The following is a 112578-nucleotide window of genomic DNA, read 5'->3' on the forward strand; positions in this document are numbered from 1 at the left end:
GCTCCTGGCCCTGGCCGCGATCCCGCTGGCGGTGGCGGGCACCGCGGTCCTGGCGATCAGGTCCGCCCAGTCCTCGCTGGCCAACCTGATGTACGCCACCAACCGCCTGTACGAAGAGGGCCTGTACTTCACCGACTTCCTGGAGTTCTGCGAGGACGCCGAGCGCCGCGTCCCCGCCGCGCGCGAGGCGTCGGTGCCCGAGAACTTCGAACGCATCACGGCCACGGACATCACCTTCACCTACCCCGGCGCCGAGGCGCCCGCCCTGCGCGAGGTCTCGATCGAGATCAAACGCGGCGAGGTCATCGCCTTCGTCGGCGAGAACGGCTCCGGCAAGACCACCCTCGCCAAAATCCTGTCCGGCCTCTACGAACCCGACACCGGCACCGTCCGCTGGGACGACACCGACCTGCGCCAGGTCGACCCCGAACACCTGCGCCTGCGCACCGCCGTCATCGCCCAGGACCACACCCGCTGGCCCCTCACCGCCCGCTACAACATCACCATGGGCACCGGCAAAGGCGAGCAGGCCCTGCACGCCGCCGCCGCGGTCGCCGGCGCCGACCAGGTCATCGCCGACCTCCCCCACGGATACCGCACCCTGCTCGACCGCCGCTTCAAAGACGGCCACGAACTGTCCGGCGGCCAATGGCAGCGCATCGCCGTCGCCCGCGGCTTCCACCGCGACGCCGACCTGCTCATCTGCGACGAACCCACCGCCGCCCTCGACGCCCGCGCCGAACACGCCCTCTTCGAACGCATCCGCCACCACTCCGACGGCCGCACCGTCCTGCTCATCACCCACCGCCTGGCCAGCGTCCGCTACGCCGACCGCATCTACGTCCTCGACCACGGCAAGATCACCGAACAGGGCGACCACCACACCCTGATGTCCCTCAACGGCCTCTACGCCGACCTCTACACCCTCCAGGCCACCGCCTACCGCTGACCCTCACTGCAGGGCGGCCGCGATGACCGTGCGGGCGATCGAGGTCACCGCGTCGGCCCGCGCCCCGGGGCGCTCCAGCACGACCCCCACCGCCACCTCGGGCGCGTCCGCGGGCGCGAAGGCGGTGACGAGCGCGTGGTCGTCCGTCCCCGGGATGATCTCCGACAGGACGGCCTCGGCGCCCTTCCTGGGGCCGGCCACCGCCGACTTCCCGGTGCGCGGCGCCATCGTCATCATCGTCGCCAGGCTCTTGGCCAGCGCCGGCGACAACGCCTTGCGGTAGACCGAGGGGTCGGCGCGGTCGATGACCGAGCCGTCCGCCAGCCGTGTCTCCTCCACCAGGTACGGCCGCATCAAGGTCCCGTTGTTGGCCACGGCGGCCGACAGCATGGCGACCATCAGCGGCGTCACCCGGCTGTCGTGGTGCCCGATGGCCGACAGGGCGGTCTGCGCCCGGTCCATGGACAGCGGATAGCGGCTGGCCGTGGCGACGAGCGGGATCGTCAGGTTCGGCGCGTTGAAGCCGAACGCCTCCGCCTGGTCCCTGAGCAGGTCCTGCCCGAGCTGCAGCCCGATGCCGGCGAAAGCGGTGTTGCAGGACACGTGGAACGCGTCCGTGAGCGTCGGCCGCTGCTTCCCGCACCCGCCGCCGCCCGCGTTCTGCAGGATCGTCGGCGTTCCAGGCAGCCGCAGCCGTGCGGGCGCGTTCACCAGCGAGGTCGGGGTGTACTCCCCGGACGCCAGCGCCGCGGCCGCCGTCACCAGCTTGAAGGTGGATCCGGGCGGATAGAGCCGGTTCAGCGCCCGGTTCAGCAGGGGCCGCGACGGATCCTGCCGGAGCAGGCGCGCGGTCTCCAGGAGCCGGCCGGCGTCGAAGGTGGTGAGGGTGTTCGGGTCGTAGGTCGGATAGGTGGCCAGCGCCAGGATCGCCCCCGTCGCCGGGTTGACGGCCACCACCGCTCCCGGGAGTCCCATCCCCTTGAGCTCCTGGTACGCGGCCCGCTGCACCCGTTCACTGATCGTCAGCCGGACGTCGGCCCCCTGCACGACGCCCTCCCTGACCAGCGAGCGCACCTTGACCTTCGGGTCCTCCCCGGACAGCACCTCGTCCCGCGCCTGCTCGATCCCGGTGGAGCGGTAGAGCGACATGTGACCGGTGACGGCCGCGTACAGCTCCCCGTCCTGGTAGACCCGCCGGTAGAGGTACGGGCCGCCGCCGGTCGGGCGGCTCACGGCGATCGGGGTGCCCTCGTAGGTGAGGATGTCGCCGCGCGGATGGTCGAACCTGGCGATCAGCGGCCGTACGTTCCTGTGGTCGGCGTTGAGCTCCCGCGAACCGAACGCCTGGACGACCGTCACATGCGCCAGCACCACGAACAGCATCGCCGCGCACAACCTGGCGACACGGCGCAGCGGCTCGTCGATCCGCTCCGCCCTCGATCCGGCCATGGATCTTGGTTTAACAGCCGGACCGCAAAGACAGGGCTAGAGCTGGCTTCGGTAGTAGCCAATCTTGTTGTGGATGTACCTCTGCCGCTCGGCCAGCTTGTCGATCTGCTCCCTGACCTGCCGGTCGTGCTCTTCCAGCAGCCTGATCCGGTCGGGGATCGTGTGGTCTCCGGCGCGTACGAGCTCGGCGAAGCGGAGCATCTTGGCGATGGGCATGCCCGTGTCACGCAGGCAGCGAAGCGTGCCGAGCCAGCCGACGTCCTCCTGGCTGAACCTGCGCTGCCCGGCCGCGTTGCGCCCGACGCGCTCCAGCAGGCCGATCTTCTCGTAGTAGCGCAGGGTGTCGATGCTGAAGCCGGTCTCCTCGACAACTTCCGCCGGCGTGTAGACGCTCATGCGCCCTCCTTCGTCGGTCGCATGAGCGTGCCGCTGCTGTGTTCGATGGTTCGCTCGCTCTGCTCGCTCACGTTAACCAGGATCCCACCTGGAGCGCGCTCCAGGTCAATCGGCTTGACATGGAGTGCGCTCCAGCTCCCAAAGTCGGGCCCATGAACATCGCACTCGGCACGATTTCGTTCGGCACGACCGTCGACCTGGAGGACACGTTCGCCATCCTGGACCGGTTCCACGAGGCCGGCGGCACGATGCTCGACACGGCCAACAACTACCCGTTCTGGGTGGAGGGCCGGTCGGGCGATGAGAGCGAGCTGGCCATCGGCGCGTGGCTGGCCGCCCGCGGCAACCGCGACGAGATCTTCATCAGCACGAAGGGCGGCGCCCGCCCCACGGTCCCCGGCGACACCACCCTGGCCTCCGCCGAGGGCCTGTCCGCCCCCACCGTCGCCAGGGCCGCCGAGGGCAGCCTGCGGCGCCTCGGCGTGGACCACATCGACCTGTACTGGTCGCACATCGAAGACCGGTCCGTCCCGCTGGAGGAGACTCTGGGGGCGATGGACGAGCTCGCCCAGGCAGGCAAGATCCGCAGTGCGGGCGCGAGCAACATCGCGACCTGGCGCCTCGAACGGGCCAGGAACATCTCGGCCGCCCACGGCTGGATCCCCTACACCTACCTCCAGCTCCGCCACACCTACCTGCGACCGCGCCCGCTCGCCAAGCTGGCGGAGTCCGGGCACCGGCTCGCCACGGACGAAACCCTCGACTACCTGGCCGCCGAGCCTGAGGTGACGTTGTGGGCGTACAACACGCTGATGTTCGGCAGCTACACCCGCGCCGACCGGCCCATTCCCGAGATCTACGACCACTCGGGGACCACGCGGCGGCTCGCGGTGCTGCGGGAGGTCGCGGACGAGCTGGGTGCCACGGTCAACCAGGTGGTGCTGGCGTGGCTGCTGGCCGACGGCGTGGTCCCGATCGTGGGCGTCTCGACGCGGGCCCAGCTGGAGGAGGCCATCGCCGCCGCCGACCTCAAGCTCGACACGGACCTCCGCACCCGCCTCGACACCACCGTCTGACCCCCGGCGCCGGAAGGGCGAGCCTCGCGGCGTGCGGCCGGACGGCGGATCAGGCGAGGTGGTCGGACAGGTAGCGGCGGACGAGGTGTTTGCATTCGGCGACCAGCACCGCATCCCCGCACGGATCCACGCGGAACGCCAGCTTGAGCACCGCGTCCGTCGCCTCCACCGCCACCAGCAGCGCGCGATCCAGCCCCGGCCCCACGGGTGCGTCCAGGAGTTCGAGGGTGAGGGTGCGCAGCCGGTCGGCCACCACCACGTTGTTCTCCTGCGTCCCGTCCAGCGCCGTCTTGCTCCCGCCGACCGCCGGGCCGCCGGGGCCGAGGAGGACCTCGCCGAAGTCCAGCACCGCGAACCCCGGCGTGGTGCGCTTCATGGCGACGAACTCGTCGATGGCCAGGTCCACCAGGTCCGTCCAGTGCCCGAGGTCGGCCTTGGGGATGCGGTCGGTGACACGGGCGAGGAACGCCTCGAGGTTGCGCCGCGCCAGCGCCCGCACCAACCCCTGCTTGTCGTGGAAGAACTGGTAGAAGGTGCCGATCGGAACTTCGGCGCGGCGGGCGACCTCTTTGGTGGTCATCGCGTCGTAGCCGACCTCATCGAGCAGGAGCGCGCACTCGTCGAGCATCCGCTCCACCCGCTCCACGCTCCGGCGCTGGGCGGGACGACGGCGCAAGGTACTCGTCATGACCCCATCCTGACCTATTACTGACATTAAAGTTCCCATAGACGAAAGGAGCCCGGGATGTTCCTGTGGGGGACGGCCACTGCGGCGTACCAGATCGAGGGCGCGGTCAAGGAGGACGGCAGGGGCGTCTCCGTCTGGGACACCTTCGCCCACGAGCCGGGCCGCACCAGGGACGGGCATACCGGGGAGGTCGCGTGCGACCACTATCACCGGTGGCGCGAGGACGTCGAGCTCATGTCCGGGCTCGGGGTGAACGCCTACCGCTTCTCCATAGCCTGGCCGCGCGTCCAGCCGCAGGGGGACGGCGAGGTCAACGTGGCAGGGCTCGACTTCTACGAGCGGCTGGTGGACGCGCTGCTGGAGAAGGGCATCCAGCCGGTGCCGACGCTGTTCCACTGGGATCTGCCGCAGGCGCTGCAAGATCGCGGCGGGTGGATTAACCGCGATATTTCGGAAATTTTCGCCGAGTACGCCGCCACCGTCGCAGCCCGCCTGGCCGACCGCGTCCCCCTCTGGATCACCCTGAACGAGCCGTTCGTCCACATGGCCTTCGGGTACGCCATGGGCATCCACGCCCCGGGCCAGGCCCTCCTCACGGACGCGCTCCCCGCCGCCCACCACCAGCTCCTGGCCCACGGCCTGGCCGTGCAGGCCCTGCGGGCGGCCGGTGCCCGCCAGGTGGCCATCACCAACAACTGCACCCCGGTCTGGCCCGCGTCCCAGGAAGAAGCCGACCTGAAGGCGGCGGAGGCCTACGACATCCTCCACAACCGCCTCTTCAACGACCCCATACTTCTCGGCAAATATCCGGACCTGTCGGCGTACACCCCGACCGTCGACTTCATCCGGGACGGCGACCTCGACATCATCGCCGCCCCGCTGGACGGCCTGGGCATCAACTACTACAACCCCACCCGCATCGCCGCCCCCACCGACGACGGCCTCCCGTTCGCGGACGCGGGCATCACCGGCTACCCCACCACCGCGTTCGGCTGGCCGGTCGTCCCCGACGGCCTGCGCGAGCTCCTGACCGGCCTCAAGTCCAGGTACGCCAGCGCGCTCCCGCCCATCCACATCACGGAGAACGGCTGCTCGACCGACGACACGCTCGAGGACCACTCCCGCATCGAGTTCCTGGAGGGCCACATCGCGGCGATGCGCCGGGCCATGGCCGAGGGCGTGGACGTACGGGGCTACTTCATCTGGTCCCTGCTGGACAACTTCGAGTGGGCCGAGGGCTACCACCAGCGCTTCGGCCTCGTACACGTGGACTTCGAGACCCAGCGCCGCACCCCGAAGGCCTCCTACCGCTGGCTGCGGGAGCAGCTCCGGGCTCAGAACACCGACACGTGAACGTGGTCGTAGTGGTTGGCCGTGACCCCGCCGCGGTCCGACATCGGGTCCCAGCCGCCGCCTGACCGGATGTCGTAGTAGCGCTGCTTCCAGATGATGTACATGACGCCGATCCGGGCGCCGTTCTTGATCAGGTAGTCGGCCAGGGCGTCGCCGCGGGCCTCGTCGGACCCGCCGGCCATGGTGCCGCCACGCGACATCATGAAGTCGCAGGCCCGGCCCTTGCCGTGCTCGCCGGGGTCGCCGGGGCGCAGGCAGCCCACGCCGTACTTCATGGGGAAGTTCCGCATGATGTCGGCCCGCACGTCGATCATGCGCTGGGTCAGGCCCTCGGCGCCGCCGGGCTGCTGGAAGCCGTACTTGGCGAGCAGCTTGTCGATGTCTCGCTGCTTGCTCTGGAGGTTCTTGATCTCCTTGCGCAGCTTCTCGATCCTGTCGTTGGCGGCGATCTTCGCCTCTTTGGACTTGTCGATCAGCTTCTGGACGCCCTGGACGCGCCTGGTGCGCTCGTCGGCCATGTAGTTCATGTTGGCCGCCTGCCCCAGGATCACGGTCGGGTCGGCGTTGGGGGTGAGGAGCCGGAAGGTGTCGAGGGGCCCCACCATGTACGCGGTCTGCGCGATGTCGGCCACGGCCGCCTGCGCGTCCTTCAGCTGGGCCTGAAGGGTGCCGGAAGTGGTGGTCGCCCGTTTCACCTGGAGCTTGATCTCCTCCAGGCTCTGGATCTGGCCTCGGTAGCGCTTTTCGAGCAGCTCGGCCTGTTTGGTGAGTTTGCGCAGGTCACCAGGGCTGGGCTCGGCCGCGGCTGGGGATGGCGCGGGAAGGCTGAGCAGCCCGGCGAGGACGGCGACAAGAACGGCGATCCGCCCGATTCTCACACCCGCCCCCTCCCCTCATAGACGGTCCGAAACTATAGAAGATGATCTTGATTCCTGTCACCCGAACGGCCGAACTGCCGCACCATTGGTGACATTTATGGTGATTTGTCCGACTTAAGGCGAACCTAAAGATTGGGTCTTGTATAGATCGCTCCAACGGTCTGAGATGGCGATCGAACTCGTCTCTGCGAAGGGGCAGATCGTGTCTCGAACATTGACCCTCGCCACCGCCGTCATCCTCGGCTTAGGCACGTCCATCGTGGCCACGACCGCGCAGGCATCCGTGGACCCGCTACCGCCCCGCGACCGCATCGAGCTCTACCAGCTCGACAGCGCCCCGGGCACCGCGCAGGCACTCAGGGAAAAGGGCTTCGACGTCGTCCAGCAGCAGAACAAGGGCGACCAGGAACACATCGAACTCACCGCCGCACAGACCGACCTGGACGCGCTGCGCAAGCTCGGCCACAAACCCGAGCCCGTACGCAATCCGCAGGGCCAGACCCAGCTCGAGGCCGCCAAGGCGCAGGCGGCCTCCGGCTACACCGTGTGGAAGTCCTATTCCGAGGCGGGCGGCATCGCCGACCAGCTCAAGGCCATCGCGAACGCCAACAAGGACATCGTCAAGCTCCAGTCCATCGGCAAGTCGCTGAAGGGCCAGGACATCCTGGCCGTCAAGGTCACCACGGGCGCCCGGCTGCTGCCCGACGGCATCAAGCCCTCGACCCTCTACTCCGCCACCCAGCACGCCCGCGAGTGGATCGCCACTGAGGTGGACATGCGGCTGCTGAAGTACCTGGTCGCGAACAAGGCCGCGCTGAAGGACCTGCTCAACAAGAGCGAGCTGTGGTTCGTGCCGGTGGCCAACCCCGACGCGTACGACTTCACGTTCACCGAGGGCAACCGCCTGTGGCGCAAGAATCTGCGCGACGTCAACGGCGACGGCAAGATCACGGTCGGCGACGGCGTCGACCCGAACCGGAACTTCCCGACGAACTTCCACTACGACGAGGAAGGCTCGTCGAGCATCCCGAGCAGCGACACCTACCGCGGCACCGGCCCGGCCAGCGAGCCGGAGACCAGGGCCATGGACGGCCTGCTCAGGCGCATCGGGTTCGAGATGCAGCTCAACTACCACTCCTACGGCCCGCTGCTGCTCTACCCGAGCGGCTTCCAGATCGCCACGGAGACGCCCGACAACCCGATCTACGAGGCCATCACCGGCAACGACGCCAAACCGGCCGTCCCCGGCTTCGACCCTGACCTCGGGGCCGAGCTCTACACCACGAACGGCGACACCAACGACCATGCCCACCGCCAGTACGGCACGCTGTCGTGGACGCCGGAGCTGGACGAGGGCTGCGACGGCTGCGGGTTCGTCTTCCCCGACGACGAGGCGCTGGTGCAGGGCGAGTTCGAGAAGGGCCTGCCGTTCGCGCTCGACGTGGCCAGGTCCGCGGTCAACCCCGTCGAGCCGGTGAACCACCTGGGCAACACGACCCCGGACTTCGAGATCGACCCGTTCGAGGTCAGCTACGGCAAGGACCAGGTCGTCCAGGTCAACGCCAAGCGCAAGCTCGGCCCGGTCTTCCTGAACTACCAGGTCAACGGCGGCCGTACCAAGACCGTCCTGACGGGTGAGTGGAAGGGCGGCGAGCGGTACGGCAGCGGCTACGACCGCTACTACCACCGGCTGCGCGGCAAGATCACCGGCACCAGGCCGGGCGACAAGGTGAAGGTCTGGTTCGCCTCGATCGGCAGGAAGAGCGCCGACTTCACCTACACCGTGGCGACCGACATCGGCGGAAAGGTGCTGATCCTGGCCACGGAGGACGTCACGGGCCTCAGCCCGGCGCAGGGCGTGACCGAGGCCAAGTACGCCGACGAGTACGCCGCGGCGCTCACGGCGGCCGGCTACACCTCGGACGTGTACGACATGGACAAGATGGGCCGCAAGGCCCCGCACCCGCTGGGCGTGCTCAGCCACTACAAGGCCGTGGTGTGGGAGACCGGCGACGACATCATCCCGAGGTCGCCCGGCCAGGTGGGCGGCACGACCTCCAAGGGCGGCGTGGACACCGAACTGGCGGTCCGCGACTACCTGAACGAGGGTGGCAAGCTGCTGCACGCCGGCAAGTACCCGTCGTTCGCGGCCAACAACAACGGCGCCTACTACTACCAGCCCGACCAGCCGGCGCAGCCGGAGTGCACGGTCCCGGACGACCCGCCGTGCATCGCGGTGTTCAACGACTTCCAGCAGTACTGGCTGGGCGCGTACGTCTTCTTCGACGACGCCGGCACCGACCACAACACGGGCCAGCCGTTCGGGCTGGCGGGCAACGGCGGCACGTTCGACGGCTTCGGCGCGACGATCGAGCCGAGCCACACCAACTCGTTCGTGGCCACCTCGGCCATCCTGCCCGCGCAGCAGTTCCCGCTGTTCGCGAGCTCGGCGCAGGTCAAGTGGGCACGCCCGGGCGGCCCGTTCGACCCGCACTCCGGGGCATGGGACGTCTACAGCGGCATCGCCGACGTCTCGTGGAAGCGGCTGACCAAGACGATCGACCTGACCGGCAAGAGCAGCGGCGAGCTGACGTTCTGGACGTCGTACGACACCGAGAGCACCTGGGACTACCTCGCGGTAGAGGCGCACACGGCGGGCGGCGACGACTGGACCATGCTCCCGGACGCCAACGGGCACACCACCCAGGAGACCGGCAGCAGCTGCGACCCGCCCAGCGGCGGTGAAGGCTGGCGGGCGATCCACCCGTTCACCCAGCGCTACCAGGGCCCCAACTGCGAGCCCACCGGCACCTCCGGCGCCTGGCACGCCGCCACCGGCAACTCGGCCGGCTGGCAGCAGTGGAAGATCGACCTGACCCCGTACGCGGGCAAGAAGGTCGAGCTGTCGGTCTCCTACATCAGCGACTGGAGCACCCAGGGTGCGGGCGTCTTCCTGGACGACTTCGCGGTCACCCTGGACGGCGTGACGACCGAGCAGACCTCGTTCGAGTCGGACCTGGGCGGCTGGGCCGTCGGGGCGCCTCCCGAGGGCACCTCGCCGTCGATCAACAACTGGTTCAGGACGGACCAGGTCTTCGAGGAGGGTGCCGGAATCGTCACCAAGGACACCGTCTACCTGGGCTTCGGCGCTGAGAGCGTGACCGACCCGGCCAAGCGCGCCGACCTCGTCAAGAGATCCATGAAGCACCTGCTCGGTTAGAGCCGGAGAGGGGTGCGGCAGAGCGTGCCGCACCCCTCTTGCGTGTCCGGACAGAACATGGTTCGGTCACCTTGAGGAAGTCCGGAAACAAGCAAGCATTCGGTCAAGCAGGAGGGTCACGACATGCGCCGGCACGACACGCTGTTCATCGGGGGCGAATGGGTGGCCCCCGCGGGCACCGCGACGATAGACATCGTCTCCCCGCACACCGAGGAGGTGGTCGGCCAGGTGCCCGACGGCACGGCCGCGGACATGGACCGCGCGGTCGCGGCCGCCAGGGAGGCGTTCGACCACGGGCCGTGGCCGCGGATGACGTTCGCCGAGCGGGCCGAGGTCATCGGCAGGCTGGCCGCGATCTACAACGAGCGGCAGGGTGAGATGGCCCAGCTCATCACGGAGGAGATGGGTTCGCCGATCACGTTCTCGAACCTCGCGCAGGCGCCCCAGCCGCTGGGCATGCTCCAGTACTACGCCGAGCTGGGCAAGACGTTCGAGCAGGAGGAGCAGCGGCCGGGGCTGTTCGGCCCGATCACCGTGCGCAGGGAGCCGGTGGGCGTGGTGGCGGCCGTGGTGCCGTGGAACGTCCCCCAGTTCGTCACGATGACCAAGGTCGCGCCCGCGCTGCTGGCCGGCTGCACCATCGTGCTCAAGCCGGCGCCCGAGACGCCGCTGGACGCGTACCTGCTGGCCGAGTGGGCGATCGAGGCGGGCATCCCGGCCGGCGTGCTCAACATCGTCGCCGCGGGCCGCGAGGTCGGCGAGCACCTGATCTCCCACCCCGGCGTGGACAAGGTGGCCTTCACCGGCTCGACGGCGGCCGGCCGGCGCATCGCCGCCATCTGCGGCGAGCAGCTCAAGCGGGTCAGCCTGGAGCTGGGCGGCAAGTCCGCCGCGATCGTCCTGGACGACGCCGACCTGGCCGCCAGCATGGGCTTCCTGTCCATCGCCTCGCTCATGAACAACGGCCAGGCCTGCGTGGCGCAGACCCGCATCCTGGCCTCGCGCAACCGCTACGACGAGGTCGTCGACGCCGTCGCGAACATGGTCAACTCCCAGCCCGTCGGCGACCCCGCCGACCCGGCGACCGGCATCGGCCCGCTGGTGGCCAAGCGGCAGCAGGACCGGGTGGAGGGCTACATCAGGATCGGCATGGACGAGGGCGCCAAGGTCGTCGTCGGCGGTCTCGACCGGCCCTACGACCGCGGCTGGTACGTCTCCCCCACCGTCTTCTCCGGCGTCACCAACGAGATGCGCATCGCCCGCGAGGAGATCTTCGGCCCGGTCCTGACCGTGATCCCGTACGAGGACGAGGCGGACGCCGTACGCATCGCCAACGACAGCGACTACGGCCTGGCCGGCTCGGTGTGGACGGCCGACGCCGAGCACGGCATGGACGTGGCCCGCCAGGTCCGCACCGGCACGTACGGCGTCAACTGCTTCATGCTGGAGACCAACGCGCCCTTCGGCGGCTACAAGGCCAGCGGCATCGGCCGCGAGCTGGGCCCCGAGGGCCTGAGCGGCTACCTGGAGTACAAGACGATCGCGCGGCTCGGCTAGCCCTCCGCGAGAAGGGCCTCGCGGCATGCCGCGAGGCCCTTCGTCGTACCACGGGACCGTGCACCCAGCGCGCCCCCGCAACGCTAGGTACAGATCCCGCTACCGGAAGTATGTCCCACGGTCACCGTGGCGACGGTTTCCTTCCCCAGAGACTTTCTCCCGGCGGTTTCTTTCTTTCCGTCCTAGATAGACGCGTTTAACTCACAAAAGGTTCGAGGAGATCCACTTGCCGATTCTGCGGATGAGTTCGGGGGGCGCGGCGGTCTCCGCGTGGCCGTACCCGGGCTCGATCCAGAGCTCCTTGGGCTCGCGTGCGCCGGCGTAGAGCTGGTGCGCGTGATCGAGCGGGAAGAACGCGTCCTGGTCGCCGTGCACGATCAGCAGCGGGGTCGGCGAGATGAGCGCGGCGGCCTCGTGCGGCGGCATCGGGATCGGGTTCCAGTCGCCGCGGGCGATCCTCGTCCGCTTGACCACCCTCGCCGCCAGGCGCCCGAACGGCCGCTCGATGGCCCAGTGGACCTGCCGCATCGGCTTGGTGCCGCGGTAGTACCAGCGGGCCGGGGCGCTCACCGCCACCACGGCGTCCACGCCGCCGCGCAGGCCCGCGTGCCGTACGGCCACCGCCGCCCCCATGGAGAAGCCGACGACCGCGATCTTGGAGTAGCCGGCCACGCGGGCGTGCCGGACGGCGGCGTCCAGGTCGAGGATCTCCAGGTCGCCCACCGTGGTCTCACCGCCGGAGCGCCCGTGGCCGCGGAAGTCGAAGGCGACCACACCGCCGTACCCGCTCAGCACGTGCACGATGCGCCGCGCGGTGCGATCCCGCCACGACCCGGTGAACCCGTGCGCCATCACAATGCCTGTGTTCATGGCCTCCACTCCGTGGAGGCGGGCTCGGTCGCTGGGGAGCCGCCGCCTTCCCTCGTCGCTCTGGTCGCTACGCTCCCGACGCTCCTCAGTCCAGGCGACGGCGCTCCCTCGCCGTGCGAAGGGGGTGTGGGCGGCGTTGAGGCGTACCCCGTCGTCGGTCCTGAGCATGACGGGGAAATGAGGCGCGTAGGGCATGGAGACGAGCTTATGTTCGCTCCGCGTCCACCCCGTGTTCGGCCGCCCAGACCGCGATCCGCGCCCGCGAGTCGAAGCCCAGTTTCTCCATGATGATGGCGACGTGCCTGGCCACGGTGGCCGGACTGACCACCAGCGCCTCGGCGACGCCACGGTTGCTCAGGCCGCGGGCCAGCATGGCGGCGATCTCCCGCTCCCGCTCGCTCAGCCCGTCTCGGTCGAGCACGCGCGGCGGCGGCACGGCCGACCCGGGATCGCCGTCGAGCACCAGCCCGGCCACCACCTCCGGCGGCATCCCCGTCCCCCTGGCCCACAGCAGCTCCACCGGGTCCGCCCCGAGCCGCGCGCGGGCCAGCGCCAGCAGATCCTCGATCCGGCCGGACGCGCCGACCTGCCCGATGGACTCGCGCAGCGCGGTGGCGGCCGCGGCCGCGAGCACCGCCCCCTCCAGGTCTTCCCGCGCCTGCGCCAGGGCGGAGACGGCCATGAGCGCGCGGACGATCCCCCTGCGCTGGCCCGTCTGCCTGCTCAGCGCCAGGCTGTCGGCTATGTGCCCCCTGGCCGCGGCGTGGTCGTGCAGCCCGGCCGCCACCCGGCCGATCTGGGCCTGGCAGCGGGCCAGCTCGATCCGGTTGTCCAGGTCCTCCAGCAGCGGCAGCGCGGCGGCGTGGTGTGACCTGGCGGTCTCCAGGTCGCCCGCGGCCTCGGCCACCGCGCCCAGGTGGGTCAGCGCCCTGGCCAGCGACCAGTGGTGCCCGGCCTCCGCGGCCAGCGCGAGCGCCTCCTCGCCGTAGCTCCGGGCCTCGTCCGGCCGGCCGTGGAAGAGCGCCAGGTTGAGCTGGGCGATCCTGGCCGTGACCAGGTTGAACAGGTCGTCGTGGGCGCCGGCCGCCGCCTCCAGCTCCGCGGCGTAACGCCGCGCCCGCTCGCTCTGCCCGGTGCGGAAGAGCACGGTCAGCGCCACACCGTACGTGATGCCCAGCCAGTGGGTGTACGGGTGCCGCTTCTGCTCCTCGAGCCCCCGCACGACCAGCTCTTCCGCCCGGCCCAGCTCGTCGGCGAGCTCCAGCCCGTACGCCAGCCCGCACCTGGCCACCGCGACCAGGTCGGCAGGGGCCCCGGACAGGTCGAGCGCGAGCAGCCGCTCGTGCCAGCCGACGCTCTCGCCCAGGTCGCCCCGGACGGCCATGACGGCCATCGCGGCGCGGGCCAGGCGCAGCCCGAGCACGGGGTCCCGCGACTCCACCGCCCAGTCGACCGCGTTCCTGGAGTCGTCGAGGAGGGCTCGGCCCCTGGTGAAGTGGGCGAACCGATCCTGCCACGGCATCCTGCGGTCGAGCGAGCCGGCCTCGTGGCAGTGCTCCATCTCCTCGCAGACCGCCTTCAGGTGCCTGTCACGCAGGTGCGCGGCCTCGCCGGCCTCGGCCAGGCGCTCGGCGGCGTACTGCTTGATGGTCTCCAGCAGGCGGTAGCGGCCGGGGGCGTGGTGGCGCACCAGCGACTTCCCGGCCAAGGCGGTGAGCAGGCCGGGCAGCTCGGCCCTGCGCAGGATGCCGCCGTCGGCGCAGACCCGCTCGGCCAGGCCGAGGTCGAACGGCCCGGCGAACACCGAGAGCCGGCGCAGCAGCACCCGCTCCTTGGGCGGGAGCAGCTCGTGGCTCCACTCGACGATGGCCAGGAGCGTGCGCTGCCTGGCCGGAGCCGTGCGATCGCCGGCCGCGAGCAGGCCGAGTCGCTCGCCGCCGCGACCGGCCAGGCGGTCGGCGATGTGCCCGGGGCTCAACCGGCTCGTACGGGCCGCCGCCAGCTCCAGCGCGAGCGGCAGGCCGTCGAGCGCGTGGCACAGGCGTACGACGTCGTCCATGACGCCCGCCACCCCGCTCGCGCCCGCCGCGAGCGCCCGCTCGACGAACAGCAGCACGGACTCGGCCTCGGGATGCCGCTCGTCGGGCAGCTCCAGCGGCGGCACCCGCCAGACCAGCTCGCCCGGGATGCGCAGCGGCTCCCGGCTGGTGAGCAGGAACCGCAGCTCGGGGCACTCGGCGGTCAGACCGGCCACCAGCTCGGCGCAGCGCTCGACCAGGTGCTCGCAGTTGTCCAGCACGATCAGCGCCCTGGCCGTGCGCAGGCGCGTGCGCAGGCCGTCCAGCAGCCGCCCGGGCACCTCGTCGCGTACGCCGAGCACCTCGGCCATCTCGTTGACGATCAGCTCGGGGTTGCCGATGCGGGCCAGCTCGACCAGCCACACGCCGTCGGGGAAGCGTCTCAGCTCCTGCGCCGCCACGCGCAGGCCGAGCCGGGTCTTGCCGATGCCGCCCACGCCGCTGAGCGTGACCACGCGTTCTTCGTGGACGAGCACCGCCAGCTCGGCCACGTCGCGGACGCGACCGACGAAGCGGTTGGGCTCGGCGGGGAGATTGTGCGGAACTTGCGCGATCATGTGGGGCCCAGGTGGTCGCGGGGGGATCACATCCGATGCCAAGTCTCCCCTGGTTCAGGGGCTGATGGGGTCACTTTCCGTGCAGAGTTCGCGACTGGTTGGATATGAATGCAGGACCCCGAGGTCGGCGACGCTCATCACGATCCGTACGCGTGATTCGTCCGCGGCCGCGAGCGCCCTCGGCATCTCGGAGATCATCACGCGGGCGCCGCTCGCGTGGATCCGGTCCCTGAAGGCGCCCGCGTCGAGGTCGCACGGCAACGGCCAGGCGACGCCGCCCGCGGCGATCACCGCGTCGGCCGCCACCAGCAGGTCGGCTCCCACGGGCAGGCAGATGAGCACGGCGTCACCCGCGCGCACACCTCGGCGCCGCAGCTGGACGGCCGCGACTGCAGACCTCTCGTCCAGCTGCTCCTCGGTGAGCCTCAGGCCGGTGCCCGAGTCCACCATGACGATGTGCTCATCCATGTGGCCCACGGTAGGGAGGGCCCCTCATGCATACATGGGGCGGAATATGCAGATCCCTATGCAGAACCGCGCGCCACGTTCACTGCGCGACGGTCGGGTGCTCGGCGGCCCAGACCGCGATCTGGGCCCGCGACGTGTAGCCCAGCTTCTCCATGATGTTGGCGATGTGCCGGGCGACCGTGGCGGGGCTGATCACCAGCTCCGTCGCGATGGCGCGGTTGGACAGCCCTCGCGTGAGCAGGCCCGCGACCTCCTGCTCGCGGGCCGTCAGCAGCGAGTGTCTGACCGGCTTGGTCGCCACCGGCGCCTTCTGCGCGATGCGCTCGCCCTCCAGCACGTGGCGGGCGGCGTCGTCGGGGCTCATGGCCCGGCCCCGCGACCAGATCGAGGTGGTGCGGCCGTCGCCCAGCTTGGTGCGGGCCCGGCCGAGCAGCTCCTCGATCCTGAGCGTGGGCGACTTCTGCCCGATCGACTCGCGCAGCCTGACCGCCGCGCCCGCGGCCAGCACGGCGCCCTCCAGGTCGCCCTCGCACTCCGCCAGCATCGACAGCCCGACCAGGCACAGGGCCACCCCGTGGCGTTGCCCGGTCTCCCGGCCCAGGGCGAGGCTGGCGGCCAGCCACTCCCGCGCGGCGGCGAACTCGTGCAGCATCGCCGTCACCCTGCCGACCCTGGCCAGGGCGCGCGACAGGTCGAGGTCGCTGCCCAGCTCGCGCAGCCACGGGACGACCATCTCGTAATGGGCCTTGGCGGTCACCAGGTCGCCGCGGAACTCTGCCACCGAGCCGAGCTGGGTGGCGGTCCTGGCCATGATCCACCGGTGGCCGTGCTCGCGGGCCCGCGCGAGCGCCTCCTCGCCGTGCCGCTGCGCCTCGCGCAGCCGCCCGCGGGTCAGCGCCACGGCCGACAGCCCGGCCAGCCCCGCCGCCTGGTTCCACGCGTCTCCCGACCGCAGGGCCAGCGCCAGGCCCTCATCCGCGTGGTGCACCGCGTCCTCGGGCCTGCCCATGCGCAGCAGCACCACGACGATGAGGCTGTGGATGACGCAGCGCGCGAACGTGTTGTCGGTGGTGATCTCGGCCAGGCTCTCCTCGGCCAGCGCCAGGGAGCGGCTCAGCTCGTCCCTGGCCTCCAGGCCGTAGGCGAGGTATCCCCTGGCCTGCGCGATCTGCTCGACGGGCACCTCGGTCAGGTCGAGCGACAGCAGCCGCTCGATCCAGGTGACGATCTCCGTCAGGTTTCCGCAGAGCGGCAGCAGCCCGCTGCTGGCTGCGCAGAGGCGCAGGCCCAGCGGCACGTTGCCGGACTCCACAGACCAGTCGAGCGCCATCCGCTGGTCGTCGACGAGGCGCTTGCTCATGGTCAGCGCCTCGAGGCGGCGCGCCCACGGCACGCCCGGCTCGACCATCTCGGTGGCGAAGTGGCGCTCCTGCAGCTCGCAGACCACGTGCAGGTGGCGCTCGCGCAGGACCTCGCGCTCGCCGGCCTTCTGGAGGCACCCCACCGCGTAGCGCTTGATGGTCTCCAGCAGCCAGTAGCGCCTGCGGCTCTCGTCGCACAGCACGAGGGACTTGTCGACCAGCCCTCCGAGCAGATCGACGATCTCCGACTCCGAGATGGGCCGCTCGGCGCAGACCTGCTCGGCCAGGTCGAGGTCGAAGTCCCCGGCGAACACCGACAGCCTGCGCAGCAGCACCTGCTCCTTCGCCGACAGCAGGTCGTAGCTCCACTCAACGGCCGCGACCAGCGTGCGCTGCCTGGCGGGGGCGGTGCGGCCGCCGGTGGTGAGCAGCGAGAACCGGTCGTCGATGCGGTCGGCGATCTGGCCGGGGCTGAGCAGGCTCGTGCGGGCCGCGGCCAGCTCCAGCGCCAGCGGCAGCCCGTCGAGCGCCCGGCACAGCCGCACCACGTCGGGCAGGCTGCCCGGACCCAGCCTGGTGCCGGCGGCCGTCGCCCGGTCCAGGAAGAGCTGCACGGACTCCGCCTCGGGACCGCCCTGCACGGGCTCATGCTCATGCTCGTGCTCGGGGCCGCCCTCCCTGGAAGTGCTCTCGTCGGGGAGGTCGAGCGGTGGGACCCGCCAGATCAGCTCGCCTGCGATGCGCAGCGGCTCCCTGCTCGTGGCCAGGACGCTCAGGCGCGGGCAGGCCGCGATCAGCTCCGCGGCGACCTCGGCGCACCTGTCGATGAGATGCTCGCAGTTGTCGAGCAGCAGCAGGCAGTGCAGGCCGCGCAGCCGGTCGAGGACGGTGCCGAACACCCGGCGGCCCGCCTCCTCCCGCACGCCGAGCACCCGGCCGATCTCCTGGTCGACCAGCTCGGGGTGGCGCAGCCTGGCCAGCTCGACCAGCCAGACGCCGTCGGGGTACGCCGACACCAGCCCGGCCGCGACCCGCAGGGCCAGGCGGGTCTTGCCGATGCCGCCCACCCCGCACAACGTGACCACGCGCGTCTCGCGGAACAGCCCGCGCAATTCGTCGAGATCGCGCTCGCGACCAACGAACCGGTTGGGCTCCGCCGGAAGATTGTGCCTGGGGGGCTCTGGCATGTGGTCACCCTGCGTCGCTGAAGGATCACACTCTCCCACAGTGTGGCACTTTTCACAGCCCAAGCGAGCTCACGATCGCCCTTTCGTCGACGACACGCAGGACGGGGTCGCCGAGCAGCCGTCTGGCCAGGTCGTACGGCGCGACGACCATGGTGGCCCGGCGCTCCTGGGCCAGCACGCGGCAGCCCACCAGGCTCGGCTCGTGGGCGATGACGACGTGCGCCCCCACCGTCATCGCCAGATCGATCACCCGCAGGCCCCGGAACGGCTCGCTCACCGCGCTGATCACCACGTCCTCCTTGCCGATCACCAGCCGGCCGGCCAGCCTGCGCAGGTCGCTCGCCAGCGTGTGGTGATCGAACACCCGCCCGCCGTCGACGGTGAGCGCCGGCCCCGCCAGCGGGCCGTACTCGAGGGCGCGGTCGCCGATGAGCGCGGTGAACGGCTTCGCGCCCGGCACGGTCTGGAAGGAGAAGACCCGGTCGACCTTCACCGCGGCGGGGTCGTAGCGGCGATGGGTGATCATGAAGCGCGCCGTCCCTGAAGCCGCGAGCACCGCCACCCCGCCCGCCCAGGCCACGGAGTGGACCGCCAGGGGCAACGACGTGCCGAGCGGGACGTCGACGATCACCTCGTCGCCGAAACGCAGGCCCTGGCGCTGCAGACCCGCCGCGGCGCGGGTGACGCGCCTGGTGAAAGCGGAGTACGACAGCACCTCGCCGGTCCTGACTTCGCTGACCGCCGGTTGGTCCCCCTGGGTCGGCGCGGCGGCCATAACCAGCTCTGTCCAGGTCATGCCGATAATCTAAGGACGGCGGCCCGGCTTGCCATGCGCACAATTGTGCAACCGGCTATGTACGTAGGGCTTAACGTCAGCTTGACATCGAGGATCGCGCTTGACATCGGGGATCCCTCACGTCACGCCTGCCACCTGGGGGACTCCCGTATCCGCACCCGTCCCCCTCGCGTCGCGCCTGCTCTCAGGGGACCCCCTATCCGCAGCCGCCCCTCTCCTCAGTCGCGCCTGTCATCAGAGGGGATCAACTAGACTTATAAGGCCGCGACTTCGCGCGGCCGCCCCCACGACACAGAGCGAGACGTCATCATGCCTTTGAACAGCCGCGACGACCTGCGGAACATCGCGATCATCGCGCACGTCGACCATGGCAAGACCACGCTTGTGGATGCCATGCTCTGGCAGTCCGGGGCCTTCCGCGCCAACCAGGACGTCGACGACCGCGTCATGGACTCCAACGACCTCGAGCGCGAGAAGGGCATCACCATTCTCGCGAAGAACACCGCGGTCAAGCACGGCGGCATGACCATCAACATCATCGACACTCCCGGCCACGCCGACTTCGGCGGCGAGGTCGAGCGCGGCCTGTCGATGGTCGACGGCGTGGTGCTGCTGGTCGACGCCTCCGAGGGGCCGCTGCCGCAGACCCGCTTCGTGCTGCGCAAGGCGCTGGCCGCGAAGATGCCCGTCATCCTGTGCATCAACAAGGTCGACCGCCCCGACGCCCGCATCAAGGACGTCGTGGACGAGGTCTACGAGCTGTTCATGGACCTCGACGCCACGGAGGAGCAGATCGACTTCCCGATCGTCTACGCCTCCGCCAAGGCCGGCCGGGCCTCCATGGAGCGCCCCGAAGACGGCGGCATGCCCGACTCGACGGACCTCGAGCCGCTGTTCGACATCATCAAGTCGACCATCCCCGCGCCGACGTACGACCCGAGCGCGCCGCTCCAGGCCCACGTCACCAACCTCGACGCCTCCTCCTACCTCGGCCGCATCGCGCTGTGCCGCATCCACCAGGGCGTCATGCGCAAGGGCCAGCAGGTGGCCTGGTGCCGCACCGACGGCACGATCCAGCGCGTCAAGATCACCGAGCTGCTCATGACCGAGGCCCTGGAGCGCAAGCCGGCCGAGGAGGCGGGCCCCGGCGACATCATCGCCATCGCCGGCATCCCCGACATCATGATCGGCGAGACGCTGGCCGACCCCGAGGACCCGCGCCCGCTGCCGCTGATCACGGTGGACGAGCCGGCCATCTCGATGACCATCGGCACCAACACCTCGCCCCTGGTCGGCAAGGTCAAGGGGTCCAAGGTCACCGCCCGCATGGTGAAGGACCGCCTCGAGAAGGAGCTGGTCGGCAACGTGTCGCTGCGCGTGCTGCCCACCGACCGGCCCGACGCCTGGGAGGTGCAGGGCCGCGGAGAGCTGGCGCTGGCCATCCTGGTCGAGCAGATGCGCCGCGAGGGCTACGAGCTGACCGTCGGCAAGCCGCAGGTCGTCACCAAGACCATCGACGGCAAGGTGCACGAGCCGGTCGAGCGCCTGACGGTCGACTGCCCCGAGGAATACCTCGGCGCGGTCACCCAGCTCCTGGCCGTGCGCAAGGGCCGCATGGAGCACATGACCAACCACGGCACCGGCTGGATCCGGATGGAGTTCGTGGTCCCGGCGCGCGGCCTGATCGGCTTCCGCACCGAGTTCCTCACCGAGACGCGCGGCACCGGCCTCGTGCACCACGTGTTCGACTCGTACGAGCCCTGGTTCGGCGAGCTGCGCACCCGCAACAACGGCTCCCTGGTGGCCGACAGGTCCGGCCCGGTGACCGCGTTCGCGATGCTCAACCTGCAGGAGCGCGGCACGCTGTTCGTCTCGCCGACGACCGAGGTCTACGAAGGCATGATCATCGGCGAGAACTCCCGGTCCGACGACATGGACGTGAACATCACCAAGGAGAAGAAGCTCACCAACATGCGCTCCTCCACCAGCGAGGAGACGGAGAAGGTGATCCCGCCGCGCGTCCTCTCGCTGGAGCAGGCGCTGGAGTTCATCCGCGAGGACGAGTGCGTGGAGATCACTCCGGAGCACGTGCGCATTCGCAAGGTCGTGCTCGACGCCGCCATCCGCGGTCGCGCCGCGGCCCGCGCCAAGCGCGCCTGAGCTTTTTCTTCGCCTTTTTCGGTGTAAGTCTGGCCGGTAAGGCTTCCGGCTTCGCCACGGGCGATGAATGAGCCCGCCGGTCAAGAAAAGGGGTCATGGTGAAAAGCTGTAATCACACCGTGACCCCGTGACATAGAACATTCCGCCATTCCGGAGAATCATCCAATTTGTGGGAACGCTCCGGATGGCAACTGCGTTCGGGCTGGCTCTGGTGTCGTTGGGGGCGATCGTTTGGTGCACCGTCGTAGCCAGACCGGTGGCGGGTCCCGTGCTGCCCAAGAGCACGGCGGTGCCCAACCCGTGGGTGGCGGCCGCCGCCCGCGCCGACCCTCTCGTGGGCTGGGCCCGCAAGGCCACCACCGAGGTGACGCTCACCAGGGCGACTGAGCGCGACCTGGACCCGGTGCCCAAGGGGCGGATCGATCCCCGCCAGCGACAGGTCAAGGTGACCGTCGTACACCGGCTCCAGATGGCCCCCAAGGACCCGCTCACCGAGGCGCTGCGCCAGGGCAGCGGGTTCCCGGGCACGCTGCAGCAGGTCACCGACGCAGCGTTCGGCGCGATCAAGGTGGGCGGGCCCGGGCTGGCGCCAACGACGCGCCTGGCGCCGATCCTGACCTCCGATTCCACCGGGACCACGGCCAGGTTCGCCGTGACGCTGCTGCGGCAGGTCAAGGCGGACGAACTGCTGAAGCTCGACTTCACCGCGCCCGGCGCGGTCCCGCTGATCGTCACCTCGCGCTCGATCGCCGTGCTGCCCGGTGAGTGGACGGTGCTGCGACTGGCGGGGATCACGCCGGAGCGGGAGCAGGAGGAGCGGCTGGAGTTCACCATCGGGGCGTACCCGGTGAGCATGACGCTGGCGCCGGACTCGTTCGGGTTCGCCGACACGGTCGTGGAGGACGACTTCTCGTGGGCCACCGCGCTCGGCGTGCTCACCGCGATCGCTCTCGTCGCCTTCCTGCTGCGCTCGCTCGGGCGCGGGTGGTGGGCGCGGCTGGCCAACAGGGAGCTGTTCGTCGGGCTCGTCCTGGCGGCGCCCACGCTGCTGATCCCGCTGTTCGCCGAGGACTGGTCGGCGGTCGCGTACGTGATCCTCTTCGTCGCGGTGCCCGCGTTCGCGCTGCGGCACGCGGGACGGGTGCTGCCCACCAGCCCGCCGTGGAACACGCGCGACCTGCTGGTCGTGACCGGGCTGGGCGTGGTGGTCGGGCTCGGCATGCTGGCCTGGTCGTGGCTGCACGGGCAGCTGCCGGGGCAGACGCTGCTGGCCGGAGGGGCGGTGGCGGCCGTGGCCGCGGCGGGGTCCGCGGTGGCGTTCAGCGTGGACCTGGGGGTCAGGCCGGTGATCGTACGGCTGGCCGTGCTGTCGGCCGAGGCCGCGATCGGGCTACTCGCGCTGGCGCTGTGGCTGCGGGCTCTGCTGACCGGGGTGTACCCGCCGGACAGCGTCCGGCTGGTGCTGGCGCTGAGCTGGGCGATGATCCCGGTCGCCGCCATCGCCGTGGCCACCAAGCAGTGGACGCGTGGCGCGGTGGCCGGCGCGGTGATCGTGAGCCTGCTGGTCCAGGGCTGGCCGACCGAATGGCTGGACTCGGGGTCGTGGAGCCTGGCGGTGTCGCAACCCGAACCCAGGATCGGCAGCCTGGTCCTCACCCCGCTCGTCCGCGGGGTGCTCGGGCTGCTGCTGCTGGGGTTCCTGATGCTGGTGCTGCGGCTGCGGCGGCTCGGCGACGAGCTCGCGGCGATCGACAACCCGGTCGCCGAGTCGACCATGATCGCCGTGCTGATGGTGCTGTACATCACGCCCGGCGGCAGCACGACCCTGGCGGACATCGACGTGCCGCTGCCGCTGCTGGCGATCACCTCGATCGTCGCCTGGGCGAGCGCGCGCTGGCTGCTCTCCGGGCCGCGCCCCGTACTCGCCGAGCCCGCCTCGCAGGAGGAGCACCGCCGGCTCGTCAGGGCCGCCCTGCACAAGCGGCTGCTGCTGGTGGCCGAGCAGGAGCTGTACCGCGTCGGACGCGGCAGCATCGGCTCGGGCGAGATGTCGATGACGGACTTCGACGCGCGGCGGGACGCCCTGGAGGAGGCGCTGCGGCAGCACGGCCGGCACCCGGAGACCGCCTTCGCCACGGCCGCCGGCTGCACGCCCTGGCACAACGGCGTGCACGCCTTCGCCGTGAGCCTGCTGCTGAGCCTGCCTTTCGCGATCGTGTACGGGTGGCCGGACGGGGCCGACCTGACCAGCTTCATCTTCGACGCGCGCTACCTGATCACGCTGCCGGCCTTCGGCTTCCTGTTCGGCTACTTCTACCCGCGCCTGCGCGGCACCCAGCCGATGACCAAGGCCCTCCACCTGATCGCCGCGGCCCTGCTGACGGAGCTGTCCGGCTACCTGTCCACTCTGGTGGAGCCGGACATCGGGGCCTTCGACAAGGTGCAGGTGGTGGGGATCGTGGTGGGTCAGGTGACCATGGTCTGCGTCGGGCTGGGGCTGTACTGGGAGTGGCGCCTGATGCACCTGGCCGGGGAACCGTGGGCCCGGGTCCGCAACCTCCGCAGCGTCCGCAGCCTGGCGGCCCCCGCCCTGGCCATCGTCGTAGCGGCCGGCACCACCGCCGCCACCTCCGCGGCCGGCCAAACCGTCGACCGCATCCTCAAGGGCGACCAAATCACCACCACCGCCCCCCGCTGACCACGTGGCTCCGGTTCCCCACCCCGCCGCCCGGCGCCCGGTGAGCCGGGGTGCGCCACAGCGGCACCCACCAACCGCCGACCCGGCGCCCGGCGTGGTCGGCGGGCCGTGGGTGGAAGGGTCAGCGGCGGGGGAGTTCGCTGCCGCGGACGTGGGTGCAGAGCCAGTCGACCAGGGGCCCGTACGCGCGCCACGTACGTGACACGCGCTCGCGCACCTCCGTCGTGTGCACCCACGGCTCCGGCTCCCAGCGCACCCCCGCGTAGAGCGACTTGTGCCGCAGCAGCTCGATCCGCGGATGGTCCTCCGAGAAGCCCCGCGGCTTGGTCTTGAGGCGCTCCCCGCCCAGCTCGTAACCGGCGGACACCAGCTCCCCCGTCATCGACTCCAGGGGCTTGCCGGTCAGGTCCTCGTCCACCGCGGCCCGGTAGCGGGCCACCTGGTCGGGCGCCTGGGTGTAGAAGCCCCCGGCCGTGTAGATCCCGGCCGCGCTCAGCTCAACGTAGAGCCCGATCCCCGGCTGGAGGTCCACGAACGCGCCCTGATGGGTCTTGTACGGCGATTTGTCCTTGGAGAAGCGCACATCACGATAGGGCCGGAAGAGCTGCGCCGCCCCGAACTCGGCGGCCAGCTCGTCCGTGAGCGCGAGCATCGGCTCCCGCACCGCCTCCTCGTAGAGGTGCTTGTGCCGCGTGAAGTAGGTCTTCGAGTTGTCCGCCTCGAGCCCCTCGTAGAACAGGAAAGCCTCATCAGGGAAGCCGCTGAAACCCATGCTCCCAAGGGTGCCACGCCGCACCGACACCTCGGGTCACCGCTCGGTGTACGTCCGGCCCGGCGACGGCGTCTTGCCGTAGAGCTCCGAAACCGTGACGAACGTGAAGCCCTTCCGGTCAAGGATGTCGAGAATGGCGGGCACGGCCTCCACCGTCGTCCGGTGGATGTCGTGCATGAGGACGATCGATCCGGACTTGGCCTCGCCGGCCCGCCGGGCCACGGCCGCGGGGACCCGGTGCAGCCAGTCGAGGGTGTCGACGCTCCAGAGGATCTCCGCCAGCCCCTCGTGGCGTGCCTCCGCGGCGACGGCGGCGTTGGTCGACCCGTACGGCGGCCGCATGATGTGCATCCGCACCCCGGTCAGCTTGAACACGAGGTCGTTGGTGTGCTGGAGCTGCCGCCGCACGTCGTCGTGCGACAGCCCGGCGAGGGCGGGGTGGCTCCAGGAATGGTTGCCGAGCTCGTGGCCGTCCTCGACGATGCGCCGGACGAGCCGGCCGCCCTTGTCGGCCGCCACCATCTGCCCGATGACGAAGAACGTGGCCTTGACGTCACGCTTGCGCAGCATGTCGAGCAGCCGCCCGGTGTACTCGCCGGGCCCGTCGTCGAAGGTCAGGGCCACGCACTTGAGCCTCGCGCAGTCGAACTTGCGGCTGCGCGGCCAGCCGGACCCGTACTGCATCGACACCAGCCGCTTGGCGAGCACCGCCGGATCGACGACGGCCGCTTTGTACGGCACGATCGGCGCCTCGGTCTGATGGCGGCTCGCCACCGAGCAGGTGACGCAGACTGCCAGAGCGAGCAGGGCCAGCGGCAAAGCCCATACGCGCATGGTTCCCCCCGAAGCGCCGCGCGCGGGGGCCTATGGATAGTCCTGGACCGGTTTCCCCCGCAATTCCCTGGCCAGGTCGTCCCACCAGAGTGGGATATCGGCCTGCAGTTCCTTGTAGCGGCGCGCCACGCGCATGGCACATCCGACCGGATCCGTACCCAGATGCCGACGTTTCACCGGTCCTTCCTGCCAACGGTAAAAACCATCTCTATACCGAACGACCAGGCCTATCCATACCGAGATAGTCGCTCCGTCCCCTATCTCGTACGCGCTGGTGACGCCCAGAGCGCGAAGCTCCGACTGGAGCTTCTCCGTCGCCGCGAGGGCCTCACTCACACGCCACCCCCTGCCCACATTCCGCCACACCAGGGATGTACCCAACAACGGACATCAGCCGTCCAAAGCATGAGTAATCGTCAACGACCGCTGGGTGAAGCCGGTGGTCTGCTCCGAGGGTCCCGTCCGGCTGTAGGGAGGCCGGTCATCGGCCGCTGGGGGGCCAGAGCGACACAGTCACCGGGCGCGCGTCACAGGGCACCGCCATCGCACGCCTCCTGTCACGTCAGCCTCACCGACCGCAAATATTACTGGCTGTTACCAAGGTTTTCCATGCCGTCCCGGAAGGAGAAGCAGCGGTTATTGGTCCTGGGTGTCGCGCGGCTCCGCGACGACCATCACGAACCTGAGGTCCTCGGTGCCCCGGTTGGCGTAGCGATGGGGCCGGTCGGCCGTGAACAGCACCGCGTCGTCCTTGCCGATCACGTGGCTCTTGCCGTACACGGTGAGTGTCAGCTCCCCGTCCAGGACGGTCAGCATCTCGCGGGTGCCCGGCGGGTGGGCGTCGCCGTCGTGGTGCTCGCCGGGCGGCATCCGCCAGTCCCACAGCTCCAGGATCATCGGCACGTCGGCGCCGACCAGCAGCCGCGCCCGCACGTCCCCCTGGTCGAACGTGACCACGTCGGCCTTGCTCACGATCCGCACCGTCGGCACGTCGGCGACCTCGACGAGCCGGGCCACGGTGACGCCCAGGGCGGAGGCGATCCGGGTGAGGGTGGAGACGCTCGGGTTCGTCCTGCCCTGCTCCACCTGGACCAGCATGCCCCTGCTCACCCCCGACCGGGCGGCGAGGGCGTCGAGCGTCAGCCCCCGGTGTGCCCGCTGGGCCCGGACGTTGCTGGCGATGGCCTGGTTGATCAGGTCTGGATCTTCCACGCAGTGCAGTCTAGTGAATCCGATTTGCAGTGGAATGTACTCTGTGTGTTGTACTGACAGTGCAACCTGTTGAACCAAAGGGGGGAATACCGGTGACGGTGATCCTGGCGACCGCCTGCGCGGTGGTGTACGGCACGGCCGACTTCTTCGGCGGCCTGGCCACCCGCCGATCCCAAGTGCTGTCGGTCGTCGTGCTGTCGCAGATCGCGGGCCTGGTGCTGATCCTCGCCCTGCTGCCGGTGCTGCCCGGCACGGCCGGCGCCGCCGCCCTGTCGTGGGGCCTGGCGGCGGGCCTGGCGGGCGCGGCCGGGCTGGTGCTGTTCTACCGGGCGCTGGCCACGGGCGTCATGTCGGTGGTCGCCCCGACGACCGCCGTCACCTCGGCGGCGCTGCCCGTGGTGTTCGGGCTGGCGACGGGCGAGCGGCCGGCGTTCTGGGCGCTGGTGGGCATCGCGCTGGCGCTCTGCTCGGTGCTGCTGGTCAGCCAGGACAGGTCCACGGACCGGCAGGGCTCCCTGGCCTCGGTGCTGACCGCGCTGGCGGCCGGGGCCGGGTTCGGCGGGTTCTTCATCCTGCTGGCCATGGCGCCGGACGATGCCGGGCTGTGGCCGCTGGTCGGCGCCAGGGTGTCGTCGATCACGACGGTGGCGCTGCTGGCCCTGGTCACGCGGCGCGCGCTCAGGCCCGGCCCGGGCTCCCTGCACATCATCGTGGCGGCGGGCGTGCTCGACATGGCGGCCAATGTCCTGTACCTGCTGGCCCAGCAGGACGGCCTGCTCAGCCTGGTCGCCGTGCTGGTGTCGCTGTATCCCGCGAGCACCCTGCTGCTGGCCAGACAGGTGCTGGGAGAGCGGCTGCGGGCCATCCAGGTGGCCGGTGTGGCCTGCGCGCTCGGGGCGGTGGCGCTGATAGCCGTTGCGCAGCACCTCTAGCGCTTGCTACGTTTCGCCCGTGCGCCCTGACCGGGCACCTTCGGACGGCGAGTCGCTACGGCACATCGCGGTGCCGCACGACTCGGACGAGACCTTCGTGAGGCTCGCCACCCCGCGCGTGCGTTCCGCCCTCGACGAGGGCAGGCACGTGCTGGTGATCACGTGCGCGGACAAGCTCGCCCTGCTGCACGACGCCCTCGGCCGCGACGCCGGGCGCATCGACAGCAGGGTCTCGACCGGCTGGTACGGCCACCCGTACCGCACCCTGGCCGCCTATCACGAGTACACCCGCGACCGCCGCACCCTCGTCATCGGCGAGCCCGACTGGGAGGGCAGGAGCCAGCGCGACATCAGGGAGCTGATCCGCTACGAGTCGGTGGTCAACGCCGCGCTCCGCCCGGCGGCGGCGATCATGATGTGCCTGTACGACGTGCGCCGTGCCCCCAGGACCGCGCTCGACTTCGGCCCGGTCAGCCACCCGTTCCTGCTGGGGGCGGACGGCGAGGCGGCCAGCACCCGCTTCGTCGAGCCCCACGAGCTGGTCCTGAACGGCGACCGCGCGCCCCTGCCCGCGCCGGCCGACGGCGCCGAGACCATCCCCTTCACGGCCCGGGAGCTGAAGCGGCTGCGCCAGAGCGTGGGCGACTACGCCAGAGCGGCCGGCATGGACCGCAACCTGATCACCTCGCTCGTGATCAGCGTGTCCGAGATCGCCGCGAACAGCATCGAGCACGGCGCCGGGCACGGCATGATCACGATGTGGGTGAGCGACGGGGAGCTGGTCTGCGAGGTCGCCGACCCGGGCGGCGCCCTGGACGACCCGTTACCCGGCTACATACCACCTGAGCCCGAATCCCCTCGGGGATACGGGCTCTGGATCAGCCGGCAGCTCTGCGATCTCGTACAGCTGCGCAATGAAGGCGGCGTGTTACGCGTCCGCCTTCATCTCATGATGGGGTCGTAGGGGTCTTCACGCGGCGCGCTGGGCGGGGAGCCGTACGGCGCCTTCCTCGCGGGCGTACTCCTCGAGCATGCCGCGCAGCTGGCGGCGGCCCCGGTGGAGGCGGGACATGACCGTGCCGATGGGCGTGCCCATGCGGTCGGCGATCTCCTTGTACGCGAACCCCTCCACGTCGGCCAGGTAGACGGCCACGCGGAAGTCCTCGGGCAGCGAACGCAGGGCGTTCATCACGACGTTGTCGGGCAGCCGGTCGAGCGCCTCGGTCTCGGCCGAGCGCAGGCCCGTCGAGCTGTGCGACTCGGCGGCGTGCAGCTGCCAGTCCTCGATGTCCTCGGCGGCCGACAACTTGGGCGAACGCTGCTTCTTGCGGTAGTCGTTGATGAAGTTGTTGGTGAGGATCCGGTGCAGCCACGCCTTGAGGTTGGTGCCCTCCCGGAACTGGTGGTACGAGGTGTACGCCTTGGCCACCGTCTCCTGCACCAGGTCCTCCGCGTCAGCGGCGTTACGGGTGAGGCGCATGGCGGAGGCGAACAGCTGCGACGTCACGGGCACGACATCGCGCTCGAACCAGTCCTGACGCTGCTCATCGGTCATAGTGATCAATTCATTCCCCCTTGCGCTATCCCCCGTTTCGGCACAAGCCGCCTGCGGGCGGTTTCCATCATGGCAAGTCCCAGGTAAGGGACGCGTTAGAGGTTCCGCCTTGGTCAGAGGGGGTTTCCGTCCATCTGCTCGCGGCGTGTGTCGTCACGTCCACGGCCGGACAAGTCTCAGTATCATAACACTACCCACCCAATTTCGCAGTAATAGTGGCAAGAGTCACATGGGATAGCGTATGGGCATGAGTTTTGTGGACCGTCACGACCTTGCTTCGCGCCACTGGGTGACAGACGCCATACGCAAGGTCGAGGCCGATGCCAACCGTAGCTGCGACACACATCTGCACGTCTTTCCGCTTCCCTCGCACTGGGGTGTAAACCTCTACTTGAAAGACGAGTCGGTACACCCTACGGGTTCACTCAAACATCGACTTGCTCGGTCCCTGTTCCTCTACGGCCTGGCGAACGGCTGGATCGGGCCCGCCACGACGATCGTGGAGGCGTCGAGCGGATCCACGGCCGTCAGCGAGGCGTACTTCGCCCGGCTGCTGGGCCTGCCGTTCATCGCGGTCATGCCCGCGTCCACGTCGCCGGAGAAGTGTCACCTCATCGAGTTCTACGGCGGGAAGTGTCACCTCGTGACGGACCCCGGCGCGATCTATGACGAATCTCACCGTCTGGCCGCCGAGACCGGCGGCCATTTCATGGACCAGTTCACCTACGCGGAGCGGGCGACCGACTGGCGCGGGAACAACAACATCGCCGAGTCCATCTATTCCCAGATGTCCATGGAGCCCCACCCGGAGCCCTCGTGGATCGTGGTGGGTGCCGGCACCGGCGGCACGTCGTCGACCATCGGCCGCTACATCCGCTACCGCCGCCACCCCACCCGCCTGGCCGTCGTCGACCCGGAGGGCTCGGCCTTCTACCCGAGCTGGGTCTCCGGCGACACCTCGGTCACCGCGCGGGGCTCCCGCGTCGAGGGCATCGGCCGCCCGCGCGTGGAGCCCTCGTTCCAGCCGTCCGTCATCGACCGCATGATCGCCGTCCCCGACGCCCGCTCGATCGCCGCCATGCACTGGACGCGCGAGGTCACGGGCCTGGACGTCGGCGGCTCCACGGGCACGAACATGGCGGCCTGCGTGGACCTCATCCAGGAGATGCGCTCGGCGGGCGAGCAGGGCAGCATCGTCACCCTGGTCTGCGACAGCGGCGACCGCTACCGGGGCACGTACGGCAACCCGGGGTGGCTCGCCGACCAGGGCCTGGACGTCGAACCCCACCTGGACGAGCTCCGCGCGTTCCTGCCGGACTGAGCGGGCTCAGGCCCTGGCGGGGTCCACCTCGAAGAGCTTGGCCACGTCGTCCAGGATCGCGTGCGCCCCCTGGATGCCCACCGCGGTCATCCAGGTCAGGTCAGCGACATCGTGCTTCTCGCCCTTGAGCTTGCCCCAGAGCGGGTTGTTCACGAACTTCTCTTTAGGCCCCTCCGCCGACGGATCCTGATATGTCGAGACGAAGATGTGGTCGGCGTCCAGGTCCGCGATCCGCTCCTGGCTGATGTCCACCGCGATGGCGTCCTGCTCGGTCGGCTGCCCCTCGGGCCGCGGGAACCCGACATCCTTCAACACCAGCCCGGAATAGGACTTCTCAACATAGAGCCTGACTGTCGGCTCGCCGGCGAACCGCACGACCGAGATCGTCGGCAGCTCGCCGTCCTTCGCCTTGATGGCCGCGCCGATCTTGGCCGCTCGTCCCTCATACTCCTTGATCCTGGTGTCGGCGAGCTGCTCCTTGCCCAGGGCCTGTCCCATGAGCCGGATGTTCTCCTTCCAGATGGCCCCGGTGGTCTCGCTGAAGACGGTCGGCGCGATCTTGGACAGCTTGTCGTACAGGGCCTCGTGCCGGACCTTCGCCGAGACGATCAGGTCGGGCTTCAGCGCCATGATCTTCTCGAGGCTCGGCTGCTCCAGCGAGCCGACCGGGGTGGCCTCCTTGCCGTACTGCTCGGCGACGGCCCCCAGGTAGGCGGGCAGCTTGTCGTCGAGCGACCGGTACGTGGTGTAGCCCACCACCGGCGTCTCCAGCGTGAGCACCGCGTCGACGAAGCTCTGGTCGAGCGCCACCACCCGCTTCGGCTGGGCCGGGATCACGGTCTCGCCCATCGCGTGTTTGACGGTCCTGAACGGGGCACCGGAGGCGGGAGCCGCCGCGCTCCCCCCGGAAGCGCCGGAGGAACCACAGGCCGCGAGCCCCGCCACAAGGAGAGCCCCGACCAGCATGCGCAACGGTCTCATAAGATCCCTTTCCCGAATCCCAAAGTAAGGCAACCCTAAATTAGGTTAGCCCTGCCTAAGCTGGCATACTTCACCGTGATCGGGCAAATGTTGAGGAGGACGTGGGTGAGTGCGACCGCTGTGGCCCCGCGCCTCCATGGCATCCGGCACAGGCGGCTCACCGTTCTCCTCGCGCTGCTGGCCGCCGTGCTGGTCGCGATCGTGCTGAGCATCACGGTCGGCTCCAAGTCCGTGCCGCTCGCCGACGCCTGGCACGCCCTCACGGCCCCCACCGGGACCGAGAACGACATCGTCATCCGCTCGCTGCGCCTCCCCAGGACCGCCTTGGGCGTTCTCGCCGGGATCGCGCTCGGCGTGGCGGGGGCGCTCATGCAGGGCCACACCCGCAACCCGCTCGGCGACCCGGGGCTGCTCGGCGTCACGCAGGGGGCGGCGTTCGCGATGGTGTCCTCGATCATCCTGCTCGGCGCCTCCAGCCTGCTCACCTACATCTGGTTCGGCCTGGCGGGCGCCCTGGTCGCCAGCGTCGGGGTGTTCGCGCTGGGCATGGTGGGCGGCAGGGGCGGCCCGACCCCGGTCACGCTGGCGCTGGCGGGCACCGCCGTGAGCGCCTTGCTGTACGCGCTGACCTCGGCCATCGTGCTGCTCGACGAGCAGGCGATGGACGTCTTCCGCTTCTGGCAGGCCGGCTCGATCGCGGCCAGGGGCTCGGACGTGGTCTGGCAGGTGCTGCCGTTCATCCTCGTGGGCCTGGTGCTCGCGATGGTCAACGCGCCGGGCCTGAACGCCCTCTCCCTCGGCGAGGACGTGGCCAGGAGCCTCGGCCAGAACATCTCCACGACCCGCACCGTCGGCGTCGCCGCGGTCACCCTGCTGTCGGGCGCGGCCGTCGCGGCCTGCGGCTCGCTGGCGTTCGTGGGCCTGATCGTGCCCCACCTCGCCCGCCCGCTGTCGGGCACCGACCACCGGTGGCTGCTGCCGTTCTCGGGGCTGATCGGCGCGGCGCTGCTGCTGCTCGCCGACGTGATCGGCCGCGTGGTGGCCCCGCCGGGAGAGCTGGAGGTGGGCGTGGTGCTCGCGCTGATCGGCGCGCCGTTCTTCGTCGCGCTCGTCAGGCGCAGGAAGCCAGTGCGACTGTGATGACCGCTCTTTCCCTCCGCGTCGGCGCCGTGTCCTGGCGGGTACGGCTGCGCGGCGTCGCCGTCTCCGTGATCGGCCTGGTCCTGATCGTCCTGCTCATGGCCATGAACATGCGTATCGGCGAGATCCGGATGACGCTGCCGGAGGTGATCTCCGGCACGTTCGACGTCAACAGCGCCGCCCACTTCGTCATCATGGAGCTGCGCCTGCCGCGCGCCCTCACCGGCGCCCTCGTCGGCGCGGCGCTCGCGCTGTCCGGCGCGATCATCCAGTCCATCGCGCGCAACCCGCTCGCCAGCCCCGAGATCCTCGGCGTCACCACCGGCGCCTCGGTCACGGTGGTGGCCGGCGTCGTGGCCAGCGGCAGCGCGTACGGCGGCGCCAGCGGCCTGCTGGCCACCGCCGGCATCCCCGCGCTGGCCCTGCTCGGCGGCCTGATCGGCGCGGCCGTCGTGTACGGGCTGGCGTGGCGGCGCGGCCTGGACGGCTACCGGCTGGTCCTGGTCGGCATCGGCGTGGCCGCCGTGTTCACGAACATCAAGTTCTGGCTCCTGACCGTCGGCGACGTCAACGACACCGGCCGCGCCATGGTCTGGATCAGCGGCTCGCTCAACGGCCGCGGCTGGGAGCACGTGCTGCCCACCGCACTGGCCCTGGCCGTGCTGGTGCCGCTGACCCTGCTCGGCACCCGCTCCCTCGACGCCCTGCGCTTCGGCGACGACACGGTGACCGCGCTCGGCGTCCGCACCAACCTGTCCCGCGCCCTGATGATCCTGGCGGCCGTGCTCTTGGCCGCCGTGGCCACCGCCTCCGCCGGCCCGATCGCGTTCGTGGCCCTGGCCTCGCCGCAGATCGCGCTCAGGCTCACCCGCTCCGCCCAGCCGCCGCTGCTGTGCTCGGCGGTCGTGGGCGCCGTGCTCACCACCGCCGCCGACCTGATCGCCAGGACCGCGTTCTCCCCGCTGGAGCTGCCGGTCGGCATCGTCACGGCCGTGCTGGGCGCCCCTTACCTGATCCACCTGATCTGGAGGTCACGCAAATGAGGCTGCAGGCCGCCGGCGTCAAGCTCGGATACGGCGAACGCCTGGTCGTCGACGGGCTCGACCTCGGCATCGAGGCGGGCACGGTGACCACGATCATCGGTCCGAACGGCTGCGGCAAGTCGACGCTGCTGCGCGCGCTCGGCCGCCTGCTCAAGCCGCAGGGCGGCGAGGTGCTGCTGGACGGCAAGCGCATCGACAAGATCCCCACCCGCGAGGTGGCCAAGATCCTCGGCGTGCTCCCCCAGGCGCCGAGCGCCCCCGAAGGGCTGACCGTGGCCGACCTGGTGGCCAGGGGCAGGCATCCGCACCAGACGTGGTACCGGCAGTGGTCCTCGGACGACGAGGGCGCCGTCGCCGCCGCCCTGGACATGACGGGCCTGGCCGACCTGGCGGAACGGCCGCTGGACGAGCTGTCGGGCGGCCAGCGGCAGCGGGCGTGGATCTCCATGGCCCTGGCCCAGGGCACGGACCTGCTGCTGCTCGACGAGCCGACCACGTTCCTTGACCTGGCGCACCAGGTGGAGGTGCTGGAGCTCGTACGGCACCTGCACCAGGAGGCGGGCCGCACGGTCGTCATGGTCCTGCACGACCTCAACCTGGCCGCCCGCTACGCCGACCGGCTGGTGGCCATGCGCGCCGGGCGGGTGGTCGCCGCGGGCACCCCGCACGAGGTGCTGACCGAGGACCTGCTGGGTGAGGTGTTCGAGCTGGACGCCAAGGTCATCGAGGATCCGGTGGCGGGGACGCCGCTCGTGGTTCCGATCCGGCCGCGTTCGCATCCCGCGGAGCCGCGAGCCTGATCCGCCACGGCGGCGATCACGCCTCGGCCAGCGCCCGCCTGACCTCCTCGTCGTCAGGGGCCAGCTCCGCGGCTCTGAGCAGGTCGTCCCTGGCCTTGTCCGCCAGCCCCGCGGCCCGGTAGAGCACGGACCTGTTGAACAGCAGCTCGGCCGTCTCCGCCAGCTTCAGCGCGTGGGTCAGGTCGGCCAGCGCCGCGTCGTGGTCGCCGCTCTCGAAGGCCAGCTCGGCCCGGCCCGCCCAGGCCGCCACCAGCTCGGGGTCGGCCTCCAGCGCCCCGTCGAACGCGGTCCGCGCCTCCGGGCGCCTGCCCTCGGCCAGCTCCACCTGTCCGAGCACGCACAGCAGGTGGGGGTCGCGGGGCGTCAGCCCCAGCCCGCGCACCACGTCCTCCCTGGCTCTGGCGTAGTCCCCCATCACCACATCGATACCGCTGCGGTTCACGTACGCGGGCGCGAACTCGGGGTCCAGCTCCAGCGTGTGGTCCAGGTCGGCGCGGGCCCCGTCGAGGTCGCCCGCAGCGAACCGGACCTCGGCCCGGTTGTAGTACGCCTCGGGGAAGGGCGGGCTGAGCCGCATGACCGCCTCGTAGTCGGCCAGCGCCTCCTCCGTCCGGCCGAGCCGGTGCAGCAGGTTGCCGCGTTCGAGGTAGTAGTCGGGGTAGCCGGGATCGGCCTCGACGGCCCGCGTGTAGCCGGCCAGCGCCTCCTCCGTCCGGCCCGCCATGGCCAGGAGCTGCGCCCGGTTGGCGTGCAGCACGAGCCGGTGGATCGGGTGCTCGCCGGCCAGGTCCGTCTCGGCCAGGTCGATGGCCCGCTGCACCAGCTCCATCGCCGCCTCGTGACGGCCCCTGCGCACCTCGACCAGGGCCTTGCCGTTGAGGTCGAACCCGAGGTGGAAGGCCCGCTCGCGGCGATCCGGCAGCAGCGACGTGATCGTGATCGCCTCGTTGATCCAGGCCAGGGCCTGCTCGGGGGCGCGCCGGGCGGGGTCGTGGTGGCGTACGAGGATCATGGCGGTGGCGTACGCGACGGTGGCGCGGTGCTTGGGGTCGGTGCTCACGCGCCTGGCCCGGTCGTAGAGCTCGCGGGCCTCGTCCTCGCGCTCGATGGCCTCCAGGGCGCCGGCGACGCGCTGCAGGAGGTGCTGCCAGCCCTCCGGGTCGTCCTCGTACGCCATCCCGCGCAGCACGGCCAGGCCCGACTCGGCCATGGCGTGATGGAAGCCCTCGTCGCGGTAACGGTCGAAGTCCGCGCACAGCGGCCCGGTGCTCGGGGCCGGCGGGCCCTCGTCGATGCGCAGCAGCCCCGGGTCGAGCCTGCGCCGCAGCACGGTCACCAGCTCGGTGTCGGTGTGGTCGGCCGCGCCCAGGTTCGTCACGGTGAGCGCGAGCGGGCCCGCGTCGCGCAGGTGGTCGCGGACGAACTCGGCCAGCCCGTTCGCGATCCTGAGGCTGCGCCGGGCGCCGGGCACGAGGATGCGCTGCCCCGTGGGCAGGCGGCCGGCCAGCGAGCTCCTGCGCTCGGGTACGGACTCGCGCAGCTGCGGCGCGGCGGTGCGGATCTCGATGTCGTGCGCGGCGACCAGCTCCGGTCGGCGCTCCAGCGCCCGGGGGACGAGATGGCCGAGGAGCCCGGCCGCGAAAGTGTAGGGGCCGCCGATCCGGCGGTCGGCGTCAAGGGAGATCGTGTCCACGAACGGCCTTTCCGTGCTGGCCGGCGCCCCACGAGACGCCGGCCGAGCGGCTCAGGCGCTGTGCCTCGGCGCGGCCGCGGCGGTCGGCTTCACGGTTCCTGGCCGATGAACGACGATCTTCTTCATGGCGCCCCTTTGCGCGGAACGAGCGATCATTGATGACCGCTACATGTCAGCACAAGGAAAAGCCCTCGAACAATTGCTTATCTGGTAAGGGCTATTCCCTCGACAATTACCGCGCGCCCGAATCGTGTTCGCGTCACTCTCCCAGGATCGCGTCCACGAACACCTCGGGGTCGAACGGCGCCAGATCGTCGGGCCCCTCGCCGAGCCCCGCGAGCTTGACCGGCACCCCCAGCTCCCGCTGCACGGAGATCACGATGCCGCCCTTGGCGGTGCCGTCGAGCTTGGTCAGCGCGATGCCGGTGATGTTGACCACCTCGGCGAACACCTGGGCCTGGCGCATGCCGTTCTGGCCCGTGGTGGCGTCGAGGACGAGCAGCACCTCGTCGACCGTGGCCTTCTTCTCGATGACCCGCTTGACCTTGCCCAGCTCGTCCATGAGGCCGGTCTTGGTGTGAAGGCGGCCCGCGGTGTCGACGATGACCACGTCGACCTTCTCCTCGATCCCCTTGGCGACGGCGTCGAACGCCACGGAGGCCGGGTCGCCGCCCTCGGGACCGCGTACGACGTCGGCCCCCACCCGCTCGCCCCACGTCTGGAGCTGGTCGGCGGCGGCCGCGCGGAACGTGTCGGCCGCACCGAGCACGACCTTCTTGCCGTCGCCGACGAGCGAGCGGGCGAGCTTGCCGGTGGTGGTGGTCTTGCCGGTGCCGTTGACGCCCACGATGAGGGCCACCGCGGGCCGCTCGCCGTGCTTCTGGACGTGCAGCGTGCGGTCGAGGTCGGGGTTGACCTGGGCCAGCAGCTCCTCGCGCAGCAGGCCGCGCAGCTCCTCGGGGGTGCGGCTGCCCAGCACCTTGACCTTGGTGCGCAGGTCGTCGACGATCACCCGGGTCGGCGCGACGCCGACGTCGGCGGTGATCAGCTTCTCCTCGACCTCGTCCCACACGTCGTCGTCGAGGCGGTCGCGGGAGAGCAGCTCCAGCAGGCCGCGCCCGAGGGCGCTCTGCGAGCGTGCCAGCCGCGAGCGCAGCCGCACCATCCGGCCCGCGGACGGCGGCGGCACCTCGATCTCGGGCGTGACGACGGCCGGCTCGGCGGGCTTGACCGGTGGCGGCAGCGTGGTGGTCGCGCCTTCGCCCTCCTCGCCCGCCACTCCCGCGGGCTTCTCCTCCTGCTCGGGGAGCACGGGAGTCTCTGGCGGTTTGACCGGCGGGGCCGCCTTGCGACCCGGCTTGAAGTACAGCAGAAGGCCGCCGGCCGCCAGCAGGGCGACGACGGCCACGATCACTATGACGCCGAGGTAACCATCCACAAGATGTCAGTTTTCCAGATCGATCGGCATGGTCATGCCCAAGGCACCACCGATCAGGCCCAACTCACGCCCTCAGACCGGCTGTCCGGCGCGCCGCCGGGCATGGGGCCAGGGTCAGGCCGGCTCGCGTTCGCGGAGCCGCTGGCTGACGACCTGCGTCACGCCGTCCCCGCGCATCGAGACGCCGTAGAGCGCGTCGGCGATCTCCATCGTGCGCTTGTTGTGGGTGATGACGATCAGCTGCGAGCTCTGCCGCAGCTCCTCGAACAGCGTCAGCAGCCGCTGCGTGTTCGTGTCGTCGAGCGCCGCCTCGACCTCGTCCATCACGTAGAACGGCGAGGGCCGCGCCTTGAAGATGGAGATCAGGAACGCCACGGCGGTCAGCGAGCGCTCCCCGCCCGACAGCAGCGACAGCCGCTTGACCTTCTTGCCCGGCGGCCTCGCCTCGACCTCGATGCCGGTGGTCAGCATGTCGGCCGGCTCGGTCAGCACCAGCCGTCCATCGCCGCCCGGGAACACCCTGGTGAAGATCTGCTCGAACTCCCGGGCCACATCCTCGTACGCCGAGGCGAACATCTGCTCCACCCGGTCGTCGACCTCCTTGACCACGAGCAGCAGGTCGCGCCTGGTCTTCTTGAGGTCCTCGAGCTGCGAGGTGAGGAACGCGTGCCGCTCCTCCAGGGCCGCGAACTCCTCCAGGGCGAGGGGGTTGACCTTGCCGAGCTGGTTCATCTGCCGCTCGGCGGCCCTGGCCCGCTTCTCCTGCTCCTCGCGCACGTACGGCACGGGCGGGTCGCCGGGGACCGGGACCTCGGGCCCGTACTCGGAGATCAGGGCCTCGATCTCGACCCCGAACTCCTCCAGCGCCCGCTGCTCCATCTGCTCCAGCCGCAACCGCTGCTCGGTGCGGGCGACCTCGCTGCCGTGCACGCGGTTGACCAGCTTGTCCAGCTCCTGGCCGAGCTCGCGGACGCGCAGGCGCACCTGCTTGAGCTCGGCGTCGACGGCCACCCTGGCGAGGTCGGCCTCGTCGCGCTCCCTCGACGCGAGCCGGACGGAGGACTCGAGCTCCCTGAGCACCTGCTTGGCGCCCTTGCTGACGGCCTCGGCCACGGCGGCCTGCTGGCGGCGCCTGGCGCGCTGGGCCGCGGCCTGGGCGCGGTCCTGGCGCTCGCGCTGGGCGGCCCGGACGAGCCCGTCGGCGCGGCCCTCGATGCCCTTGACCCGCTCCTCGGCGGTGCGGACCTGGAGCCGGGTGTCCATCTCGCGCTGCCGGGCGACCTCGCAGGCGCCGGCCAGGTCGTCGCGGAGGTCGGTGGTGGGCTCGGACTCCAGCTCCTGGGCGTATTCGGCCTCGGCCAGGCGGACCTCCAGCTCGGCCACCTCCTCCAGCCCCTCGGCGCGGGCCTCCTCCGCCTTGGTGACGCTCACGGCCAGGCGCTCGGCCTCGTCGTGGGCGGCGTTGGCGGCGGCCTCGAGCTGGGCCAGGCGCTTGGCGGCGGCGGCGTTGCGCTGGTCGGCCTCCCGCTGGCGGCCCCTGACCTGGTCGAGGGTCCCCTGGACGGCGCTCACGCCGGCCTGGGCGGTGGTGACGGCGGTCTGTGCCTCGTTGGCCTTCGCCTGGGCGGCCTCCAGCGCCGCCTGTGCCGTCTGCTCCTGCTCGGCCGCCTGGTCGAGGGCGACGGCCGTCTCCTCGGCCCGGCCCTCGGCCTCCTCCAGGTCCCTGACGGCCTCGTCGAACGCGGCCCGTACCTGCAGCACGGAGGTGCCGCCCTCGGAGCCGCCGCTGGCCAGGTGCGCGCTCACCAGGTCGCCCGCCTTGGTGACCGCCCTGAGCTCGGGGTGGCTCTCGACGACCGCGCGGGCCGCCTCAAGGTCGGCCACGAGCACGACGTCCGCGAGGACGTGGTCGAGGGCGGGCCGCAGGTGGTCGGGGACCGTGACGAGGTCGGCGGCCCACTGGCCGCCCTCGGGAGCCGCCGTACGGGTGCGCCGGGCCCTGTCGTCGTCCGCCCCCACCAGGAGGGTCGCCTGACCCGAGCCCTGGGTGCGCAGCAGGTCAAGGGCCTCGACGGCCGTGTCGAGGGACTTGACCGCGATGGCCTCGGCGACCGGGCCCAGCACGGCCGCCACCGCCGGCTCCGCGCCGGGCGTGACCTGCATCGAGGCGGCCAGCGGCCCCAGCACCCCGGCCAGGTCCGCGTCCAGCAGGGCCGCGCCGCCGTCGCCCTTGGCGAGCCCCAGCTCCAGGGCGTCGCGGCGGGCGATCAGCGCGGCCACGGACCGCTGGGCCTCCTGGTCGGCGGCGCGCGCGGTGGTCATCCCGGACCTGGCGGCCTGCAGGGCGGCGCGCGGCGCGTCGAGGCCCGCCTTGGCCTCCTCGGCCGCCGCGCGCGCCTCGTCGGCGACCGCCCTGGCCTCCTCCACCAGCGCCTGCGCCGTGGCCAGCTCCTCGGCGAGCGCGGGATCGACCGCGGGCTCCTCCAGCCGCTGCGCCTCCAGGTCCTCCCTGGCCCGCCGCTCGCGCCCGGCCGCGTCGGCCACGGACTGCTGGAGCCGCCCGATCTCCTCCTCGGCGGCCCGCGTCCGGCTCCGTACGGAATCGACCTGGCCGCGCAGCTTGGCCAGCCCTTCGCGGCGGTCGGCGGCGGCCCGGGCGGCCAGGGCGAGGCGGTGCTCCTCGGCGCTCAGCTCGGCCTCGGCCTCGGCCCGCCGCTGGACGGCCTCCTCCAGCAGCTCCTGAGCCTGCTCCAGCTCGGCACCGAGGATCAGCTCCCGCTCACGCACCTCGGCGGCCTCGCGCTCGAGGTCTTCGGGGTCGCGGCCGCGGCGCTCGATGGCGGCGGCGTCGAGCGCGTGCCGGTGGCGCTCGGCGGCGAGCTGCGCCAGGCCGGTGATGCGCTCGCGCAGCGACGAGAGCCGGAAGTACGTCTCCTGCGCGGCGCTCAGCCGCGGCTGGGTCTCGGCCTCGGCCGTCTCCAGGGCCGCCTCGCGCTGCTGACCCTCGGCCAGCTCGGCCTCGACCTGGTTGCGCCTGGCCGTGATCGCGGCCTCGTCAGCGGCCTCGCGCTGCAGCGTCGTACGCAGGATGCACACGTCGTCGGCCAGCAGCCGCAGCCGGGCGTCCCGCAGGTCGGCCTGGATGACGGCGGCCTTGCGGGCGATCTCCGCCTGCCGGCCCAGCGGCTTGAGCTGGCGGCGCAGCTCGGTGGTGAGGTCTTGCACGCGGGTCAGGTTGGCCTGCATGGAGTCGAGCTTGCGCAGCGCCTTTTCCTTGCGCTTGCGGTGCTTCAGCACGCCCGCGGCCTCTTCGATGAACGCCCGCCGGTCCTCGGGCCCCGCGTGCAGGACGGCGTCGAGCTGGCCCTGGCCGACGATCACGTGCATCTCGCGGCCGATGCCGGAGTCGGACAGCAGTTCCTGGATGTCGAGCAGACGGCAGGTGTCGCCGTTGATCGCGTATTCGCTCTGCCCCGACCTGAACATCAGCCGGCTGATCGTGACCTCGGTGTAGTCGATCGGCAGCGCGCCGTCGGTGTTGTCGATGGTCAGCGTCACCTCGGCCCGCCCGAGCGGCGGCCTGGAGGAGGTGCCGGCGAAGATGACGTCCTCCATCTTGCCGCCGCGCAGCGACTTGGCGCTGTGCTCGCCCATGACCCAGGCGAGGGCGTCGACGACGTTGGACTTTCCCGAGCCGTTGGGGCCGACGACGCAGGTGATGCCCGGTTCGAGACGCAGGGCGGTCGCTGAGGCGAAAGACTTGAAGCCGCGCAGGGTGAGGGTCTTCAAATACAAGCGCGACCCCCTTCTCCCTGATGCGGACTTCGGAAAGCCTACTGGTCCTCACTGCCCCACGCGGGCCGGTACAGTCCACGACTGCCCGGCCCGCGTAAAGGAAGCTTTCCGAATATGCGCAAATAACAAGGGACGCCTCTCCGAGACGTCCCTGGGGTCTTGCGCTCCGATCACTCTCAGGTGAGTGCCGGCTCGCGCTCTTGCATGCGACTTAGTGCCTCATCGCGGGTTTGCGCCGCAAGAGCGTCATTGGTGGCCTGAAGTCGGATGAGTTCTGCCTCCAGATCCCGGATACGCTGCTGCAGGCGGCGCATCTCCGAGACCATCCGAGGGTCAGGACCGCCGACGTGGCCGAGTAGAGCCTTCGCCATGGTAAAGGGTCCTCCACGCTGAGTGACCAGACTGGTTCGCGCACTTCTTATTCCGCGGGAGGGGTGCGCGTGGTACCTAACAAGAGTCGCACCGGCAGTGTGGGCGGTCAAGTCGAACGAACCGCTGAGCCCTACTGATGGGCACTCCCGACATACAACTATACCCTATTTGGGCGGTTTAACGGAAGTCGCTACCGCTCCACAAATCCACCCAAACTACCTCGGGGTTCACTCCAACGTTCCACTACTCCATCGACCCTGCCCGGCGTGTCGCAACCTCTGAGCAGCGCCAGCAGCTTGACGCACGCCTCGCGCGGGCCCTCCACGACCACCTCCACCCGTCCGTCCTCGGTGTTGCGCGCCCATCCCACGAGCCCCAGCTCCAGTGCGCGCGCCCGGGTCCACCAGCGGAACCCCACCCCTTGGACCCTGCCCCGTACCCAGGCGGTCAGCCGTGAATTGTCATTGTTTTCCTGCATTTCATCTCCCGTCAGGCCACAAGGGACTCCATCCGGTGTGCGTGCCCGACCGCCGCCTCGTCGAACGCCAGCACGGCCGCGGTCTCGGCCGCCTTCACCCAGGCCAGGCCCATGATCGACGGGCTCAGCCCGGTGACGGGGACGAAGCTCACGTCGGGCCGCCGGTGGTGGGCCGCCGTCGGCGTGCAGAACAGCATGCCACCCCGGTCGAGCGCCACCTGGGTCAGGCCCTCCTGGCTGGTCGCCACGGTGCCGGCCCGGGGAATCGGACGTCCGGAAGGGGTTACGGACGGTGCGATCCGCTCGCGATAGGCGCGCGGGGCGGGGCCGTCCAGGCCGATCAGGGGGACGTTCACCAGCTCTTCCGCGGCGATGCCGGGGCGGGCGGCCAGCGGATGGCGGGTGGAGACGCCCAGTTGGTAGGAGACCTCGTTCAGCCCTTCGCCGGTCGCCAGGTCCGGCTCGTTCACCGGGAGCAGCGTGAACGTGAGATCCACCTGCCCGGCCCGCAGCTTGCCGAAGGGGTCCGAGAGCGGGATCTCGACCAGCTCCACCTCACACTCCGGATACCGGCGCTCGAAGGCCCGCACGCTGCCGGTGACGACCTCCGTGGGCGTGGCCAGGAAACCGACCCTGAGCCGGCCGGTCACCTCGCGGGCGGCCGCCTTGGCCCGGCGCACCGCGTTCGCCAGGCCGTCGTAGGAGGGGCGCAGGTCGGCCAGGAAGCGCTCGCCCAGCGGCGTGAGGCGCACCCTGCGGCTGGTGCGCTCGAAGAGCCTGCCGCCGATCCTGGTCTCCAGCGAGCGCATGAGCTGGCTCACCCTGCCGGGCGACAGATAGAGGCGCTCGGCCGTACGCGCGAAGTGCAGCTCCTCGCTGAGCACCACGAAGCACTCCAGCTCCCTGAACTCCATCCCCATCACCTCGGATCGCTTAGCCTGCCTAAACCAAGCCTTCGGACTTCGTCATTGTTCCCGTCCGCCGCCGGACCCGAGGCTGAGGGGCATGACCACTACTGATGTCTCCCCCGCTGTCCGGGCGCGCTGGCTCGCCGTGTCGTCGGTGGCGGTGGGCACCTTCACCGTCGTGACCAGCGAGATGCTGCCCGTCGGCCTGCTGACCTCGATCGCCGCCACCCTTGGGGTGTCCGACGGGACGGCCGGGCTGATGATGTCGGCCCCGGGGCTGGTCGCCGCCGTGTCCGCGCCGGTGCTGGCGCTCACCGCCCGCCGGCTGGACCGGCGGGTGATCTTGATCGGGCTGATGGCGCTGCTGGCGGTGGCCAACCTGGTGGGCGCGTTCGCGCCGAGCTATCCCGTCATCCTGGCCGCCCGGGTGCTGACGGGGGTGAGCATCGGCGGGTTCTGGGCGTTCGCGGCCGGCCTCGGGACGCGGCTGGTGCCGGAACGGTCCGTCGGGCGGGCCACGTCGATCATCCTGGCCGGGGTGTCCGTGGCGTCGGTGCTGGGGGTGCCCGCGGCGACGTTCGTGTCGTCGTTCGCGGGGTGGCGCAGCGCGTTCGTCGCGATGGGGGTGGTGGCGCTGGCCCTGACCGCCGTCCTGTACGCGACCCTGCCGCCCCTTCCTGGCGAGGCCCCTGCCCGAAGTGCCGGATCCCGGCGCGGATGGCTCTCGGGGCCGCTCAAGACCGTCCTCGTCCTGACCGTGCTCGTCGTGTCCGGCCACTTCGCGGCCTACACCTACGTCCGGCCGTTCCTGGAGCAGGTCTCGCACGCCGGCCCCGCCCTCGTCAGCACGCTCCTGCTCCTGTACGGCGCCGCGGGCGTGGCGGGCAACTTCGCCGCCGGGGCATGGGCGGCCAGGAACCCCAAGCCGGTCCTGATCGCTCTGGCCGCGCTCATCGCGCTCGCCACGGCGGCCCTGGCCTCGATCGGCCTGCCGCTGGTCGTGCTGCTGGTGTGGGGCTTCGGTTACGGAGGCGTCGGGGTGACCCTGCAGCTGTGGATCATGCGCGCGGGCGGCGGGGAGCTCGGCACGGCGCTCTTCGTCGGCGCCTTCAACGTCTCCATCGCGCTCGGCGCGTTCGCCGGCGGCCGGGTCGTGGACGGGGTCTCGATCTCCGCGGTGATGTGGCTGGGCTCCGGGCTCGCCGTTCTCACCGCGGCCGTCGCTGGCATCTGGGGCAGGAGTAGGACGAGCGGTTCATGAACGGCTCGCGCCTGATCGCGGTGCCGCAGCGGGAGCAGGGCAGGTCGCGCCGCCCGTAGACCTCCAGCGAGCGCTCGAAGTAGCCGCTCTCGCCGTTGACGTTGACGTACAGGCTGTCGAACGAGGTGCCGCCCTGCTGCAGCGCGGAGGACATGACGGCGCGGACCCCGGCCAGCAGCTCGGCGATCTTGGGACGCGTGAGCGTCTGCGTCTGCCGGGCCCCGTGCAGGCGGGCGATCCAGAGGGCCTCGTCTGCGTAGATGTTGCCGACGCCGCTGATCAGCGACTGGTCGAGCAGCGCGCGCTTGATCTCCGTGTGCCTGGCCCTGAGCCTGCCGGCGAACTCCGCGTCGTCGAACACCGGCTCGAACGGGTCGGGGGCGATGTGGGCGATCGGCTCGGGGACGCCATCGGCCAGGCCGGTCAGCATGACGTGACCGAACGTCCGCTGGTCGACGAAGCGCAGGTCGGGGCCGCCGTCCTCGAAGCGGAGGCGTACCCGCAGGTGCTTCTCCGGCGGCGAGTCGGGCTCGACGACCAGCAGTTGGCCGCTCATCCCCAGATGGGCCAGGAGGGCCTCCTCGGCGCCCGACAGCGGGAGCCACAGGTATTTGCCGCGCCGCTCGGCGGACAGCACCGCGCGGCCCTTGAGGCGCGCGGCGAACTCGTCGGCTCCTGGCGCGTGCCGCCTGATGGCGCGGGGGTGCAGCACCTCCGCCGAGGCGATCTCGCGCCCGGTGACCCACTGCGCGAGGCCGCGCCTGACGACCTCGACCTCCGGTAGCTCAGGCACCTCAGACCCTTTCGTGTGGCTCGCCCCGGGCGGGCGTTCAGCCCGCGGGCTGGCTCTCGCGCTGCTCGCGCCGGGCCCTGATCCGGGTCCAGGCCGCCTCGGCCGCCTGCTGCTCGGCCTCCTTCTTGCTGCGCCCGGTGCCCGAACCGTACGACTCGCCGCCGACCCGCACCATCGCCGTGAACGACTTGGCGTGGTCGGGACCGCTCTCCTCGACGTGGTACTCAGGCACGCCGAGCGCCTCGGAGGCCGTCAGCTCCTGCAGGGAGGTCTTCCAGTCGAGCCCGGCGCCGAGCGAGGCCGAACGGACGATCAGCGGGTCGAACAGCAGGTGCACCACGCGGAACGCCTCGTCGAGCCCCTTGTCGACGTAGATCGCGCCGATCAGCGCCTCGAGGGTGTCGGCCAGGATGGACGACTTGTCGCGCCCGCCGGTGCCCTCCTCGCCCCTGCCGAGCCGCAGGAACCGGCCCAGGCCCAGGTTGCGGGCCACGTCGGCCAGCGCGCGCATGTTGACCACCGCGGCGCGCAGCTTCGCCAGCTGGCCCTCGGGGAGGTCGGGGTGGTTGCGGTAGAGGGTGTCGGTGACCACCAGGCCGAGCACCGAGTCGCCCAGGAACTCCAGGCGCTCGTTGGTGGGCAGGCCGCCGTTCTCGTACGCGTAGGAGCGGTGGGTCAGCGCCCGCTCCAGGATGTCGGAGTCGAGGCCGACCGCCAGGACCCGCTCCAGCTCGTCTCGGGCGACCTCTACGGCCACCGGCTTAGGACCTGTGCCCACGTGCTTTCCTCCTCGGACATCTTCGCATGGTGTGGCGACTGCGGAAGATGCCCGAAAACGTGGTGGGCGTCGGGGTAACGCGTAGCCCCGGCGTCCACCACGGCCGCGGGCGAACCGCCGCCGCACGCATCTGAGACGGTAACGCCGACCGAGGCACCATCGCACCCGGTCGGCATCACGTCAACTGCTGACGGATCAGGCGGAAGGCTCGATGACCTGACGCCGGTTGTAGGTGCCGCAGGTGGGGCACGCGATGTGCGGCTGCTTGGGCGAACGGCACTGCGGGCAGCTCACCAGGGCGACAGCAGTCGTCTTCCACTGGGAGCGACGGTGGCGGGTGTTACTCCGCGACATCTTTCGCTTCGGGACGGCCACGTCACTTCTCCTGATCGTTATCTTTGTCGGTAATCAGACCTTGCAACGACGCCCAGCGGGCATCGATCTTCTCGTGCCGGTGGTCCTCGCCGGCCTCGGCCAGCTTGATCCCACACTCCGTGCAGAGCCCTTCGCAGTCCTCACGGCAGACGGGGCTCAACGGCAGTGCGAGCACCACCGCGTCGCGGAACGTCGGCTCGAGGTCGAGCAGCTCGCCGTCGAGCAGCGAATCCTCGTCCGAGGCGTCCTCGTCGGAGTAGAAGAACAGCTCCTGCAGGTCAACCTCGATGTCCGAGGTGACGGGGTCGAGACAGCGAGCGCACTCCCCGGCGAGCGGGGCCTGCGCTGTGCCCGACACGAGCACGCCTTCCATCACTGCTTCGAGCCGGAGGTCCAGCTCGACTTCGGCGTCTTTGGGGACACCGATCATGTCGACGCCGAGATCCGCCGGTGCCGGGAGGGTCAGAGTCATCTGCCGCATCGTGCCCGGCCGCTTTCCCAGGTCATGGGTTGAGATCACCCACGGGGAGCGGGGGTCGAGGTGCTGAGTCATCCTGCTCTCGCTAGGCATGGCGAGACGATCGCCGTCGTACAAGGCCGAAATGAAAGGATAGCAGGTCGCGCTCAGCCCCTGAGCCGCTCGATGAGCAGCTTGTGCACGAGATCGGGCACGAGGCCCGAGACGTCCCCACCATACCTGGCGATCTCCTTCACCCTGCTGGAGGACAGGAACGAGTATTCGGGGTTCGTCGGCATGAACAGCGTCTCGACCCCCGACAGGCGGTAGTTGAGCTGCGCCATCTGCAACTCGTAGTCGAAGTCGCTGACCACCCTGATGCCTTTGACGATGGCGGGGATGTCGTTCTGCCTGCAGAAGTCGACCAGCAGTCCGTGGAATTTCCGCACCTTGACGTTCGGATATTCCTTGGTCACGGTCTGCAGGATCTCAATTCGTTCGTCCACCGTGAACAGGCTGCTTTTCTCGACGTTGATGAGGACTGCCACGGTCACCTCGTCATAGAGCCGGGCGGACCGGCCGATGATGTCGAGGTGGCCATTGGTGATGGGGTCGAACGACCCCGGGCAGACTACGCGGCGCAAGACGCCTCCCAGGTCTACGGGTTCCCGGCGGCGCGACCGTACCAAACGGATGCTTCGCCATAACGACGGACCCTCTCCTCAACGTAGCCTTCCGGCCACATCAGTGCCTTTCCCCTGCTTTCCCTCTCGAATGCCACCAACGCCTCATCCAGCAGCCAGCCGTTGTCGCGCAGCGACTCCAGCGTCCGCCGGACCTCCTCGTCGGACACGGCGTAGGGCGGGTCGGCGAAGACGATGTCGTACGGCTCGGCGGGCGGGTTGCCGAGCACGCGCTCGACCTTGTCCGCGATCACCCTGGCGCCGTCGAGGCCCAGCGACTGGACGTTCGCCTTGATCGTCCTGACGGCCTTGGGGTCGGACTCCACCAGCACGGCCTCCTTGGCGCCCCTGGACAGCGCCTCCAGGCCGATCGCGCCGGACCCGGCGTACAGGTCGAGCAGGCGGGCGCCGGTGAGGCCGTACAGGGAGTCGAGCGTCAAGAAGATCCCTTCTCTGGCCCTGTCGCTGGTCGGTCTCGTCCCCCGCCCCGGCGGCACCGCCAACCGCCTGCCACCTGCGCTGCCTGCGATGATCCGCGTCATGTGACCCATTGTTCCGCATGTTCGCGCAGGTCAAGAGTGGACAAGTGTCTGCCTCGAGTGCGCAAGGGTGATTCACATCGGCGCGACGGGCCCGCATGATGAGTTCTGCGGCCTTCAAGGTGACCCACATGAAGGCCGACCGGCGTGATCGTGAGCCCTTCCGCACGCCGGTTCCCTCGGCACCTGACCCGAGGGTGGGCCCAGCCGGGGACGGCATTCGGGGGGAGGCCGTCCCCGCGGCTGGGCTTTTCCACTGCCGGCAGGCTGCCCACCGCGCCACCGAAGCGCCCCACGCCGCCTCCCCGCACCGGCACCCAGGCCTGGCCATCGAAGCGCCACACGCCCCTCGCCGCCACCAACCCCGGCCCCCGGCCCGCCGCACGCATCGCGCCGAACACCACCCCGCCTCACCGGTGCCGGAACCTCCAGCGCGCCGCCGGACAACCGTAAGCGCCGTAACCGCCGCACGCTGCCCCCGGCCCGGGGGTTGCTCAGGCGGTCACGACCATGGGGGTCAGGTCTTCTCCAAGTACTCCGCGCGTTCGTCCGCCAGCAGTCGGGCGATCTCCGCCCGCAACCCCTCGGACGACGTCAGGTCCGGATCCTCCTCCAGGAGGGCGGCGGCCTCGTCGCGGGCCGTGGCGATCACGTCCTCGTCCCGCAGGAGCTGCAGCAGCTTCAGCGACGACCGCTTGCCCGACTGCGCCGCACCCAGAACGTCGCCCTCCCGCCGTTGCTCCAGGTCCACGCGCGACAGCTCGAAGCCGTCCAGGGTGGTGGCGACCGCGTCGAGGCGGGCGCGGGCGGGCGTGCCCTCGGAGAAGTCGGAGACCAGGAGGCACAGCCCCGGGAGGCCGCCGCGGCCGACGCGGCCGCGGAGCTGGTGGAGCTGGGAGACGCCGAAGCGGTCGGCGTCCATGATGATCATGACGGAGGAGTTGGGGACGTCGACCCCGACCTCGATGACGGTGGTGGCCACCAGGACGTCGAGCTCGCCCCGCGTGAAGGAGCGCATGATCGCGTCCTTCTCCTCCGGCGGGAGCTTGCCATGGAGCGTGCCGACCCGCAGGTCGTGGAAGGGGCCGCTCTTCAGGAGCTCGGCCACGTCGAGGACCGCCAGCGGCGGGCGGCGGTCGTCGTCGCCGGCGGCCGCCAGGTCGCCCTCGTCGCCCTCCAGGTCGCCGATGCGCGGGCACACGATGTACGCCTGCCGCCCCAGCGCCACCTCCTCCCGCACCCGCTGCCAGGTGCGTTCGAGGTAGTGGGGCTTCTCGGCGGCCGGGACGACGTGCGTGGTGATGGGGGCGCGGCCCGACGGGAGCTGGGACAGCGTCGAGATCTCCAGGTCGCCGAAGACGGTCATGGCGACCGTGCGCGGGATCGGCGTGGCCGTCATGACCAGCACGTGCGGACGGCCGCCGGCCGCCTTCTCGCGCAGGGCGTCGCGCTGCTCCACCCCGAACCGGTGCTGCTCGTCCACCACGACCAGCCCCAGGTCGGCGAACTGCACGTGCTCCTGCAGCAGCGCGTGCGTGCCCACGACGATCCCCGCCGTGCCCGAGGCGGCGTCCAGCAGGGCCGCGCGGCGGGCGGCGGCGCCCATGGAGCCGGTCAGCAGCGTGACCGACGTGCCCCCGAACATGCCCCCCTGCGCCAGATCCCCGAGCATGCCGGTGATCGAGCGGTGATGCTGCTGGGCCAGCACCTCCGTGGGGGCCAGCAGCGCCGCCTGGCCGCCCGCGTCGACCACCTGGAGCATCGCCCGCAGCGCCACCACCGTCTTGCCCGCGCCGACCTCGCCCTGCAGCAGTCGGTGCATCGGGTGCTCCAGCGCGAGGTCGGCGGCGATCTCCTCGCCGACCTGCGCCTGCCCCTCCGTCAGCGAGAACGGCAGCCGCCCGTCGAAGTCGGTCAGCAGGCCGTCGCCGCGCCTCGGCCTGGGCTTGGCGGGCAGGGCGGTGGCGGCCCGGCGCCGCCGCAGCAGCACGGCCTGCAGCACGAACGCCTCGTCGAACTTCAGCCGCTTGCGCGCCCGCCCCACCTCGGCGAAGTCCTTCGGCCGGTGGATGCCCACCAGCGCCTCGCCGAGATCCTGCAGCCCGTGGCGGGCCCGCAGCTCGGCGGGCAGCGGGTCGTCGAGCGGGCCCAGCGTGTCGAGCACGACGCCGACCGCGCGCCTGATCGCCCACGGCGTGACGTCCTTGCCCGCGGGATAGATCGGCACCGGCGCCGCCGCGAACTCCTCCGCGTTCGCCTCGCCCTCCTCGAACAGCTCGAACTCCGGGTGCGCGAGCTGCCAGCGCGGCTTCGACCGCGCCCCGAACAGCCCCACCTTGCCCGCGAACATGCCCCGCTGCCCGGGCTTGAGCCGCGTCTCGGCCACGTGGGAGCCCTTGCCGAAGAACGACAGGTAGAGCCTGTTGCCGTTGCCGTCGACGACCTCGACCTCCAGCCAGGTGCCGCCGCGGTTGCGCATGGGCTTGCGCATGAGCCTGGTCACCTCGCCGACCACGGTGACGTGCTCGTCGACCTCCAGCGCGTCGAGCGTGGTCAGCTCGCCGCGCTCGGCGTAACGCCGGGGATAGTGGCGCAGCAGGTCGCCGACCGTCTCCAGGTCGAGCACGCTGTGCAGCAACTTGGCGGTCTTCGGGTCGAGCGCCTTCGTCAGAGGCTCGTCGAAACGGCTCACGGCATTAAGTTCTACCGCGTCGGCCCGACAGGAATCCCGTTCATCGGTGTCACTCCACGCCGATCAGGAGCGGATAGCCGCCCTGCTCGCCGTCGTACACGACCAGATCCACGTCGGGCCGCGTACCGCGCAACTGCTCCTCCAGCCGCGCGGCGAGCTCCGGCGGCGCCTGCGCGCCCGTGACCAAGGTCACCAGCTCGCCGCCGCCGGCCACCATCCGGTCCACGACCACGGTGGCCACGCGGTCGAGCGAGCCGCCGATCACCGCGACGTCCCCGTCGATCATGCCGAGCACGTCCCCGGGGCGGCACAGGCCCGCGCTCGTCATCGCCTCCCGGTCCGCCACCGTCACGTGTCCGTACCGCGTGTGCCCGGCCGCGTCCGTCATCGCCACCACGTCGTCGTCGAAGCGGCGCAGCGGATCGTGTACGGCCAGCGCCGCCAGCCCCTGCACGGTCGCCTTCGTCGGCAGCACGCTGACCACGGCCCCGTCCTCGCGGGCGATCTCCGCGGCCGCGGCGGCGACCGACCTGACGCCCTCGTCGTTCGGCAGGACCGCGACCTCGCTGCCCGCCTGCCTGATCGCGGCCAGCATGGCGGGCAGGGTGGGCCGGGTGCCGGGCTCGCGGCGTACCACGACCGCGCCGCACTCCTCGAACAGCGCCGCGATCCCGTCCCCCGCGGCCACCGCCACCACGCCCCGGCCCGCGCTGCCGCGGTGGGTGCGTTCGGCCAGGTACGTGATCCTGATCCGATGCGGCCGCCCGGCCCGCAGCCCGGCCTCCACGGCGGGACCGGCCTCGGCCACGTGGACGTGCACGTTCCACAGCCCGCCGCCGCCGACCACGACCAGCGAGTCGCCCATGGCGTCGAGCTCCTCGCGCAGCGCGGCCACCGCGGCGTCGTCGGCGTCCAGCAGGTACATCACCTCGTACCCCGCCCCCACCTCGGCCATCGGCGCGACCCGCGAGGTCGGCGCGGGCACGTCGTAGTGATCGCTGTAGGAGTCGGTGATCACGGAGGCCAGGGTCTCCAGCACGATCGCCGCGCCCGCGCCGCCCGCGTCCACCACGCCGCTGCGGGCCAGCACGTCCAGCTGGGAAGGCGTACGGCGCAGCGCGGCGCGGGCCTCACCCGCCGCCTGCCGCGCCACCGCCCGCAGATCGCCCCCGTCCACGTCCTGTACGGCTCGCGCGGCCGACTCCAGCACGCTCAGCACCGTGCCCTCCACCGGCCTGGCCACCGCCTCCCTGGCCAGCACGGCGGCCCTGAGCAGCCCGGCCCGCAGGTCGGAGCCGTCCTTCAGCACCTCGGCGAGGCCGCGTAACGCCTGGCTGACGATCACGCCGGAGTTTCCGCGGGCCCCGACGAGCGCGCCGTACGAGAGCGTCTGCCACACCACGGCCGCGTCCACGTCGTCGGGCAGCGACTCGACGGCCTCGGCCGCGGACAGCATGGTCAGGTGCAGGTTGGTGCCGGTGTCGCCGTCGGCCACGGGGAACACGTTCAGCGCGTCGATCTCGGTCCTGGCCCGGCCGAGCGCGTCGGCGGCCAGGCGGGCCCAGCGGCGCACCGCCGGCGGGTCGAGGATCTTCATCTGCACCCTCCCGGCTTCCGGCGTGGCCCGGATGCGCTACGGTTGTCGATGGAGAATATCGCCGCCGGACCGCCGGTCCAGCGTTCCAGTTCGCGCCCATCGGTGTGGATCGGATATTCTCGTCTGGCTGGCCGGTTGTCCCGGCATGCCCTCCGCCCGGAAAGCATCAGCGGACAGGGCTACATCGACTGTTTTAAGGAGCGAACCGTGGCTTCCGTCTGCGATGTCTGCCGCAAGGGCCCGACCTTCGGCAACAACGTGTCCCACTCCCACCGCCGTACCCGTCGTCGTTGGAACCCCAACATCCAGACGGTCCGCGCGGTCGTCGGCGGCACGCCGAAGAAGCTCAACGTGTGCACCTCGTGCATCAAGGCGGGCAAGGTCACCCGCTAGGTCCCACACTTTCGCGTAAGCCCGTAGCTCCCGAGGGAGCCGCGGGCTTACGCGTTTTCCGGCCCCTGAGGCCCGAGCGTCAGCGCCAGCGCCAGGCGTGGTCCACCGGGCCGATGCCGCTTCCCAGAGGGAAACCCCGCGCGATCGCGCCCGTCACGTACTCCTTCGCCTTCCCCACCGCCTCCGGCACGTCGTCGCCCAGCGCGAGCCGGGAGGCGATCGCCGAGGCCAGCGTGCAGCCCGTGCCGTGGGTGTGGCGGTTGTCGAGGCGCTCGGCGGCGAAGCGGTATTCGGCCGTGCCGTCCGTGAGCAGATCCACGGGCGCGCCCGGCAGATGGCCGCCCTTGATCAGCGCCCACCTGGGCCCGAGCTCCAGAACGGCCTCGGCCGCCGCCCGCAGCCCGCCCTCGTCCTCCACCTTGACGGAGGTGAGCTGCTCCACCTCCCACAGGTTCGGCGTCACCACGGTGGCCACGGGCAGCAGCCGCGTCCGCAGCGTGTCGACGGCCTCGGGCGCGAGCAGCGGGTCACCGTGCTTCGACACCCCCACGGGGTCCACGATCACGGGCGCGGCGTACGAGCCGAGCGCGTCGGCCACGACCTCGACCAGCGCGGGGGAGGCCAGCATGCCGGTCTTCACCGCCTGGGCGCCGATGTCGCCCAGGACCGAGTCGAGCTGCGCGCGTACGGCCTCGGGCGGCAGCTCCCAGTAGCCCTGGACGCCCAGGGAGTTCTGAGCCGTCACCGCGGCGATGACGCTCATGCCGTGGACGCCCATGGCGAGCATGGTCTTCAGGTCGGCCTGGATGCCCGCGCCGCCCCCGGAGTCGGAGCCGGCGACGGTCAGCACGCGTGGAGGGGTCGAAACCGTCATGTCCCCCATCCAACCACTCAGCTGATGGCGCAGTCCCCGCTGACCAGCCCGCAGTTGGCGGCCTTCTGGCCCTCGCCCGTGGCGGTGAACGAGACGTTCACCGAGTCACCGGCCGACAGCGACGCCGACAGGTCGAGGATCAGCAGATCGCCGTCCTGCGTCCATTGGGCGCCGGTCACGGCCATGACCTTGCCTTCGACCGGGACGGAGACCGTCGGGTTCTCCAGCGTCTCCCCAGAGGTGTTCGAGAGCGTCATGTCGGCCTGGTAGCTGAGCACCCGCTGCTTGATGGTCTGCTTGATGTTCATCGCGCCGCCCTGGCCGGACCCGAACGTGTTCGTGGAGGTCGGGAGCGGGGTGCTGCCGCCGCTGCTGGTCCCCCCGCCGGTGTCGCCGTCGTCCAGCGTCGAAGGCTCCTCGGTCGGCGTCTCGGTGGCGAGCTCCTCGACGGGCGGCGTCGGCTCCTTCGTCGGCTTCGCGGACGTCTTCACCTTGGTCTTGGTGGGCGTCGGCGTCGCGGAGGCGGTGCGGCGCGGGGGCGTACGGGCGCTGTACGAGGCCGTCGGCGCCGGGGTCTTGGACGTCGTCGGCTCCTCGTCCGCCGACTCCTCCTCGGACGGCTCCTCCTCCGGCGTGGTCTCCTCTTCGGTCGGCTGGGAGGCCGCGGGACCCGGCTGGTTGTTCGTCGCCTGGACGGCGGCGCAGGTCGCGCCCGCGCACTTGTCGGGCGTACCCGACGAGCTCATGAACTTGACGCCCGCCACGGTGCCGCCGAGCACGACGGCCACCGCCGCGACCGACAGCAGCGCGACCCGGCCCTTGCCGCCACCCGACGACGGGGGCGCGGTGAGCACGTCGCCGCCGCCGCGTCCGCCCTTACGGCGCCCGCGGCGGCCCTTGGGCTCGTCCGGCTCGTCGAGGCCGGGGTCGGCCGCCCAGTCGGAGGCGAGGAAGCCGGTCTCGGCGTTCGCCCAGGCGGGCGCCTGCACGGCCGTGGGCTCCCCGGCCACCTTGACGTCCCCGGGCTCGGGCGGCCCGGCCGACATGGGCACCGCGCCGGTACGGTCACCGGGCCCGTCGAACGGCCCGTCGAACGGCCCGGGCCGGTCGCCGGGAGGTGGTCCGCCGAAGGCGCCACCCGGCACGTCGGGGCCGTCGAAGAAGGCCGTACGCTCCATGGGCCCGTCAAAGGGGCCAGACGCCTCAAAGGGGCCTCGACCGCCGGCCGGACCCGGACCTCCAGGGCCGGGCGGAGCGTCCGGGCCGCCGAAGAAGGCCGTACGCTCGGCGGGCCCCTCCATGGGAGCCGCGGCGTCGAAAGGGCCCCGCCTGGCGGGTGCGCCCGCATTGCCGGGGCCGTCGAAGAAGGCCGTGCGCTCCATGGGCCCGTCGAAGGGACCGGGAGCGTCAAAAGGGCGGTCGCCCGGCTGGCCCCACTCCGGCGGCCGGGCGAAGGCGCCCGTCGTCTCGAACGGCCCGGCCTCCCCAGGACCCGGCTGCGGGAAGCCATGCACGGGGTCGTTGGCCGGGGGGAAGCCGCCGTCGGAGTTGTTGGGCAGCGCGAAGGCACCGGTGGTCTCGAACGGCTCGGACTGCGGCCCGCGCGGAAGCGGTCCGTCAGTGCGCCGCGGCATGGGAGCCCACTGGCCCGTCACCTCGGGTTCGTCCGGCAGCGAAGGCCAGCCGGGCGGCTCGGCCTGCTCGTCAGGACCCCAGAATGCGCTGTTGTTCCCCCGTTCATCCCCGTCGTCGGATCCACCTGTGCCGTGGCGGCCCATGGCTGCCCTTTCTCGCGGTTACAGTGGCCGCCAATCTTCATAACACCTTTGCGACACCGTTGTCACAGCAATCCCCGGAGTCCCACCACAAATCCGGAAAATGTTACTCAAATCGGGACAAGTCATCACCGAAAGTGATCCCACCCACGGTGGCCTATCTCACGCCCATGAACCAGCACACCTTCGCCCTCGATCACCCGGCCCACGACCTGCCACGACGGCGGCAGACTCACCTCTGCGGGGAAGACCGCCGCGAGCGCGTGATCCTCACCACCCGTGAGCACCCACTCCAGCGGATCGACCCCAAGTTCCTTGGCCGCGACCGAAACCGGCTCCCCCACGGCGAAGGCCCGCGGATCCAGCTCGATGCGCACGCCGCTGGCCTCGGCGACGTGGCCGAGGTCCTGCAGCAGCCCGTCGCTGACGTCCAGCATCGCGCTCGCGCCCAGCTCGGCCGCCCCCGGCCCCATCGCGTACGGAGGGCTGGGCCGCCGATGCGCGACCACGACCTCCTCCAGGACGGGGTTCTCCGGCACGCCCGCCTCCAGCAGCGCCCACCCGGCGGCGGCATAGCCCAGCCGCCCGGTCACCGCCACGACCTGCCCGGGCCGGGCGCCGGAGCGCGTCACGGGAGCCCGCCCGCCCAGGTCGCCCAGCGCGGTAACCCCGATGACCACCAGGTCGCACCGCGTGATGTCGCCCCCGGCGACGCTCGCCCCGACCACCGCGCACTCGTCGCGGAACCCGTCCGTCAGCCCGTCGAGCCACGCCAGCGGCAGGTCGGCGGGCATGCCCAGCCCGACCACGAGGGACGTCGGCACGGCGCCCATGGCGGCCACGTCGGCGAGGTTCTGGGCGGCGGCCTTACGACCCACGTCGTAACCGCTGGACCAATCCCGCCGAAAATGTCTACCCTCGATCAGCAAATCCGTTGAGACCACAACCCGGCCGTCAGGCGCGCTGACCACGGCGGCGTCGTCACCCGGACCGAGCATTACCGCCGCACCCTGGGGCAGACGACCGGTAATCCGATTTATCACTCCGAATTCGCCGAGATCTCCGACTGTGATGACGCACCTCCTGACGCACACAGGGTACGGTGGCCCTTCGGCGTGATCCAATCGCCCGGGAGGACGTGATGGTGCAGGCCTACATCCTTATCCAGACCGAGGTCGGCAAGGCCGCTGCCGTGGCTCGCGAGATTTCCGGGATTCCCGGGGTCACTCAAGCGGAAGACGTGACGGGGCCCTACGACGTGATCGTGCGCGCGGAGGCCAACAACGTCGACGAGCTGGGCAAGCTCGTGGTGGCACAGATTCAGGCGGTGGAAGGGATCACGCGTACTCTTACGTGTCCGATCGTCCACATTTAAAGGTAGTCGTCGCATGCGTGCCGCCGCCGCCCTGCTCGTTCTCCTCGCGCTCGCCGGTTGCGGCGGCACCGTACAGGTCGAGCCGCCCAAACCGACGGGTGAGGCGGTGACAGCCTGCGGCAAGCTGGCGACGCTGCTGCCCCAGACGCTCGACGGCGACCGGCGTGGCACGTCCACGCCCGAGTCGCCGTACGTGGCCGTCTGGGGCGACGGGGTCATCGCGCTGCGCTGCGGCGTGCCCAGGCCGGCCAGGATGGCACCCACCGACCAGCTCCAGGAGATCGGCGGGGTGGGCTGGTTCGCCGACCCCGACAGGCCCACGTTGTTCACCGCGGTCACGGACGCGGCCTACGTGGAGGTCACGGTCGGCGGCGAGCACGTGGCCGCCGAGGTGCTGGCGGACCTGTCGAAGCCGATCGCCCAGGTCTCGCCCTCGTCCCAGTGACCGCGCGATCTCAACGCAGGCCCGCCGAGCGCGACAGCGCGAGCTGGATGAGCCGGTCGACCAGCGCCGGGTAGTCCAGCCCCGAGGCGGCCCAGAGCTGCGGCGCCACCGACAGCGACGTGAACCCGGGCATGGTGTTGATCTCGTTGAAGATCAGGTGGCCCTCGGGCGTGTAGAAGAAGTCGACCCGCGCGAGCCCCTCGCAGTCGAGCGCCTCGAACGCGCGCACCGCCATGGCCCGCAGCTGCTCGGCCGCCTCCTCGGGGAGGTCGGCGGGCACGGTGAGCGACATCTGGTCCGGGTAGTACTTCGCCTCGAAGTCGAAGAACTCCTGGCCGCCCTCGACCTTCACCTCGCCGGGCCGCGACGCGACCGCGGGCTCGTCGCCGAGCGACTCCAGCACCGCGCACTCGATCTCGCGGCCGACGATGGCGGCCTCGATGAGCACCTTGGGGTCGTGCTGCCTGGCGACCTCGACGGCCGCCTCCAGCTCGCCCAGGTCGTGGGCCTTGGAGATGCCCTGCGAGGACCCGGCCCTGGCGGGCTTGACGAACACGGGCCAGCCGAGCCCCTCCGCCTCCTTCAGCACGCGGTCGCGGTCGAGCCGCCAGTCGCGGTCGCGTACGACGACGTGGCGGCCGATCGGCAGCCCGGCGGCGGCCATGACGGTCTTCATGTGGGCCTTGTCCATGCCCACCGCGCTGGCCAGCACGCCCGAGCCGACATAGCGCACCCCGGCCATCTCGAGCAGTCCCTGGATGGTGCCGTCCTCGGCGAACGGGCCGTGCATCACGGGGAACACCACGTCCACCGAGCCGAGCTCCACGGGGATGCTGCCGGGGTCGTACGCCACCAGCGAACTCCCACCGGACGGCAGCGCCAGCGCCGCGCCCGAGGTGTCGACGACCGGCAGCTCGCCCGACTCGATGGCGAACCGCTGGTCCGAAGCCGCCAGCACCCACCTGCCGTCCTGGGCGATCCCGATGGGGATCACCTCGTACTTGCTCCTGTCGATCGCATCCAGCACACTGCCCGCGCCCATCAGGGACACGGCGTGCTCCGAATTGCGGCCTCCGAAAACAACGGCGACGCGTGGCTTGCTCATGGTGTCCGAATCTACCGGGGTGTCCGGGTCACAGCGAGCCGAGCACGCCGTAATCAGGACTTTCTCCCATCCTTACACGCCGTACCGCTCCGGTTTGGGCGATCGGGACATGAGCAACATGCCCGCCTCCGCCGGGGACATGCCGTCGTGGACGACCCCGACGACGACCTCGGTGATCGGCATCTCGACGTCGTGCTTCCTGGCCAGCTCCAGCACGGACTCGCAGGACTTCACGCCCTCGGCGGTCTGCTTGGTGGCGGCCACGACCTCGGCGAGGGTCATGCCCCTGCCCAGGTTCTCGCCGAAGGTGCGGTTGCGCGACAGCGGCGACGTGCAGGTCGCCACGAGGTCCCCCATGCCCGCGAGCCCCGCGAACGTGTGCTGGTCGGCCCCCAGGGCCGCGCCCAGGCGGGAGATCTCGGCCAGCCCCCTGGTGATGAGCATGGCGCCGACGTTGTCGCCCATGCCCATGCCCGCGGAGACGCCCACGGCCAGGGCGATCACGTTCTTCACCGCGCCGCCCAGCTCGACGCCGACCACGTCGTGGTTGGTGTACGGGCGGAACCACGGCGGCAGGTGGCAGATCGCCTGCAATCGGGCGGCGACCGACTCGTCGGTGCAGGCGACGACGGTGGCGGCGGGCTGGCGTTCGGCTATCTCCTTGGCCAGGTTGGGGCCTGAGACGACCGCGACCCGCTCCTCGGGCACCTCGGCGACCTCGCGGATCACCTCGCTCATCCGCTTGGTCGTGCCCAGCTCGATGCCCTTCATCAGGCTCACCAGGACGGCGTTCGGCGGGATGTGCTCGCGCCAGGCGGCCAGGTTGGGCCGCAGCTGCTGCGACGGCACCGCCAGCACCACGAACTCGGCCCCTTCGAGCGCCCGGGCCGGGTCGGTCGTGGCGCGCAGCTTCTCCGGGAGGGGGAGGCCCGGCAGGTAGTCGGGGTTGACGTGGTCGCGGTCGATCGCCTCGACCAGCTCCCGTCTGCGGCCCCAGAGCATGACCTCGTTGCCTGCCTCGGCCAGGATCGTCGCGAACGTGGTCCCCCACGAGCCCGTCCCGAAAACGGCCACCTTTGTCATGCCATCACTCCTTGGCCGGATCGTAGGGAGTCTCGGGGGCCTTCTCGCCACGCAGCTCGGCGAGCTGCTGGGTGATCGCGGCCGTGATGTCGGCCGTCGCCGCGCGCAACACCTCCGCCTGCAGCGGCCGGCCCTGGTACTTCGACAGGTCCACCGGTGGGCCCACCGTCACGCGGAACGTCTTGCGCGGGAACAGCCTGGGCTTCTTCTCCCCGTACGGCAGCAACTCATGCGCGCCCCAGTGGGCCACCGGGATGACCGGCGCGCCGCTCTCCAGCGCCAGCCGGGCCGCGCCCGTCTTGCCCACCATGGGCCACAGGTCGGGATCGCGGGTGCAGGTGCCCTCGGGGTAGAACAGGATCGCGGCGCCGGCCTCGAGTCGCTGGGCCGAGATGTGCAGGGACTTCGCCGCCTCGGCGCTGCCCCGGTCGACGGGGATGGCCAGGAGCCCCGTCACCGCCCTGCCCAGGAACGGCACCTTGAACAGAGCGGCCTTGGCCAGGATTACCGGCCAGCGCCCGTTGTTGTAGAGGAAGTGCGACAGCAGGACAGGATCAGTCCAGGAGAGGTGATTGGTCGCGATGATCACGCCGCCGGTGCGCGGGATGCGCTCCCCACGACGCCAGTCCCTCTTGACCAGGAGCCAGGACAGCGGTTTCACGATGACGACTGCCAGGGTTTCCCAGAAACGCGATGGTCGCGCGGGGCGGCTCATGGTCTCCTCCAACACGTACGGGATGCGCCCCAAGTCTCCCGGTTGGCCGCGCGGGATGTCGAGGCGGGATGCTTAAGACTATGAGCATCCGCTGGTCCCTGGTCATCCCGGTGAAGACGCTGGTCGCGGCGAAGACGAGGCTGGCGGCGGCCACGGGCCCGCACCGGACCAGGCTGGCCGTGGCCGTGGCGAGTGACACGGTGGCGGCGGCGCTCTCGTGCGCGCGGGTCGCCCGGGTGATCGTGGTGACGGCCGATCCCGCCGCGGCCGGGCCCCTGGGCGCGCTGGGGGCCGAGGTGGTGCCCGACCCGGACCGCGGCCTGAACACCGCCCTGCGCACCGGGGCCGCCCATGCCGTACGCGTCGCGCCGGGCGACGCGGTGGGGGCGCTCCAGGCGGACCTGCCCGCGCTGCGGTCGCCGGAGCTGGGGACGGCGCTGGAGGCCGCCGCCGAGTTCGACCAGTCCTTCGTGCCGGACGCGCTCGACGTCGGGACGACCTTCTACGGGGTGCGGCCGGGGATGCCGTTCACGCCGAGGTTCGGCGGGGAGTCGCGGGCCAAGCACCTGGCGGGCGGGGCCAAGGAGCTGTGCCTGACGGGGATCGACTCGGTGCGGCGGGACGTGGACACGCCCGACGACCTGCGCGCGGCGATCGCGCTGGGCCTCGGCCGCCACACGGCCGCGGTGGTCGCCGAGCTGTGGCCCGGCTCATGAGACGGCTGGGCTCCGGTTTTCCTGCCGCGGGCTCATGAAGTGCTCGCGGAGGTCTTCATGATGGCGGGCGAGGTCGCCACCGCCAGGTGCGCCAGGCTCATCAGGGCCACGGCCGCGGCGAAGGCCGCGTAGCCGCCGAGCCACTCCCCCAACGCGCCGCCGACCAGCCCGCCCAGCGGGTACGCCCCCCACATCAGGAAGCGCATGCTGGCGTTGACCCGGCCCATCAGGTGGTCGGGCGTGATGCGCTGGCGGTAGCTGAGCTGGGCCACGCCGAAGATCGAGCTGACCGCGCCGAACAGCGACGAGGCCGCCGGGAAGATCAGCAGCTGCCAACCGGGGCCGGTCGCCAGCGCGGGCAGGTAGAGCACGGCCGCCAGGACGGCGGAGCCGTACAGGGTGGGGCCGCTGCCGAAGCGCGCGGTGAGGCGGGCCACCAGCGCGGCGCCCACGAGGGAGCCGACGGCGGCGGCCGACAGCAGCAGCCCGTACTGGGCGGAGCCGACCCCCAGCTCCTTGACCAGGTAGAGCGGCAGTCCGACGGCCGCGATGCCGTTGGCCGCCATGACGAGCGCGCCCACGATCGCGACCCTGCGCAGCACCCGCTCTCCCGCGACGAACCTGATGCCCTCCGCCACCTCCTGGCGCAGCCTCCGCTCGCCGCGCCGCGGGCTCTCCTCGGCGCGCACGCCCCACAGCAGGAACGCGGAGAGGAGGTAGCTGACGGCGTCGGCGAGCAGCGCGATCGGCGCGGTGAACACGGCCACCGCCCAGCCGCCGACGCCCGGTCCGGCGAGCAGCGAGGTGTTCCTGGTGACCTCCAGGACGCCGTTGCCGCGTTCGAGGCGCTCCTTGGTCACGATGGCGGGCAGGAAGCTCATGTGGGCGACGTCGAAGAAGACCGTGCCCACGCCCAGCACCAGGGCGACCGCGTACAGCTGCGGCAGCGTCAGCACGTCGAGCCAGGCCGCCACCGGGACCGACAGCAGCGCCACGCCACGCGCGAGGTCGGACCAGATGAGGATCGGGCGGCGCCGCGACCGGTCCACCCACACGCCCGCGGGCAGCCCGATCAGCAGGAAGGCGAGCATCTGGGCCGCCGACAGCAGGCCGAGCTGGAAGGCTCCGGCGTCCAGGGCGAGGAGCGCTGCCAGGGGCAGGGCCACGACCGTGACCTGCGTGCCCAACTGCGTGATGGCGTTCGCCCACGCGAACCGCCAGAAATCGCCCGTACGTCCCATGTCTCTCGATCTTTGCCGCCTGGCCGGGCAAGGGGCAAACGAATTACGCTGATCAGCGTGCAGGGAACGGTACGCAGCTTCGACGAGGCCACGCGCTCGGGGACGGTGTTCCTCGACGACGGGACCGTGCTGGAGTTCGGCACGTCCGCCTTCGACGCGGGGCCGCTGCGGCTGCTGCGCACGGGACAGCGGGTCAACATCGGGATGTCCGGCGAGGAGATCGCCTACATCACGCTCTCGACCTTCCCGGTCCCGGACGCCTTCCGCGGCCGCCCGCCGGCGGGCGATTCCGAGTAACAGGCCCATTTGCCGGGTCGCGGCCCGGCCGATTGCGGGCCGAAATGCGAAACGCCCGGGCCGATGGCCCGGGCGGAAGCGCGTGCTGGGTTTACTTCTTCTTTCCGGCTTTCTTGCCGCCCTGGTTGACCAGTTCCTTGAAGTCGGATCCCGGGCGGAACTTCGGCCCCCAGCTCTCGGGGACGTTGATTTCCGCGCCGGTCGACGGGTTCCTGGCCGTGCGGGCGGGCTTGTTCACCATCTCGAATGCGCCGAAGCCCGTGATCGAGACCTTGTCGCCGCTCGCCACGGCCTTCTGGATGGTGTCGATGACCGCGTTCACGGCCTCGGTGGCCGTCTTCCTGTCGCCAACCCGATCAGCGATGGCCTCGACGAGTTCTCGCTTGTTCATGAAAGTCCTGCTCCCCCAGTTACGGCTCGGGGTTCCAGCTCATGAGTTCGCCCTAGAAACCCCTTACGGGCTTGAAAGTAGGCGGGATCGCCGGTGAACTCAATCACCTAGCGCGTTTTCCTCACTACGTGGCGTGTCGAGAGAGGCCAGAAAGGCGTCGAGTCGGGCGGCGGCCCTTTCCGGGTCACGCTTCGCCAGATCGCAAATCGCGAGGTAGCGGCGGGCCAGCCGGTCCTTCTCGGCTGGGGGAAGCATGCGGACGCGGCGGTGCGCCTCGCGCAACCGCCGCGCCAGTTCGTCGTCTTCTAGACGGTCGTCGGCAGCCATGGCTGCCGACCATTCTCGTACGACGCCACATCGTCGGCGTGACGCAGGGTCAGCCCGATGTCGTCGAGGCCCTCCATGAGCCGCCAGCGGGTGTAGTCGTCGATCTCGAACGACACGGCCTCATCGGCCCAGCGGACCTGGCGTTCGACCAGGTCGACGGTGACCTCGAGCTTCGGGTCCGCCTCGACGGCCGACTGCAGCGCCTCGACCTTGTCGCCCGGCAGGATGACCGGCAGCAGGCCCATCTTCGTGGAGTTGTTGCGGAAGATGTCGCCGAAGCGGGCGGCGATCACGACGCGGAACCCGTACTGCTGCAGCGCCCAGACCGCGTGCTCGCGCGAGGAGCCGGTGCCGAAGTCGGGGCCGGAGACGAGGATCGAGCCGCCCTCGTAGGACGGGTCGTTCAGCACGAACGTCGGGTCCTCGCGCCAGGCCGCGAACAGGCCCTTCTCGAACCCGGTGCGGCTGACCTGCTTGAGCCAGACGGCCGGGATGATCTGGTCGGTGTCGACGTTGCTGCGGCGCAGCGGCACCGCCGTACCGGTGTGGGTGGTGAATGCTTCCATCGGTCCAGGTCTCCTTACAGGTCGGCGGGCGCGGTCAGACGGCCGGTGACGGCGGTCGCGGCGGCGACCTGCGGCGACACCAGGTGGGTGCGGCCGCCCTTGCCCTGGCGGCCCTCGAAGTTGCGGTTGGAGGTGGAGGCGCTGCGCTCGCCGGGCTGGAGCGTGTCGGGGTTCATGCCCAGGCACATCGAGCAGCCGGCCTCGCGCCACTCGGCGCCGGCAGCCTTGAACACCTCGTGCAGGCCCTCCTGCTCGGCCTGCAGCTTGACCAGCATCGAGCCGGGCACGATCAGCGTGCGGGTCTTCACCTGGCGGCCGCGCAGGATCTCGGCGGCCGAGCGCAGGTCCTCGATGCGGCCGTTGGTGCACGAGCCGACGAACACGGTGTCGACCTCGATCTCACGCAGCGGCGTGCCGGCGGTCAGGCCCATGTACTCCAGCGCCCGCTCGGCGGCCGAGCGCTCGACCGGGTCGGAGAAGCTCTCCGGGGACGGGACGGACTCGCCCAGCGGCAGGCCCTGGCCCGGGTTGGTGCCCCACGTGACGTACGGGGTCAGCGTCGTGGCGTCGATCTCCACGACCTTGTCGAACACGGCGTCGTCGTCGGTGCGCAGCGTCTTCCAGTACGCGACGGCCTGGTCCCACGCCTCGCCCTCGGGCGCGTGCGGGCGGCCCTTCAGGTACTCGAACGTGGTCTCGTCCGGCGCGATCATGCCGGCGCGGGCGCCCGCCTCGATCGACATGTTGCAGACCGTCATGCGGCCCTCCATGGAGAGCTTGCGGACAGCCTCGCCGCGGTACTCCACGATGTAACCCTGGCCGCCGCCGGTGCCGATCTTGGCGATGATGGCCAGGATCAGGTCCTTGGCGGTCACGCCGGCGGGCAGCTCGCCGGAGACCTCGATCGCCATCGTCTTCGGCCGGTACGCGGGCAGCGTCTGCGTGGCCAGCACGTGCTCGACCTCGGAGGTGCCGATGCCGAACGCGATGCCGCCGAACGCGCCGTGCGTCGAGGTGTGGGAGTCACCGCACACGATCGTCATGCCCGGCTGCGTCAGCCCGAACTGCGGGCCGATGATGTGCACCACGCCCTGACCGGCGTCGCCCATCGGATGGAGCCTGATGCCGAACTCGGCGGCGTTCTTGCGCAGCGTCTCGACCTGCGTCTTGGACACCGGGTCGGAGATCGGGCCGAGCACGGTCGGCACGTTGTGGTCCTCGGTGGCGATCGTGAGATCGGGCCGCCGCACCTTCCGGCCGGCGAGACGGAGCCCGTCGAACGCCTGCGGGCTGGTCACCTCGTGAATGAGGTGCAGGTCGATATAGAGCAGGTCCGGTTCGCCCTCGGCACGCCGGACTACGTGCTGCTCCCAGACCTTCTCGGCCAGTGTGCGGCCCATGATCTCCTCCTGTTTGTTCGCGGTGCGCCATCGCACCGCTTGCTCAGGCCCGGTCCCGCCGGTCGCCGCTCCGGGGGACCAGCGCTCCCTCCGTGCCTTTACGATGCTTCGCATCGCGGCCCGGTCGCTCAGGTCGGTCCCTTTCGTTCTTCAGTCCAGAGACCGGCGCTCCCTCGCGGCGGGAGTTTGCCTCCGACTTGCCTTCTCATATGTCGAGACGGCAGTATCGGTGTATGGACAACTCTAGCGGAGTCGGAGTACTCGACAAGGCCGTTCTTGTACTCAATGCCCTCGAAGCGGGACCCGCTTCACTGGCGCAGCTCGTCCAGGCCACCGGTCTGGCCCGCCCCACGGCCCATCGGCTGGCCGTCGCACTTGAGCACCACCGCATTGTGAGTCGTGACACACAGGGCAGGTTCGTCCTGGGTCCCCGGCTTTCCGAGTTGTCCACCGCGGCCGGCGAGGACCGGCTGCTGGCGGTGGCCGCCCCCGTACTGATGCAGCTCAGGGATCTCACTGGAGAGAGCGCGCAACTCTACCGCCGGCAGGGCGACGAGCGCGTCTGCGTCGCGGCCGCCGAACGCGCGAGCGGCCTGCGGGACACCGTGCCGGTGGGCTCCGCGCTGCCCATGTCGGCGGGCTCGGCCGCGCAGATACTGCTGGCATGGGAGGAGCCGGACCGGCTGCACCGCGGCCTGCGCGGCGCCAAGTTCAGCGCCGCCACCCTCGCCTCCGTACGGCGCCGCGGCTGGGCCCACAGCGTCGGCGAGCGCGAGCAGGGGGTGGCCAGCGTGTCGGCGCCCATAAGGGGCAGCGGCGGCAAGGTGATCGCGGCCGTGTCGGTCTCCGGCCCCATCGAACGGCTCACGAGGGCGCCGGGCCGGCTCCACGCGGTGCCCGTTATGGCGGCGGCCGAACGTATAACGGAGGCAATGCGTCGCACGTCATGATCGGCGAAAGCAGGTATTTGGGGAGCCGAGTGCCTCGTGGGCGCACTAGCCTGAGTGCGTGACAGATCGCATCGAGGTAGCCGCCACTGAGCTGCGACCCCTGCTCGAAGAGTTCATCATGTGGGCGCGTGCGAACGCGCCCGGAAGCGACCCCGAGCTCGTGGGGCCTGCCGCACTGTGGCACCGTCTCGCCTTCTCGCAGGACCTCGGCACGTGGAAGCGTGCTGACCTGCGCAACCTGCTGCTCGACCGCATGCCCAAGGTCGTGGAGGATCCCGACGCCGCCGCCGACGGGATGCTCCCGGCCGTGGACGCGTACCTGACGTTCCTCTCCCAGACCGGCAGGCTGGCCGAGGGCTCGGACTCCCTCGCCGATCTGCAAGCTGAGCTCGACGACGTCGAGGACGAGTTCGTCGACCTCATGGAAGAGCTGCTCGACGACGCCGAGGGCGACGACGACGGGGAGGACGAGGTCGGCGACCTGGGCGATTTCGAGCCGTTCGCGGACGACCTCGCCGAACTCGACACGATCAGGCTGCGGCCCGACTCGGAGCTCGCCGCGGCGGCCCGGCAGGCGCCGCTGGTGGCCAAGGCCCGCGACCTCGCCCTCTGGGTGGGTTCCGGCCGCCGGGTGGGCGAGGACACCCTGCTCACCGACGCCGAGGTGGAGGAGGCGCTGGCGGCCGTCGGGCTGCCCAGGCCCGACACCGACGGCCCGATCGCCGAGGTCGTCCCGCAGCTCTGGAACATCTGGAACCTGGCCGTGGACCTGGAGTTCCTCCAGCCCGGCGAGGGCAACACGGTCGCGGTGCAGGACGACACCTCTGAGTGGCCGTTCGACGACGACGAGGACGTTCTCGACGCCTGGATGCTCGGGCTCCACTCCGTCGACTACGGCGACCCGGAGCTGAGCGACGAAGACCTCACGATGGCGCTGGCGGGCCTGACCCGGGGCCTGCTGGTCAGGCTGCTGCTGGCGGGGGGCTCGCGCGAGCTCGACGACCTGGCGCAGGACCTGGCCGAGTCCGCCGCCGACCTCGACGAGCTGGGCTCTGACGCGTGGGAGGCGGCAGGCGAACCGCTGGCCCCCGCGATCGACTGGCTCGTCGGGTACGGCATGGTCGAGGTCGACGGCAGCACCGTCCGCCTCACGCCGCTCGGCACCGAGGGGGTCGTCCACCTGGTGGACGACGCCGACATCGAAGTGGACGCGCGGCCCGCGATCGAGTCCATGAGCGCCCACGAGCTGCTGGCGCTCAGCGCCGAGCTGCCCGAGGACGAGGCCGACGCGGAGTTCGCGGCCTGGATGCGGCTCCGGGAGCCGGGCAAGGCGGCCGAGGAGCTGCTGGAGGCGGCGGCCGAGGACGAGAGCGACGCGCTGATCAGGGTGCAGGCGGCCAGCGTGGTCGGCACCCTGGGCGAGGCCGCCATCCCGGCCTGGCAGGCGGCGCTCAAACAGCCCTCGCTCCGGCCCTACGCGGCCACGCACCTGAGCCAGCTGGAGGTCGAGGGGGCACCCGAGCCCACCCAGGACGACACCCACTGGCTGATCCTGGACATGTGGACGATCTCGGCCGGGCTGGGGCGTTCCGAGTTCGTGAGCAGCCTGCGGGACATCGGGCCGGAGATGGTCAACAACCTGCTCGAGGTGATCTGGCGGATTCCGCACGCGCACGTGGAGGAGCTGCTGGACCTGATCTCCCAGGTCCACCCGGACAAGCAGGTCGCCAAGACGGCCCGCCGCGCCCTCTTCAAGGCACGCTCCGTGTAACCACCGCTCCACGGAGGCCCTCGCCACTCGGCGGGGGCCTTTCCACTTCCGGCCCCCGGAACCCCCCGCTTCTCAGAACTTCTCAGGCGAGCCACCCACCACACGCGGCCGGACACCTCGGGCCTGCACCCGCACGCGGCCGGACACCTCGGGCCCGCCACGCGTAACCGGGTCCCTGGGCCCTGCACGCCCACAGCGATCACCACCGCACGGAGCCGAACCCCTCGAACCGGCAACCACCGCGCGGCCTGGCCTCCTGAGCTTCGCACGCTCGTGAGGAGCAGCCCACTCATCGCACGTAGCCGGCCGTCTCGGGGCGGCGACCCACCGCACGTGCCCCGGACTCCTGGCGCTTTTTACGCTCACGACGAGCAGCCGCAAGGGCCGGACGCCTTGGGAGAGCAAGCACCACACGCGGCCAGGCTTCGTGGGCCTCGGACTCCACAGCGAGCGCCCACCGAACGGGGCCGGACGCCTCGGGTCGGCGAGGCGCCGCATCTGGGTGGGTTTTGTCCAGGGAGACGTGGCAGGCGGGAGCGGAAAACAGAAACGCTCCGGGCTGTGAGCGCCGGAGCGAGTGTGATAGACGTAGTCCCGACCGGATTCGAACCGGCGCTACCGCCTTGAGAGGGCGGCGTCCTGGGCCACTAGACGACGGGACCTTCGCGGGCTTGTGACAGTGGTAGTCCCGACCGGATTCGAACCGGCGCTACCGCCTTGAGAGGGCGGCGTCCTGGGCCACTAGACGACGGGACCCTGTCCACAAGCTGCTGGTGCCGGGATCTCCCCGGCAACGCAGGTAACTCTACCGCACCCCGGAGACCACACCAAACTGCTTAACGGCCCATCAGGTCGGGCCTGTGGCGGCGTACCCAAGCCCCCATAGCCCCGCCTTCCCACAGCGGGTCGAACTCTCCGAGCGGGATCGCCACCTCCGGCCGGCCAGTGGCCGGGTCCACGGGGACGCGGGCCAGCCGCTCGCGCATCCAGCCCGGCACCCGCGGCGGCACCGTACGCTCGCCCCACCCGACGAGCCCCACCGAACGCAGCGGCTCCACCCGTACCCGCACGCCGCCCGGACGGCCGATGCGCCTGGGGCCGGCCAGTTGGGTGTCCACGACGTCGATCCTGGTGATGTCGGGCCAGCGGAGGTGGACGCGGAAGCCGTACGAGTCGGTCAGCTCCACGCCGTCGGCGGAGAAGCGGACGACGGTGCCGGTGGCCAGGCGGCGGTGCTTGGCCACGAGCACGGCCAGAAGGCCAGCGGTGGCCAGCGTCCCGATGACGGCGCCCAGCGGGGTGCTGCCGGTGAAGATGGCGCCAAGGAGCAGGCAGACGACGAAGAAGAGGGCGAGCGGAGCGACGAACGGGGCGACGAGGCGCGGGAAGTTGCCCGCGCGAATACGAAACTCATCCATAAGTCGGGCGGACTCTACCCAAACCACTGCTGTGACTCCACCCTCACGCCCCTCGCCCGCTGCCGGTCGGTGGGTCAAAACCTGGCCGGGGAAGCGCTCGTCTCCATCGTCACTGTCAGTCGGTGAGGAGGCCGCGGCGGTAGGCCTCGGCCACGGCGGAGGCGCGGTCGCGGACGTCGAGCTTGGCGTAGATGTGCAGGAGGTGGGTCTTGACGCTGGCCTCGCTGATGAACAGGCTCGCCGCCGCCACCTTGTTCGTCGCTCCCCCGGCCACCAGGCGCAGCACCTCCAGCTCCCGTTTGCTGAGCCTGCCCCTGGTGGGCTTGCGGAGGGCCGCCGCGAGCCGGCCGGCCACGGCGGGGGCGAGGACGGTCTCGCCCCGGTGGGTGGCTCGGACGGCGCGCACCAGCTCCTCCGGCGGGGCGTCCTTCAACAGGTAGCCGGTGGCGCCCGCTTCGAGGGCGGGCAGGACGTCGGTGTCGAACGTGGTCAGGACCAGCACCCGCGGGCCCGTGCCGCTGAGGCGGCGGATGGCGGTGACGCCGTCCATCCCCGGCATGCGCAGGTCCATGAGGACGATGTCGGGCTCGAGCTCCGCGGCCAGGCGTACGGCCTCCGCGCCGTCGGCCGCCTCGCCGACGATCTCAAGGTCGGGCTCGCCGCCGAGTGCCGCGCGCAGGCCGTCGCGCACGATGGGGTGATCGTCCGCTATCAGCAGCCTCAGCCGCATCTCTCCCCTTCCGGCCGGCACCCGTCGTCCCTCGTCAGGGTCTCATCCATCGCCCCTCCTTGGGCCGAGGGCCGGCTGACCACACATCCGACGAACAGGGCGCGGGGGCGCCTCACTGGTAGCGCCGTGTCATGCGTGCGCACGACTTCCGCCTTTGGGAAGAGGGCTGAGGAGGCCTGGACGGGACAGGCGGGCGTTGGGGACGGCGAGCAGGGCGGGAGAGCGTTGGGGGCGAGCAGGGCGGGCGGGCGTGGGGGACGGCGAGCAGGGCGGGCGTTGGGGACGGGGAGCAGGGGGCGGCGGTCTCTCCCGGGTGGTGGCCGTGGCCGGCTCGCGGATCATGGAGGGTCGTCCTCGGCGGGGATCGCGGGGATGGCGGCGGCTACGGCGGTGCCCTGGCCGGGGGTGGACTCGATGTCGAGGGTGCCGCCGACGGCGCGGACGCGTTGGCGCATTCCGTCGACGCCGAAGCCGTCAGCGGGCTCCTGCGAGGCGAAACCAGCGCCGTCGTCTCGAATGTCGAGGAGGATGCTTTCGTCCGTGTACGACAGGGTCAGGCCCGTCCTGGAGGCCCTGGCGTGCTTGGCGACGTTGGCCAGGGCCTCCTGGGCCACGCGGAACAGCGTGTCCTCGATGGGGGCGGCCAGGGCGACCGGCGTGCCGGTGATCTCGAGGGTCAGGTCGACGCCGGCCGACCGCGACCACGACTCGGCCAGGTCGGTGATCGCGTCCGGGAGCTTCGAGGTCTCCAGCGGCTCCGGGCGCAGGGCGCGTACGGACCGGCGGGCCTCGGAGAGACTGCGGCGGGCCAGCTCGGCGGCCTGGTCGAGGTGGCGGCGGCGGGTCTCGGCCCGGGAGGTGCGGTCGGCGGCGTTGAGCTGGCCGATCAGGGCGACGAGGTCCTGGGCGACCGTGTCGTGGATCTCGCCCGCCACGCGGTGCCGCTCGTCGAGCACGCCCGCCCGCCTGGCCTGGTCGAGGAGCCGGGCGTTGAGGGAGGCGTTCTCGGCCATGGCGGCGCGCAGGCGCTCGACCAGGCGGCGGCGCTTGTCGTGCTCGCCGGAGACGTACCAGCCGGCCACGACCAGCGGCAGCGCCACGCCCGCGATCACGGTGAGCAGGGTGCCCCGGGCGCCCGGCCCTGCCTGGGCCGTCACGATGACGATGGCGGTGAGCGTCACGCCCGCCATGGTCAGCCGGGCCGGGAGCAGGGCGCTGGCCAGCGGGTAGCCGATCGAGGCGAACACGATGAAGGCGGGGCTCGCGGCCGTCAGCACGGCGGCGAGCGCGATCAGTACGAGGAAGTGGCCCACGACGAGCGCGCGGCGCGTGTCCCTGCGGGGGTAGAGCCAGGCGATCGGCGCCACCCACACCGCCGCGGCCAGCGCGACCGCCGGCCACCACGGCGCGAACGCCGCCGGGCCGGGGCCGAAGTCGGCGGCCGGCCCGCCGGACCACGACCCGGCGACCGCCGTCCACGTCGCCGCAGGGCCGCCGCCCGTCGCAGTCCACGCCGTCGGGAGGCCGCCCGTCGCCGCCCACCCCGGGCCTGCCGCTTCGGCGAGCCAGGCCGGCAAGGGACCGGCCAGCCAGCGGAGGAGGGGCCAGGGCACGTCCGCGAGGGCGGCCGCGGTCGAGGAGATCCCGAGCAGTCCGTAGGCGAGGCACAGAAAGGCCCCGCGTTCGCGCCCGTCGAGCCAGCTCATGGGGTCAAGCCTGGCATGGCGTCAACCGATCGGTGGATGCCGGACGTCCACCGCACGACGAGCCGGGCAGGCGATGCGCACCCACCCTGAGCTGGGCGAACATCGAGTCATGAGCTTTCCGACCCGTAGGGACATGTTTCAGTACGCCGCCGTCGCGGGCGCGGGCGCCGTGGGCGCCCAGGCCGCCAAGCCGAGGCGGGAGGTGACCACGTACGTCTTCGTGACCGGCGCGAACGGCTCGGCCAGCGGCGACTCCGAGCTGACGCTGCGCGGCCACCGCACCGTGGGTGTGGCACTGCCGGGGCACGGCCCCGAGGAGCAGTTTCACCTCGCCTACCAGACCCCGCAGGACCTGGAGAAGCTGGCGACGCTGCCGTCGCCGGTGGCGGGGGTCACGCTGGACGACTATGTCGAGGCCACGGTGGACGCCGTGCGCCGGGTCTCCGGCTACGGTCCGGTGATCCTGGTGGGCGGCAGCCTGGGCGGCGCGACCATCACGAAGGCGGCCGACGCGGTGCCCGACCTGATCGACCTGCTCGTCTACGACACCGCGTTCTGCTGCACGAAGCTGAGCTCGCCCAACGACTATCTGGGGACGCCGGAGGGCAAGGAGAGCCTGGCGGGCAGCGTGGCGGCGGGCATCATCGCCGACCCGAGGGTGATCGGCGCGATCCGCATGAACTGGCGGACCGGCGACAGGAAGTTTCTGGACGCGGTCAAGGCGGCGTTCATGGCGGAGGCGAGCGAGGGCGAGCTCCTGGCCATGCTGAACACGTTGCTGCCGGATGAGAGTCTCCTGGTGGGGAGCGCCGACGCTCGGGGGCGCAAGGAGGCGTGGGGACGGGTGCCGCGCGTCTACATCAGGCACACGCGGGACAGGGTGATCCCGCTCGCACTGCAGGACCGGATGATCAAGGAAGCGGATGCGGCCACGCCAGGCAACAAGTTCAAGGTTTACTCGGTGGAGGCTTCGCATGCGCCGACGGCAAGAACGTACCGGCTGATTACCGAAATCCTGCACAAACTGGCGAAATGATAAAGCTGGGGTACCAGGACTCGAACCTAGACTAACTGAACCAGAATCAGTCGTGCTGCCAATTACACCATACCCCACCGCTTGCGACCCCTGGAGGGCGCTCTCGGCGACGTCCGAAAGAATAGCCCAGCTCTGGGGCTAAGACCAAAACGAATAGCCAACGAACCCTCCAGCGCCCACAGCAGCGGCCCTCACGTGCCAAGCTGAAGGGGACAAAACACCACGTGGAGGAGCCCCACCGTTGGCCGGTAACCCGTTCTTCACCCCTAGCGACCTGCCGTACGAACTGCCGCCCTTCGCCAACGTCCGCGAGGAGCACTACCTGCCCGCGTTCGAGCGCGGCATGGCGGAGCAGCTGGCGGAGGTCGACGCGATCGCAGGCAGCACCGAGGCGCCGACGTTCGACAACACGATCGCCGCGCTCGAGCGGTCGGGACGGATTCTCGACCGCACGGCCACGGTCTTCTTCAGCATCGCCGCCTCCAACACCACCGACGGCATCATGGAGATCGAGAAGGAGATCTCTCCCCAGCTGACCAGGCACGGCGACGCGATCCGGCTCAACCGGGCGCTGTGGGCGCGCATCAAGCAGGTGTCCACGGAGGATCCCGAGGAGGCCTGGCTGCTGGAGAAGTACCGGGAGGACTTCATCAGGGCGGGCGCCGACCTGTCGGAGCCGGACCAGGACCGGCTCCGGCAGCTCAACGAGGAGCTGTCGAAGCTCTCGACGGAGTTCGCGCAGACGCTGCTGAAGGCCTCGACGGAGTCGGCGCTGGTGGTGTCGGACCCCAAGGAGCTCGACGGCTTCGACCAGGCCAAGATCGAGTCGCTGCTCAAGGACGGCAAGTACGTCCTGCCGCTGCTCAACTTCACCCTCCAGCCGGGCCTGGCCCAGCTCACCGACCGCGACGTGCGCCGCAGGCTGTACGAGCTGAGCGTCGGGCGGGCGCCCGGCAACTTCGAGCTGGCGGCCAGGATGGCGGCGCTGCGGGCCGAGCGGGCGGAGCTGCTGGGGTTCGCCAGCCACGCGGCGTACGTGGTGGCCGACCAGACGGCCAAGACCGTCGAGGCGGTCGAGGAGATGCTCGGCCAGCTCGTCGCCCCCGCCGTGCGCAACGCGCGCAAGGAGGCCGAGGCGCTGTCGGAGCAGGCCGGGTTCGACATCGAGCCGTGGGACTGGTCGTACTACTCCGAGAAGGTGCGCCAGGCCCGCTACGACTTCGACGCCGCCGAGATGCGGCCGTACTTCGAGCTCGACCGCGTCTACCGTGACGGCATCTTCTTCGCGGCCGGGAAGCTGTACGGCCTCACCTTCACCGAGCGGCCCGACCTGGGCGGATACCACCCCGACGTGACGGTGTACGAGGTGTTCGACGAGGACGGGAGCCGGCTGGGGCTGTTCGTGCTCGACCCGTACGCGAGGGAGACCAAGCGCGGTGGCGCGTGGATGAACAACCTGGTCGACCAGTCGTTCCTGTTCGGGCAGCTGCCGGTGGTCATCAACAACCTCAACGTCACCAAGCCGGCCTCGGGGCCGACGCTGCTGACGTACGACGAGGTCAACACGGCCTTCCACGAGTTCGGGCACGCGCTGCACGGGCTGTTCTCCCAGGTGCGCTTCCCGCGCGTGTCGGGCACCCACGTGCCGCGCGACTTCGTCGAGTACCCGTCACAGGTCAACGAAATGTGGGTGACCTGGCCCGAGGTGCTGGCCAACTACGCCAAGCACCACGAGACGGGCGAGCCGATGCCGGCCGAGCTGGTGGAGAAGCTGCAGGCGGCGGAGAAGTTCAACCAGGGCTTCAAGACCGTCGAATATCTCGCCGCGACCCTGCTCGACTGGGCCTGGCACAAGCTGGCGTCCGGAGAGACGGTGGCCGACCCCGAGGCGTTCGAGTCCGCGGCCCTGGAGGCCTCCCAGATCGCCGTGCCACAGGTCGGGCCGCGTTACAGGACCAACTACTTCGCCCACATCTTCTCCGGCGGCTACAGCGCGGGCTACTACTCCTACATCTGGAGCGAGGTGCTCGACGCGGAGAGCGTGGAGTGGTTCAAGGAGAACGGCGGGCTCACCAGGGCCAACGGTGACCACTTCCGCCGCGAGCTGCTCTCCCGCGGCGGCAGCCTCGACCCGCTGACCGCGTTCCGCAACTTCCGCGGGCGCGAGCCCAGCATCCAGCCGCTGCTCGTCCGCCGCGGCCTCGACTGAGCCCGTGCGCCGGCGGCCCGCCCTGCGGGCCGCCGGTCGCCGGATCAGCCCTTCAGGCGGGCCAGCGCGGCGCGCAGGCGCTCCTGCGCCCGGGCGCGGCCCAGCACCTCGATCGACTCGAACAGCGGCAGGCCCACCGTCCGGCCGGTGATCGCCACGCGGACCGGCGCCTGGGCCTTGCCGAGCTTGAGCCCGTACGCGGTCCCGACCTCCTCCAGCGCCTCCTTGAGCGACTCGGGGTCCCAGCTGACCGTCTCCAGCCGCGACAGGTAGTCGGTGAGGATCTCCACCGGCGAGTTCTTCATCGCCTTGTCCCAGGACGCCTGGTCGAAGACCGGCTCGTCGAGGAAGAGGAAGTCGACGTTCTGCCGGATCTCCGACAGCACCGCGATGCGGGTCTGGGCCAGCGCCGCGACCTTGCTGAACAGCTCGCGGTCCCAGGACGGGTCGAGGTAGGGCTCGCAGCGCTGCTCGAACGTCTCCAGCGGCAGCGCCCGGATGTACTCGCCGTTGAACGCGCGCAGCTTCTTCTCGTCGAAGAACGCGCTGGCGGAGTTGACGTCCTCCAGCCGGAACAGCGGCATCATCTCGGACCACGGCATGATCTCGCGGTCCTCGCCCGGCCCCCAGCCCAGCAGCATCAGGTAGTTGACCGTGGACTCCGCGAGGTAGCCCTCCGCGCGGTAGTCCTCCAGGGCCACCTTGTCGCGGCGCTTGGACAGCTTCTTGCGCTGCTCGTTGACGATCACCGGCAGGTGCGCCCAGACCGGCGGCGTGGCGCCCAGCGCCGGCCACAGCAGCATCTGCTTGGCGGCGTTGCCCAGGTGCTCCTCGCCGCGGACGACGTGGGTGATGTTCTGGGTGATGTCGTCGACCGCGTTGGCCAGCACGTAGAGCGGCGAGCCGTCGGTGCGGGCGATGACGAAGTCCTCCTGCGCCTCGTTGGGGAACTCCACGTTGCCCCGGATGAGGTCCTCGACGACCGTGACGCCGTCGTCGGGGGTGCGGAAGCGGACCGCGCCCTCGGTCAGGCCGCGGTCGCGGCAGTGGCCGTCGTAGCCTCGGTGCTCGGAGCCGGTGCGGGCCACCAGCAGCTCACGCGTGCAGTCGCAGTAGTAGGCCCGGCCGTCGGCCAGCAGCTTCGCCACCGCCTCGCGGTGCTGGGTCTCGTACGCCGACTGGAAGTAGGGGCCCTCGAACGCCGGGTTGCCGCCGTTGATGCCGATCCAGTCGAGGGCGGAGATGATGCCCTCGGTCCACTCCGGACGGTTTCGCGACGCGTCGGTGTCCTCGATGCGCAGCACGAAGCGGCCGCCGGACTGCTCGGCCAGCGCCCAGTTGAACAGCGCCGTGCGGGCACCGCCCACATGGAACATGCCGGTTGGGGACGGGGCGAACCGCACCCGTACTTCAGTCACGGGAGACCACCTTGTTCGTGAGTGTGCCGATGCCTTCGATGCCGACGCTGACCTCGTCGCCGATCTCGAGCGGGCCGACGCCCGCGGGGGTGCCGGTCAGGATGACGTCGCCGGGGATCAGGGTCATGACCGCGCTGACGTAGGCCACCAGCGCGGGGATGTCGTTGATGAGCTGGCTGGTGCGGCCGCTCTGCCGGATCTCGCCGTTGACCGTGGTCGTCAGCGCCAGGTCGCTCGCGTCGAGGTCGGTCTGGATCCACGGCCCCAGCGGGCAGAACGTGTCGAACCCCTTGGCCCGGGTGAACTGCACGTCCTTCTTCTGGAGATCGCGGGCGGTGACGTCGTTGGCGCAGGTGTAGCCGAAGATCACGTCCTTGACCCGCTCGACCGGCACCTCGCGGCACAGCCTGCCGATCACCACGGCCAGCTCCCCCTCGTAGTCGACGCGGTCGGACAGCGTCGTGGGGTACGCGATGTTCTCGCCGTGGCCGATCACCGACGTGGACGGCTTCATGAAGATCAGCGGTTCCTCGGGCACCTCGTTGCCCAGCTCGGCCGCGTGCTCGGCGTAGTTTCTGCCGATGGCGACCACTTTGCTCGGCAGCATCGGGGCCAGCAGTTTCACCTGGGACAGCGGGTGCCGCTCGCCGGTGAACTGCACCTGGCCGAACGGGTGACCGGCGACCGCGGAGATGACCTCCTCGCCCGGGCCGCCCTCGACCACGCCGAACGACACGCCTTCGCCTGTGGAGAACCTCGCTATACGCACCTGACAAGGCTATCGCCGCCACCGCCAGGCTCCGCCCAACCCGTACCTCGTGCCGCGCCGGACCAGGAGCAGGACCCTGAGGATGCCCGCGTTAGCCTGGATCTCTCAGCAGGTGGTGTCGCCGAAGAGAGGGGCCCCGTTGTCCGTCGTGAAGATCAACGTCCTGAACGTGCCCGCCGACATGCGCGAGGAGCTCGAACGGCGCTTCGCCAACCGGGCGGGCATGGTGGAGTCGGCCGACGGGTTCGAGTGGTTCGAGCTGCTCAGGCCGGTGGAGGGCACCGAGCGCTACCTCGTCTACACGCGCTGGCGCAGCGAGGAGGACTTCCAGAACTGGCAGCAGGGTGAGGCCTTCCGGCGCGGGCACGCCCAGGCGGCGCAGGCCGCCCAGGAACAGGGGCACGGCCACGGCCACGGGCACGGGCAGGGGCCCGCGGCGACCGGCTCGGAGGTGTGGACCTTCGAGGTCGCCGAGAGCACCGGCCCCAAGTCATAGCCGATCCGGCTTCCAGGACCCTTTTCGGGGTCAGGCGTCCAGCGGGTTGCGCGCGATCCGGCCCACGATGCCGGCGCGGACGAACTGGCCGGCGATGCTGGACGGCTTGCGCGCGCCCTGCTCCGAGATGCACGCCCCGAACTCCTTGGCGATCTCCAGCCTCGGGTAGCGCTCCAGGACCTCGCGCCTGATCGCCTCGGGGATCTCCTCCGTACGGCGGCCCGAGATGTCCATGCCGGTCGAGAGCTCCAGCAGGTGGCCCTCCGGGTCCTCCTCCAGGGGCACCTCGTCCCACATGTGCCGGATGATCACCTCGCGGGCGCGTACCCTCCGCTCGGGCGACCAGCCGGCGCCGGCGCAGAAGACCCAGGCCACGTCGCCGCCCGCCTCCTCGAACGGCACCGAGTGGCTGTCGAACTCGGCCACCAGCCCGAGGTCGTGCAGCATGGCCGACACGTAGAGCAGCTCCGCGTCGAACGCGATGCCGTGCTCACGCGCGTACGCGGCCGCCCACAGGTAGGCCCTGATCGAGTGGTTGAGCAGCGAGGGCGTGTGGTAGCGGGCGGCCACCTCCAGCGCTCCGCGGCAGGCGGGTGTGTCCGGGATCACGAGGTCGTCGAATGTCACCGCACCAGCATGTCGCGCCAGGTACGGCTACGCCATGCGAGACACCGGGGGCGCATCGAGCATCTAACGAATCCGCCACTCAACTTGACCCATTGATCGCGATTCGGAAAGCATGTCCCACCTTCACTTTTTGTCCCGAAAGGAACTGGCGTGCGCCGGCTCGCGATACCTCTTGCCCTTTTGCTGGCGCTCGGCGGGTTAGGTAGCCCCGCGCATGCCGACAAGGTGACCCGGACCGCGGAGTGCCAGGGCGACTGGCTGCCCGGCACCCCCACGGCCGACGACGTCATGAAGGGCGAGATCTCGCTGGTCGGGCTGCCCGCGTACAAGCTCGGCAAGAAGATCAACTGGAGCGCGAGCCCGTACGGGAACCGTTCGTGGGAGTTCGTGTTCCAGTCGCTGCGCTGGATGGGCACGCTGGTCGTCGCGTACGAGAACAGCGGTGACCGCAGCTACCTGGATCGCGCCACCGAGATCACCAAGGACTGGGTCGCGAACAACAAGCCCGGGGCACGCGGCACCAAGCCGTACACGTGGAAGGACCACCCGGTCTCGCTGCGCACGCAGCCGCTGCTCTGCCTGAGCATGCACGTCAAGGAGAGCTGGCTGAAGGACAGCCTCGCCGACCACGCCAAGCTCCTGTCGGACTCGCGGCTCTACAAGAAGGGCCACAACCACGGCATCGACCAGGACATCGCGCTCATGGGCATCGGCTGCAGGTACGGCCGCAAGGACTGGTCGGACCTGGCCTCCCGCCGGCTGACCGGCACGGTGAAGCTCGACGTCGACTCGCAGGGCGCGCTCATGGAGCAGGCTCCGCGCTATGCCGTGTACGTCTACAGTCGGCTGCAGGTCGCGATGACCAACATGAAGGCGTGCGGCAGGAAGGTGCCCGGCGAGATCGCCAAGCGGGCCGAGGCGATGAAGGACTTCATCGCCCACGCCACCATGCCGACCGGCTACATGGTGCCCATCGGCGACGGCACCGCCGAGACCGAGCCGAAGATCGAGACGGGGACGCCGAAGCAGAAGGTCAAGACCTACCGGGCGGGCTACGTCTTCGGCCGCACGGCCTGGAGCAAGCCGGACTCGGCGTACTACTCGATCAGGTTCGGGCCCGGGCTGAAGTTCCACGGCCACGAGGACCACCTGGGCGTCACGTACTACGCCCATGGCCGCAATCTCCTGGTGGACGGCGGCTTCCACTCCTACGAGAAGAGCGCCTACCGCTACTGGACGCTCTCCCCCGAGGCCCACAACGTGCCGACGGTGGTCGGGGCCCGCTTCAAGCCGCGGACGTCCTCGAAGCTCGTGGCGTCGAAGTACGGCAAGGACCGGCAGTCGTTCAAGCTGACCGACAAGGCGTACGGGGTGAGCCGCACCAGGTCGGTCCTGGTGAACCACGGCGAGGACCTGATGGCGGTGCTGGACACGGCCTCGGGCGGCAAGAAGATCAGCAACCTCTGGCGGTTCGACCCGTCGCTCAAGCTGGTGTCCAACGGCGGGGGCAAGGTCGTGCTCGGGGACGGCAAGTTCAAGGTCACCCTGCTGCAGTTCTCGTCGTCGTGCGACCGGGTCGGCGGGCAGAAGGTGGAGCGCGGCGGGAAGGTGGGCTGGGTCTCGCCCACGTACCTGTCGAAGCTGCCGACCAATGTGGTGGTGTCGCCGGCGGCGCGGTCGCTGCTGACGGTGATCGTGCCCGGGACGGACTCGCCCAAGGTGTCCTGCTCGGGCGGGAAGGTCACGGTGGACGGCACCTCGTTCTCCGCCAAGGCGTTCTAGCCTCGGCTCCTGCCGTCAGCCCAGGAAGGAGCCGCCTCCATCCACCATGATCGAGCAGCCGGTGATGAATGAGGCGTCCGGCCCGGCCAGGAAGACGGCGGCGCGGCCGATGTCGGCCTCCGCGTCACCGGTGCGGCGCAGCGACAGGCCGGACAGCGCCGCGTCCAGCTCGTCCGGCCGCGTGTCGAAGTAGGATTTCGCCCCTTCGCTGAGCGCGAAGGGGCAGATCGCGTTGACCGTGATGTCGTGGGCACCCCACTCGCGGGCCGCGGTCCTGGTGAGGCCGCCGACGGCGGCCTTCGCCGAGACGTACGCGCCGTAGCCGACCAGCCCCTGGATCTCGGAGCCGGAGCGCAGGTTGATGACGCGACCGCCGCCCTTGAGGTGAGGGAAGCAGGCCCGCATGAAGTACGTGCTGGCCATGGGGCCGGTGCGGAACGCCAGCTCGAGATCCTCGTCGGTGATCTCCTCCAGCGGCACCCCGACGCGGGCCGCCATCGCGTTGTTGACCAGGATGTCCACGGTGCCGAACCGCTCGACCACCGCGGCCACCGCGGCGCCGACGGCGGCGGAGTCGCGGATGTCGCAGGTCAGCGGGATCGCCGCAGCGCCGAGGCGCTCGATCTCGCCGGCCGTCCCGGCCGCCGCCTCGCCGTTGAGGTCGACGACGGCGATCGAGGCGCCTTCCTTGGCCATGGCCGTCGCGATGCCGCGCCCGATCCCCTGCCCGGCGCCTGTCACTATCGCGACCTTGCCCTCCAACGAACCCATGACGGCTCCTTCCCTTCGCACTATCCAACACCTGTCGGCTAAACAACGCGTGCCGTCAAAGTACACTGAGCCCGTGCCCGAAGAGAAGCCCCCGCTGACCGGCCGCGTCCAGGCCGACCCCCGCGCGCGGCGATCCCTGGCCGCGCTGCAGCAGGCGCTGCTGGATCTGGTCCTGGACAAGGAACTGGGGCAGATCACGGTGGCCGACGTCACCAAGCGGGCCGGCCTGAACCGCTCGACCTTCTACGACCACTTCTCCGACGTCCATGCCCTCGCCGAGTCGGCCTGCGCGGCGATGTTCGACGGCCTGGTCGCCGCCGCGCCGAAGCTGGGCCGGTACGTGGCGACCCGGAGCGAGCCGCCCGTCGAGACCACGCGGCTGTTCGCGCACGTCGCCGAGCACGCGCACCTGTACCGGGCGCTGCTGGGCCCCGACGGCAGCGCCCGGCTCCAGGATCACCTGCGGCACCGCATGACCGTCGCCATCCACGTCAGCGGACAGCACACCTCACCGGACGACGGCGGCTCCACCCATGTCGACGATCCTGCGGACATCCCTCATGACGTTCCGGCGGCGTTCGTCGCGGGGGCGCTGCTGTCGGTGGCGGCGGACTGGGTGCGGCGGGGGTGCCCGGGCACCCCCGAGGAGCTCTCCGCGGCGGTCTGGCCCCTGATGGTCGGCGCCTCACCCTGAGCGGTCGTCTCATCGTGAGCCGCGCGCCTCATCGTGAGCCGGCGGCGAAATCGGCGCCTTCGCCGTCAGAACATCCCGTACGGGATCTCGCCGGGGTCGGGCACCGGCTGCACCACGTCCCAGTGCTCGACGATCTGCCCGTCCACCATCCGCCATATGTCGACGACCGCGATCCCGCGCCCGTCCCCTGGCGGGACCATGTGATAGTGCAGCATCACGTGGTCGTCCTCGGCGATGACCCGCTTGAGGTCGAGCTTCGCCCCGGCGACCGGGGCGCTCGCGATGAACTCGATGAACGCGTCTCTGCCTGAGGGATTTCCCGGGCTGTGCTCGATGAAGTCTTCCCGGAGCAGGTCGCGAAGTATCTCCACATTCCCCGCCGCGAACTCCGAGAAGCCGCGCAGGACGATTTCCTTGTTGCGTCCGGCAATGCCGTTCTCACTCATGCGCCCACCATGCGGCGTCCCGGCCCGGCCCGTCGATTACATCCCATGTAATGGACAACCGGTTACCAGGGGGTCAGGGGAGCCCCTGGTCCGTCATTTCTTGGAGATCATGACCTCGTGGCCGTCCGGGTCGGTGGCCTTGATGTAAGTGCCCCAGGCCTCCTCTACCGGGTCGGTCACGGTGACGCCGAGCTCACGCAACTGACGCACCGTCTCGTCGATGTCATCGCAGGCGAAGGTGAGAAAGGCGCCCTCGCCCGGCTTCTTGTCGAACGCCTCCGCGCTGTGCAAGGTGATCGAGGTCTCTCCGTTCGGCGGCTTGACCTCCACCCAGCGCGCACCTGGCCACATCTCAGCATCGACGGTCTTGGTGAAGCCGAGCTTGTCGACGTAAAAATCCACCGACCGCTGCTGATCGGCTACATACATGACGGCGACGTTGATGTGGGTGATCATGGATATCCCTTTGTCGGCTCGACTGCATCGGTTGTCGGCGATGCCCGCACTGCCCTCTCCGCGCAGCGCGACACAGCAGAAGCCTATGTGAGCCGACCTTGCCGAACCCGCCGGCGTCACATCCCACGTGATCGACGGTGGATCGCGGTGAAGGCCAGGAGCAGTTCGGCGGTCCGCGGCGGATCTTCCACGATGGGCGAGTGTCCGGAACCGGGCAGCAGCTCGATCTTCGCGCCCGGAACGACGCCATAGTCGGCCGCGGACGAGGATCGCCACCTCCGGTCCTCCGCACCGAAGATCACCAGCAGCGGCTTGCCGAGGGCCTTCAGCCGAGCCGGGAGCGCCCGCTCCTCCAGGTATTCGCGTGGTGCCTGCATGATCGCGACGAACGCATGGAAGCTCATACCGCGCAGCTCGTCCACGAACGCCTGCGGGATCGGGTGGTCCGCCCGCCTGAAACCGGTGCTCGAGAACTGGCGGATCAGCTCGTCGCTCGGCGGCCACTGCGAGGGTCCGATCGCGGCGGACTCCTGCGCGATGAAGGCGTCCATGCTGGGTCCGGTGTTGATGAGCGCGAGCGCGGTCACCAGGTCGGGCCGTTGCTCGGCGAGGGCGGTGGCGACCGCGCCGCCGCTGGAATGGCCGGCGACCACGGCGTGCTCGACGCCGAGCCGGTCCAGCGTCGCGCCGACCCTGCGTGCCTGGTCCGGGACCGTGTAGCTACCGTCGGCCGGTTGGCCCGACCGGCCGTGCCCGAGCAGGTCGATCCGGATGACGCGATGGGATCTGGTCAGCAGCGGAACCAGCAGGTCCCACCACATGGCCGAGGATGCCGTCCCGTGGATGAGCAGGAGCGGGGGCGCGTCGCGGGGGCCGTCCTGGCACACGTGGATGTCGCCGTCGTCCAGGGACAGGGTCTCGGTGGCCTCGGTTCCACCGTCAGAAATGGTCATGAGGCCCACTCTCGCCGCCGGTACGGGTGGCTGGATTGGACAAATGTTCCCCTCGATCGGCCCGCGTAGCATGAAACGGTGCGGACATTCGTGCACGGCGCGGCTGTGTGGGACGTGGCATGCCCGCGGCGGCCCAGCCGGGTGGCCGGTGTCACCATGGCCGGGTTCCGGGTCCGTGACCTGGACACGCTCCGGATGGTCCCGCATCCGGCCGTGACGCTGCTGGTGGAGTTCGGCGCCGGTTCGGCCGTCATGGACTACGCCGCCGGGCGGCAGCAGCGGGGAAGCATCGTCGCCGGGCCCGGGCTCGGGTCCGGAGGCGCGGTCCGGGCACGGGGTGAGAACGTCGAGTGCGTGCAGGTGCGCCTGTCCCCGGCCATCGCACGCGCGGTTCTGGACGTCTCCCCCGCCGACCTCGACGGCACCGTGGTGGCCCTCGACGACCTGTGGGGCCGGGAGGCGTTCCGCATCCGCGAACGGCTGAGCGAGGTCTCGTCGTGGCAGGAACGCTTCGCGTTGACGGACGCGCTGCTCGCCCGCCGGCATGAGGCGGGGCCGCCGGTGGACCCGGAGGTGGCCTGGGCCTGGCAGCGGATCGTCGCCGGCCGCGGCCTGGTCCGGGTCGACGGGCTGGCTGCCGAGGTCGGATGGAGCCGTAAGCGCCTGTGGTCCCGGTTTCGCTCGCAGATCGGCCTGCCGCCCAAACGCGCGGTGAAGCTGGTCCGCTTCGATCATGCCGCCCACCGCCTGGTCGCGGGTGAGGGCCCGGCCCGAGTCGCGGCCGACGCCGGCTATGCCGACCAGTCCCACCTGCATCGGGACGTCGTGGCGTTCACCGGGGTGACGCCCGCGACCGTGGCCGGCGAGCCGTTTCTGGCGGTCGACGACATCGCGTGGCCCAGCCAGGTGACACCGGCCGGCCGCGCGTGAGACGGCCACCGCTTCGGTGGCCGATCGGACGTGAGACGGTCACCGCCTTCGGTCACCGACCGCACGCGAGAGGGTCGCCGGCCAGATGTGAGGCGGCCACCGCTACCGGGCGGTCACGAACTCCCGCGCACCGCGCAGCCTGGTCCGCAGCTGCCGCTGGGTCACGGCGCAGTCCAACCGCACATCGAGCGGCCCAGGCAGGTCGGTGTCGGCACGCCGGCCGGACGGCAACCGAGCCGGATCCAGTCCGTCGCGCCGGGCTACGAGGCAGCCCAGCTCATATCGGCTCACCGCATCCGCCCCGGCCACGTGATGGATCCCGGCGCGATCGCAGTTCGCGAGCTCCAGGAGGGCTGCCGCCAGATCACCGACATGCACCGGACAGCGCACGTCGTCGGTGAACAACACCCCGTGCGTGCCGCCTGCGGCCAGCGCGTGCACGAAGTCCTCGTGTGGAGAGCCGCCGTCACCGATGATCAGCGACGTCCGTACGACCACCGCCGCAGGATCGATCGCCTGCACGGCCACCTCCGCGGCCGCCTTCGCCGCTCCGTACGGACTGACCGGGTCGGGCACGCAGTCCTCGGCATAGGTGATCGCCCTGCCCGAAAAGACGGCGTCGCTGGACACGTGCACCAAACGTGCGCCGTTCCCGGAGGCCGCGACGGCCACGTGAGCGGCGCCCATGGCCGTCGTCACCCAGTCTGACTGACGGTAGGCCGCGTTGACGACGACGTCGGGGCTGAACGCGCCGATCAGGTCGACCACGGCCGTACGGTCGCGGACATCGAGCGGCAGCCACTCGACCCCCGCCGCCGTTCCCGGCCGCGTCAGACAGGTCGCGGCCACGACGTCACCGGCCGTCGCGGACTGCCGTACGAGTTCGGCGCCGAGAAAGCCGCTGCCGCCCACGATGAGGATTCTCATGAGCTGCGACCGTAGCGGACCGTGCTACGTCACGACGTTACGCCGGTAGTGGTAGGTCCCGCCCGGCTCACCACGGCGGCCCGGTAGAACTGGAGCATGCATCGCGATCGCACGGTCGGCGAACTGCTGCGGGAGTGGCGCCGGCGCCGCCGGCTGAGCCAGCTCGACCTGGCCGTACAGGCGGACGTGTCCAGCCGGCACATCAGCTTCGTCGAGACAGGCCGTACGGTCCCCAGCCGCCGGATGCTCCTGCACCTGGCCCAGCACCTGGACGTCCCCCTGCGCGAGCGCAACCGGCTCCTGGTCGCCGCCGGGTACGCCCCCGCCTACGAGCGGCGCCCGCTGGAGGACCCGGAGCTGGCGCAGGCGTACGAGGCCATCCAGGGCGTGCTGCGCGGGCACGAGCCGTTCCCCGCCGTCGCCGTGGACCACCACTGGAACGTGCTGCTCAGCAATCCGGCCATGGAGATCTTCCTGGACGGCGTCGACCCGGAGCTCCTGAAATCGCCCGTCAACATGATGCGGCTGGGCCTGGACCCGCGCGGGTTCGCGCCCCGGCTGCAGAATCTGGGGCAGGTACGGGCGTACCTGCTGCCTCGGCTCGCCCGCCAGGCCGCCCGCACGGGAGACCCCGAACTGAGTGCGCTGTACGAGGAACTCCGGTCCTACGGCAGCGAAGACGACCCGCCCACCGCCGGGGCCGCCGACATCGCCATGCCCATCCGGCTCCGGCACGACGGGGTCGAATTGAGCTTCTTCAGCACGATCACGACGTTCGGGGCGGCCTTCGACATCACCCTCGAAGAGATCGCCATCGAAACCCTCTTCCCCGCCGACCCCACGACCACCGCCTACCTGCGTCGCCTGGCCACCTCGTGATCAACAGCTCTCCACTGTCGCCAGTTGCCCGGACAAGGAGCCTCAACGGCATCAGTCTCCGGGTGCGCTGATCACAAAAGGTTTGCGCGAGGGGCGGCGATCAGATAGACCTTGCTGCCGGACTCCTGTCGGCAGGACCGAGGAGCCACGACATCGAGAGGAGGGATAAGCCCATGATCCCCATGATCACTGCGCTTGTGTCCTCCCGGGGCGCGGACCGCGTCTGACCCCGGAGCGGACAGGCGCCTTCACCGGAGAGTGCCTTGACCGTGAAACAGAACGACCTGACCATCCGCCCGATCACCGGGCACGAAGAACTCAACCTCTTCTCCCGACTTCCCTACGTCCTCAACGAGGAGCTGGCGGGCGACCTCGCCGCCGGTCGCCGCCGACCGCAGTGGATGTGGGCGGCCCTTCGCGGCGACCACCTGGTGGCCAGAGCCGCCTGGTGGGCCCGGAACGGCGACGACACACCGTTCCTCTTGGACATTTTCGACATCGACGACAGCAGCGCGGATCACGAGCGCATAGAGATCGGCGTACGCCTGCTGCGGACCGCCATGGCCGAAGTTGTCCCGGCGGGCACCCGTCCCCCCGGGTACAGCCGCATGATCCCGTCTGACTGGCGCGAGGCCGGAGCCACCAGGCGCGTCGTCGAGGACCGCATGGCCGCCCTGGAACGGACCGGCGCCCGCCTGCTCGTCGAACGGCTGCGCCTGGAGTGGCGCCCCGGGACGCCGATCTCCGATCCCGGTGGACGCCTGGCGTTCCGGCCGGTCCGGGACACCGAAGAAATCCTCGCCCTGATGACCTTGGTCCTGGATGGCACGCTGGACGCGCACAGCCGCGACGACCTGACCCGGATGTCCCCCCGCGAAGCGGCGATCAGGCACTATGAGGACGAGCTTGCGCACTACCGGAGCCCGCGAGACTGGTGGCGGGTCGCGACGCTGCCGGACGGCGAGCCGGTGGGGTTCGTCACCCCGGCCCGCAACGACTACAACCCCATCATCGGCTACCTCGCCGTGCTGCCCGCGCACCGAGGCAACGGCTACATCGACGACATCCTTGCCGAAGGCACCCGTATCCTCAGCGCGCAGGACGTCCCGCGTATCCGGGCGGCCACGGATCTCGGCAACGTTCCCATGGCGAGCGCCTTCCAACGCGCCGGATACGTCAACTTCGAACGGACGATCAACATGACCTGGGACTGATCCGGGCATCGGGCGGGAGGCCACAAACGACCTTCCCGCCCGGCTCGGCCGCGTCCGGCGAAAGCCCTTCGGCCCAGCCGGCTCCGTCTGCCGACAGCCATCCCGCGCTGGGAGTCATTCCGAGCAATCGTCACCCCTCACGTCTCACTGCGCGGGCGAGCGAGCAGGCTTGAGTGGGCTCCAGCAGGCCCACCGCGTAACAGGGCGACGGGCGGGCACAGCGAGCGGGGGTTTCGGGGACCGAAGGGGGCGGGAGCCCTCCTGGGGGGCGCTGCCCGCAGCGCCCCTATCGCGGAGGACCGGGCGGTTTCCCGCTCAGGCGGTCTTGTGGCCGGCGCGGAGGAGGCCGTAGGTGACTGCCTGCTCCAGGGCCTGCCACGACGCGTCGATGATGTTCTCCGCCACCCCGACCGTGGCCCACTCGGACGTGTCGTCGCTGGAGGTGATGAGGACGCGGGTGATGGCGTCCGTGCCGTGGGTGCCCTCGAGTATGCGGACCTTGTAGTCCACCAGTTCCAGCTTCGCCAGCTCGGGGTACAGCTGCTCCAGCCCCAGCCGCACGGCCTTGTCCAGGGCGTTGACGGGGCCGTTGCCCTCGCCCGTGGCGACGATGCGCTCGCCCTTGGCGTGGAGCTTGACGGTGGCCTCGCTGACCAGTTCGCCGCCCTTCGTACGCTCCACGATCACGCGCCACGACTCGACCTCGAAGTGGCGCTTGCGCTTGCCCTCCACGGTGTCGCGCAGCAGCAGCTCGAACGACGCGTCCGCGGCCTCGAAGGTGAATCCGCGCGACTCCAGGTCCTTGACGCGTTCGACCAGGGTCTTGGTGTGTTCCGGGGTGAGGTCGTAGCCGAGTTCGCGGCCCTTGAGCTCGACCGAGGCGCGGCCGGCCATGTCGGAGACGAGCATGCGCATGTCGTTGCCGACGGCGGCGGGGTCGATGTGCTGGTAGAGGTTGGGGTCGACCTTGATGGCGCTGGCGTGCAGGCCGGCCTTGTGGGCGAAGGCGGAGGTGCCGACGTACGGGGCGTGGGAGTTGGGGGTGACGTTGGTGACCTCGGTGATCGCGTGGGCGATGCGGGTCATTTCGGCGAGGGCGGTCGTGGGGACGAGGTCGAAGCCGCGCTTGAGCTGGAGGTTCGCCACGACCGTGAAGAGATTGGCGTTGCCGGAGCGCTCGCCGTAGCCGTTCGCGCAGCCCTGTACGTGCGTGGCCCCGGCCTTGACGGCGGCCAGGGTGTTGGCGACGGCGCAGCCGGTGTCGTCGTGGCAGTGGATGCCGACGCGGGCGCTGGTCAGGACGGCCTCGTGGACGATCTCGGCCAGCTCGTCGGGGAGCATGCCGCCGTTCGTGTCGCACAGGGCGATGACGTCGGCCCCGGCTTCGGCGGCGGTCCTGAGGACTTCGAGCGCGTAGGCTGGGTTGGACTTGTAACCGTCGAAGAAGTGCTCGGCGTCGAGGAAGACTCGCTGTCCCTCCGCACGAAGGTGAGAGACCGTGTCGCGGATCATCGCGAGGTTCTCCTGGAGAGTCGTGCGGAGGGCCAGCTCCACGTGCCGGTCGTGGCTCTTGGCGACAAGGGTCACGACCGGCGCGCCGGATTCGCGCAATGCGGCCACCAACGGGTCGTCGGCTGCCTTCACACCGGCTCGGCGGGTCGCACCGAACGCGGCGAGCTGCGCGTGCTTCAGGTCCAGCTCTGTTTGAGCACGCCTGAAGAACTCTGTGTCCTTGGGGTTGGCGCCCGGCCAGCCCCCTTCGATGAAACCGACGCCCAGGCTGTCCAGGTGGCGCGCGACGGCGAGCTTGTCGGCGACGGTGAGGCTGAGCCCCTCCTGCTGAGCGCCGTCACGCAGCGTCGTGTCGTATACGTGGAAGCGGTCGTCGGCCATGAGTCTCTCTTCTCTGGAAGCCTCTGGAAAGCAAAAAGACCCCTCACGGACGTGAGAGGTCTGCGCGCTGGCGGTGTCCCTTGTCAGCCAGCGCGCCTGCTGATAATGAGCAGACCGTAGAACATGGTGCCGCCCAGTCTGCCATACGCATTCAGCATCTGGCACATCGATCTCAGCTTCTGGGACAAGCCTTTACACGGTGACGCCGTCACCACCTGTGATGACGCGCTCGAGCGCGGCCGGGTCGAACGCCTCGTTGCCCAGCAGCTTCCCGTCGAGCAGCACCGTGGGCGTGCCCTGGAGGCGGACCTTCGCGGTCTCCGCCAGATGGGCCTGCGCGTACGACTGCGACCTGACGCACTCGTCCACCGACGCCCCCGCCTGCCTGGCGGCCTTGACCAGGTCCTCGACGGCGAATCCGGACGCCTCGCCGTGCGGCGCGGGCTGCATGGCGTACAGCTCGTCCCTGAAGCCGAGCCAGTTCTCCTCGGGGACGCAGCGGGCGGCAGCGGCGGCGCGGATGGAGTTGGAGCGCATGGGCTCCTCCTGGAAGATCGTCACCGGATGGAAGACGACCTTGACCTTGCCTTCCATGGCGAGTTTCCTGATGGTGCCGTCTACCTTGGCGTGCATGTCCTTGCAGATCGGGCAGTCGAAGTCCTCGTACACGTCCAGCACGGGGGCGTCCCCGCCCCGGTCGGCCAGGACCATCGATCCGTCCATCTGCCGGGTCAGCCGCACCCCGTCGGACGATCGGCCCGGCTCCGAGAACGACACCACCCCGAGTATGGCGATGGCCACGCACGCGAGCGCCACCGCCAGCAACCGCTTCATCATCAGCCCACTCTCACCTCATTGATCGCGCAGACCTTACCCGATGCCGGGAGAATGGATATATGAAGGCATACCTCCTAGATCCCGCCGTAGCACAGTACGTCCTCGCGCACACGACCCCGCCCGACGCCCTGCTGGACGAGCTGGCGAAGGAGACGCTCAGCGCCACCGGGGACGCCGCCGGCATGCAGATCTCGCCCGATCAGGGCACCTTCCTGACCATGATCACCCAGCTCGTGGCGCCCCAGGTCGTCGTCGAGGTGGGGACGTTCACCGGCTACTCGTCCGTGTGCATCGCCAGGGGCCTGTCCGGCGGGCGGCTGCACTGCTTCGACCTGAGCGACGAGTGGACCTCCGTCGCCCGCCGCTACTGGCGCGAGGCCGGGGTGGAGGACCGCGTGACGCTCACGCTCGGGCCCGCGCTGGAGACGCTCGCCGCCTTCGACCAGACCGTCGACCTGGCCTTCCTCGATGCCGACAAGGGCAACTACCCCGGCTACTACGAGCTGCTCATGGAGCGCCTGCGGCCCGGCGGCCTGATCGTGGCGGACAACACGCTGCGCCGGGGCCACGTGGCGGACCCGGCGCACGAGGAGCAGACCACCGTGGAGATCCGGCAGTTCAACGACCTGGTGATGGAGGATCCGCGGGTGACGGTCCTCATGCTGCCGGTCGCGGACGGGATGACCCTGATCAGGAAGAACTAGGCGCGGCGGCCGGGCCCTCGCGGACCCGGCCGTCCCCACTAGACGATCTTGTGGATCCAGTTGTGGGCGTCGGGGCGGGCGCCGTACTGGATGCCCACCAGCTCCTCGCGCACCCGCATCGTCACCGGGCCGGGGTTGCCGTCGGCGACGCTCCAGGAGCGGTCGGCGCCCTTCACCGTGCCCACCGGCGTGACCACGGCCGCCGTGCCGCACGCGAACACCTCGGTGAGCTCCCCGGACTCGCATCCGGCCTGCCACTCGTCGATCGAGATGAGGCGCTCCTCGGTCTCCAGGCCCAGGTCGCCGGCCAGCTCCAGGATCGACTCCCTGGTGATGCCGGGCAGCAGGGTGCCGGTCAGCGCGGGGGTGACGAGCTTGTCGCCGAAGACGAAGAACAGGTTCATCCCGCCCATCTCCTCGACGTACTTGTGCTCGTGAGCGTCCAGCCACACCACCTGGTCGCAGCCGTTCTCCACGGCCTGCCGCTGCGCGACGAACGCGGCCGCGTAGTTGCCGCCGCACTTCGCGAAGCCCGTGCCGCCGGGGGCGGCCCGCGTGTACTCGGTGGACAGCCAGACGGAGACGGGCTTGAGCCCACCCGTGAAGTACGAGGCCGCCGGGGAGGCGATGACCATGTACTTGTACGACTTCGACGGGTAGTTGACACCGAGCCCCGCCTGGGTGGCGATCATGAAGGGGCGCAGGTAGAGGCTGTGACCCTCGGTCGTGGGCACCCATTCCCTGTCGGTCTGGACGAGGAGCTCGAGCGACTCCACGAAAGCCTCCTCCGGCAGCTCCGGCATGGCCATCCGGAGCGCGGAGCGGTTGAAGCGGGCGGCGTTCGCGTACGGGCGGAACGCGACGATCGAGCCATTGGCCTGGCGGTAGGCCTTGAGCCCCTCGAACAGCTCCTGCGCGTAGTGGAAGACCGAGGTGGCCGGGTCGAGCGAGAGCGGGCCGTACGGAAGGAGCTTGGCGTCGTGCCAGCCCTGCCCCTCGGTGTAGTCGATCGAGACCATGTGATCCGTGAAGGTCTGCCCGAAGCCGGGGTTCGCCAGTACCTGCTCCCGCTCGGCCGCGGTGCGAGCGTGGTCGGATAGCTGCACGTCGAAGCTGAGCTTCTGAGCGATGGTCATGACGTCGGTCCTTCTCTCTGCGAATCTGCCCAAATCTACAAGAAATCTGCGGATCGGTGCTGGTGAGCGGGCGCTGCCCGGAAGGCAGTCCCGGTACTTCCTATTGTCTCGCTATATGGGATGGCAAGCGGCCAATGCGGCGATCAGCCCTTTTGGACGCAAAAAAGCGCCTGGCGGCCCTCGTCGGACCACCAGGCGCGTTGGGGGCTAGGCGGTCCTAGCCGGATACTCGCGCGGTGATGTCGTCACCGATCTCGTGGGTGGTGCGGCCCGCCCAGCCGGCCAGCCGCTCGAGGATGTCATCGGCGACCGCCTGCTCGACCTTGGCCGCCTCGGTGTGCAGGCCCAGGTGGTCGAGAAGCATGGCGACGGACAGGATGGTCGCGGTCGGGTCGGCCTTGCCCTGGCCGGCGATGTCGGGGGCGCTGCCGTGCACCGGCTCGAACATGCTCGGCGCGGACCGCTCGGGGTTGATGTTGCCGCTGGCGGCCAGGCCGATGCCGCCCGCGATGGCGGCGCCCAGGTCGGTGATGATGTCGCCGAACAGGTTGTCGGTGACGACCACGTCGAACCGTTCCGGCTGGCTCACGAAGAACATCGAGGCCGCGTCGATGTGGCAGTAGTCGGTCGTGACGTCGGGGTATTCCGCCGCCAGGCGGTTGACCGTGCGCTGCCACAGGTCACCGGCGAAGGTGAGGACGTTGGTCTTGTGGACGAGCGTCAGCTTCTTGCGCGGCCGCGTGACGGCCTTCTCGAACGCGTAGCGCACCACGCGCTCGACACCGTAGGCGGTGTTGAGCGACTCCTGGGTGGCGATCTCGTGCGGGGTGCCGCGCCGCATGGCGCCGCCGGTGCCCGCGTAGAGGCCCTCGGTGCCCTCGCGGACGACGATCATGTCGATGTTCTCCGGCGGCGTGTCCGCCAGCGGGGTCTCCACGCCGGGGAACAGCTTGACCGGGCGCAGGTTGACGTAGTGGTCGAACTCGAAGCGGAGCCGCAGCAGCAGATCGCGCTCGAGGATGCCCGGCGGCACGCTGGGGTCGCCCACGGCGCCGAGCAGGATCGCGTCGTAGCCGCGCAGCTCTTCGAGCACGGCGTCGGGCAGCGTCTCGCCGGTACGGTGATAGCGTGCGGCTCCCAGGTCGTAGTGAGTGGGCTCGATCTTCGTGCCAACTGCCTCCAGGACCTTGAGCCCTTCGGCCACGACCTCGGTGCCGATCCCATCGCCGGGGATGACGGCCAGACGGATGTTACGCGACTCCATGGGCGGTACCTTACCGCGTCGTCTCGGCTGACGAACACTTCATCTCATCTTTCGGACGCCCCCTTTGTCCGGTATTGCGGTTCTTTGACCGTTTCGTTAAAGTCACCGACCAGCCTAATCCGCGCGCCGTTGCGTGGAGTCGGGGACCCACATTCCCCCTGGGGCGAGTCGGCATCCCCATGCCGTAGGGCTACTTCCAGGCCCGAGCCCGTCAGCTAACCCGGCCGGCCGTATGGAAGGACAGACCCCTGTCTCGAATCGCCATTGTCCTGGCGGCGGGCGCCGCCGGGCTCATGCTGGCCTCCCCAGCCCATGCCTCGTCCAAGCTCGACGACCTCACCACCCTGACCGGCGGCCAGATCAAGGAAATCCAGGAGAAACAGGCTCCGAAGCCCGCCTGGAAGGTCGCCATCAAGTTCGCCATGAGCAAGCGCGGCACCCCGTACGTGTGGGGCGGCGCCAGCCCGAGCGGATACGACTGCTCCGGGCTCATGCTCAGGGCGTACGAGCACGCCGGAATCGAACTCCCCCGCACCGCCGCCGAACAGTACGGCGCGTTCACCAAGAAGATCGCCTGGAAGGACCTCAAACCCGGCGATCTGGTCTTCTTCCACGGCCTCGGGCATGTCGGGATGATCTCCCGGCCCGGCTACATGGTCCACTCGCCGCACACGGGTGACGTGGTCAAGGAAGAGCGCCTGACCTCCTGGCGCAGAGACTCCTTCGTGGGTGGCGTCCGCCCCGACCGCAAGGGCGTACGCCTCTGGTCCAAGCTCCAGGAGCAGCGCGACGAAACGCCCACCACCCTCACGGCCACCCTGTAGGAGGCTGCGGCGTCCGCCTCCCCACGCGACGGTCAGGGGAGGCGGGCGTCGAAGATGAGCTCCCAGGCACGGGTCCTGGCGCGGGCCACCGCGCCCAGCAGGACGCCGCTGTCCCCCAGCGTGCTGGCCACCACCGACGGCCGCAGCGGGCCGAGCTCGGCGATGCGGGCCTCGATGGACTCCCCCAGGAGGTCCAGGTTGCGGCCCACGCCGCCGCTGAGCACGATCACCTCCGGATCCAGCACGGCGGCCACCGCCACCAGCAGGCCGCCGATGCGGCGCCCCTCGGCCTCCACCACCGAGCGGGCCACTCTGTCGCCGGAGGCCGCCGCGGCGAAGACCTTCTTGGCCGTCCGCAGGCTCAGGCCGGCGGCGCGGGCCGCGCGGACCACTCCGGGCGCGGCGGCGACCGCCTCCGTGGCGCCGTGGGCCAGGGCGTCACCGGCCGGCGGCGCCGGGTCCTCGGTCGCGGGCAGGTACGAGACCTCCCCCGCCGCTCCCCGGGCGCCCACGTACAGCTCACCGTTGATCACGATGCCCATCCCGACGCCGGTGCCGACGGACACCAGCGCGAAGTTGGACGTGCCGCGCCCCGCCCCGTGCGTGTGCTCGCCGACGGCGGCCAGGTTGATGTCGTTCTCGATGACGAGGTCGACCTCCATCTCGCCGCGCAGGCGCTCGGCCAGGTCGGAGCCGGGCAGGTTGGGGGCGAACTCCAGGCGGCCGAGCTCCGGGTCGTACACGCCGGGCGTGCCGACGACGGCGCAGGCGATGTCGGGCCAGTCGACGCCGGCCTCGTAGGCGGCGGCCCGGCACAGCTGTCCGACCAGGAGGGCCAGTTCGGCGGAGGTGAGGGCGGTGTTGCGCCCGTCCCTCCGGCCGGCGAATTTCCCGCGCAGGTCGGCGACGGCGACCCTGATCCAGTCACGCCCGATGTCGACGCCGGCGACGTGGGTGGCGGCGGCGTTGACGTCGTACAGGGACGTGACCGGCCCCGGGCGGCCGGAGACCTCGCCGACGAGGTGAACGAGCCCGTCCACCTCCAGCCCGGCCAGGGCCGCGGACACCGTGGGCTTCGACAGGCCGGTGATCTTGGCGAGGTCGGTGCGCGAGGCGGGGCCGTGCTCCTGAAGATGGTCGAGCAGGCGGCGCTCGTTCAGCACTCGCAGCATCCGCGGATTACCCAGGTCGCCCCGCATCTCACCCTCCTTGAGGAAACAGAGCCTAGCCAACTCGCCTGATAGTAAATTACCTTTCTTACCAAGCACAGGGGCGGCACATCCGGAAGGACGAAGTGCGATGCACCGAGCATGGCGATCAATCCCTGTCGCGGCGGTCCTCCTGGCCGCCGCCTGCGGAAACGCCGGGAACAGTGCCGGAAACGGCACCGGCGCCACCACCACCACGACCACGCAGAACCAGGGCGGCAAGACGATCGCGCTGTTCCTGCCCGAGTCCAAGACCACCCGGTACGAGGCGTTCGACCGCCCGCTGTTCGAGGCGAAGGTCAAGTCGCTCTGCCCCGACTGCAAGATCCTCTACAGCAACGCCGAGCAGGACGCCCCCAAGCAGCAGCAACAGGTCGAGGCCGCGCTCACCCAGCAGGCCGACGTGCTCGTGCTCGACGCCGTGGACGCCAACGCCGTGGCTCCCCTGGTGAACCAGGCCGAGCAGAAGAAGGTCCCGGTCATCGCCTACGACCGGCTGATCTCGGGGATCGACTACGCGTACTACGTCTCGTTCAACAACGTACGGGTGGGCGAGATGCAGGGCCAGGCCCTGCTCGACGCCATGACCGCCAGGGGCACGGCGGCGAAGGGCCAGATCGTGATGATCCACGGCTCCCCCACCGACCCCAGCTCGGCCGACTACAAGAAGGGCGCCAAGAGCGTGCTGGACGGGAAGGTGAAGGTCGGCAGGGAGTTCGACACGCCGGACTGGAGCCCCGACAAGGCGCAGCAGGAGATGGAGCAGGCCATCACCGCGCTGGGCAAGGACACCATCACCGGTGTGCTGTCCGCGAACGACGGCATGGCGGGCGGCGCGATCGCGGCCATGAAGCGCGCGGGCTACAAGCAGCTCCCGCCGATCACCGGCCAGGACGCCGAGCTGGCCGCCGTCCAGCGCATCCTCACCGGCGAGCAGTACATGACCATATATCTGGACATCAGGGCGGAGGCGGAGAAGTCCGCCGAGCTCGCCGTCGCCGTCGCCAAGGGCGAGCAGCCCACCGCGCCCGCCAAGGTCAACAACGGCGCGGCCGACATCCCGGCGTTCCTCCTCGACCCCATCCCCGTCACGGCCGACAAGGTCAAGGACACGATCGTGAAGGACGGCTTCTACACCGCCGCCCAGCTCTGCACGGGCGAGGTCAAGGCCGCCTGTGAGAAGCAGGGCATCGAGTAGATGCTCTCGGCGACAGACATCTCCAAACGGTACGGGGCGGTCCAGGCGCTCGACGGGGCCCGCCTGGACCTGCGCCCCGGCGAGGTCGTGGCCCTCATGGGCGACAACGGCGCGGGCAAGTCCACGCTGGTCAAGGCCATCTCGGGGGTCGTGACGCCGGACGCCGGCACGATCACCGTGGACGGCTCGCCGGTCAGGATCGCCAACCCGCACGACGCGCAGGCCCTCGGCGTCTCGACCGTCTACCAGGACCTCGCGCTCTGCGAGAACCTCGACGTCGTGGCCAACCTCTTCCTGGGCACCGAGCGCCGCCGCGGCTCGCTGCTGCGCCACATCGCCATGGAACGCGCGACCCGCGACCTCCTCGGCCAGCTCGACGTGCGCATCAGGGACATCAGGGTGCCGGTCGCCATGCTGTCGGGCGGCCAGCGGCAGTCGGTGGCCATCGCCAGGGCGCTCATCGGCGAGCCACGGCTGGTCATCCTCGACGAGCCCACGGCGGCCCTGGGGGTCGAGCAGACGGCGCAGGTGCTGGCGCTGATCGGGCGGCTGCGCGAGCGCGGGCTCGCGGTGCTGGTCATCTCGCACAACCTCGCCGACGTACGCGCGGTGAGCGACCGCGTGGTGGTGCTGCGGCTGGGCCGCAACGCCGGTGAGTTCACCACGGCCACCGCCTCCCAGGAGGAGATCGTGGCCGCGATCACGGGGGCGGGGACATGACCGACACGCTGGTACGCAGCCCGTACACGCCGAAGGTCGCCGTCGAGCGGCTGCGCCAGGGGGACGTCGGCGCATGGCCGGTGGTCGGCGGGCTGATCGCGATCGCGATCGTGTTCAGCACGCTCAACGACCGCTTCCTGTCCCCCGAGAACCTCACCAACCTCGTGCTCCAGATGGCCGCCACCGGCACGATCGCGCTCGGCATCATCATGGTGCTGCTGCTCGGCGAGATCGACCTGTCGGCGGGCTCGGTCAGCGGCCTGTGCGCCACGATCATGACGATCGTCCACGTCAAGCAGGGCTGGAACCCGCTGCTCGCCATCCTCCTGGCGCTCGCCGTGGGCGCGGCGATCGGGTTCCTGCACGGCCTGATGCTGACCAAGCTGCGGATGCCGTCGTTCGTCGTGACGCTGGCCGGGCTGATGGGCTGGCTGGGCCTGCTGCTCTACCTGCTGCGGCAGGGCGGGACGATCAACCTGCCGTTCACCGGCTTCATCTCCAAGCTGAGCGACACCTGGCTGCCGGGCTGGCTCGCGTGGACGGTCGCGGCGGCCCTGGTGGCCGTGTCGGCGGGCGCGTCGCTCGCGGTCAGGAGGCTGCGGCTGGCGGCCGGGCTGCCGGTGACGCCGCTGTGGTGGTCGCTGGCCAAGGCGGGCGGGCTGGCGGTGCTGCTCGCCGCGGCGGTGATCGTCATGTCGGCGGACCGCGGCGTGCCGCTCCTGCTGATCATCTTCGGGGCGCTGGTGGTGCTGCTCGACCTCATGCTGAGGCACACCACGTTCGGGCGGCACCTGTACGCCGTCGGCGGCAACGCCGAGGCCGCCAGGCGCGCCGGCATCAACGTCACCAGGATCAGGATCCTCGCGTTCATGCTGGCCTCCACGCTGGCCGCGGCCGGGGGCATCCTCGCCGCCAGCCGCCTGTCGGCCGTCAACCAGGGCTCGGGCGGCAGCGACATCCTCCTCATGGCGATCGCCACCGCGGTCATCGGCGGCACCTCGCTGTTCGGCGGGCGCGGCCGGGCCTACGACGCGCTGCTCGGCGTCCTGGTCATCCAGGCCATCTCCAACGGCATGTACCTGCTCAGCGTGGACTCCTCGGTGCGGTTCATGGTGACCGCCGCGGTGCTGGCGCTGGCCGTGGCCATCGACTCGCTCGCCCGCAGGGGCGCCGCCCGGTGACCCGGGTTCTGGGCATCGACGTGGGCGGGACGAAGGTGGCCATCGGGGTGTCCACGGCCGACGGCCCCGCGCTGTCCGCCCACGTCCGCCTGGACACCGGGCCTGACACGCTCGCGCGGGCGCTCGCGGCGGCCCGGGCCCTGGACGGCGCGCCCGCCGCGGTGGGCTTCTCGACGTGCGGGGTGATCCGCGATGGCGTGGTGCGGCTCGCCCCGAACGTCCCCGGCTGGGAGGGCCTCGAACTGCCGAGGCTGCTCCAGGAGGCGTACGGCGCCACTCCGGTGTCCATCGACAACGACGTGAACGCGGCGGCCGCCGCGGAGCTGCGCTGGGGCGCTCTGCGCGGGGTCTCCACGGGCGTCTACCTGAACCTGGGCACCGGCCTGGCGGCGGCCCTGGTGGTGGACGGCCAGGTGGTGCCGGGCGCCCACGGCGCGGCAGGCGAGATCGGCTACCTCCAGGTGACGCCGGGCGAGCCCGCCTTCGCCGACGGCCGGGTGCCCCTGGAGGAGCGCGTCGCGGGCGGCGCGCTGGCCGCCCGCGGCACCGCCCTCCTGGGCCGCCCCGTCACGGCGGCCGAGCTCCTGGGCGGAGGTCACGCGCGGGAGCTGGTGGACGAGGCGCTGCGGACGCTGGCCATGAGCGTGGCGAACCTGTGCGTGGTCCTCGATCCCGAGCGCCTGGTGGTCGGCGGCGGCATGATGGGCGCGGCGGAGCTGATCCTGCCGAGGCTGGCGGCCGAGGTCGGCCGGGCGGTGCCGTTCCCGCCGGAGGTGCGCCCGGCCCGCTTCGCGGACGACGCGCCCCTGCTGGGCGCGCTGGCGCTGGCCCGCGCGGCGGTAGCGTAGGGGTATGGCACTGGAGCAGGTGCATCTCACCGGGGAGAAGGCCACCCTGCTCGCCACCCTGTACGGGCGGGCGCTGGACGCGCGGTCCCCGGATCCGATCCTCGGCGACGATCTGGCCGCCGAGGCGGTCGAACGCATCGACCACGACTTCACCGAGACCGGGATGAACGCCGGCCTGGCCGTCTCGGTCGCGATCAGGGCGCGGTTCATCGACCGGTGGGCGGCCGGGTTCCTGGCCACCCATCCCGAGGCCACCGTGCTCCACCTGGGCTGCGGCCTCGACACCCGCGTCCACCGGCTGGACCCGCCGCCCAGCGTCCGCTGGTACGACGTGGACTACCCCGACGTGATCGAGCTGCGGCGGCGCCTGTTCCCCGAGCGGCCCGGCTACCGCCTGATCGGCTCGTCGGTCACCGAGCTGAAGTGGCTGGAGCAGGTCCCGGGCCACGCCGCTGTGCTGGTCGTGGCCGAGGGCCTGCTCTACTATCTCGACCCCGGCGAGGGCCGGGCCCTCATCAGGGCGATCGTCGACCGCTTCCCCGGCGGCCAGTTCGTCTTCGACGCGGTGAGCCCGCTCGGGCTCAAGACGCAGAAGCTCAACAGGCCGGTGCGCAAGGCGGACGCCCACCTGGTCTGGGGCATCGACGGGCCGGGCGAGCTGCTGGCGATCCATCCGAGGTTGCGTTGCCTGAGCGCGGTGAGCGCGTTCGACATCGAGGGGTTCGACCGCCTGCCGACGCCGCACCGCGTCGCGGCCCGGATCGCCGGGCTGCTGCCGGGGGTGAAGCGGGCGGCGGTGTTCTACCGGCTCGGGTTCTGAGGGGCGCCGCCGTTGTCCCTGCGGTCCAGGGCGGTCTGCAGGGCCTGCGCGGCCTCGTCCTCATGCTCTTCGGCACGGTTCCAGGCATACATCTCGTACATGTGACTCATCTCATTTCGCGAGCCGTTCGGCGGACGAATGGGACTTATTGGCCGACACCACGACGCTCCGCGGCGAGTCGTCGACCTGCCCTAACAGGCCCCGCCGCGGCAGGTAATAAGTACGAGCACCTGGCGCATTACCAGCAACAGTACCCCAGCAATCTCATTGGATGTCCTAGTATCTTGCATGCTGAGACAACAAAGGCCGCCACCCGGAACCGGGTGACGGCCTTCAGGCCGGGCAGGAGGCTCAGCCCTCCAGGTCCACGGAGCGGCCGCTCTCGGCGCCGATCTCGTTCCCGATCTGGTCGATCACGTCGGCCGGGATCGCCGAGTCGACGGTCAGCGCGATGAGCGCGTTGCCGCCCTTGGTGGAGCGGGCCACCTGCATCGAGGCGATGTTGACGCTGTGCTCGCCGAGGAGACGGCCGACCACGCCGACGATGCCGGGACGGTCGGTGTAGGTGAAGAACGCCAGGTGGGCCGTCGGCTCGATCTCCATCTCGTAGCCGTTGACCTCGACGATCTTCGTGATCTGGCGCGGGCCGGAGAGCGTGCCGGACACCGAGACCTGGCGGCCGTCGGCGAGCACGCCGCGCACGGTCACCACGTTGCGCCAGTCGGGGCTCTCCGAGCTGGTCACCAGCTCCACGTTGAGACCGCGGTCCTTGGCCAGCAGCGGCGCGTTGACGTACGTGACCTGCTCCTCGATCACGTCGGTGAACACGCCCTTGAGGGCGGCCAGCTCGATCACCCGCACGTCCTCGGAGGCGATCTCACCGCGCACCTCGACGTCGAGCTTGGTGGCCACCTCACCGGCCAGCGCGGTGAAGACGCGGCCGAGCTTCTCGGCCAGCGGCAGGCCCGGCTTGACGTCCTCGGCCACCACGCCGCCCTGGACGTTGACCGCGTCCGGCACGAACTCGCCCGCGAGCGCCAGCTTCACGCTCCGCGCGACCTGGGTGCCGGCCTTCTCCTGGGCCTCGTGCGTGGAGGCGCCCAGATGCGGCGTGACGACGACCTGGTCGAGCTCGAACAGGGGGCTGTCGGTGCACGGCTCCTTGGAGAACACGTCGAGGCCCGCTCCCGCGACGCGCCCCTCCTTGATCGCCGAGTAGAGGGCGCCCTCGTCCACGATGCCGCCGCGGGCGACGTTGATGATGCGCACCGACGGCTTGACCTGGTGCAGCTCCCTGTCGCCGATGAGACCGAGGGTCTCCTTGGACTTGGGCAGGTGGACGGTGATGAAGTCGGCCTGCTTGAGCACCTCTTCGAGGCTGAGGAGCTTGACGCCCATCTGCGCGGCGCGAGCCGGCGGCAGGTAGGGGTCGTAGGCGATCAGCTCGACGCCGAACGGCTGCAGCCGCTGGGCCACGAGCTGCCCGATCTTGCCCAGACCGAGGATGCCGATGACCTTCTCGTCGAGCTCGACACCGGTGTACTTGGAGCGCTTCCACTCCCCGTTCTTCAGCGCGGCGTGGGCCTGGGCCGTGTTGCGCGCGCTGGCCAGGATGAGCGCGAGGGTCTGCTCGGCGGCGCTGGTGATGTTGGAGGTCGGCGCGTTGACGACCATGACACCGGCCTTGGTGGCGGCTTCGACGTCGACGTTGTCGAGGCCGACGCCGGCGCGGGCGACCACGCGCAGCTTCGGCGCCGCGGCGATGGCCTCGGCGTCGACCTGCGTGGCGGAGCGCACGATCAGGGCGTCCACCCCGGCGAGGGCGGGCAGCAGCTGGGAACGGTCGGCGCCGTCGGTGTGGCGGACCTCGAAATCAGCGCCGAGTACGGCGAGGCCAGCCTCGGACAGCTCCTCTGCGACCAGAACGACGGGCTTGTTCACTGGTGTGGATCCTTAACGGCACGGCGGGCATTCGGGGGACACGTCCACGGATCCCCCGACGGTCCCACAGATTCTATCCGGCGCTTGTGAACGCGTTCACGAGGCACCCACGATGTGAGACAGCTCCGCTCTACCCCCGGAGGAAGAAACTCATCCACTCCGCTCACATCTTTGTCTTGATCGGGAGATTTATTCGCCATTAGCCTGATAAGCCGTGGCCGAGTACCTAGGGTTCGTCTTATGAGCATCGGGAATCCTGCGCTTGCCGACGCGCTCGCTCAGCATGGCACTCCGCATCGCCTGCTGAGCGCTCTCGCCGACGGTGGAGTCCTGGTGGCAGTGCGGTCAGACCGCTCGGTCGTCCTCGGGACGACCCAGGCCGGAGACCGGGTGTTGCTCGGTTACACCGGCTCTGTCACCTATGCCAGGCACCGCGGCAGTCATTCCCTATCGGCGTGCGACGCCGACACCATCCTGGACATCCAGCGCGTCACCGGCGTGCGGGAGATCGTGATCGACGCGGCCGGACCAGCCGCCGCGGCCGTGCCCATCGACGACCTCCAGCGCTTCATGTCCTCGTCGCGTTCGGGGCCGACGCCCGTCCTCTCGGGGGCAGTGCCTGCCGCGTACGCGACGGGGGCGATGGCGACCGTGTCACGCGGTGCCGCGCTGGCCCAGGTGGCACCTCCGACTCCGCAGGCGCCGACGCTGCCGTGGGTGCCCGCGCCCCGGCCGCACCTGTCGGGGCCCATGCAGCAGGTGGACCCCGGCTACCGGCGGTGCGCGCATCCGATCCTGCCCGCGCTGCGGCAGGCCATCGGGCTGCTGCTCATGGACTTCCCGCTGGTGCACCACGTCTGGATCTCCGAGGCGCGCACGGCGTCCGGGGCTCCGGGGATCATGCTGCACGTGAAGGTGCACATGTCGGCCGCCGAGGACGTCGTACGCGACCTGCACCGCCTGGTACGCGCCCGGCTGCCGCAGTTCGCGGCCTCCGGTGCGCCGATCCTCATGGCGAGGGTCGCGGACACGCGCAGCGAGCAACGGATGATCGAGATCGGCGCGCACGTGGTGTGCGCGAACGTCATCGACTGACGCGAGCCATATGGCGCGGGGCCCGGGTGACCGGGCCCTGCGGCATGGGAAAAAGTGGGCCCTCCCGAACAAGCCCTCGCTCGGGTTCAATGAGTAAATGATCACACCGGCGGTGCGCTCGTCCACGGTCTCCAGGGGCGTGCGCCTCGGCTACGGCGTCGGGTCCTTCTGCACGGCCACGGTCAGCACCGTGCCCGGCCTGCTCCTGCTGTACTACATGACCAATTTCCTGGCCGTGCCCGCCTGGCTGGCCGGGGTCGTGGTGACCGCGCCCAAGGTCTGGGACCTGATCGTCAACCCGCTGATCGGCCGCTGGTCGGACCGGACCCGGTCGCGGCTGGGCCCCCGGCGGCCCTGGCTGCTGGCGGGCGCCTGCACGCTGCCGATCGCGTTCTTCCTGGTGTTCGCGGGGCCGCCGCTGACGGGCGTGCCCGCCGCGCTCTACGTGGGGGTGTGCTTCCTCGTGACGGCGACGGCGTACGCGCTGTTCGAGGTGCCGTACAAGGCGATGCCCGGCGAGATGACCCACGACTACCACGAGCGCACCTCGCTGCTGCAGTGGCGCATGATCTTCATCGGCGCGGCCACCGCGGTCAGCGGCGTGCTCGCCCCGGCCATCGTCACGAGCCAGGGCGAGCACGGCACGCTGGACAGCTACCGGCTGATGGCCACGGTGATCGCGGTCATCCTGCTCCTCGCCATGCTGGGCTCCTTCTTCGGCACGGCCCGCGCGCCCATGACCGGCGCGCCGGAGGCGGACCGGGGAGGGTGGCGCGAGCAGTTCGCCGCGATCAAGGGCAACCGGCCGTTCCTGTGGCTGACCATGCTGGCCTGCACGCAGATGCTCGCCGTGAGCATGATGCTGGCCGCCGCGCCGTACTTCGCCGCGTACACGCTCGGCTCGCCGAAGGCCACGCAGACGCTCTTCGCCGCGCTGGTCGGCCCGATCCTGCTGACGATGCCGCTGTGGGTACGCCTGGCCAAGCGCTTCGACAAGCGGGGCGCGATGATCCTGGCGGCGCTCCTGTACGCCGGCGGCACGACGGCTGCCCTGGCCACGCCGGTCCTCGGCATCGTGTGGGCGCACGTGACGATCCTGGTGGTCGGCGTCGGCTACGCGGGGGTGCAGTTGCTGCAGTTCTCGATGCTGGCGGACGTGATCGCGGTGGACGCCGCCGAGACCGGCAAGCGGCGGGCGGGCGTGCTGACCGGGCTGTGGACGGCCATCGAGAGCGGCGTCAGCGCGTTCGGCGCGCTGATCTTCGGGGTGATCCTGTCGATCGGCGGCTTCATCGAGTCCGAGCCCAGCAGGCCGGTCGAGCAGCCGGACAGCGCGGTGACCGCGGTTTTGATCGGGCAGACCGCGGTCCCGGCACTGATCATCTTCCTGTCGGTGCTGATGACGCTGAAGTACCGCCTCACGCCACCCGGCGCGCCAGCACCAGACGCGTCCGCGTGAACAACCCCGCCGTCAGCGCCGCCAGCAGGGGCAGCCCCACCACGACCCCGGCCAGGAAGAGCCAGGGGACGGCGATCGTCGTGGCTCCCGGGTTGAACAGGTCCATGATCCCGTAAACCCTCCGGGTCAGCGGCCAGGTCAGCGCGATGCCGCTGACGGTGCCCGCCGCCAGGCCCACCAGGGCGCCGAGGCCGGAGATGTAGGCCGCCTGGGCCGCCACCACGAGCCTGCGGACCCGCGCCGTCCCGCCGACCGCGGACAGGGTGTCGAGGTCCGGGCGCATGTCGGCGGCGGCCAGCCCGGTGGCCGCGAACGTGCCGCCGAGCACCAGGACCAGCGCGGCCACGAGCAGGATCGTCAGGGTGAAGAAGCGGCTCTCGGCGTTGCCCCGCTCCGCGAGGGCGTAGGCCTGATCTCCGACAAGGACCCTGATCTCCGTGGTCAGCCGCTGATCGTCGATATCTGTGTACGCCGCGTAGAAGGTCCGCTGCGACACCTTGAACCCCGCCTGGGTCAGCACGGACGGCGGGATCAGCACGCCTGTCTGACCGACGTCGGCCGGCGCCGCCGCCACGGCGGGAACCCGGAGGGTCGTGACCGGCTCCCCGTCCCAGTCACCGACCCCGATCCTGATCACGCCGTCGCGCATGGCGCCCGGGCTGAACGCCACGGCCTTGCCCGCCGCCAGTGCCGCCGCCGCCTGCGGATCCCTGCGTTTCTGGAGGAAGGCGAGCACCTCCTCGTCGGCCACCTCCGCGGGGCCGTAGTCATGATCGCGGGGGTCGCACGGGGACGTGCAGCCCTCCGGCAGGGCGACGCTCAGGCTGAGGAGCTCGCCCCGCGCGTCCATCACGTTCAGCCCGTTGACCAGGCTCACCCCCGGCAGCTTCTGCTGCACGAGCTCCCGCACCCGCGCCCACCCCTGATCGTCCGCCTTCCAGGCACCGATCACCATGGTGTCCGCGGGGACGATCGAGTTGCGTTTCGCCTCCTGGTCGACATAGTCGCTGTTGAGGCCGATGCCCAGCGTGACGGCTCCCATCGTGGCCGCCATGACCGCGGCGGTGGCGGAGGCCGTACGGACGCGGTGGCGGGAGGCGTCGCGCACGGACAGGCGCAGCGGGAGCGGCAGCCGCCCGGCGAGCCGCCCCGTGGCCTGGACCAGCCACGGCATCAGCGCGACCAGCCCGAACACCACCGGCATAGAGGCCAGCGCGACCGACAGCAGGCCCCGGTGCAGGGCGACCCCCGTCGCGGCCAGCCCGAGCAGCACCAGCACGGCCCCGAGCACGGGACGGCCCGCGCGGCCGGACGTGTCCACGGCGGCACGCCCGGCGAGCACGTGCACGGGGCTCTGCCGGCTCGCCTGGATCGCGGGCACGATCGCCGCGGTCAGCGCGCTCACCACGCCCAGCGCGGCCACGCCGAGCACCTGCGCCCAGGGCACGTCCGCCGGACCGTGCGTCCAGTCCAGCCGGCGGGCCGCGAGCCACTCCCCCAGCAGCCCGGCGCCGATGCCCAGGGCGGCGCCCAGCAGGGCCGCCGCGCCGCCGAGCACCAGGCCGTCGGCCAGCACGATGGTCTTGAGGTGCCGCCCGGAGCCGCCCTGCGCGGCGATCACGGCGAGCTCCCTGCGCCTGCGGCGCAGCCCTACAGCGAAGGCGGGGCCCGCGAGCAGGACGGTCTCGGTCACGATGAGCACGACGCCGACACCCAGCTCGACCAGCCCGTGCAGGTCCCGGGGCCCGGAGTCGCCGGCGCCGGAGCGCTCGATCAGGAACCGGGACTTGACGCCCAGGCCCACCTTGTTGAGCCTCTGCACGTCCGGCTGCTGGACGGGGGCGGCGGTGTCGATGAGCCAGCCGCTGTCGTTGCCGTCGTTCTGGTGCGGGAGCAGCCCTTCCGGCAGGGCGAGCATCTCGCGCAGGCCGGGCCGGTTCGGGTGCTCGGCGACCCCGACCACCCGCACGGTGCGGTCCGGCCGCCACGTCTTGATCGTGTCGCCGACCCGGACACCGCTGTCGATCAGCGCGGGGGACACGGCGACCTCACCAGGTGCGGCGGCGAACCTGCCCTCGACCAGGCGACGCATCCCCCTGGTCAAGGGGTCGCGCAGATCGGCCTCGAACACGTCGACCCGGCTGTAGCCGTCCGCCAGGCGGGCCTGGACGACGTTCGCCTGGTAGCGGAGCAGGCGGCCCTGGAGCAGGGTGCCGATCTCGGCGGGCGTCCACGGCCGCTCGGGACTCTGCGATTGGCGCATATTGGTGATCTCCCCGTCCGCGCTCTGCTCGACCGGGGTGCGGAACGGGGTCGTGGCGATGCGGGCGTCGGCCGCCCCCAACGTCGAGTCCAGCTTGTCGCGGCTGGTGATGCTCGTGGTGGCGGCGCCGGTGAGCACCGCCGTGATGACCAGGACGGGCAGGCCGATCATCACCATGATCAGCGCGGTCCGGCCCTTGAAACGCAGGGCGTCCCTGCGGGAGATGCGCAGCGCGGCGCGGAACGCGCTCATCGGGCGCTCTCCAGCCGCACGGCGCTCGACTCCACGATCACGCCGTCACGCAGGTAGACCACCCGGTCGGCCCAGCCCGCGTACCGCGGTTCGTGGGTGACCAGCAGGACCGCCGCGCCGGCGTCGCAACGGTTGCGCAGCAGCTGCAGGATCTCGTCCCCGGTGGCGGTGTCGAGCGCGCCGGTCGGCTCGTCGGCCAGCAGCAGCCGCCGATCGCCGACCAGCGCCCTGGCGATGGCCACACGCTGGCGCTGCCCGCCGGACAGCTCCTCGGGGAAACGGCCGGCGACCTCCCCGGCCCCCACCTCGGCGAGCACGGCCAGCGCCTCCTCGCGGGCGGTCCCGGAGCGCACGCCGTCGAGCTCCCTCGGCAGCATCACGTTCTCGGCGGCCGTCAGGGACGGGATGAGGTTCAGGTCCTGGAAGACGTATCCAACGCTGGTGCGCCTGAGCGCGGCCAGGTCCTTCACCCTGGTCAGGTCCTCGCCCTCGATGGTCACGGTCCCCGAGGTGGGCCGGTCGAGACCGCCCGCCACGTTGAGCAACGTCGACTTGCCAGAGCCCGACGGGCCCATGACCGCGACCAGCTCCCCCGCCGCCACCTCCAGGCTCACGCCCTTCAGGGCCTGCACCTGGCCGTGCTCGCGGGTCACGTCCCGCAAACTCACCACAGTCATCGCTCTTGCTCCTTGGACATCTGCTTGGAAACGGCCTCGCAGTGGTCCAGCCAGCGCTGCTCCGCCTCGGCCTTGAAAATCAGCGAGTCGAGGACCAGCCGCTGTGCGAACCCACCTGCCGCGGCCCGTTTGGCCCGGGTCAGCTCCTGCAGCCCGCGCATGGTGGCCACGCGCTGGGTCTGGATGACCTCGGCCACGTCCAGGCCACCGGCCACGGCCATCGCGATCTTGATGGCCAGCTCGTCCCGAGGCCGGTCGGACTGGGCGACGGGGGTGCTGAACCATCGCTCCAGCTCCTCCCGGCCGGCCTCGGTGATCGTGTAGACCGCGCGGCCCTGCTCGTCGGCTCCCCCTGGGGCCACCAGGCCATCTCGCTCAAGCCGGGAGAGCGTCGTATAGACCTGGCCGATGTTCAGCGGCCAGGTCGCCCCTGTGGACGTCTCGAACTCGACCCTGAGCTGATAGCCGTAACGCGGTCCGCTGCTCAGCAACGCGAGCAGTCCGTGTCTTATCGACATGGATACTGAGTATGCATACTGAGTATGCCCATCGCAAGCGATCCGTGTTTTCTGGACAGCGAGCGCCCTTCGGTCCGATACTCGCTACATGAGCTCGACGCAGCCGCCTTTTCGCGCATCAGACGGGGAACGCGACCGCGCGATCGGGGAGCTCAGGGACCAGGCCGTGGAGGGCCGGATCTCCCACGACACGTTCGTAGGCCGGGTTGACCAGGCGCTGCGCGCGCAGAACCGGCACGAGCTCGACAAGCTGGTCGCGGACCTGCCGCGCAAGCCGACGATCCGGCAGCGGCTGACCGACGCCGTCGCGTCGGTCTCCGAGTTCACCACCCGGGTGCAGTCCGCGTGGCGGCGGCCCCGGCTGCCCAAGCTGGCGCTGCCCGACGACGACCGGCTGCGTTACGTGGTGGGGCGCGGGTCGGCGTGCGACCTCGTCCTGTCGGACTTAACCGTCTCCCGCGTCCACGCCGAGCTGCGCCGCGAGGACGACGGCGAGTGGATGCTGGTGGACCTCGGCTCGCTCAACGGCACCCGGCTCAACGGGTGGCGGCTGGTGGGGCCGGCGCGGGTGCGGTCGGGTGACGAGATCTCGTTCGGCGACTGCGGTTTCATGGTGAGCTCGGGCCAGCCGTCCTTCTGACGCCTCCGCCCAGAGTCGCCCGACAAATACGGATATTTGCGGATTACAGCTGGCTTGCGGTGATCCACGCTGGCATGGCGATTCCCCATTCATTTGGAGACCCCCCATGCGGCGCACCTCAGCATCCCTCGTCGCGGGCACGCTCGTCGCGGCCCTCGCGTGGGCGTCCAGCCCCTCCTCCCCAGCCGTCGCCCTGGAGCCCTCCGCCGGCGTGGCGGACCTCAACCAGGACATCAACAAGATCCTCAGCGACTCCCGGCTCACGATCGCCAGAGCGGGCGTGGTCGTCAAGAGCGCCGCCACCGGCGAGGAGCTGTACGCCACGGACGCGGGCAAGCTCCTGACCCCCGCCTCCAACACCAAGCTGTTCACCTCCGCCGCGGCCGCCGAGACCCTCGGGCTCGACTACCGCTTCTCCACCACCGTGCTCTCCTCGGGCCGCAAGGCCGGGTCGCTGCTGGCCGGGGACCTGGTGCTGCGCGGGACCGGCGACCCGACCATGCTGGCCGAGGACTACGACGCGCTGGCCGCCAAGGTCGCCGCCGCGGGCGTCAAGGTCGTGACGGGCAAGCTGGTGACCGACGACACCTGGTTCGACTCGCAGCGGCTCGGCAACGACTGGTCGTGGGACGACGAGACCGCCTACTACGCGGCGCCCATCTCCGCGCTGACGGCCTCGCCCGACAGGGACTACGACGCCGGGTCGGTGATCGTCTCCGTGGCCGCCGACGGCGACCAGGTCAAGGTGTCCACCACCCCGGAGACCGGCTACCTGAAGATCGTCAACAAGGCCACGGTGGGCTCGGAGACCGACGTGCTCATCGAGCGGCAGCACAACAGCCGCACCGTCGTGATCACCGGCACGGTGAAGGACCCGTACCAGGAGTGGGTGGCCGTGGACGACCCCACGGCGTACGTCGCGTCGCTGTTCCGCGCGTCGCTGACCAAGCACGGCGTCAAGGTGCTCGGGCCGACCGTCACGGGCGCGGCCCCGGCCGAGGCCAAGGAGCTGGCCGGGCACCAGTCGATGACGCTGGGCGAGCTGCTGGTCCCGTTCCTGAAGCTGAGCAACAACATCCACGCCGAGATCCTCACCAAGGCCATGGGCCGCAAGGTCGCGAACCAGGGCACGTGGTCGGCCGGGCTCAAGGTCAGCACCGACTTCGCCAAGGCGAACGGGGTGCAGGTGATCAACATGCGGGACGGCTCCGGCCTGTCGCGCCGCGACGGCTTCTCGCCGGGCTCGATCGTGCAGCTGCTGACGGCGGTGCGGAGCAAGCCCTGGTTCACCACCTGGTACGAGTCCCTGCCCATCGCGGGCAACGCCGAGCGCTTCGTGGGCGGCACCCTGCGCAGCCGGATGCGGAACACGCCGGCCGCGAACAACGTCCACGCCAAGACGGGCTCGCTGACGGGGGTGACCTCGCTGTCCGGGTACGTCACGAGCGCCGAGGGCGAGCCGCTGATCTTCTCGATCATGCTGAACCAGTACCTGTCCGGCTCTCCCAAGGACATCGAGGACAAGATCGCCATCCGGCTCGCCCAGTTCACGCGCGCCACCGCGACCGCCGACGCCACGCAGCTCCGCGCCACGGAGCAGGGCGAGGCGGGGGACCTCGAATGCTCCTGGCTGAAGCCCGTGCAGTGCTAACCATCGCCTGAAATCGCCTGAAACCGCGCGGCCCTCTGACGCTCAGGGGGCCGCTGTGGTTTACCGGGATCGAGGCAGCTGGATCACGATTCGGCCACTTGGAGCTCCAAGTTAGGTCTGAAATTTCCGTACATCGTCGACTCGGGAGCGCCAGAATGCGGGTTCGACGCAATGTCGAGCCCTGAACCGGAGGAAAGAATGCGCGGACAGCTCCAGGCACTCGTCTGCCTCGGGAGTCTGGCGGCGTTGAGTTTCCCCGCGACCGCCGCGCAGGCGGTCACCCAGGCCGCCTCGGCGCAGGCGTGCCGCGTGGCCGCGGCCAAGCCGGTCGCGACCAGGGGCGTGGTCCAGGGCACCGCAACCAGGACGGGCTGCACTGACCAGGCCCGGCTCAGGGTACGCATCCAGGTCGTCGCGCCGGGCCCCGACCGGGTCCTCAAGAGCGGCTCGAAGACGGTCGGCACCGGGCGGATCACCGCAGGCGTGCGGTGCTCCCCCACCCCGCGCAGCTACTACGTGGTCGCGGTCGACTCGAAGGGGCGCAGCGGCCGGTCGCGCCCCGTGAGGCTGTCGTGCGCGTCGGGCGGCGGCTTCGCGTCCCCGATCGAGACGGAGGTCGTCAAGATCACGAACAGGGCCAGGGCGAAGAAGGGCTGCCGCCCCCTCATCCACGACCCCAGGCTGCACCTTGCCGCCGAACGCCATTCGGCCGACATGGGGGAGAACAACTACTTCTCGCACGACTCACGCGACGGCCGCACGTTCGACCGGCGCATCAGGGCCGCCGGTTTCTCCTTCAGCTCAGCCGCCGAGAACATCGCCATGGGCCAGCCCACCGCGGCCTCCGTGATGAGCGGCTGGCTCAAGAGCTCAGGAAACCGGGCCAACATCCTCAACTGCTCCTTCACCCACATCGGTGTCGGGCACAACGCCAAGGGACCGACCTGGACCCAGGTCCTCGCCACCCACTGAGCCACGGGAGCGTCGGGCCTCCACCGGCCACACCCGCCGGTATCCCACCGCACGCCCACGCGCTCCCTTCCGAGCGGGTCCGGCCGCGTCTCCCCCGCACACAGGACCGCGGCCGGGCCCGCAAACTCCCCGCTTACGAGCGGTCGGAGAAGCGGGCCAGGACCAGCGACTCGACCACGCCGACGACCGCGTACGCCAGGATCGACACGGCGGTGACCACCACGATGTCCGCCCACACCTCGTCGTAGCGGAAGCCGCCGATCGCCCGCAGGATCTCGGCGCCGATCCCCCGCCCGGTGGCCAGCCACTCCGCGATGAGCGCCCCGATGATCGAGGCGGGCACGGAGATCCGGGCCGAGGCGAAGACGGAGGGCATCGCGGTCGGCACGGCCACCTTGCGCAGGACGGTCAGGCGCGTCCCGCCGTACGCCATGATCAGGTCGGTGGCCTGCGGCGAGGCGGAGCGCAGCCCGAAGGCGATGTTCACCAGCGCGGGGAAGAAGACCACGATGCCGCCGATCACGGCCACGCCCAGCAGGTCGCGGCCGAAGATCAGGGTGATCAGCGGCGTCATCACCACGAGCGGCACCGAGCGCAGCAGCATCGCGACCGGCATGAACGTCTGCTCGACGGTCCTGAACAGCACGAACGCGACCGCCACGACCATGGCGGCGATCATCCCGGTGGCGAACCCGATGGCCGCGTCCCTGATCGTGATGCCCAGCGCGCCGAACACGGCCTCGCGGTGGGCGGCCGACGAGGTCAGGTACTCCCAGACCTGCGGCGGGCGCTTGCCGACGAGCGGGCTGATCCCGAACGCCTCCAGAGCCACCCACCACGCGGCCACGACGATGACCACGGAGGGAACCAGCGGCCCGACGATCCTCAGCACGGTGCGGCCGATCACTGTGACTCGCCTCTCGACCAGGGGGTGACCACGCGCGCGAGGAGGGCGACGATCGCGTACCCGAGCCCGGCGATCAGCCCGGACACGAGCGCGAGCCCCCACGTGCGCGGCACCTGGAACTGCTGCTGGGAGATCATCAGGGAGACGCCCAGCCCGGAGTCGTTGCTGCCGAGGTACTCGCCGATGATCGCGCCGAGCAGCGCGGAGGGCGCGGAGATCTTCAGGCCCGCGAACGTGCTGGGCAGGGCGGAGATGATCTGCACGTAGCGGAGCCTGGCCAGCCGGCCGCCGCCGTACACGGTGACGACGTCCAGGCTGGCCCGGTCGGCGGAGCGCAGCCCGAGCAGGGCGCCGATGAGCGTGGTGAAGAAGACGGAGATGGCGGCGAGGAAGACCACGGTGGCGTCGCCGCCGAAGACCACCAGCACGATGGGGCCGATGGCGAGCAGCGGGATGCAGTAGCTGATGACGGCGAGCTGGGTGGCGACGGCCTCC

General features: G+C 70.6%; 102 protein-coding genes, 3 tRNA genes and 1 riboswitch (1 of these 106 only partly in view). Of the genes, 41 read left to right on the top strand and 64 right to left on the bottom strand.

Annotation, left to right across the window (positions count from 1 at the left end; genetic code table 11):
- The coding region (locus tag ACWEPL_RS01620) for an ABC transporter ATP-binding protein (protein WP_452434674.1) at positions 1–949 on the top strand (949 nt) is incomplete at its 5' end.
- Between the two features lie 3 nt (positions 950–952).
- Here the strand turns inward: ACWEPL_RS01620 and ACWEPL_RS01625 are convergent.
- Positions 953–2398 carry a penicillin-binding transpeptidase domain-containing protein gene (locus ACWEPL_RS01625; RefSeq protein ID WP_452434676.1) on the bottom strand — a complete coding sequence of 482 codons (1446 nt, stop codon included), beginning with the start codon at positions 2396–2398 and terminating at the stop codon, positions 953–955.
- 36 nt (positions 2399–2434) lie between these two features.
- Positions 2435–2794 carry a MerR family transcriptional regulator gene (locus ACWEPL_RS01630; protein WP_357743410.1) on the bottom strand — a complete coding sequence of 120 codons (360 nt, stop codon included), beginning with the start codon at positions 2792–2794 and terminating at the stop codon, positions 2435–2437.
- 152 nt (positions 2795–2946) lie between these two features.
- Between ACWEPL_RS01630 and ACWEPL_RS01635 the strand changes: the two genes are divergently transcribed.
- Entirely contained in the window at positions 2947–3870 is a 924-nt protein-coding gene (locus tag ACWEPL_RS01635; RefSeq protein WP_452434679.1) for an aldo/keto reductase, read from the top strand.
- A gap of 49 nt (positions 3871–3919) precedes the next feature.
- Here ACWEPL_RS01635 and ACWEPL_RS01640 read toward each other — a convergent pair whose 3' ends face one another.
- Positions 3920–4558, bottom strand: coding sequence for a TetR family transcriptional regulator (locus tag ACWEPL_RS01640; protein ID WP_363975924.1), 639 nt, complete (start codon positions 4556–4558; stop codon positions 3920–3922).
- A 57-nt stretch (positions 4559–4615) separates the two neighbouring features.
- Between ACWEPL_RS01640 and ACWEPL_RS01645 the strand changes: the two genes are divergently transcribed.
- Positions 4616–5911 carry a GH1 family beta-glucosidase gene (locus tag ACWEPL_RS01645; RefSeq protein ID WP_452434681.1) on the top strand — a complete coding sequence of 432 codons (1296 nt, stop codon included), beginning with the start codon at positions 4616–4618 and terminating at the stop codon, positions 5909–5911.
- Here ACWEPL_RS01645 and ACWEPL_RS01650 read toward each other — a convergent pair.
- Positions 5893–6789 (bottom strand): coiled-coil domain-containing protein, encoded by an 897-nt coding sequence (locus tag ACWEPL_RS01650; RefSeq protein ID WP_452434682.1) that lies wholly within the window; start codon positions 6787–6789, stop codon positions 5893–5895. The two genes, ACWEPL_RS01645 and ACWEPL_RS01650, sit on opposite strands and share 19 nt — an antisense overlap.
- Before the next feature lie 202 nt (positions 6790–6991).
- Between ACWEPL_RS01650 and ACWEPL_RS01655 the strand changes: the two genes are divergently transcribed.
- Complete coding sequence (locus ACWEPL_RS01655; protein ID WP_452434684.1) at positions 6992–10009, top strand: M14 family zinc carboxypeptidase; 3018 nt, start codon at positions 6992–6994, stop codon at positions 10007–10009.
- Positions 10010–10132: 123 nt separating this feature from the next.
- Positions 10133–11566: an aldehyde dehydrogenase gene (locus ACWEPL_RS01660; protein ID WP_363975935.1), complete on the top strand. Its 1434-nt coding sequence runs from the start codon at positions 10133–10135 to the stop codon at positions 11564–11566.
- 201 nt (positions 11567–11767) lie between these two features.
- Here ACWEPL_RS01660 and ACWEPL_RS01665 read toward each other — a convergent pair whose 3' ends face one another.
- From ACWEPL_RS01665 to ACWEPL_RS01685, 5 genes are all read right to left on the bottom strand, one after another.
- A complete protein-coding gene (locus tag ACWEPL_RS01665) occupies positions 11768–12436 on the bottom strand; it encodes an alpha/beta hydrolase (protein ID WP_452434687.1) in 669 nt (222 codons plus the stop codon).
- Positions 12437–12641: 205 nt separating this feature from the next.
- Complete coding sequence (locus ACWEPL_RS01670) at positions 12642–15071, bottom strand: ATP-binding protein (RefSeq protein ID WP_452434689.1); 2430 nt, start codon at positions 15069–15071, stop codon at positions 12642–12644.
- A 54-nt stretch (positions 15072–15125) separates the two neighbouring features.
- Positions 15126–15539: an AMP-binding protein gene (locus ACWEPL_RS01675; protein ID WP_363975944.1), complete on the bottom strand. Its 414-nt coding sequence runs from the start codon at positions 15537–15539 to the stop codon at positions 15126–15128.
- A 79-nt stretch (positions 15540–15618) separates the two neighbouring features.
- Positions 15619–18087 carry a LuxR C-terminal-related transcriptional regulator gene (locus ACWEPL_RS01680; protein ID WP_452434691.1) on the bottom strand — a complete coding sequence of 823 codons (2469 nt, stop codon included), beginning with the start codon at positions 18085–18087 and terminating at the stop codon, positions 15619–15621.
- A gap of 52 nt (positions 18088–18139) precedes the next feature.
- Positions 18140–18883, bottom strand: a complete 744-nt coding sequence (locus tag ACWEPL_RS01685; protein ID WP_350729770.1) for an AMP-binding protein — start codon at positions 18881–18883, stop codon at positions 18140–18142.
- A gap of 309 nt (positions 18884–19192) precedes the next feature.
- Between ACWEPL_RS01685 and typA the strand changes: the two genes are divergently transcribed.
- Positions 19193–21043: a translational GTPase TypA gene (gene typA, locus ACWEPL_RS01690; RefSeq protein ID WP_363975952.1), complete on the top strand. Its 1851-nt coding sequence runs from the start codon at positions 19193–19195 to the stop codon at positions 21041–21043.
- A 184-nt stretch (positions 21044–21227) separates the two neighbouring features.
- The gene (locus tag ACWEPL_RS01695) at positions 21228–23741 is read left to right on the top strand and encodes a hypothetical protein (protein ID WP_363975955.1); all 2514 of its coding nucleotides are present in this window, start codon (positions 21228–21230) and stop codon (positions 23739–23741) included.
- 121 nt (positions 23742–23862) lie between these two features.
- Here the strand turns inward: ACWEPL_RS01695 and ACWEPL_RS01700 are convergent, their stop codons facing one another.
- The 3 genes from ACWEPL_RS01700 to ACWEPL_RS01710 all read right to left on the bottom strand — a co-directional run bounded on the left by ACWEPL_RS01700 (position 23863) and on the right by ACWEPL_RS01710 (position 26559).
- Positions 23863–24513, bottom strand: a complete 651-nt coding sequence (locus ACWEPL_RS01700; protein ID WP_350729765.1) for a DUF2461 domain-containing protein — start codon at positions 24511–24513, stop codon at positions 23863–23865.
- Positions 24514–24549: 36 nt separating this feature from the next.
- Positions 24550–25347 (bottom strand): polysaccharide deacetylase family protein, encoded by a 798-nt coding sequence (locus ACWEPL_RS01705; RefSeq protein ID WP_363975959.1) that lies wholly within the window; start codon positions 25345–25347, stop codon positions 24550–24552.
- Positions 25348–25983: 636 nt separating this feature from the next.
- The gene (locus ACWEPL_RS01710; RefSeq protein ID WP_350729761.1) at positions 25984–26559 is read right to left on the bottom strand and encodes a helix-turn-helix domain-containing protein; all 576 of its coding nucleotides are present in this window, start codon (positions 26557–26559) and stop codon (positions 25984–25986) included.
- Between the two features lie 92 nt (positions 26560–26651).
- Here ACWEPL_RS01710 and ACWEPL_RS01715 point away from each other — a divergent pair, with 92 nt between their 5' ends.
- Positions 26652–27491, top strand: a complete 840-nt coding sequence (locus ACWEPL_RS01715) for a DMT family transporter (RefSeq protein ID WP_350729759.1) — start codon at positions 26652–26654, stop codon at positions 27489–27491.
- Between the two features lie 19 nt (positions 27492–27510).
- Complete coding sequence (locus tag ACWEPL_RS01720) at positions 27511–28455, top strand: anti-sigma factor RsbA family regulatory protein (protein ID WP_452434696.1); 945 nt, start codon at positions 27511–27513, stop codon at positions 28453–28455.
- A gap of 6 nt (positions 28456–28461) precedes the next feature.
- On the opposite strand, the gene ACWEPL_RS01725 is transcribed toward ACWEPL_RS01720, so the two are convergent.
- Positions 28462–29046, bottom strand: coding sequence for a sigma-70 family RNA polymerase sigma factor (locus tag ACWEPL_RS01725; protein ID WP_350729756.1), 585 nt, complete (start codon positions 29044–29046; stop codon positions 28462–28464).
- 247 nt (positions 29047–29293) lie between these two features.
- On the opposite strand from ACWEPL_RS01725, the gene ACWEPL_RS01730 reads away from it, so the two are divergent.
- Entirely contained in the window at positions 29294–30367 is a 1074-nt protein-coding gene (locus ACWEPL_RS01730; protein ID WP_449908427.1) for a PLP-dependent cysteine synthase family protein, read from the top strand.
- Positions 30368–30373: 6 nt separating this feature from the next.
- Here the strand turns inward: ACWEPL_RS01730 and ACWEPL_RS01735 are convergent, their stop codons facing one another.
- The gene (locus tag ACWEPL_RS01735) at positions 30374–31216 is read right to left on the bottom strand and encodes an ABC transporter substrate-binding protein (protein WP_452434699.1); all 843 of its coding nucleotides are present in this window, start codon (positions 31214–31216) and stop codon (positions 30374–30376) included.
- Between the two features lie 237 nt (positions 31217–31453).
- Between ACWEPL_RS01735 and ACWEPL_RS01740 the strand changes: the two genes are divergently transcribed.
- The 3 genes from ACWEPL_RS01740 to ACWEPL_RS01750 are packed head-to-tail and all read left to right on the top strand — an operon-like array spanning position 31454 to position 34331.
- The gene (locus tag ACWEPL_RS01740) at positions 31454–32488 is read left to right on the top strand and encodes a FecCD family ABC transporter permease (protein ID WP_452434701.1); all 1035 of its coding nucleotides are present in this window, start codon (positions 31454–31456) and stop codon (positions 32486–32488) included.
- Positions 32488–33531 carry a FecCD family ABC transporter permease gene (locus tag ACWEPL_RS01745; protein ID WP_363975975.1) on the top strand — a complete coding sequence of 348 codons (1044 nt, stop codon included), beginning with the start codon at positions 32488–32490 and terminating at the stop codon, positions 33529–33531. Before ACWEPL_RS01740 ends, ACWEPL_RS01745 begins: the two co-directional genes overlap by 1 nt.
- Positions 33528–34331: an ABC transporter ATP-binding protein gene (locus ACWEPL_RS01750; protein ID WP_355208939.1), complete on the top strand. Its 804-nt coding sequence runs from the start codon at positions 33528–33530 to the stop codon at positions 34329–34331. Before ACWEPL_RS01745 ends, ACWEPL_RS01750 begins: the two co-directional genes overlap by 4 nt.
- Before the next feature lie 16 nt (positions 34332–34347).
- On the opposite strand, the gene ACWEPL_RS01755 is transcribed toward ACWEPL_RS01750, so the two are convergent.
- The 6 genes from ACWEPL_RS01755 to ACWEPL_RS01780 form a co-directional block, all read right to left on the bottom strand.
- The gene (locus ACWEPL_RS01755; RefSeq protein ID WP_452434704.1) at positions 34348–36024 is read right to left on the bottom strand and encodes a tetratricopeptide repeat protein; all 1677 of its coding nucleotides are present in this window, start codon (positions 36022–36024) and stop codon (positions 34348–34350) included.
- Positions 36025–36283: 259 nt separating this feature from the next.
- Positions 36284–37462 (bottom strand): signal recognition particle-docking protein FtsY, encoded by a 1179-nt coding sequence (gene ftsY / locus ACWEPL_RS01760; protein ID WP_355208933.1) that lies wholly within the window; start codon positions 37460–37462, stop codon positions 36284–36286.
- A gap of 114 nt (positions 37463–37576) precedes the next feature.
- Entirely contained in the window at positions 37577–41257 is a 3681-nt protein-coding gene (gene smc / locus ACWEPL_RS01765) for a chromosome segregation protein SMC (protein ID WP_452434707.1), read from the bottom strand.
- Between the two features lie 176 nt (positions 41258–41433).
- On the bottom strand, positions 41434–41628 hold the full coding sequence (locus ACWEPL_RS01770) for a hypothetical protein (protein ID WP_090938435.1): 195 nt from the start codon (positions 41626–41628) through the stop codon (positions 41434–41436).
- 191 nt (positions 41629–41819) lie between these two features.
- Positions 41820–42107, bottom strand: a complete 288-nt coding sequence (locus ACWEPL_RS01775; protein ID WP_350729740.1) for an acylphosphatase — start codon at positions 42105–42107, stop codon at positions 41820–41822.
- An 11-nt stretch (positions 42108–42118) separates the two neighbouring features.
- Positions 42119–43021 (bottom strand): LysR family transcriptional regulator, encoded by a 903-nt coding sequence (locus ACWEPL_RS01780; protein WP_452434710.1) that lies wholly within the window; start codon positions 43019–43021, stop codon positions 42119–42121.
- Between the two features lie 91 nt (positions 43022–43112).
- Between ACWEPL_RS01780 and ACWEPL_RS01785 the strand changes: the two genes are divergently transcribed.
- Positions 43113–44276: an MFS transporter gene (locus ACWEPL_RS01785; RefSeq protein WP_363975990.1), complete on the top strand. Its 1164-nt coding sequence runs from the start codon at positions 43113–43115 to the stop codon at positions 44274–44276.
- Here ACWEPL_RS01785 and mutM read toward each other — a convergent pair.
- The 8 genes from mutM to ACWEPL_RS01825 all read right to left on the bottom strand — a co-directional run bounded on the left by mutM (position 44224) and on the right by ACWEPL_RS01825 (position 52190).
- Entirely contained in the window at positions 44224–45069 is an 846-nt protein-coding gene (mutM, locus tag ACWEPL_RS01790) for a bifunctional DNA-formamidopyrimidine glycosylase/DNA-(apurinic or apyrimidinic site) lyase (RefSeq protein WP_363975993.1), read from the bottom strand. The two genes, ACWEPL_RS01785 and mutM, sit on opposite strands and share 53 nt — an antisense overlap.
- 37 nt (positions 45070–45106) lie before the next feature.
- Positions 45107–45826 carry a ribonuclease III gene (rnc, locus tag ACWEPL_RS01795; RefSeq protein WP_363976698.1) on the bottom strand — a complete coding sequence of 240 codons (720 nt, stop codon included), beginning with the start codon at positions 45824–45826 and terminating at the stop codon, positions 45107–45109.
- Positions 45827–46042: 216 nt separating this feature from the next.
- Complete coding sequence (gene rpmF, locus ACWEPL_RS01800; protein ID WP_139632166.1) at positions 46043–46222, bottom strand: 50S ribosomal protein L32; 180 nt, start codon at positions 46220–46222, stop codon at positions 46043–46045.
- 1 nt (position 46223) lies between these two features.
- Positions 46224–46793 (bottom strand): YceD family protein, encoded by a 570-nt coding sequence (locus ACWEPL_RS01805; RefSeq protein ID WP_452434912.1) that lies wholly within the window; start codon positions 46791–46793, stop codon positions 46224–46226.
- 53 nt (positions 46794–46846) lie between these two features.
- On the bottom strand, positions 46847–47323 hold the full coding sequence (coaD, locus tag ACWEPL_RS01810) for a pantetheine-phosphate adenylyltransferase (protein WP_185068071.1): 477 nt from the start codon (positions 47321–47323) through the stop codon (positions 46847–46849).
- A 14-nt stretch (positions 47324–47337) separates the two neighbouring features.
- Positions 47338–47904 (bottom strand): 16S rRNA (guanine(966)-N(2))-methyltransferase RsmD, encoded by a 567-nt coding sequence (gene rsmD, locus ACWEPL_RS01815; RefSeq protein WP_350729731.1) that lies wholly within the window; start codon positions 47902–47904, stop codon positions 47338–47340.
- Positions 47905–48418: 514 nt separating this feature from the next.
- Positions 48419–50593 (bottom strand): ATP-dependent DNA helicase RecG, encoded by a 2175-nt coding sequence (recG, locus tag ACWEPL_RS01820; protein WP_452434714.1) that lies wholly within the window; start codon positions 50591–50593, stop codon positions 48419–48421.
- A 49-nt stretch (positions 50594–50642) separates the two neighbouring features.
- A complete protein-coding gene (locus ACWEPL_RS01825; protein WP_452434716.1) occupies positions 50643–52190 on the bottom strand; it encodes a DAK2 domain-containing protein in 1548 nt (515 codons plus the stop codon).
- Between the two features lie 207 nt (positions 52191–52397).
- Here ACWEPL_RS01825 and rpmB point away from each other — a divergent pair, with 207 nt between their 5' ends.
- Positions 52398–52583, top strand: a complete 186-nt coding sequence (rpmB, locus tag ACWEPL_RS01830; protein ID WP_043618345.1) for a 50S ribosomal protein L28 — start codon at positions 52398–52400, stop codon at positions 52581–52583.
- 79 nt (positions 52584–52662) lie between these two features.
- On the opposite strand, the gene thiD is transcribed toward rpmB, so the two are convergent.
- From thiD to ACWEPL_RS01845, 3 genes are all read right to left on the bottom strand, one after another.
- A complete protein-coding gene (gene thiD, locus ACWEPL_RS01835; RefSeq protein ID WP_363976007.1) occupies positions 52663–53466 on the bottom strand; it encodes a bifunctional hydroxymethylpyrimidine kinase/phosphomethylpyrimidine kinase in 804 nt (267 codons plus the stop codon).
- Between the two features lie 8 nt (positions 53467–53474).
- Positions 53475–55091 (bottom strand): hypothetical protein, encoded by a 1617-nt coding sequence (locus ACWEPL_RS01840; protein WP_452434718.1) that lies wholly within the window; start codon positions 55089–55091, stop codon positions 53475–53477.
- Positions 55092–55360: 269 nt separating this feature from the next.
- Positions 55361–56326, bottom strand: a complete 966-nt coding sequence (locus ACWEPL_RS01845) for a thiamine-phosphate kinase (RefSeq protein ID WP_363976013.1) — start codon at positions 56324–56326, stop codon at positions 55361–55363.
- Positions 56327–56373: 47 nt separating this feature from the next.
- Here ACWEPL_RS01845 and ACWEPL_RS01850 point away from each other — a divergent pair, with 47 nt between their 5' ends.
- Positions 56374–56607 carry an Lrp/AsnC family transcriptional regulator gene (locus ACWEPL_RS01850; protein WP_106249262.1) on the top strand — a complete coding sequence of 78 codons (234 nt, stop codon included), beginning with the start codon at positions 56374–56376 and terminating at the stop codon, positions 56605–56607.
- Positions 56608–56620: 13 nt separating this feature from the next.
- The gene (locus ACWEPL_RS01855) at positions 56621–57052 is read left to right on the top strand and encodes a DUF3515 family protein (RefSeq protein WP_350729718.1); all 432 of its coding nucleotides are present in this window, start codon (positions 56621–56623) and stop codon (positions 57050–57052) included.
- A gap of 10 nt (positions 57053–57062) precedes the next feature.
- On the opposite strand, the gene ACWEPL_RS01860 is transcribed toward ACWEPL_RS01855, so the two are convergent.
- The 3 genes from ACWEPL_RS01860 to ACWEPL_RS01870 form a co-directional block, all read right to left on the bottom strand.
- The gene (locus ACWEPL_RS01860) at positions 57063–58157 is read right to left on the bottom strand and encodes a D-alanine--D-alanine ligase family protein (RefSeq protein ID WP_363976018.1); all 1095 of its coding nucleotides are present in this window, start codon (positions 58155–58157) and stop codon (positions 57063–57065) included.
- 72 nt (positions 58158–58229) lie between these two features.
- The gene (locus ACWEPL_RS01865) at positions 58230–59240 is read right to left on the bottom strand and encodes an NAD(P)H-dependent glycerol-3-phosphate dehydrogenase (RefSeq protein WP_363976021.1); all 1011 of its coding nucleotides are present in this window, start codon (positions 59238–59240) and stop codon (positions 58230–58232) included.
- A gap of 4 nt (positions 59241–59244) precedes the next feature.
- Positions 59245–59955 carry a lysophospholipid acyltransferase family protein gene (locus ACWEPL_RS01870; protein ID WP_363976024.1) on the bottom strand — a complete coding sequence of 237 codons (711 nt, stop codon included), beginning with the start codon at positions 59953–59955 and terminating at the stop codon, positions 59245–59247.
- A gap of 80 nt (positions 59956–60035) precedes the next feature.
- On the opposite strand from ACWEPL_RS01870, the gene cofC reads away from it, so the two are divergent.
- The gene (gene cofC, locus ACWEPL_RS01875) at positions 60036–60671 is read left to right on the top strand and encodes a 2-phospho-L-lactate guanylyltransferase (protein ID WP_363976027.1); all 636 of its coding nucleotides are present in this window, start codon (positions 60036–60038) and stop codon (positions 60669–60671) included.
- Between the two features lie 32 nt (positions 60672–60703).
- Here cofC and ACWEPL_RS01880 read toward each other — a convergent pair whose 3' ends face one another.
- Positions 60704–61912 carry an MFS transporter gene (locus tag ACWEPL_RS01880; RefSeq protein WP_363976030.1) on the bottom strand — a complete coding sequence of 403 codons (1209 nt, stop codon included), beginning with the start codon at positions 61910–61912 and terminating at the stop codon, positions 60704–60706.
- Between the two features lie 57 nt (positions 61913–61969).
- Between ACWEPL_RS01880 and ACWEPL_RS01885 the strand changes: the two genes are divergently transcribed.
- On the top strand, positions 61970–62209 hold the full coding sequence (locus ACWEPL_RS01885; protein ID WP_350729709.1) for a hypothetical protein: 240 nt from the start codon (positions 61970–61972) through the stop codon (positions 62207–62209).
- 91 nt (positions 62210–62300) lie between these two features.
- Here ACWEPL_RS01885 and ACWEPL_RS01890 read toward each other — a convergent pair whose 3' ends face one another.
- The 4 genes from ACWEPL_RS01890 to leuC all read right to left on the bottom strand — a co-directional run bounded on the left by ACWEPL_RS01890 (position 62301) and on the right by leuC (position 64893).
- Positions 62301–62600, bottom strand: coding sequence for an HU family DNA-binding protein (locus tag ACWEPL_RS01890; RefSeq protein ID WP_350729708.1), 300 nt, complete (start codon positions 62598–62600; stop codon positions 62301–62303).
- 99 nt (positions 62601–62699) lie between these two features.
- A complete protein-coding gene (locus tag ACWEPL_RS01895) occupies positions 62700–62927 on the bottom strand; it encodes an SCO5555 family protein (RefSeq protein WP_355208881.1) in 228 nt (75 codons plus the stop codon).
- Positions 62906–63493: a 3-isopropylmalate dehydratase small subunit gene (gene leuD, locus ACWEPL_RS01900; RefSeq protein WP_363976035.1), complete on the bottom strand. Its 588-nt coding sequence runs from the start codon at positions 63491–63493 to the stop codon at positions 62906–62908. The genes ACWEPL_RS01895 and leuD overlap by 22 nt, the downstream gene beginning before the upstream one ends.
- A gap of 14 nt (positions 63494–63507) precedes the next feature.
- Positions 63508–64893 carry a 3-isopropylmalate dehydratase large subunit gene (gene leuC, locus ACWEPL_RS01905; protein WP_350729703.1) on the bottom strand — a complete coding sequence of 462 codons (1386 nt, stop codon included), beginning with the start codon at positions 64891–64893 and terminating at the stop codon, positions 63508–63510.
- A gap of 233 nt (positions 64894–65126) precedes the next feature.
- On the opposite strand from leuC, the gene ACWEPL_RS01910 reads away from it, so the two are divergent.
- Positions 65127–65843: an IclR family transcriptional regulator gene (locus ACWEPL_RS01910; protein WP_350729701.1), complete on the top strand. Its 717-nt coding sequence runs from the start codon at positions 65127–65129 to the stop codon at positions 65841–65843.
- 58 nt (positions 65844–65901) lie between these two features.
- Complete coding sequence (locus ACWEPL_RS01915) at positions 65902–67614, top strand: hypothetical protein (protein ID WP_363976042.1); 1713 nt, start codon at positions 65902–65904, stop codon at positions 67612–67614.
- Positions 67615–68203: 589 nt separating this feature from the next.
- Here ACWEPL_RS01915 and ACWEPL_RS01920 read toward each other — a convergent pair.
- From ACWEPL_RS01920 to ACWEPL_RS01940, 5 genes are all read right to left on the bottom strand, one after another.
- Positions 68204–68276, bottom strand: a tRNA-Glu gene (locus ACWEPL_RS01920).
- An 18-nt stretch (positions 68277–68294) separates the two neighbouring features.
- Positions 68295–68370 (bottom strand) — tRNA-Glu (locus ACWEPL_RS01925).
- Between the two features lie 80 nt (positions 68371–68450).
- Positions 68451–69032, bottom strand: a complete 582-nt coding sequence (locus tag ACWEPL_RS01930; protein WP_452434725.1) for a hypothetical protein — start codon at positions 69030–69032, stop codon at positions 68451–68453.
- 115 nt (positions 69033–69147) lie between these two features.
- A complete protein-coding gene (locus ACWEPL_RS01935) occupies positions 69148–69762 on the bottom strand; it encodes a response regulator (RefSeq protein ID WP_192787601.1) in 615 nt (204 codons plus the stop codon).
- Between the two features lie 338 nt (positions 69763–70100).
- Positions 70101–71468: a sensor histidine kinase gene (locus ACWEPL_RS01940; protein WP_452434727.1), complete on the bottom strand. Its 1368-nt coding sequence runs from the start codon at positions 71466–71468 to the stop codon at positions 70101–70103.
- Between the two features lie 109 nt (positions 71469–71577).
- Here ACWEPL_RS01940 and ACWEPL_RS01945 point away from each other — a divergent pair, with 109 nt between their 5' ends.
- On the top strand, positions 71578–72504 hold the full coding sequence (locus tag ACWEPL_RS01945) for an alpha/beta fold hydrolase (RefSeq protein ID WP_350729693.1): 927 nt from the start codon (positions 71578–71580) through the stop codon (positions 72502–72504).
- Between the two features lie 5 nt (positions 72505–72509).
- On the opposite strand, the gene ACWEPL_RS01950 is transcribed toward ACWEPL_RS01945, so the two are convergent.
- Positions 72510–72581, bottom strand: a tRNA-Gln gene (locus ACWEPL_RS01950).
- Positions 72582–72745: 164 nt separating this feature from the next.
- Between ACWEPL_RS01950 and ACWEPL_RS01955 the strand changes: the two genes are divergently transcribed.
- Positions 72746–74713 carry a M3 family metallopeptidase gene (locus ACWEPL_RS01955; protein WP_452434730.1) on the top strand — a complete coding sequence of 656 codons (1968 nt, stop codon included), beginning with the start codon at positions 72746–72748 and terminating at the stop codon, positions 74711–74713.
- 44 nt (positions 74714–74757) lie between these two features.
- On the opposite strand, the gene gltX is transcribed toward ACWEPL_RS01955, so the two are convergent.
- Both gltX and ACWEPL_RS01965 read right to left on the bottom strand, forming a co-directional pair.
- The gene (gene gltX / locus ACWEPL_RS01960) at positions 74758–76089 is read right to left on the bottom strand and encodes a glutamate--tRNA ligase (RefSeq protein ID WP_452434914.1); all 1332 of its coding nucleotides are present in this window, start codon (positions 76087–76089) and stop codon (positions 74758–74760) included.
- A 34-nt stretch (positions 76090–76123) separates the two neighbouring features.
- Entirely contained in the window at positions 76124–76900 is a 777-nt protein-coding gene (locus ACWEPL_RS01965; protein ID WP_185068095.1) for a fumarylacetoacetate hydrolase family protein, read from the bottom strand.
- A gap of 139 nt (positions 76901–77039) precedes the next feature.
- On the opposite strand from ACWEPL_RS01965, the gene ACWEPL_RS01970 reads away from it, so the two are divergent.
- Entirely contained in the window at positions 77040–77396 is a 357-nt protein-coding gene (locus ACWEPL_RS01970; protein WP_355208858.1) for an antibiotic biosynthesis monooxygenase family protein, read from the top strand.
- 30 nt (positions 77397–77426) lie between these two features.
- On the opposite strand, the gene ACWEPL_RS01975 is transcribed toward ACWEPL_RS01970, so the two are convergent.
- The gene (locus ACWEPL_RS01975) at positions 77427–78023 is read right to left on the bottom strand and encodes an HD domain-containing protein (RefSeq protein WP_363976062.1); all 597 of its coding nucleotides are present in this window, start codon (positions 78021–78023) and stop codon (positions 77427–77429) included.
- A gap of 225 nt (positions 78024–78248) precedes the next feature.
- Here ACWEPL_RS01975 and ACWEPL_RS01980 point away from each other — a divergent pair, with 225 nt between their 5' ends.
- Complete coding sequence (locus ACWEPL_RS01980) at positions 78249–79805, top strand: heparinase II/III family protein (protein ID WP_363976064.1); 1557 nt, start codon at positions 78249–78251, stop codon at positions 79803–79805.
- Between the two features lie 15 nt (positions 79806–79820).
- Here the strand turns inward: ACWEPL_RS01980 and ACWEPL_RS01985 are convergent, their stop codons facing one another.
- Positions 79821–80576 carry an SDR family NAD(P)-dependent oxidoreductase gene (locus tag ACWEPL_RS01985; protein ID WP_449908379.1) on the bottom strand — a complete coding sequence of 252 codons (756 nt, stop codon included), beginning with the start codon at positions 80574–80576 and terminating at the stop codon, positions 79821–79823.
- A gap of 73 nt (positions 80577–80649) precedes the next feature.
- On the opposite strand from ACWEPL_RS01985, the gene ACWEPL_RS01990 reads away from it, so the two are divergent.
- Positions 80650–81270, top strand: coding sequence for a TetR/AcrR family transcriptional regulator (locus tag ACWEPL_RS01990; protein ID WP_363976070.1), 621 nt, complete (start codon positions 80650–80652; stop codon positions 81268–81270).
- Positions 81271–81335: 65 nt separating this feature from the next.
- On the opposite strand, the gene ACWEPL_RS01995 is transcribed toward ACWEPL_RS01990, so the two are convergent.
- The 3 genes from ACWEPL_RS01995 to ACWEPL_RS02005 all read right to left on the bottom strand — a co-directional run bounded on the left by ACWEPL_RS01995 (position 81336) and on the right by ACWEPL_RS02005 (position 83125).
- Positions 81336–81716, bottom strand: a complete 381-nt coding sequence (locus ACWEPL_RS01995; RefSeq protein WP_363976073.1) for a nuclear transport factor 2 family protein — start codon at positions 81714–81716, stop codon at positions 81336–81338.
- Between the two features lie 93 nt (positions 81717–81809).
- A complete protein-coding gene (locus ACWEPL_RS02000; RefSeq protein WP_363976076.1) occupies positions 81810–82172 on the bottom strand; it encodes a VOC family protein in 363 nt (120 codons plus the stop codon).
- 116 nt (positions 82173–82288) lie between these two features.
- Complete coding sequence (locus tag ACWEPL_RS02005) at positions 82289–83125, bottom strand: alpha/beta fold hydrolase (protein WP_452434735.1); 837 nt, start codon at positions 83123–83125, stop codon at positions 82289–82291.
- Between the two features lie 78 nt (positions 83126–83203).
- On the opposite strand from ACWEPL_RS02005, the gene ACWEPL_RS02010 reads away from it, so the two are divergent.
- Positions 83204–84055: a helix-turn-helix domain-containing protein gene (locus ACWEPL_RS02010; protein ID WP_452434737.1), complete on the top strand. Its 852-nt coding sequence runs from the start codon at positions 83204–83206 to the stop codon at positions 84053–84055.
- 102 nt (positions 84056–84157) lie between these two features.
- Here the strand turns inward: ACWEPL_RS02010 and ACWEPL_RS02015 are convergent, their stop codons facing one another.
- Complete coding sequence (locus ACWEPL_RS02015; protein ID WP_452434739.1) at positions 84158–84982, bottom strand: SDR family oxidoreductase; 825 nt, start codon at positions 84980–84982, stop codon at positions 84158–84160.
- Positions 84983–85078: 96 nt separating this feature from the next.
- On the opposite strand from ACWEPL_RS02015, the gene ACWEPL_RS02020 reads away from it, so the two are divergent.
- Positions 85079–85861, top strand: a complete 783-nt coding sequence (locus ACWEPL_RS02020) for a helix-turn-helix domain-containing protein (RefSeq protein ID WP_355208834.1) — start codon at positions 85079–85081, stop codon at positions 85859–85861.
- A gap of 263 nt (positions 85862–86124) precedes the next feature.
- The gene (locus ACWEPL_RS02025) at positions 86125–87075 is read left to right on the top strand and encodes a GNAT family N-acetyltransferase (protein ID WP_452434742.1); all 951 of its coding nucleotides are present in this window, start codon (positions 86125–86127) and stop codon (positions 87073–87075) included.
- 315 nt (positions 87076–87390) lie between these two features.
- Here ACWEPL_RS02025 and cimA read toward each other — a convergent pair whose 3' ends face one another.
- Positions 87391–88968 (bottom strand): citramalate synthase, encoded by a 1578-nt coding sequence (gene cimA, locus ACWEPL_RS02030; protein WP_350729667.1) that lies wholly within the window; start codon positions 88966–88968, stop codon positions 87391–87393.
- A gap of 192 nt (positions 88969–89160) precedes the next feature.
- The gene (locus tag ACWEPL_RS02035; protein ID WP_355208828.1) at positions 89161–89805 is read right to left on the bottom strand and encodes a DsbA family protein; all 645 of its coding nucleotides are present in this window, start codon (positions 89803–89805) and stop codon (positions 89161–89163) included.
- Positions 89806–89864: 59 nt separating this feature from the next.
- Here ACWEPL_RS02035 and ACWEPL_RS02040 point away from each other — a divergent pair, with 59 nt between their 5' ends.
- Positions 89865–90509: an O-methyltransferase gene (locus tag ACWEPL_RS02040; RefSeq protein ID WP_350729663.1), complete on the top strand. Its 645-nt coding sequence runs from the start codon at positions 89865–89867 to the stop codon at positions 90507–90509.
- 38 nt (positions 90510–90547) lie between these two features.
- On the opposite strand, the gene ACWEPL_RS02045 is transcribed toward ACWEPL_RS02040, so the two are convergent.
- Together ACWEPL_RS02045 and ACWEPL_RS02050 are read right to left on the bottom strand one after the other, a co-directional pair.
- Positions 90548–91645 (bottom strand): branched-chain amino acid aminotransferase, encoded by a 1098-nt coding sequence (locus ACWEPL_RS02045; protein WP_350729662.1) that lies wholly within the window; start codon positions 91643–91645, stop codon positions 90548–90550.
- 217 nt (positions 91646–91862) lie between these two features.
- Positions 91863–92909 carry a 3-isopropylmalate dehydrogenase gene (locus ACWEPL_RS02050; protein WP_397373053.1) on the bottom strand — a complete coding sequence of 349 codons (1047 nt, stop codon included), beginning with the start codon at positions 92907–92909 and terminating at the stop codon, positions 91863–91865.
- Positions 92910–93010: 101 nt separating this feature from the next.
- Positions 93011–93154, top strand: a riboswitch (cyclic di-AMP (ydaO/yuaA leader).
- 48 nt (positions 93155–93202) lie between these two features.
- On the opposite strand from ACWEPL_RS02050, the gene ACWEPL_RS02055 reads away from it, so the two are divergent.
- A complete protein-coding gene (locus ACWEPL_RS02055; protein WP_363976099.1) occupies positions 93203–93733 on the top strand; it encodes a C40 family peptidase in 531 nt (176 codons plus the stop codon).
- 32 nt (positions 93734–93765) lie between these two features.
- Here ACWEPL_RS02055 and ACWEPL_RS02060 read toward each other — a convergent pair whose 3' ends face one another.
- Positions 93766–94932, bottom strand: coding sequence for an ROK family protein (locus tag ACWEPL_RS02060; protein WP_452434745.1), 1167 nt, complete (start codon positions 94930–94932; stop codon positions 93766–93768).
- A gap of 100 nt (positions 94933–95032) precedes the next feature.
- Between ACWEPL_RS02060 and ACWEPL_RS02065 the strand changes: the two genes are divergently transcribed.
- From ACWEPL_RS02065 to ACWEPL_RS02085, 5 genes are read left to right on the top strand one after another with little or no spacing between them, the layout of a single operon-like run.
- Positions 95033–96139 (top strand): sugar ABC transporter substrate-binding protein, encoded by a 1107-nt coding sequence (locus ACWEPL_RS02065; RefSeq protein ID WP_452434747.1) that lies wholly within the window; start codon positions 95033–95035, stop codon positions 96137–96139.
- On the top strand, positions 96140–96859 hold the full coding sequence (locus ACWEPL_RS02070; RefSeq protein ID WP_350729654.1) for an ATP-binding cassette domain-containing protein: 720 nt from the start codon (positions 96140–96142) through the stop codon (positions 96857–96859).
- Positions 96856–98040 (top strand): sugar ABC transporter permease, encoded by a 1185-nt coding sequence (locus tag ACWEPL_RS02075; protein ID WP_363976111.1) that lies wholly within the window; start codon positions 96856–96858, stop codon positions 98038–98040. Before ACWEPL_RS02070 ends, ACWEPL_RS02075 begins: the two co-directional genes overlap by 4 nt.
- Entirely contained in the window at positions 98037–98888 is an 852-nt protein-coding gene (locus ACWEPL_RS02080) for an ROK family protein (protein ID WP_452434748.1), read from the top strand. The genes ACWEPL_RS02075 and ACWEPL_RS02080 overlap by 4 nt, the downstream gene beginning before the upstream one ends.
- 4 nt (positions 98889–98892) lie before the next feature.
- Positions 98893–99708 carry a class I SAM-dependent methyltransferase gene (locus ACWEPL_RS02085; protein WP_397373059.1) on the top strand — a complete coding sequence of 272 codons (816 nt, stop codon included), beginning with the start codon at positions 98893–98895 and terminating at the stop codon, positions 99706–99708.
- 351 nt (positions 99709–100059) lie between these two features.
- On the opposite strand, the gene serA is transcribed toward ACWEPL_RS02085, so the two are convergent.
- A complete protein-coding gene (serA, locus tag ACWEPL_RS02090; RefSeq protein WP_363976120.1) occupies positions 100060–101649 on the bottom strand; it encodes a phosphoglycerate dehydrogenase in 1590 nt (529 codons plus the stop codon).
- 333 nt (positions 101650–101982) lie between these two features.
- Here serA and ACWEPL_RS02095 point away from each other — a divergent pair, with 333 nt between their 5' ends.
- Positions 101983–102744 carry a hypothetical protein gene (locus ACWEPL_RS02095; RefSeq protein WP_452434749.1) on the top strand — a complete coding sequence of 254 codons (762 nt, stop codon included), beginning with the start codon at positions 101983–101985 and terminating at the stop codon, positions 102742–102744.
- A 97-nt stretch (positions 102745–102841) separates the two neighbouring features.
- Positions 102842–104203 (top strand): MFS transporter, encoded by a 1362-nt coding sequence (locus ACWEPL_RS02100; RefSeq protein WP_363976124.1) that lies wholly within the window; start codon positions 102842–102844, stop codon positions 104201–104203.
- On the opposite strand, the gene ACWEPL_RS02105 is transcribed toward ACWEPL_RS02100, so the two are convergent.
- From ACWEPL_RS02105 to ACWEPL_RS02115, 3 genes are read right to left on the bottom strand one after another with little or no spacing between them, the layout of a single operon-like run.
- Positions 104163–106718 carry an FtsX-like permease family protein gene (locus ACWEPL_RS02105; protein ID WP_452434751.1) on the bottom strand — a complete coding sequence of 852 codons (2556 nt, stop codon included), beginning with the start codon at positions 106716–106718 and terminating at the stop codon, positions 104163–104165. The two genes, ACWEPL_RS02100 and ACWEPL_RS02105, sit on opposite strands and share 41 nt — an antisense overlap.
- Entirely contained in the window at positions 106715–107395 is a 681-nt protein-coding gene (locus tag ACWEPL_RS02110; RefSeq protein WP_363976130.1) for an ABC transporter ATP-binding protein, read from the bottom strand. The genes ACWEPL_RS02105 and ACWEPL_RS02110 overlap by 4 nt, the downstream gene beginning before the upstream one ends.
- Complete coding sequence (locus ACWEPL_RS02115; protein WP_355208797.1) at positions 107392–107913, bottom strand: PadR family transcriptional regulator; 522 nt, start codon at positions 107911–107913, stop codon at positions 107392–107394. The genes ACWEPL_RS02110 and ACWEPL_RS02115 overlap by 4 nt, the downstream gene beginning before the upstream one ends.
- A gap of 88 nt (positions 107914–108001) precedes the next feature.
- On the opposite strand from ACWEPL_RS02115, the gene ACWEPL_RS02120 reads away from it, so the two are divergent.
- From ACWEPL_RS02120 to ACWEPL_RS02130, 3 genes are all read left to right on the top strand, one after another.
- Positions 108002–108553 (top strand): DUF1707 and FHA domain-containing protein, encoded by a 552-nt coding sequence (locus ACWEPL_RS02120; RefSeq protein ID WP_350729636.1) that lies wholly within the window; start codon positions 108002–108004, stop codon positions 108551–108553.
- A 106-nt stretch (positions 108554–108659) separates the two neighbouring features.
- Complete coding sequence (gene dacB, locus ACWEPL_RS02125; RefSeq protein ID WP_452434753.1) at positions 108660–110204, top strand: D-alanyl-D-alanine carboxypeptidase/D-alanyl-D-alanine endopeptidase; 1545 nt, start codon at positions 108660–108662, stop codon at positions 110202–110204.
- A 198-nt stretch (positions 110205–110402) separates the two neighbouring features.
- The gene (locus ACWEPL_RS02130) at positions 110403–111176 is read left to right on the top strand and encodes a CAP domain-containing protein (protein WP_452434755.1); all 774 of its coding nucleotides are present in this window, start codon (positions 110403–110405) and stop codon (positions 111174–111176) included.
- A 133-nt stretch (positions 111177–111309) separates the two neighbouring features.
- Here the strand turns inward: ACWEPL_RS02130 and ACWEPL_RS02135 are convergent, their stop codons facing one another.
- Both ACWEPL_RS02135 and ACWEPL_RS02140 read right to left on the bottom strand, forming a co-directional pair.
- Positions 111310–112083, bottom strand: a complete 774-nt coding sequence (locus ACWEPL_RS02135) for an ABC transporter permease (RefSeq protein ID WP_355208791.1) — start codon at positions 112081–112083, stop codon at positions 111310–111312.
- A protein-coding gene (locus ACWEPL_RS02140; RefSeq protein WP_350729629.1) for an ABC transporter permease crosses the window boundary here: on the bottom strand, positions 112080–112578 show its 3' portion. 251 nt of this gene lie beyond the right edge of the window; 499 of the gene's 750 nt are visible here — the last part of the coding sequence; its start codon lies beyond the right edge, outside the window — the gene reads right to left on this strand; it ends in the stop codon at positions 112080–112082. Before ACWEPL_RS02140 ends, ACWEPL_RS02135 begins: the two co-directional genes overlap by 4 nt.

The organism is Nonomuraea sp. NPDC004186 (genome assembly GCF_053603495.1).

Excerpts from the sequence above, each read along its gene's own strand:
- ACWEPL_RS01625 (WP_452434676.1), bottom strand. The coding sequence starts at position 2,398 with ATGGCCGGATCGAGGGCGGAGCGGATCGACGAGCCGCTGCGCCGTGTC.
- ACWEPL_RS01630 (WP_357743410.1), bottom strand. The coding sequence starts at position 2,794 with ATGAGCGTCTACACGCCGGCGGAAGTTGTCGAGGAGACCGGCTTCAGC.
- ACWEPL_RS01635 (WP_452434679.1), top strand. The coding sequence starts at position 2,947 with ATGAACATCGCACTCGGCACGATTTCGTTCGGCACGACCGTCGACCTG.
- ACWEPL_RS01640 (WP_363975924.1), bottom strand. The coding sequence starts at position 4,558 with ATGACGAGTACCTTGCGCCGTCGTCCCGCCCAGCGCCGGAGCGTGGAG.
- ACWEPL_RS01645 (WP_452434681.1), top strand. The coding sequence starts at position 4,616 with ATGTTCCTGTGGGGGACGGCCACTGCGGCGTACCAGATCGAGGGCGCG.
- ACWEPL_RS01660 (WP_363975935.1), top strand. The coding sequence starts at position 10,133 with ATGCGCCGGCACGACACGCTGTTCATCGGGGGCGAATGGGTGGCCCCC.
- ACWEPL_RS01665 (WP_452434687.1), bottom strand. The coding sequence starts at position 12,436 with ATGAACACAGGCATTGTGATGGCGCACGGGTTCACCGGGTCGTGGCGG.
- ACWEPL_RS01670 (WP_452434689.1), bottom strand. The coding sequence starts at position 15,071 with ATGATCGCGCAAGTTCCGCACAATCTCCCCGCCGAGCCCAACCGCTTC.
- ACWEPL_RS01675 (WP_363975944.1), bottom strand. The coding sequence starts at position 15,539 with ATGGATGAGCACATCGTCATGGTGGACTCGGGCACCGGCCTGAGGCTC.
- ACWEPL_RS01680 (WP_452434691.1), bottom strand. The coding sequence starts at position 18,087 with ATGCCAGAGCCCCCCAGGCACAATCTTCCGGCGGAGCCCAACCGGTTC.
- ACWEPL_RS01685 (WP_350729770.1), bottom strand. The coding sequence starts at position 18,883 with ATGACCTGGACAGAGCTGGTTATGGCCGCCGCGCCGACCCAGGGGGAC.
- typA (WP_363975952.1), top strand. The coding sequence starts at position 19,193 with ATGCCTTTGAACAGCCGCGACGACCTGCGGAACATCGCGATCATCGCG.
- ACWEPL_RS01695 (WP_363975955.1), top strand. The coding sequence starts at position 21,228 with ATGGCAACTGCGTTCGGGCTGGCTCTGGTGTCGTTGGGGGCGATCGTT.
- ACWEPL_RS01700 (WP_350729765.1), bottom strand. The coding sequence starts at position 24,513 with ATGGGTTTCAGCGGCTTCCCTGATGAGGCTTTCCTGTTCTACGAGGGG.
- ACWEPL_RS01705 (WP_363975959.1), bottom strand. The coding sequence starts at position 25,347 with ATGCGCGTATGGGCTTTGCCGCTGGCCCTGCTCGCTCTGGCAGTCTGC.
- ACWEPL_RS01725 (WP_350729756.1), bottom strand. The coding sequence starts at position 29,046 with ATGACCGATGAGCAGCGTCAGGACTGGTTCGAGCGCGATGTCGTGCCC.
- ACWEPL_RS01730 (WP_449908427.1), top strand. The coding sequence starts at position 29,294 with ATGAGTTTTGTGGACCGTCACGACCTTGCTTCGCGCCACTGGGTGACA.
- ACWEPL_RS01735 (WP_452434699.1), bottom strand. The coding sequence starts at position 31,216 with ATGGGCGAGACCGTGATCCCGGCCCAGCCGAAGCGGGTGGTGGCGCTC.
- ACWEPL_RS01745 (WP_363975975.1), top strand. The coding sequence starts at position 32,488 with ATGACCGCTCTTTCCCTCCGCGTCGGCGCCGTGTCCTGGCGGGTACGG.
- ACWEPL_RS01750 (WP_355208939.1), top strand. The coding sequence starts at position 33,528 with ATGAGGCTGCAGGCCGCCGGCGTCAAGCTCGGATACGGCGAACGCCTG.
- ACWEPL_RS01770 (WP_090938435.1), bottom strand. The coding sequence starts at position 41,628 with ATGGCGAAGGCTCTACTCGGCCACGTCGGCGGTCCTGACCCTCGGATG.
- ACWEPL_RS01775 (WP_350729740.1), bottom strand. The coding sequence starts at position 42,107 with ATGCAGGAAAACAATGACAATTCACGGCTGACCGCCTGGGTACGGGGC.
- ACWEPL_RS01780 (WP_452434710.1), bottom strand. The coding sequence starts at position 43,021 with ATGGAGTTCAGGGAGCTGGAGTGCTTCGTGGTGCTCAGCGAGGAGCTG.
- ACWEPL_RS01785 (WP_363975990.1), top strand. The coding sequence starts at position 43,113 with ATGACCACTACTGATGTCTCCCCCGCTGTCCGGGCGCGCTGGCTCGCC.
- ACWEPL_RS01805 (WP_452434912.1), bottom strand. The coding sequence starts at position 46,793 with ATGCCTAGCGAGAGCAGGATGACTCAGCACCTCGACCCCCGCTCCCCG.
- rsmD (WP_350729731.1), bottom strand. The coding sequence starts at position 47,904 with ATGACGCGGATCATCGCAGGCAGCGCAGGTGGCAGGCGGTTGGCGGTG.
- ACWEPL_RS01825 (WP_452434716.1), bottom strand. The coding sequence starts at position 52,190 with ATGAAGATCCTCGACCCGCCGGCGGTGCGCCGCTGGGCCCGCCTGGCC.
- thiD (WP_363976007.1), bottom strand. The coding sequence starts at position 53,466 with ATGGGGGACATGACGGTTTCGACCCCTCCACGCGTGCTGACCGTCGCC.
- ACWEPL_RS01840 (WP_452434718.1), bottom strand. The coding sequence starts at position 55,091 with ATGCCGCGGCGCACTGACGGACCGCTTCCGCGCGGGCCGCAGTCCGAG.
- ACWEPL_RS01850 (WP_106249262.1), top strand. The coding sequence starts at position 56,374 with ATGGTGCAGGCCTACATCCTTATCCAGACCGAGGTCGGCAAGGCCGCT.
- ACWEPL_RS01855 (WP_350729718.1), top strand. The coding sequence starts at position 56,621 with ATGCGTGCCGCCGCCGCCCTGCTCGTTCTCCTCGCGCTCGCCGGTTGC.
- ACWEPL_RS01860 (WP_363976018.1), bottom strand. The coding sequence starts at position 58,157 with ATGAGCAAGCCACGCGTCGCCGTTGTTTTCGGAGGCCGCAATTCGGAG.
- ACWEPL_RS01865 (WP_363976021.1), bottom strand. The coding sequence starts at position 59,240 with ATGACAAAGGTGGCCGTTTTCGGGACGGGCTCGTGGGGGACCACGTTC.
- ACWEPL_RS01870 (WP_363976024.1), bottom strand. The coding sequence starts at position 59,955 with ATGAGCCGCCCCGCGCGACCATCGCGTTTCTGGGAAACCCTGGCAGTC.
- cofC (WP_363976027.1), top strand. The coding sequence starts at position 60,036 with ATGAGCATCCGCTGGTCCCTGGTCATCCCGGTGAAGACGCTGGTCGCG.
- ACWEPL_RS01880 (WP_363976030.1), bottom strand. The coding sequence starts at position 61,912 with ATGGGACGTACGGGCGATTTCTGGCGGTTCGCGTGGGCGAACGCCATC.
- ACWEPL_RS01890 (WP_350729708.1), bottom strand. The coding sequence starts at position 62,600 with ATGAACAAGCGAGAACTCGTCGAGGCCATCGCTGATCGGGTTGGCGAC.
- ACWEPL_RS01895 (WP_355208881.1), bottom strand. The coding sequence starts at position 62,927 with ATGGCTGCCGACGACCGTCTAGAAGACGACGAACTGGCGCGGCGGTTG.
- leuD (WP_363976035.1), bottom strand. The coding sequence starts at position 63,493 with ATGGAAGCATTCACCACCCACACCGGTACGGCGGTGCCGCTGCGCCGC.
- leuC (WP_350729703.1), bottom strand. The coding sequence starts at position 64,893 with ATGGGCCGCACACTGGCCGAGAAGGTCTGGGAGCAGCACGTAGTCCGG.
- ACWEPL_RS01910 (WP_350729701.1), top strand. The coding sequence starts at position 65,127 with ATGGACAACTCTAGCGGAGTCGGAGTACTCGACAAGGCCGTTCTTGTA.
- ACWEPL_RS01930 (WP_452434725.1), bottom strand. The coding sequence starts at position 69,032 with ATGGATGAGTTTCGTATTCGCGCGGGCAACTTCCCGCGCCTCGTCGCC.
- ACWEPL_RS01935 (WP_192787601.1), bottom strand. The coding sequence starts at position 69,762 with ATGCGGCTGAGGCTGCTGATAGCGGACGATCACCCCATCGTGCGCGAC.
- ACWEPL_RS01940 (WP_452434727.1), bottom strand. The coding sequence starts at position 71,468 with ATGAGCTGGCTCGACGGGCGCGAACGCGGGGCCTTTCTGTGCCTCGCC.
- ACWEPL_RS01945 (WP_350729693.1), top strand. The coding sequence starts at position 71,578 with ATGAGCTTTCCGACCCGTAGGGACATGTTTCAGTACGCCGCCGTCGCG.
- gltX (WP_452434914.1), bottom strand. The coding sequence starts at position 76,089 with ATGTTCCATGTGGGCGGTGCCCGCACGGCGCTGTTCAACTGGGCGCTG.
- ACWEPL_RS01985 (WP_449908379.1), bottom strand. The coding sequence starts at position 80,576 with ATGGGTTCGTTGGAGGGCAAGGTCGCGATAGTGACAGGCGCCGGGCAG.
- ACWEPL_RS01995 (WP_363976073.1), bottom strand. The coding sequence starts at position 81,716 with ATGAGTGAGAACGGCATTGCCGGACGCAACAAGGAAATCGTCCTGCGC.
- ACWEPL_RS02000 (WP_363976076.1), bottom strand. The coding sequence starts at position 82,172 with ATGATCACCCACATCAACGTCGCCGTCATGTATGTAGCCGATCAGCAG.
- ACWEPL_RS02005 (WP_452434735.1), bottom strand. The coding sequence starts at position 83,125 with ATGACCATTTCTGACGGTGGAACCGAGGCCACCGAGACCCTGTCCCTG.
- ACWEPL_RS02015 (WP_452434739.1), bottom strand. The coding sequence starts at position 84,982 with ATGAGAATCCTCATCGTGGGCGGCAGCGGCTTTCTCGGCGCCGAACTC.
- ACWEPL_RS02020 (WP_355208834.1), top strand. The coding sequence starts at position 85,079 with ATGCATCGCGATCGCACGGTCGGCGAACTGCTGCGGGAGTGGCGCCGG.
- cimA (WP_350729667.1), bottom strand. The coding sequence starts at position 88,968 with ATGGCCGACGACCGCTTCCACGTATACGACACGACGCTGCGTGACGGC.
- ACWEPL_RS02035 (WP_355208828.1), bottom strand. The coding sequence starts at position 89,805 with ATGATGAAGCGGTTGCTGGCGGTGGCGCTCGCGTGCGTGGCCATCGCC.
- ACWEPL_RS02040 (WP_350729663.1), top strand. The coding sequence starts at position 89,865 with ATGAAGGCATACCTCCTAGATCCCGCCGTAGCACAGTACGTCCTCGCG.
- ACWEPL_RS02045 (WP_350729662.1), bottom strand. The coding sequence starts at position 91,645 with ATGACCATCGCTCAGAAGCTCAGCTTCGACGTGCAGCTATCCGACCAC.
- ACWEPL_RS02050 (WP_397373053.1), bottom strand. The coding sequence starts at position 92,909 with ATGGAGTCGCGTAACATCCGTCTGGCCGTCATCCCCGGCGATGGGATC.
- ACWEPL_RS02055 (WP_363976099.1), top strand. The coding sequence starts at position 93,203 with ATGCTGGCCTCCCCAGCCCATGCCTCGTCCAAGCTCGACGACCTCACC.
- ACWEPL_RS02060 (WP_452434745.1), bottom strand. The coding sequence starts at position 94,932 with ATGCGGGGCGACCTGGGTAATCCGCGGATGCTGCGAGTGCTGAACGAG.
- ACWEPL_RS02065 (WP_452434747.1), top strand. The coding sequence starts at position 95,033 with ATGCACCGAGCATGGCGATCAATCCCTGTCGCGGCGGTCCTCCTGGCC.
- ACWEPL_RS02070 (WP_350729654.1), top strand. The coding sequence starts at position 96,140 with ATGCTCTCGGCGACAGACATCTCCAAACGGTACGGGGCGGTCCAGGCG.
- ACWEPL_RS02075 (WP_363976111.1), top strand. The coding sequence starts at position 96,856 with ATGACCGACACGCTGGTACGCAGCCCGTACACGCCGAAGGTCGCCGTC.
- ACWEPL_RS02085 (WP_397373059.1), top strand. The coding sequence starts at position 98,893 with ATGGCACTGGAGCAGGTGCATCTCACCGGGGAGAAGGCCACCCTGCTC.
- ACWEPL_RS02100 (WP_363976124.1), top strand. The coding sequence starts at position 102,842 with ATGATCACACCGGCGGTGCGCTCGTCCACGGTCTCCAGGGGCGTGCGC.
- ACWEPL_RS02105 (WP_452434751.1), bottom strand. The coding sequence starts at position 106,718 with ATGAGCGCGTTCCGCGCCGCGCTGCGCATCTCCCGCAGGGACGCCCTG.
- ACWEPL_RS02110 (WP_363976130.1), bottom strand. The coding sequence starts at position 107,395 with ATGACTGTGGTGAGTTTGCGGGACGTGACCCGCGAGCACGGCCAGGTG.
- ACWEPL_RS02115 (WP_355208797.1), bottom strand. The coding sequence starts at position 107,913 with ATGTCGATAAGACACGGACTGCTCGCGTTGCTGAGCAGCGGACCGCGT.
- ACWEPL_RS02120 (WP_350729636.1), top strand. The coding sequence starts at position 108,002 with ATGAGCTCGACGCAGCCGCCTTTTCGCGCATCAGACGGGGAACGCGAC.
- dacB (WP_452434753.1), top strand. The coding sequence starts at position 108,660 with ATGCGGCGCACCTCAGCATCCCTCGTCGCGGGCACGCTCGTCGCGGCC.
- ACWEPL_RS02130 (WP_452434755.1), top strand. The coding sequence starts at position 110,403 with ATGCGCGGACAGCTCCAGGCACTCGTCTGCCTCGGGAGTCTGGCGGCG.